Source organism: Pseudaminobacter soli (ex Li et al. 2025) (assembly GCF_029892515.1).
GTDB lineage: Bacteria > Pseudomonadota > Alphaproteobacteria > Rhizobiales > Rhizobiaceae > Pseudaminobacter > Pseudaminobacter soli_A.
This window is the reverse complement of record NZ_JARXVF010000005.1, coordinates 284013-396104: the sequence shown is the minus strand read 5'-3', so window position 1 is coordinate 396104 and position 112092 is coordinate 284013. Positions and strand designations below refer to the sequence as shown.

At 64.3% G+C, this 112092-nt stretch carries 106 protein-coding genes (2 of these 106 running past the window's edge); 61 read left to right on the top strand and 45 right to left on the bottom strand.

All coding sequences use genetic code 11. From position 1 onward, the window contains the following. The 10 genes from nspC to ccoN all read right to left on the bottom strand — a co-directional run. On the bottom strand, positions 1–584 hold the 5' portion of the coding sequence (nspC, locus tag M2281_RS21405) for a carboxynorspermidine decarboxylase (RefSeq protein ID WP_280823229.1). 514 nt of this gene lie to the left of the window's left edge; 584 of the gene's 1098 nt are visible here — the first part of the coding sequence; it begins with the start codon at positions 582–584; the stop codon falls past the left edge of the window. 338 nt (positions 585–922) lie between these two features. Further along, positions 923–2548, bottom strand: a complete 1626-nt coding sequence (gene groL / locus M2281_RS21400) for a chaperonin GroEL (RefSeq protein WP_280823205.1) — start codon at positions 2546–2548, stop codon at positions 923–925. Between the two features lie 162 nt (positions 2549–2710). Further along, on the bottom strand, positions 2711–2860 hold the full coding sequence (ccoS, locus tag M2281_RS21395; RefSeq protein ID WP_280823204.1) for a cbb3-type cytochrome oxidase assembly protein CcoS: 150 nt from the start codon (positions 2858–2860) through the stop codon (positions 2711–2713). After that, on the bottom strand, positions 2860–5127 hold the full coding sequence (locus M2281_RS21390) for a cation-translocating P-type ATPase (RefSeq protein WP_280823203.1): 2268 nt from the start codon (positions 5125–5127) through the stop codon (positions 2860–2862). Before M2281_RS21390 ends, ccoS begins: the two co-directional genes overlap by 1 nt. After that, positions 5124–5621 carry a FixH family protein gene (locus M2281_RS21385; RefSeq protein ID WP_280823202.1) on the bottom strand — a complete coding sequence of 166 codons (498 nt, stop codon included), beginning with the start codon at positions 5619–5621 and terminating at the stop codon, positions 5124–5126. Before M2281_RS21385 ends, M2281_RS21390 begins: the two co-directional genes overlap by 4 nt. Then, entirely contained in the window at positions 5621–7174 is a 1554-nt protein-coding gene (gene ccoG, locus M2281_RS21380; protein WP_280823228.1) for a cytochrome c oxidase accessory protein CcoG, read from the bottom strand. The genes M2281_RS21385 and ccoG overlap by 1 nt, the downstream gene beginning before the upstream one ends. 17 nt (positions 7175–7191) lie before the next feature. Then, a complete protein-coding gene (gene ccoP, locus M2281_RS21375; RefSeq protein ID WP_280823200.1) occupies positions 7192–8055 on the bottom strand; it encodes a cytochrome-c oxidase, cbb3-type subunit III in 864 nt (287 codons plus the stop codon). Between the two features lie 2 nt (positions 8056–8057). Next, positions 8058–8210, bottom strand: coding sequence for a cbb3-type cytochrome c oxidase subunit 3 (locus M2281_RS21370; RefSeq protein WP_280823199.1), 153 nt, complete (start codon positions 8208–8210; stop codon positions 8058–8060). An 11-nt stretch (positions 8211–8221) separates the two neighbouring features. Beyond that, a complete protein-coding gene (ccoO, locus tag M2281_RS21365; RefSeq protein WP_280823198.1) occupies positions 8222–8953 on the bottom strand; it encodes a cytochrome-c oxidase, cbb3-type subunit II in 732 nt (243 codons plus the stop codon). Positions 8954–8962: 9 nt separating this feature from the next. Then, complete coding sequence (gene ccoN / locus M2281_RS21360; RefSeq protein ID WP_280823197.1) at positions 8963–10576, bottom strand: cytochrome-c oxidase, cbb3-type subunit I; 1614 nt, start codon at positions 10574–10576, stop codon at positions 8963–8965. 192 nt (positions 10577–10768) lie between these two features. On the opposite strand from ccoN, the gene M2281_RS21355 reads away from it, so the two are divergent. After that, a complete protein-coding gene (locus M2281_RS21355) occupies positions 10769–11278 on the top strand; it encodes a hemerythrin domain-containing protein (RefSeq protein ID WP_280823196.1) in 510 nt (169 codons plus the stop codon). 14 nt (positions 11279–11292) lie between these two features. On the opposite strand, the gene M2281_RS21350 is transcribed toward M2281_RS21355, so the two are convergent. Continuing rightward, positions 11293–12021, bottom strand: coding sequence for a Crp/Fnr family transcriptional regulator (locus M2281_RS21350; RefSeq protein WP_280823195.1), 729 nt, complete (start codon positions 12019–12021; stop codon positions 11293–11295). A 276-nt stretch (positions 12022–12297) separates the two neighbouring features. On the opposite strand from M2281_RS21350, the gene ppaT reads away from it, so the two are divergent. The 9 genes from ppaT (at position 12298) to M2281_RS21305 (ending at position 22575) form a co-directional block, all read left to right on the top strand. Next, positions 12298–13476: a pyridoxamine--pyruvate transaminase gene (gene ppaT / locus M2281_RS21345; RefSeq protein WP_280823194.1), complete on the top strand. Its 1179-nt coding sequence runs from the start codon at positions 12298–12300 to the stop codon at positions 13474–13476. 45 nt (positions 13477–13521) lie between these two features. After that, entirely contained in the window at positions 13522–14358 is an 837-nt protein-coding gene (locus M2281_RS21340; protein ID WP_342394273.1) for a sulfite exporter TauE/SafE family protein, read from the top strand. A gap of 184 nt (positions 14359–14542) precedes the next feature. Continuing rightward, on the top strand, positions 14543–15712 hold the full coding sequence (locus tag M2281_RS21335) for a transporter substrate-binding domain-containing protein (protein WP_280823193.1): 1170 nt from the start codon (positions 14543–14545) through the stop codon (positions 15710–15712). Beyond that, a complete protein-coding gene (locus M2281_RS21330) occupies positions 15709–16308 on the top strand; it encodes an ANTAR domain-containing response regulator (RefSeq protein ID WP_280823192.1) in 600 nt (199 codons plus the stop codon). The genes M2281_RS21335 and M2281_RS21330 overlap by 4 nt, the downstream gene beginning before the upstream one ends. Beyond that, the gene (locus M2281_RS21325; protein WP_280823191.1) at positions 16305–17198 is read left to right on the top strand and encodes an ABC transporter permease; all 894 of its coding nucleotides are present in this window, start codon (positions 16305–16307) and stop codon (positions 17196–17198) included. Before M2281_RS21330 ends, M2281_RS21325 begins: the two co-directional genes overlap by 4 nt. Beyond that, positions 17198–18118, top strand: coding sequence for an ABC transporter permease (locus M2281_RS21320; protein ID WP_280823190.1), 921 nt, complete (start codon positions 17198–17200; stop codon positions 18116–18118). The genes M2281_RS21325 and M2281_RS21320 overlap by 1 nt, the downstream gene beginning before the upstream one ends. 39 nt (positions 18119–18157) lie before the next feature. Next, positions 18158–19783 carry an ABC transporter substrate-binding protein gene (locus M2281_RS21315; RefSeq protein WP_280823189.1) on the top strand — a complete coding sequence of 542 codons (1626 nt, stop codon included), beginning with the start codon at positions 18158–18160 and terminating at the stop codon, positions 19781–19783. Next, positions 19773–20717: an acetamidase/formamidase family protein gene (locus M2281_RS21310; RefSeq protein WP_280823188.1), complete on the top strand. Its 945-nt coding sequence runs from the start codon at positions 19773–19775 to the stop codon at positions 20715–20717. Before M2281_RS21315 ends, M2281_RS21310 begins: the two co-directional genes overlap by 11 nt. Before the next feature lie 64 nt (positions 20718–20781). Next, on the top strand, positions 20782–22575 hold the full coding sequence (locus M2281_RS21305) for an ABC transporter ATP-binding protein (RefSeq protein WP_280823187.1): 1794 nt from the start codon (positions 20782–20784) through the stop codon (positions 22573–22575). 24 nt (positions 22576–22599) lie between these two features. Here the strand turns inward: M2281_RS21305 and M2281_RS21300 are convergent, their stop codons facing one another. Together M2281_RS21300 and M2281_RS21295 are read right to left on the bottom strand one after the other, a co-directional pair. Next, positions 22600–23577 (bottom strand): pyridoxal-phosphate dependent enzyme, encoded by a 978-nt coding sequence (locus M2281_RS21300; RefSeq protein ID WP_280823186.1) that lies wholly within the window; start codon positions 23575–23577, stop codon positions 22600–22602. Positions 23578–23579: 2 nt separating this feature from the next. After that, on the bottom strand, positions 23580–24344 hold the full coding sequence (locus M2281_RS21295; protein WP_280823185.1) for a GntR family transcriptional regulator: 765 nt from the start codon (positions 24342–24344) through the stop codon (positions 23580–23582). Positions 24345–24524: 180 nt separating this feature from the next. On the opposite strand from M2281_RS21295, the gene M2281_RS21290 reads away from it, so the two are divergent. From M2281_RS21290 to kynU, 4 genes are read left to right on the top strand one after another with little or no spacing between them, the layout of a single operon-like run. Next, positions 24525–25511, top strand: a complete 987-nt coding sequence (locus M2281_RS21290; protein WP_280823184.1) for an ABC transporter substrate-binding protein — start codon at positions 24525–24527, stop codon at positions 25509–25511. 60 nt (positions 25512–25571) lie between these two features. Continuing rightward, positions 25572–26351, top strand: coding sequence for an ABC transporter ATP-binding protein (locus tag M2281_RS21285; RefSeq protein ID WP_280823183.1), 780 nt, complete (start codon positions 25572–25574; stop codon positions 26349–26351). 6 nt (positions 26352–26357) lie between these two features. Next, a complete protein-coding gene (locus tag M2281_RS21280; protein WP_280823226.1) occupies positions 26358–27284 on the top strand; it encodes an ABC transporter permease in 927 nt (308 codons plus the stop codon). A 14-nt stretch (positions 27285–27298) separates the two neighbouring features. Further along, a complete protein-coding gene (gene kynU, locus M2281_RS21275) occupies positions 27299–28546 on the top strand; it encodes a kynureninase (protein WP_280823182.1) in 1248 nt (415 codons plus the stop codon). Between the two features lie 56 nt (positions 28547–28602). Here the strand turns inward: kynU and M2281_RS21270 are convergent, their stop codons facing one another. Then, positions 28603–28806 carry a hypothetical protein gene (locus tag M2281_RS21270; protein WP_280823181.1) on the bottom strand — a complete coding sequence of 68 codons (204 nt, stop codon included), beginning with the start codon at positions 28804–28806 and terminating at the stop codon, positions 28603–28605. A 253-nt stretch (positions 28807–29059) separates the two neighbouring features. Here M2281_RS21270 and M2281_RS21265 point away from each other — a divergent pair, with 253 nt between their 5' ends. From M2281_RS21265 to copM, 3 genes are read left to right on the top strand one after another with little or no spacing between them, the layout of a single operon-like run. After that, positions 29060–31564: a heavy metal translocating P-type ATPase gene (locus M2281_RS21265; RefSeq protein ID WP_280823180.1), complete on the top strand. Its 2505-nt coding sequence runs from the start codon at positions 29060–29062 to the stop codon at positions 31562–31564. Positions 31565–31575: 11 nt separating this feature from the next. Continuing rightward, on the top strand, positions 31576–32019 hold the full coding sequence (gene cueR, locus M2281_RS21260; protein WP_280823179.1) for a Cu(I)-responsive transcriptional regulator: 444 nt from the start codon (positions 31576–31578) through the stop codon (positions 32017–32019). A gap of 13 nt (positions 32020–32032) precedes the next feature. After that, on the top strand, positions 32033–32428 hold the full coding sequence (gene copM, locus M2281_RS21255; RefSeq protein WP_280823178.1) for a CopM family metallochaperone: 396 nt from the start codon (positions 32033–32035) through the stop codon (positions 32426–32428). A gap of 53 nt (positions 32429–32481) precedes the next feature. Here the strand turns inward: copM and M2281_RS21250 are convergent, their stop codons facing one another. Beyond that, positions 32482–33648, bottom strand: coding sequence for a diphosphate--fructose-6-phosphate 1-phosphotransferase (locus M2281_RS21250; RefSeq protein ID WP_280823177.1), 1167 nt, complete (start codon positions 33646–33648; stop codon positions 32482–32484). A 201-nt stretch (positions 33649–33849) separates the two neighbouring features. Between M2281_RS21250 and gabT the strand changes: the two genes are divergently transcribed. Beyond that, entirely contained in the window at positions 33850–35136 is a 1287-nt protein-coding gene (gene gabT, locus M2281_RS21245; RefSeq protein WP_280823176.1) for a 4-aminobutyrate--2-oxoglutarate transaminase, read from the top strand. Between the two features lie 94 nt (positions 35137–35230). Here gabT and M2281_RS21240 read toward each other — a convergent pair whose 3' ends face one another. Both M2281_RS21240 and M2281_RS21235 read right to left on the bottom strand, forming a co-directional pair. Next, on the bottom strand, positions 35231–35920 hold the full coding sequence (locus tag M2281_RS21240; RefSeq protein ID WP_280823225.1) for a L,D-transpeptidase: 690 nt from the start codon (positions 35918–35920) through the stop codon (positions 35231–35233). Positions 35921–36049: 129 nt separating this feature from the next. Next, the gene (locus M2281_RS21235; protein ID WP_280823175.1) at positions 36050–36454 is read right to left on the bottom strand and encodes a hypothetical protein; all 405 of its coding nucleotides are present in this window, start codon (positions 36452–36454) and stop codon (positions 36050–36052) included. Between the two features lie 11 nt (positions 36455–36465). On the opposite strand from M2281_RS21235, the gene M2281_RS21230 reads away from it, so the two are divergent. Next, complete coding sequence (locus M2281_RS21230) at positions 36466–37089, top strand: LysE family translocator (protein ID WP_280823174.1); 624 nt, start codon at positions 36466–36468, stop codon at positions 37087–37089. Between the two features lie 154 nt (positions 37090–37243). Then, positions 37244–38695 carry a xylulokinase gene (gene xylB / locus M2281_RS21225; RefSeq protein WP_280823173.1) on the top strand — a complete coding sequence of 484 codons (1452 nt, stop codon included), beginning with the start codon at positions 37244–37246 and terminating at the stop codon, positions 38693–38695. 48 nt (positions 38696–38743) lie between these two features. Here the strand turns inward: xylB and M2281_RS21220 are convergent, their stop codons facing one another. Next, positions 38744–39103, bottom strand: coding sequence for a nuclear transport factor 2 family protein (locus tag M2281_RS21220; RefSeq protein WP_280823172.1), 360 nt, complete (start codon positions 39101–39103; stop codon positions 38744–38746). A gap of 79 nt (positions 39104–39182) precedes the next feature. On the opposite strand from M2281_RS21220, the gene M2281_RS21215 reads away from it, so the two are divergent. Beyond that, on the top strand, positions 39183–40007 hold the full coding sequence (locus M2281_RS21215) for a TIGR01458 family HAD-type hydrolase (protein WP_280823171.1): 825 nt from the start codon (positions 39183–39185) through the stop codon (positions 40005–40007). Here M2281_RS21215 and M2281_RS21210 read toward each other — a convergent pair whose 3' ends face one another. Continuing rightward, complete coding sequence (locus M2281_RS21210) at positions 40008–40988, bottom strand: GlxA family transcriptional regulator (protein WP_280823170.1); 981 nt, start codon at positions 40986–40988, stop codon at positions 40008–40010. A 122-nt stretch (positions 40989–41110) separates the two neighbouring features. Here M2281_RS21210 and M2281_RS21205 point away from each other — a divergent pair, with 122 nt between their 5' ends. The 7 genes from M2281_RS21205 (at position 41111) to M2281_RS21175 (ending at position 49112) form a co-directional block, all read left to right on the top strand. Continuing rightward, on the top strand, positions 41111–42028 hold the full coding sequence (locus tag M2281_RS21205; RefSeq protein ID WP_280823169.1) for a 3-keto-5-aminohexanoate cleavage protein: 918 nt from the start codon (positions 41111–41113) through the stop codon (positions 42026–42028). A gap of 38 nt (positions 42029–42066) precedes the next feature. Beyond that, positions 42067–42696, top strand: a complete 630-nt coding sequence (locus tag M2281_RS21200; RefSeq protein ID WP_280823168.1) for an HD domain-containing protein — start codon at positions 42067–42069, stop codon at positions 42694–42696. Next, positions 42693–43781 (top strand): carnitine 3-dehydrogenase, encoded by a 1089-nt coding sequence (locus M2281_RS21195; RefSeq protein ID WP_280823167.1) that lies wholly within the window; start codon positions 42693–42695, stop codon positions 43779–43781. Before M2281_RS21200 ends, M2281_RS21195 begins: the two co-directional genes overlap by 4 nt. Positions 43782–44045: 264 nt before the next feature. Continuing rightward, positions 44046–45209, top strand: coding sequence for an acyl-CoA dehydrogenase family protein (locus M2281_RS21190; protein WP_280823166.1), 1164 nt, complete (start codon positions 44046–44048; stop codon positions 45207–45209). A 3-nt stretch (positions 45210–45212) separates the two neighbouring features. Beyond that, positions 45213–47339, top strand: coding sequence for an acetate--CoA ligase family protein (locus tag M2281_RS21185; protein ID WP_280823165.1), 2127 nt, complete (start codon positions 45213–45215; stop codon positions 47337–47339). 24 nt (positions 47340–47363) lie between these two features. After that, positions 47364–48146, top strand: coding sequence for a carnitinyl-CoA dehydratase (locus M2281_RS21180; RefSeq protein WP_280823164.1), 783 nt, complete (start codon positions 47364–47366; stop codon positions 48144–48146). A gap of 24 nt (positions 48147–48170) precedes the next feature. Next, complete coding sequence (locus M2281_RS21175) at positions 48171–49112, top strand: alpha/beta hydrolase (RefSeq protein ID WP_280823163.1); 942 nt, start codon at positions 48171–48173, stop codon at positions 49110–49112. A 793-nt stretch (positions 49113–49905) separates the two neighbouring features. Here M2281_RS21175 and M2281_RS21170 read toward each other — a convergent pair. The 7 genes from M2281_RS21170 to M2281_RS21140 all read right to left on the bottom strand — a co-directional run bounded on the left by M2281_RS21170 (position 49906) and on the right by M2281_RS21140 (position 59852). Continuing rightward, positions 49906–50745: an alkaline phosphatase family protein gene (locus M2281_RS21170; RefSeq protein ID WP_280823162.1), complete on the bottom strand. Its 840-nt coding sequence runs from the start codon at positions 50743–50745 to the stop codon at positions 49906–49908. Positions 50746–50875: 130 nt separating this feature from the next. After that, positions 50876–52543: an ABC transporter ATP-binding protein gene (locus tag M2281_RS21165; protein ID WP_280823161.1), complete on the bottom strand. Its 1668-nt coding sequence runs from the start codon at positions 52541–52543 to the stop codon at positions 50876–50878. Continuing rightward, the gene (locus M2281_RS21160; RefSeq protein WP_425537777.1) at positions 52536–53363 is read right to left on the bottom strand and encodes an ABC transporter permease; all 828 of its coding nucleotides are present in this window, start codon (positions 53361–53363) and stop codon (positions 52536–52538) included. The genes M2281_RS21165 and M2281_RS21160 overlap by 8 nt, the downstream gene beginning before the upstream one ends. A 16-nt stretch (positions 53364–53379) precedes the next feature. Beyond that, a complete protein-coding gene (locus M2281_RS21155; RefSeq protein WP_280823159.1) occupies positions 53380–54336 on the bottom strand; it encodes an ABC transporter permease in 957 nt (318 codons plus the stop codon). Between the two features lie 16 nt (positions 54337–54352). Continuing rightward, positions 54353–55936, bottom strand: coding sequence for an ABC transporter substrate-binding protein (locus M2281_RS21150; protein ID WP_280823158.1), 1584 nt, complete (start codon positions 55934–55936; stop codon positions 54353–54355). Positions 55937–56123: 187 nt separating this feature from the next. Then, positions 56124–57713, bottom strand: coding sequence for an ABC transporter substrate-binding protein (locus M2281_RS21145; RefSeq protein WP_280823157.1), 1590 nt, complete (start codon positions 57711–57713; stop codon positions 56124–56126). A gap of 156 nt (positions 57714–57869) precedes the next feature. Further along, positions 57870–59852 carry a CocE/NonD family hydrolase gene (locus M2281_RS21140; protein ID WP_280823156.1) on the bottom strand — a complete coding sequence of 661 codons (1983 nt, stop codon included), beginning with the start codon at positions 59850–59852 and terminating at the stop codon, positions 57870–57872. Positions 59853–60028: 176 nt separating this feature from the next. On the opposite strand from M2281_RS21140, the gene M2281_RS21135 reads away from it, so the two are divergent. Both M2281_RS21135 and M2281_RS21130 read left to right on the top strand, forming a co-directional pair. Continuing rightward, positions 60029–60277: a type II toxin-antitoxin system Phd/YefM family antitoxin gene (locus M2281_RS21135; protein ID WP_280823155.1), complete on the top strand. Its 249-nt coding sequence runs from the start codon at positions 60029–60031 to the stop codon at positions 60275–60277. Further along, positions 60267–60548 carry a type II toxin-antitoxin system RelE family toxin gene (locus M2281_RS21130; protein ID WP_280823154.1) on the top strand — a complete coding sequence of 94 codons (282 nt, stop codon included), beginning with the start codon at positions 60267–60269 and terminating at the stop codon, positions 60546–60548. The genes M2281_RS21135 and M2281_RS21130 overlap by 11 nt, the downstream gene beginning before the upstream one ends. Positions 60549–60613: 65 nt before the next feature. Here M2281_RS21130 and M2281_RS21125 read toward each other — a convergent pair whose 3' ends face one another. The 4 genes from M2281_RS21125 to puuE are packed head-to-tail and all read right to left on the bottom strand — an operon-like array spanning position 60614 to position 64017. Continuing rightward, positions 60614–61207 carry a nucleoside deaminase gene (locus tag M2281_RS21125; protein ID WP_280823153.1) on the bottom strand — a complete coding sequence of 198 codons (594 nt, stop codon included), beginning with the start codon at positions 61205–61207 and terminating at the stop codon, positions 60614–60616. Continuing rightward, positions 61204–61710: an ureidoglycolate lyase gene (locus tag M2281_RS21120; protein ID WP_280823152.1), complete on the bottom strand. Its 507-nt coding sequence runs from the start codon at positions 61708–61710 to the stop codon at positions 61204–61206. Before M2281_RS21120 ends, M2281_RS21125 begins: the two co-directional genes overlap by 4 nt. Positions 61711–61741: 31 nt before the next feature. Then, positions 61742–62569 (bottom strand): bifunctional allantoicase/(S)-ureidoglycine aminohydrolase, encoded by an 828-nt coding sequence (locus M2281_RS21115; protein WP_280823151.1) that lies wholly within the window; start codon positions 62567–62569, stop codon positions 61742–61744. A gap of 14 nt (positions 62570–62583) precedes the next feature. Next, the gene (gene puuE, locus M2281_RS21110) at positions 62584–64017 is read right to left on the bottom strand and encodes an allantoinase PuuE (RefSeq protein ID WP_280823150.1); all 1434 of its coding nucleotides are present in this window, start codon (positions 64015–64017) and stop codon (positions 62584–62586) included. Positions 64018–64201: 184 nt separating this feature from the next. Between puuE and uraH the strand changes: the two genes are divergently transcribed. The 5 genes from uraH to M2281_RS21085 all read left to right on the top strand — a co-directional run bounded on the left by uraH (position 64202) and on the right by M2281_RS21085 (position 70573). Beyond that, complete coding sequence (uraH, locus tag M2281_RS21105; RefSeq protein ID WP_280823149.1) at positions 64202–64567, top strand: hydroxyisourate hydrolase; 366 nt, start codon at positions 64202–64204, stop codon at positions 64565–64567. Between the two features lie 57 nt (positions 64568–64624). Further along, complete coding sequence (gene xdhA / locus M2281_RS21100; RefSeq protein WP_280823148.1) at positions 64625–66106, top strand: xanthine dehydrogenase small subunit; 1482 nt, start codon at positions 64625–64627, stop codon at positions 66104–66106. A gap of 10 nt (positions 66107–66116) precedes the next feature. Next, positions 66117–68471 (top strand): xanthine dehydrogenase molybdopterin binding subunit, encoded by a 2355-nt coding sequence (gene xdhB / locus M2281_RS21095; RefSeq protein WP_280823147.1) that lies wholly within the window; start codon positions 66117–66119, stop codon positions 68469–68471. Continuing rightward, positions 68468–69328: a xanthine dehydrogenase accessory protein XdhC gene (gene xdhC / locus M2281_RS21090; protein WP_280823146.1), complete on the top strand. Its 861-nt coding sequence runs from the start codon at positions 68468–68470 to the stop codon at positions 69326–69328. Before xdhB ends, xdhC begins: the two co-directional genes overlap by 4 nt. Before the next feature lie 285 nt (positions 69329–69613). Next, positions 69614–70573: a hypothetical protein gene (locus M2281_RS21085; protein ID WP_280823145.1), complete on the top strand. Its 960-nt coding sequence runs from the start codon at positions 69614–69616 to the stop codon at positions 70571–70573. 24 nt (positions 70574–70597) lie between these two features. Here M2281_RS21085 and M2281_RS21080 read toward each other — a convergent pair whose 3' ends face one another. Beyond that, positions 70598–71518 carry a LysR family transcriptional regulator gene (locus M2281_RS21080; protein WP_280823144.1) on the bottom strand — a complete coding sequence of 307 codons (921 nt, stop codon included), beginning with the start codon at positions 71516–71518 and terminating at the stop codon, positions 70598–70600. Positions 71519–71665: 147 nt separating this feature from the next. On the opposite strand from M2281_RS21080, the gene M2281_RS21075 reads away from it, so the two are divergent. Genes M2281_RS21075 through M2281_RS21055 form a run of 5 tightly spaced genes read left to right on the top strand, consistent with a single transcriptional unit; the run spans position 71666 to position 76784 of the window. Then, on the top strand, positions 71666–72895 hold the full coding sequence (locus M2281_RS21075) for a urate hydroxylase PuuD (protein WP_280823143.1): 1230 nt from the start codon (positions 71666–71668) through the stop codon (positions 72893–72895). Beyond that, a complete protein-coding gene (gene guaD, locus M2281_RS21070; protein WP_280823142.1) occupies positions 72892–74202 on the top strand; it encodes a guanine deaminase in 1311 nt (436 codons plus the stop codon). The genes M2281_RS21075 and guaD overlap by 4 nt, the downstream gene beginning before the upstream one ends. Positions 74203–74232: 30 nt before the next feature. Beyond that, positions 74233–74946 carry an aspartate/glutamate racemase family protein gene (locus M2281_RS21065; protein WP_280823141.1) on the top strand — a complete coding sequence of 238 codons (714 nt, stop codon included), beginning with the start codon at positions 74233–74235 and terminating at the stop codon, positions 74944–74946. Between the two features lie 28 nt (positions 74947–74974). Next, positions 74975–75478, top strand: coding sequence for a heme-degrading domain-containing protein (locus M2281_RS21060; protein WP_280823140.1), 504 nt, complete (start codon positions 74975–74977; stop codon positions 75476–75478). Between the two features lie 40 nt (positions 75479–75518). After that, entirely contained in the window at positions 75519–76784 is a 1266-nt protein-coding gene (locus M2281_RS21055; protein WP_280823139.1) for a glycerate kinase type-2 family protein, read from the top strand. 176 nt (positions 76785–76960) lie between these two features. Here the strand turns inward: M2281_RS21055 and M2281_RS21050 are convergent, their stop codons facing one another. From M2281_RS21050 to M2281_RS21030, 5 genes are all read right to left on the bottom strand, one after another. Further along, complete coding sequence (locus M2281_RS21050) at positions 76961–77584, bottom strand: UdgX family uracil-DNA binding protein (protein WP_342394272.1); 624 nt, start codon at positions 77582–77584, stop codon at positions 76961–76963. A gap of 66 nt (positions 77585–77650) precedes the next feature. After that, entirely contained in the window at positions 77651–79039 is a 1389-nt protein-coding gene (locus M2281_RS21045) for a glutamine synthetase family protein (protein WP_280823138.1), read from the bottom strand. Positions 79040–79070: 31 nt separating this feature from the next. Continuing rightward, positions 79071–80453 carry an aspartate aminotransferase family protein gene (locus M2281_RS21040; RefSeq protein WP_280823137.1) on the bottom strand — a complete coding sequence of 461 codons (1383 nt, stop codon included), beginning with the start codon at positions 80451–80453 and terminating at the stop codon, positions 79071–79073. A 102-nt stretch (positions 80454–80555) separates the two neighbouring features. Continuing rightward, positions 80556–81530, bottom strand: a complete 975-nt coding sequence (locus M2281_RS21035; RefSeq protein ID WP_280823136.1) for a WD40 repeat domain-containing protein — start codon at positions 81528–81530, stop codon at positions 80556–80558. Between the two features lie 111 nt (positions 81531–81641). Beyond that, positions 81642–82718 (bottom strand): CobW family GTP-binding protein, encoded by a 1077-nt coding sequence (locus M2281_RS21030; RefSeq protein ID WP_280823135.1) that lies wholly within the window; start codon positions 82716–82718, stop codon positions 81642–81644. Between the two features lie 165 nt (positions 82719–82883). On the opposite strand from M2281_RS21030, the gene M2281_RS21025 reads away from it, so the two are divergent. Beyond that, positions 82884–83615, top strand: coding sequence for an intradiol ring-cleavage dioxygenase (locus M2281_RS21025; protein ID WP_280823134.1), 732 nt, complete (start codon positions 82884–82886; stop codon positions 83613–83615). A gap of 189 nt (positions 83616–83804) precedes the next feature. Beyond that, positions 83805–84293 (top strand): MarR family winged helix-turn-helix transcriptional regulator, encoded by a 489-nt coding sequence (locus M2281_RS21020; RefSeq protein WP_280823133.1) that lies wholly within the window; start codon positions 83805–83807, stop codon positions 84291–84293. Positions 84294–84303: 10 nt separating this feature from the next. On the opposite strand, the gene M2281_RS21015 is transcribed toward M2281_RS21020, so the two are convergent. Next, on the bottom strand, positions 84304–85194 hold the full coding sequence (locus M2281_RS21015) for an AraC family transcriptional regulator (protein ID WP_280823132.1): 891 nt from the start codon (positions 85192–85194) through the stop codon (positions 84304–84306). A gap of 38 nt (positions 85195–85232) precedes the next feature. Between M2281_RS21015 and M2281_RS21010 the strand changes: the two genes are divergently transcribed. From M2281_RS21010 to M2281_RS20995, 4 genes are all read left to right on the top strand, one after another. Next, positions 85233–85640: a DUF2000 family protein gene (locus M2281_RS21010; RefSeq protein WP_280823131.1), complete on the top strand. Its 408-nt coding sequence runs from the start codon at positions 85233–85235 to the stop codon at positions 85638–85640. A gap of 120 nt (positions 85641–85760) precedes the next feature. Next, positions 85761–86702: a DMT family transporter gene (locus M2281_RS21005; RefSeq protein WP_425537776.1), complete on the top strand. Its 942-nt coding sequence runs from the start codon at positions 85761–85763 to the stop codon at positions 86700–86702. 82 nt (positions 86703–86784) lie between these two features. Continuing rightward, positions 86785–87807, top strand: coding sequence for a LacI family DNA-binding transcriptional regulator (locus M2281_RS21000; protein WP_280823224.1), 1023 nt, complete (start codon positions 86785–86787; stop codon positions 87805–87807). Further along, a complete protein-coding gene (locus tag M2281_RS20995) occupies positions 87804–88793 on the top strand; it encodes a 2-hydroxyacid dehydrogenase (RefSeq protein ID WP_280823129.1) in 990 nt (329 codons plus the stop codon). The genes M2281_RS21000 and M2281_RS20995 overlap by 4 nt, the downstream gene beginning before the upstream one ends. A 68-nt stretch (positions 88794–88861) precedes the next feature. Here the strand turns inward: M2281_RS20995 and M2281_RS20990 are convergent, their stop codons facing one another. Together M2281_RS20990 and M2281_RS20985 are read right to left on the bottom strand one after the other, a co-directional pair. Then, on the bottom strand, positions 88862–89635 hold the full coding sequence (locus M2281_RS20990; RefSeq protein ID WP_280823223.1) for a gamma-glutamyl-gamma-aminobutyrate hydrolase family protein: 774 nt from the start codon (positions 89633–89635) through the stop codon (positions 88862–88864). Between the two features lie 136 nt (positions 89636–89771). After that, positions 89772–90689, bottom strand: a complete 918-nt coding sequence (locus tag M2281_RS20985; protein WP_280823128.1) for a branched-chain amino acid ABC transporter permease — start codon at positions 90687–90689, stop codon at positions 89772–89774. 94 nt (positions 90690–90783) lie between these two features. Between M2281_RS20985 and M2281_RS20980 the strand changes: the two genes are divergently transcribed. The 6 genes from M2281_RS20980 (at position 90784) to M2281_RS20955 (ending at position 99297) form a co-directional block, all read left to right on the top strand. Further along, a complete protein-coding gene (locus M2281_RS20980; RefSeq protein WP_280823127.1) occupies positions 90784–91386 on the top strand; it encodes a CGNR zinc finger domain-containing protein in 603 nt (200 codons plus the stop codon). After that, positions 91379–91909 (top strand): hypothetical protein, encoded by a 531-nt coding sequence (locus M2281_RS20975; protein WP_280823126.1) that lies wholly within the window; start codon positions 91379–91381, stop codon positions 91907–91909. Before M2281_RS20980 ends, M2281_RS20975 begins: the two co-directional genes overlap by 8 nt. Before the next feature lie 152 nt (positions 91910–92061). Beyond that, positions 92062–95589, top strand: a complete 3528-nt coding sequence (locus M2281_RS20970) for an indolepyruvate ferredoxin oxidoreductase family protein (protein WP_342394271.1) — start codon at positions 92062–92064, stop codon at positions 95587–95589. 130 nt (positions 95590–95719) lie between these two features. Then, on the top strand, positions 95720–98035 hold the full coding sequence (locus M2281_RS20965; protein ID WP_280823124.1) for a putative bifunctional diguanylate cyclase/phosphodiesterase: 2316 nt from the start codon (positions 95720–95722) through the stop codon (positions 98033–98035). Between the two features lie 153 nt (positions 98036–98188). Next, entirely contained in the window at positions 98189–98962 is a 774-nt protein-coding gene (locus M2281_RS20960) for an N-acyl amino acid synthase FeeM domain-containing protein (RefSeq protein ID WP_280823123.1), read from the top strand. A 185-nt stretch (positions 98963–99147) separates the two neighbouring features. After that, positions 99148–99297, top strand: a complete 150-nt coding sequence (locus M2281_RS20955; protein WP_280823122.1) for a DUF3096 domain-containing protein — start codon at positions 99148–99150, stop codon at positions 99295–99297. Between the two features lie 15 nt (positions 99298–99312). Here the strand turns inward: M2281_RS20955 and M2281_RS20950 are convergent, their stop codons facing one another. Beyond that, positions 99313–99984, bottom strand: a complete 672-nt coding sequence (locus M2281_RS20950) for a hypothetical protein (protein ID WP_280823121.1) — start codon at positions 99982–99984, stop codon at positions 99313–99315. A 316-nt stretch (positions 99985–100300) separates the two neighbouring features. Between M2281_RS20950 and M2281_RS20945 the strand changes: the two genes are divergently transcribed. The 6 genes from M2281_RS20945 to M2281_RS20920 all read left to right on the top strand — a co-directional run bounded on the left by M2281_RS20945 (position 100301) and on the right by M2281_RS20920 (position 105564). Further along, a complete protein-coding gene (locus M2281_RS20945; protein ID WP_280823120.1) occupies positions 100301–100528 on the top strand; it encodes an aa3-type cytochrome c oxidase subunit IV in 228 nt (75 codons plus the stop codon). 85 nt (positions 100529–100613) lie between these two features. Next, positions 100614–101873 (top strand): Re/Si-specific NAD(P)(+) transhydrogenase subunit alpha, encoded by a 1260-nt coding sequence (locus M2281_RS20940; protein ID WP_280823119.1) that lies wholly within the window; start codon positions 100614–100616, stop codon positions 101871–101873. Further along, complete coding sequence (locus M2281_RS20935; protein ID WP_280823118.1) at positions 101873–102301, top strand: proton-translocating transhydrogenase family protein; 429 nt, start codon at positions 101873–101875, stop codon at positions 102299–102301. Before M2281_RS20940 ends, M2281_RS20935 begins: the two co-directional genes overlap by 1 nt. A 7-nt stretch (positions 102302–102308) precedes the next feature. Beyond that, a complete protein-coding gene (locus M2281_RS20930; RefSeq protein WP_280823117.1) occupies positions 102309–103709 on the top strand; it encodes an NAD(P)(+) transhydrogenase (Re/Si-specific) subunit beta in 1401 nt (466 codons plus the stop codon). Positions 103710–103883: 174 nt separating this feature from the next. Continuing rightward, positions 103884–104723 carry a transporter substrate-binding domain-containing protein gene (locus M2281_RS20925; protein WP_280823116.1) on the top strand — a complete coding sequence of 280 codons (840 nt, stop codon included), beginning with the start codon at positions 103884–103886 and terminating at the stop codon, positions 104721–104723. A 4-nt stretch (positions 104724–104727) separates the two neighbouring features. Further along, positions 104728–105564 (top strand): amino acid ABC transporter permease, encoded by an 837-nt coding sequence (locus M2281_RS20920; protein ID WP_280823115.1) that lies wholly within the window; start codon positions 104728–104730, stop codon positions 105562–105564. Between the two features lie 21 nt (positions 105565–105585). Here the strand turns inward: M2281_RS20920 and M2281_RS20915 are convergent, their stop codons facing one another. From M2281_RS20915 to rpsU, 5 genes are all read right to left on the bottom strand, one after another. Continuing rightward, the gene (locus tag M2281_RS20915) at positions 105586–107013 is read right to left on the bottom strand and encodes an MFS transporter (protein ID WP_280823114.1); all 1428 of its coding nucleotides are present in this window, start codon (positions 107011–107013) and stop codon (positions 105586–105588) included. After that, entirely contained in the window at positions 107010–107660 is a 651-nt protein-coding gene (locus M2281_RS20910; RefSeq protein WP_280823113.1) for a helix-turn-helix transcriptional regulator, read from the bottom strand. The genes M2281_RS20915 and M2281_RS20910 overlap by 4 nt, the downstream gene beginning before the upstream one ends. Positions 107661–107824: 164 nt before the next feature. Continuing rightward, a complete protein-coding gene (locus M2281_RS20905; RefSeq protein ID WP_280823112.1) occupies positions 107825–108319 on the bottom strand; it encodes a DUF992 domain-containing protein in 495 nt (164 codons plus the stop codon). Between the two features lie 188 nt (positions 108320–108507). Then, positions 108508–109350, bottom strand: coding sequence for a tetratricopeptide repeat protein (locus tag M2281_RS20900; RefSeq protein ID WP_280823111.1), 843 nt, complete (start codon positions 109348–109350; stop codon positions 108508–108510). Between the two features lie 145 nt (positions 109351–109495). Then, positions 109496–109744: a 30S ribosomal protein S21 gene (rpsU, locus tag M2281_RS20895; protein WP_106724440.1), complete on the bottom strand. Its 249-nt coding sequence runs from the start codon at positions 109742–109744 to the stop codon at positions 109496–109498. 402 nt (positions 109745–110146) lie between these two features. Here rpsU and M2281_RS20890 point away from each other — a divergent pair, with 402 nt between their 5' ends. The 3 genes in view from M2281_RS20890 to M2281_RS20880 are tightly spaced (at most 13 nt apart) and all read left to right on the top strand, a layout consistent with a single transcriptional unit that may run on beyond the window. Then, on the top strand, positions 110147–111400 hold the full coding sequence (locus M2281_RS20890; protein WP_280823110.1) for a sarcosine oxidase subunit beta: 1254 nt from the start codon (positions 110147–110149) through the stop codon (positions 111398–111400). Between the two features lie 13 nt (positions 111401–111413). Then, positions 111414–111803 (top strand): sarcosine oxidase subunit delta, encoded by a 390-nt coding sequence (locus M2281_RS20885; RefSeq protein ID WP_280823109.1) that lies wholly within the window; start codon positions 111414–111416, stop codon positions 111801–111803. Next, positions 111803–112092: the beginning of a sarcosine oxidase subunit alpha gene (locus M2281_RS20880; RefSeq protein ID WP_280823108.1), read on the top strand. 2704 nt of this gene lie beyond the right edge of the window; only the first 290 of its 2994 coding nucleotides appear in the window; its start codon is at positions 111803–111805; its stop codon lies beyond the right edge, outside the window. Before M2281_RS20885 ends, M2281_RS20880 begins: the two co-directional genes overlap by 1 nt.

Here is a 112092-nt window from a genome sequence, read left to right as displayed (position 1 = left end):
CTGACCCACTCGACGCGGCCGAGCAGCGAGCCGAACCTTTCCTCGATCTGCGAGAGCATGCGGTCGAACAGGCCAAAATCCTTGTTCTCGCAGTTGTTGTGGATCATGAAGCCGTTGACGCGGTCCATGACGGTCTCGATCCTGGCCACGTCCCATTCGCCCAGGCGGCTGAAGGGGCGCGCGGGATCGGCGAGATCGAAGCTCGACGAGCTGATCTGCGGGTTGAGGCGCAGGCCGCGCGCAAGGCCGCTCGCCTTGTCGGCAAAACGCTCCAGCTGGCCGATGGAATTGAAGATGATCTTGTCGGCATTGGCGATCACCTCGTCGATCTCGTGATCGGCATAGGCGACCGAATAGGCGTGCGTCTCGCCGCCGAATTTCTCGCGGCCGAGCCGGACCTCGTTCAGCGAGGAGGAGGTCGTGCCATCCATATAGTCGCGCATCAGGTCGAACACCGACCAGGTGGCGAAGCATTTCAGCGCCAGAAGCAACTTGGCGCCGGAATGCTCGCGCACATAGGCGATCTTTTCCATGTTCGGCAGAAGGCGGGTCTTGTCGATGAGGTAGTAGGGGGTCTGGATCATCGTTTCGGCGCTACCCTGGGTCATGTTTCAATGTCTGCGGCCCGCCGGTCTGGCGGGACGAACGCGTTGGGAAATGCAATGGCGAACGGCGCCATCTCGGCGGCCAACAGTCTGTCAGATGGAATTGGACAACCCTGGCAACCCCGAACGCGAGCCAGGCTTCGATCGCGTCCGGGCTAGATGCCCGCTTTGATGCGTTGCGGCTCTCGCCGGAACAGGTTCGGAATGATGCACATCATGGGGCGCAAACTAGTCAAAGCCCCCCTGGAGTCAAGCACCGGGATCATCCCTGGTGCGGGAACCATGCTCTCTCTTGATGCCGCTGTGGCTGCCCGGTCTCAGAACTCCATGCCGCCGCCCGGCATGGCGGGCGCGGCTTCCTTCTTCGGCTTCTCGGCAACCATCGCCTCGGTGGTGACGAGCAGGCCGGCGACGGAGCCCGCACCTTCGAGAGCCGCGCGCACCACCTTGACCGGATCAATGACGCCCTGCTTGAACAGGTCGCCATATTTGCCCGTCTGCGCGTTCCAGCCATAGGCGGGATCGGTGTTTTCACGCAGCTTGCTGACGATGACGGAGCCGTCCGTGCCGGCGTTCTCGGCAATCTGGCGCGCCGGCGCTTCGATGGCGCGGCGGACGATCTCGATGCCGACGCGCTGGTCCTCGTTTTCCGGCTTGAGTTTATTGAGCGTGTCGCCCGCGCGCAGCAGCGCCACGCCGCCGCCTGGCAGAATGCCTTCCTCCACCGCGGCACGGGTCGCATGAAGCGCGTCGTCCACGCGGTCCCGGCGCTCGCGCACTTCTGTTTCGGTGGCGCCGCCGACGCGGAGCACCGCGACGCCGCCGGCCAGCTTGGCCAGGCGCTCCTGCAGTTTTTCCTTGTCGTAGTCCGAGGTGGTTTCCTCGATCTGTTGCTTGATCTGGCGGATGCGGCCTTTGATGTCCGTCTTGGAGCCGGCGCCGCCGACGATGGTCGTCGTCTCCTTCTCGATCATCACCTTGTGGGCGCGGCCGAGCATCTGCAGCGTGACGTGTTCAAGCTTGATGCCGAGATCCTCGCTGATCGCGGTGCCACCGGTGAGGATGGCGATGTCCTCGAGCATCGCCTTGCGGCGGTCACCGAAGCCCGGAGCCTTGACGGCCGCGACCTTCAGCCCGCCGCGCAGCTTGTTGACCACCAGCGTGGCCAGCACCTCGCCCTCGACATCCTCGGCGATGAGAAGCAGCGGCTTGCCCGACTTCACCACCGCCTCGAGAACCGGCAGCATGGCTTGCAGGCTGGAGAGCCTCTTCTCGTAGATCAGGATGTAGGGTTCCTCAAACTCGACCCGCATCTTCTGCTGATCGGTCACGAAGTAGGGGGAGATGTAGCCGCGGTCGAACTGCATGCCTTCCACGACCTCGAGCTCGGTCGTGGCGGTCTTGGCTTCCTCGACGGTGATGACGCCGTCATTGCCGACTTTCTGCATGGCCTCGGCGAGGAAGCGGCCGATCTCGGGGTCGCCATTGGCCGATATGGTGCCGACCTGGGCGATCTCGTCGTTGCGCGTGACCTTGCGAGCGTTCTTCTTCAGATCCGCCACGACCGCGCTGACAGCCAGGTCGATGCCGCGCTTGAGGTCCATCGGGTTGCGGCCGGAGGAAATCGCCTTGTTGCCTTCCTCGACGATCGCCTGGGCAAGCACGGTTGCGGTCGTGGTGCCGTCACCGGCGGCGGTGCTGGTTCTCGATGCCACCTCGCGGACGAGCTGCGCGCCCATGTTCTCGAATTTGTCGGCGAGCTCGATTTCCTTGGCGACGGTCACGCCGTCCTTGGTGATGCGCGGCGCGCCGAATGAGCGGTCGATGACGACGTTGCGCCCCTTGGGGCCGAGCGTCACCTTCACCGCATCGGCGAGAATGTGGACGCCGCGCAGCATCTTCTCGCGGGCCTCGACGTCGAAAAGCACTTCCTTGGCAGACATCGTCCTCTCCCTTGTATTCCTGAGCGAATGCAAATTCGGTGGAAAATGCGGACTGGATGCGTGCGGACGTCAAAATGGGGCGTCGCGCGAAAGTGATCTGGCGCTGGGAGAATCCTGTTTCAAGGGCGGCTGCGCGTATTTTCGGCTCTTCGCCGACGATGCCTAGTTCTCGTCCTCGTCGTCGATCAGGATGCGCGTCGCGGCGCCGTCGAGATCGTCATACTGGCCGCTTCGCAGGGACCACATGAAGGCGCCGAGACCGAGCCCGCCCAGGAACAGTGCAATCGGGATGAGATAAAGGAGAGTTGCCATTACACTGGCTCCATTGAACCGAGCGTGGCACCGCCGATTTTCGCGTTGCCAGCGGCCTGCGCGATTGTAGGCCGGGCGGCTCCCTTGAGCCGCAGAGCGTTTGCCACCACCAGGATCGAAGAGAGCGACATCGCTAGCGCCGCGACCAGCGGCGTGACATGGCCGAGGATGGCGATAGGCACGGCAATCGCGTTGTAGCCCACGGCGAGCGTCAGGTTCTGTCGGATGAGCCGGCCCGAATCTTTCGAGATGCGCATCGCCAGAGGCACAGCCGACAGGCTCTCGCGCAGGAACACGAAATCGGCGGCGTTGCGCCCGACATCGGCGGCGGTGGCAGGTGCGATGGAAACATGGGCTGCTACCAGCGCAGGCGCGTCATTGAGGCCGTCGCCGACCATCAGCACCTTGCGCCCGTCAGCGGTGAGCTTTGCCACGCGATCGGCCTTTTCGCCGGGCAGCACGCCGGCGCGGAAGGCCTGGATGCCGAGCGCAGCACTAAGCTTCTCCACGGCCGCCGGACGGTCGCCCGACAGGACTTCCATCTGCACGCCGCCATTTGCGAGCTGGCGCACGGTCTCGGCCGCGCCGTCGCGTAGCCGGTCCTCGAATTCGAACCCGGCCAGCAGTTCGCCGTTCTTGCTCAACACCGTGCCGGTCTCGGCACTGCCGCCCGAGACGGCCCAGTCGGCGCGGCCCAGCCGGTAGAGGTTTTCGCCCACGCGGGCTTCGACGCCGTAACCGGGCAGTTCGCGGGTGTCGGCGAGGGCCTGGTGCGGCGCGGCGGCGCCGCCCTTGGCGATCGCCTTCGACAGCGGGTGGCGCGAGTGCGCGGCCATGGCGGCGGCAAGCGCCAGCGTCTGCGGCTGGATCGCATCCGCGTTGACCAGCCTCGGTGCACCGACCGTCAGCGTGCCGGTCTTGTCGAAGACGACCGTGTCGATCTCGGCGAGGCGTTCCATGGCAGAGCCGTCCTTGACCATGATGCCGCTTTCGAAGAGGCGGCGGGCGGCCACCACCTGCACGATCGGCACCGCGAGCCCCAGCGCGCAGGGGCAGGTGATGATCAGCACCGCAATGGCAATGGTGACCGAGCGGTGCAGGTCGCCGGACACGGCCATCCAGCCGAGGAAGGTCAGGAAGGCGGTGAGATGGACGAGCGGCGCATAGAGCGCGGAAGCGCGGTCGGCGATGCGGCGATAGACGGTGCGGCCGCCCTCGGCCGCTTCCATCATGCGCACCATCTCGGCAAGGAAGGAGTCCTTTGCGGCGGCCAGCGCGCGGATGGTGAGCGGGCCGGTGAGGTTGAGCGTGCCGGCGCGGAGCGTTGCGCCGGGGGCTACGTTCTGCGGCGCGCTTTCGCCCGACACCAGCGAGCAGTCGAGATCGGAAGTGCCTACCTCGACCTCGGCGTCGACCGGCACGCGTTCGCCGGCAGCGAGCAGCAGGCGCATGCCGGGCTCGATCTCCTCGGTCGGCATGTAGTCGCGCGAGCCGTCAGGGCGCAGCACCATGGCGCCGCGCGCGGCAAGACGCGCCAACCCCTTCACCGCCTCGCGGGCGCGTTCGCGCATGACGTGGTCGAGCGTGCGACCGATGAGCAGGAAGAAAAGCAGCGTCACCGATGCGTCGAAATAGGCGTGCTCGCCGTGGTGGACGGTCTCGTAGAGGCTCATGCCATAGGCCAACAGCACGCCGATGGAGATCGGCAGGTCCATATTGGCGCGGCCATGCTTCAGCCCGCTCCAGGCGGAGCGGAAGAAGATGCGGCCTGCAACGGCGAGTGCCGGGATGGCAATCAGCGCCGAGACCCAGTGGAACAGGTCGCGCGTCGCGCCTTCCGCGCCCGACCAGACCGAGACCGACAGCAGCATGATGTTGGCCGCCGCAAAGCCGGAAATGCCGAGCGCGCGAATGAGCTCGGCAAGCGCCTCGTCCTTCTTGTCGGCGGCGGGATCGAACAGATGCGCTTCGTAGCCGAGACGTTCCAGCGTCTCGAACAGCGGCGGCACCTTGCCCTCGCGCCAGCGAACGCTGACGCGCTTGGTCGAGAGGTTCACGCGCGCGCCGGCCACGCCCTCCAGTTTCGACAGGGCGCTTTCGATCTTCTGGATACAGGCGCCGCAATGCACGCCGGGCACGGAAAGATCGCTCTGTCGAATGCCATCGCCCAGGGTTCGGCTGACGAGCAGCATTTCCTCGGGCGAGGGGGTCGAGTGCTCGACGCGCTCGATGTCGGAGACGATTTCGGTCGGCGCGCAGCAGCTCATCTGTATATCCCCTGCTTGACCACGATGCGATGGACGACGCGATAGGGGTGGGCCTCACCGATATCGGCGTCGACCTCGACGACCCAGAGGCCGTCACGCACGTTGTGCGCGGCGGCGAAGGCGCCGTTGGACTGGCGGGCGAGCTGGAAGGTCTCGTCCTCGGATTCGTAGACCGGGCGGCGGAAGGTGACGATGACGCTCTTGGCCTCAACGCTGCTGCCGGCCGCATCGTTGAGCGCAAAGCTCACGGTGCCCGGCTCGATCTCAAGCGTGTCCTTCCAGCCGCGCGCGGCCTGCGCGCGCGCTTCGGCGGTCTTTTCGTTGAACTCCTGGCTGGCGACATAGCCATTCTGGACGACCAGTCCGGTCCAGCTCGTATTGGCATAGACCGCCATGACGATGTTAACGGCGATGACGACGCCGAAGAAGGCGACCATGACGGCCAGCATGTGCCAGCCGGTGAACTCTCTCGTGCGCATCAGTCTGGCGGTCATTACCTTCTCCCCGGAATTTGGAACTTGGCTTCGCTATGGGCGGTTTCACTGCTTCCGCGATCTTCTATCACGAAGCGGAACGACATGGCTTCGGTCGCGAGCCCGTTACGTGGCAGGGCGACGAATACTTTCAGCGTCTTCAGCCGATCCGGCTCAAGCTCGACCTCGGCCGATTCCGGCGCATGTTCGCCGATGCCGGTCACGGTCATGGTGGCGCCTTTCAGCCCCTCCATCCGGAGCACGACGGTGCGCGGCTCGGGGATCATGTTCAAGAGCTTGACCGTGTAGCCGTTGCGGATCGAGCCGTCCGACAGCGTCACGAATTGCGGGTTGCGGTCATGCAGCACGCTGAGCTCCAGCCGGTCGCGGCTGAACAGCGCGTAGAGGAGACCTATTCCGATGAGGGACCAGACCCCGAAATAGGCCAGGGTGCGAGGCCGGAACAGCTTGCGGACATGGAAATGCGCGACGTGATCCGACAGCTTGCCCGCAGGCGTGCGGACCTTGGCCGGGTCGATGGCATGCGTGCCGTTGTCGGTCGCGAGCGCCATGTTGGACTGGTAGTCGTTCAGCGTCGTATAGGAGATGAGGCCGCGCTCCTTGCCGAGCTTGTCCATGACGCCGTCGCAGGCGTCGATGCAGAGCGCGCAGGTGATGCATTCGAGCTGCTGGCCGTCGCGGATGTCGATGCCCATGGGGCAGACGGCGACGCAGGCGTTGCAGTCCACGCAATCGCCCACGGTCTCACCGGCGGCGGCTGCCTTCTTGGCGTGGCGCGAACGAGGCTCGCCGCGCCAGTCGTTGTAGGTGACGGTCAGCGAGTTCTCGTCGAGCATGGCCGCCTGGATGCGCGGCCACGGGCACATATAGGTGCAGACCTGCTCGCGCATCAGGCCGCCGAAGGTGTAGGTGGTGGCGGTGAGGACGGCGACGGTGATGTAGGCGACGGGCGCGGCCTCAAGCGTGAAGAGTTCCTTCAGCAGCGTCGGCGCGTCGGCGAAATAGAAGATCCAGGCGCCGCCGGTGGCAACCGCGATCAAGAGCCAGATCAGGTGCTTTGTCAGCCGCTTCCAGAGTTTGCTAAACGACCAGGGTGCAGAGTCGAGCTTGATGCGGGCATTGCGGTCGCCTTCGATGGCGCGTTCGACCACGAGGAACAGGTCGACCCATACTGTCTGGGGGCAGGTGTAGCCGCACCAGGCGCGGCCGACGGTGGAAGTGATGAGGAACAGGCCGATGCCGGCCATGACGAGCAGGCCGGCGACGAAGAAGAACTCCTGCGGCCAGATCTCGATGGGGAAGAAGTAGAAGCGGCGGTTGGCCATGTCGAGCAGCACCGCCTGGTCGGGCGCGTAAGGCCCGCGATCCCAGCGCAGCCACGGCGTCAGATAGTAGATGCCGAGCGTCACCGCCATGATTAGCCATTTGAAACGCCGAAAACTTCCCGAAGCACGCTTCGGGAAGATTTTCTTGCGCGCGGCGTAGAGCGGCTGCCGGCTTTTGGCCGAGTTTACCGGTTCGGCTTCGAGCCGCTCGATGTCAGCCCGCTCCATGCTCTGCGTTTCCAATTTTACTCTCCTCCGCCCAGCGAGTGGACGTAGACTGCAAGTTCCTTGACGGTGGTTTCGCCGAGACGGGCCGACCAGGCCGGCATCACGCCGTGGCGCGGCGTGCGCACCTGGCGGGCGATGTCGGCTTCGCTCGAGCCGTAGAGCCAGATGGCGTCGGCAAGGTTCGGCGCGCCGACCTCACGGTTGCCCTTGGCGTCGTTGCCGTGGCAGGCGGCGCAGTTGTCGGCAAACACCTGCTTGCCGGCGGTCGCCGCTGCGGCATCGCTCGGAGTGCCGGTCAGGCTGAAGACATAGGCTGCAACCTGATGGATCTGATCCTTCTCGAGGATCTCCCCGAAGGCCGGCATTTCGGAAACGCGGGTGTCAGCATCGCTGGCGTAGCGGATGCCGTGCGCGATGGTCTGGTGGATCGCATCGGCGCTGCCGCCCCACAGCCAGTCGTCGTCGTTGAGGTTCGGAAAGCCCGGCGAGCCTTCCGCACCCGAGCCGTGGCACTGGATGCAGTTCACCTTGAAGGCGGCTGCACCGGCTGCGGTGGCGAACTCGCGCAGCTTGTCGTCGGCGATGATCTCGTTCACCGACTTGGCGGCGATGGCCTCGACAAAGCCCTGCTTGGCCGCGTCGGCCTCGGCCATCGCGTTCTTCAGTTCACCTCGGCTGGAGAAGCCGAGCACGCCGGTGGTGGCCGAACTGATCATCGGCCAGGCCGGATAGGCGATGGTGTAGCCGGCCGCCCAGACGATCGTCACGTAGAAGCACAACACCCACCAGCGTGGCATGGGGTTGTTGAGCTCCTTGATGCCGTCCCACTCATGACCGGTGGTCTCGACACCGGAAATTTGGTCGATCTCTCTCTTCGTCATTATCAGTCATCCTTGAGCGGGATACGGGCGGCCTCTTCGGCCTGCTGGCGGCTGCCGGGGCGGAAGGCGAACACAACGACCCCGGTGAAGAACAGCACCATGACGAGCAGCCCCCAGCTGTCGGCGAAGTGGCGCATTGCGGTGTAGACTTCCATCGTGTCCTCCCTCAGCGGCTACCGGCGGCGTCGTCATAGGTGGAGAAGTCGACCAGGGTGCCGAGCATCTGCAGATAGGCGACCAGAGCATCCATCTCGGTGAGGGATGCGGGATTGCCGTCGAAGTCGCCGACCTTGGCCTTGGGGTAGCGTGCCAGCAGATCTGAAGTGCTGGCGTTCGGGTCTGCCTGGGCCTTGATGTCGGCCTCGGCGTTGTCGATCATCTCTTGCGTGTAGGGCACGCCGACCATCTTGTTGGCCTCGAGGTGATACTTGATGTCCTTCACCTCGAGCGGGGTGGTCTTCAGGAAGGCGTAGGTGGGCATGACCGATTCCGGCACGACCGAACGTGGGTCGACCAGGTGCTGGACGTGCCATTCGTTGGAGTAGCGGTCGCCGACGCGCGCGAGGTCAGGCCCCGTGCGCTTGGAGCCCCACTGGAACGGATGATCGTACATCGACTCCGCCGCCAGGCTGAAGTGACCGTAGCGCTCCACCTCGTCGCGGAAGGGGCGGATCATCTGGCTGTGGCACAGATAGCAGCCTTCGCGGATGTAGATGTTGCGGCCGGCCAGCTCCAGCGGCGAGTAGGGCCGCATGCCCTCCACCTTCTCGATGGTGTTGTCGAGATAGAAGAGCGGCGCGATCTCGACGATGCCGCCGATGGTGACGACCAGGAACGAGCCGACCAAGAGCAGCGTCGCGTTCTTCTCGATAATGGAATGTTTGTCGAGCAATGACATTTAAAGCTCCTATTCGGCCGGCTGCAGGGTGGGCGTCATGCCGGGGATCGGCTTTTCCTGGCGCTGATGGCCGCGGATCGTCATGTAGACGTTCCAGGCCATCACCAGCCCGCCGGTGAGGTAGAGGACGCCGCCCATCATGCGCAGCACGTAGTAGGGCACCATGGCGGCGACCGATTCGGCGAAGGAGTAGACCAGGAAGCCCTGCTCGTCGTATTCGCGCCACATCAGGCCCTGCTGGATGCCGGCGACCCACATGGCGGCCGCGTAGATGACGATGCCGAGGGTGGCGAGCCAGAAGTGCCAGCTGACCATGCGCACCGAATAGAGGCGCTCGCGGTTCCACAGCTTCGGCACCAGGAAGTAGATCGCGCCGAAAGTGATGAGGCCGTTCCAGCCGAGCGCACCGGAATGCACGTGGCCGATGGTCCAGTCGGTGTAGTGGCTGAGCGAGTTGACCGTCTTAATCGACATCATCGGGCCTTCGAAGGTCGCCATGCCGTAGAAGGCGACGGCCATGACCATCATGCGGACGATGGGATCGGTGCGGATCTTGTCCCAGGCGCCCGAGAGCGTCATCAGGCCGTTGATCATGCCGCCCCAGGAAGGCATCCACAGCATGATCGAGAAGACCATGCCCAGCGTCTGCGCCCAGTCGGGCAGGGCGGTGTAGTGCAGGTGGTGCGGGCCGGCCCAGATGTAGAGGAAGATCAGCGCCCAGAAGTGGATGATCGACAGACGGTAGGAATAGACCGGGCGATCCACCTGCTTGGGGATGAAGTAGTACATCATGCCCAGGAAGCCGGCGGTGAGGAAGAAGCCGACCGCGTTATGGCCGTACCACCACTGGGTCAGCGCATCCTGCACGCCTGCGAAGGCCGAGTAGCTCTTGGAGCTCAGGAAGGAGACAGGAACTGCCAGGTTGTTGACCACGTGCAGCATTGCGATCGTCACGATGAAGGACAGGTAGAACCAGTTGGCGACGTAGATGTGCGGTTCCTTGCGCTTCAGGATGGTGCCGAGGAACACGATGAGATAGGCGACCCAGACGATGGTCAGCCAGATGTCGAGATACCATTCCGGTTCGGCATATTCACGGCTCTGGGTGATGCCCAGCAGGTAGCCGGTGGCCGCCATGATGATGAAGAGCTGGTAGCCCCAGAACACGAACCAGGCAAGGTTGCCGCCGAACAGCCGCGCGCGCGACGTGCGCTGCACGACATAGAGGGACGTGGCGATCAGCGCGTTGCCGCCGAAGGCGAAGATGACGGCCGAGGTGTGCAGCGGACGCACGCGCCCGAAATTGAACCAGGGCTCGAAGTTGAGGTGGGGAAAGGCAAGCTGCGCGGCGATGAGGACGCCGACGAGAAAGCCCACCACACCCCAGAACACTGTGGCGACGACGCCGTAGCGGATCGGCCCGTCGAGATAGCCCGACGTGTCGGTCTCGACGGGCTGCGCGCCGAAGCGCGTGTTGCGCATCAGCAGGATGGCGCCAGCGGTGAGGGCGAAGAACAGCACCCACATGTGCGCACGGAAGAGGTCATCGCCTGCGAAGGCGGCCCCCAGCAGCGCCAGAAAGGCGGCGGCGGTGACGCCGACGATTTCGACACCAAATTTCATGAACGGTCCCCCTATGAGGCAAAAACGGCTACGAATCCGCATGGCGAGCCCGCAGATCCTTGGGGCGACACTGGCCTCAAGCGGGACAAGCCTCCTTGATCTGGATCAAAGAGCGGCCGCGCATGGCGTGCATTTGTGGTGCGCAACGATGCGTCAAAATCGACGCAGCTTGTGCAGGAGGAGGTTCATGCAATGTCGATGAGAGCGGGAGACGGACGCGAACCGCCTCTCGCAACCGGAGACGAATCGGCCAGTTCGCTATTTTGCACCGGCGTTCGGGAGACGATCCTTAGTCGGCTCCACGCCGAGAAGCTGGAGCTGTGCGATCTGTTGGAGGAGATTGCGGACTCTTTGCCGCAGGCGTTGAACCGTGACCAATGCCTGGCTGCTTCCGGCAGGCTGGAGCCGCTTCTGCGCGAAGTTCACGCCTATGAGGAGGACGTGCTGTTTCCGGCCTACATCCACGCGCAGGGCAATGCCCAGCCGGCGGTGGAGCTCGTGGCGCGGCTGAAGACCGAGCATATCGAGGATGCGGATTTCGCCGCCGAGCTTGCCGAGGGGCTGCGGCGCGTCGGGCAGGGACCGGATGCGCTCAATGTTGATGCGCTGGCCTACATGCTGCGCGGGTTCTTCGCGGGCCTGCGCCGCCACATCGCAAACGAGCGCGAGGCGATGGCGCCGCTGTTCGGCACGAAAAGCTGAGAGGTGACGCGTTTTTAGATATTGGCGCGTCGTTCGAGCCGGCCGATATCGGGAATGGTGATCTGCCGGTTGTGCTCGATCTCGATCACGCCGTCCTTGCGCAGCTTGGTCATCTGGCGGCTGACCGTTTCGATGGTGAGCCCGAGGAAATCGGCGATGTCGGCGCGCGTCAGCGGCAGGTCGTAGCTGACCGGGCCGCTGCCCACCGAGGCTTCCGGATCGATATGGGTGGCGACCAGGTGCAGGAAGCTCGCGACCTTTTCGGCCGCGGTCTTGCGCCCGAGCGTCAGCATCCAGTCGCGGGCCTCGTCCAGTTCCTTGAGCGTCTGCTTCAGCAGCCGGTGCTCGAGCTCCGGCACTTCCTTGACCATGCGGTCGATGGCCGTCTTCGGGAAGGAACAGAGCGACACTGGCGTCGCGGCCACTGCGTTCAGCGCGCTTTCCGACTTGAAGGGACGGCCGAGGAAATCAGGCGCGAACTGCAGGCCCACGATCTGCTGGCGTCCGTCGGACATCACCTTGCTGAGCTTGACCACGCCCGACAGCACGTTCGAAAAATTGACAACCTTTTCGCTGTCGCCGATGAGCTCTTCGCCGGATTCCGCGCGGTGTTTGAACGACTGCTTGCTGAGCGCGACAAGCTGGTCCGGGTTCAGCGCACCGCAGACGCCGCGGTGGCGCGCATCGCATGCCTGACACAGTACGGGAATATCGGAGTTGTGTATGTCCTGCCTGGCATTCATGTCCATAGCCCGTCCGGCTGCCCTTTTTCCGATAGATACAGCGTCGAGTTGCAAAAATCTCGCGGCAGTTTGTCCCTCAAGGCCGCAGCATCTCCAACTTAAGTTGCTTTTGCAACGTTGAGGTAAAAAGCGCCGTTCCGGCAGGAGCAATCTCTTCTCGTTCCCGCCGCGGCATCGCACAGAAAAACCTTGAGACGCGTTCGCAGTCGGCCTTCCATGCTGGCCGGAATTGAGATGGCTTCGATTCGTCGCGCCGGCAATGCGGAGAGACAGAGAATGCGATACCCCGACGATGCCAACCCGGTGGTCACTCTGACCACAGGACCGGTCAACGCCTATGCGGAGGTGCTGCGTGGGCTGAGCCGCACGGTGCTTTACGACAACGACCCCGCCTTCCAGCATTTCTATGAGCGGGTCGTCGGCAAGGCCCAGAAGGCGATGCGCCTCTCGAACAGGCCGGTGATCTTGCAGGGCGAGCCGGTGATGGGGCTGGAGGCCGCGGCCGCTTCGCTCATCAGCCGCGACGATGTGGTGCTGAACCTTGCCTCCGGCGTCTATGGCAAGGGATTTGGCGGCTGGGCCAGGCGGCATTCGCCAAATCTCCTGGAGATCGAAACGGCCTACAACGACGCCATCGACCCGCAGGCGGTGGCCGACATGCTGAAAGAGCATCCGGAAATTACGGTAGTCTCGGTCTGCCATCACGACACCCCGTCGGGCACGATCAACCCCATCGACGAAATCGGCGCGATCGTGTCGGCGCATGGCGCCTATCTGATCGTCGACGCCGTTTCGTCCTTCGGCGGCATGAAGACCCACCCCGAGGACTGCAAGGCCGACATCTATGTGACGGGCGCGAACAAATGTCTGGGCGCGCCTCCGGGGCTCACCTTGCTGGGGGTGAGCGATCGCGGCTGGGCCAAGATGAAGGCAAACCCGACTGCGCCGCGCGCCTCGGTGCTGAGCATCCTCGACTGGGAAAATGCATGGTCGCGCGAGAAGCCGTTCCCGTTCACGCCTTCGGTTGCGGAGATCAACGGTCTCGACGTGGCGCTGGATCTTTACCTGAATGAAGGCCCGGAAGCAGTCTGGGCGCGTCATGCGCTGACCGCCAAGGCCACGCGTGCGGGCGCAAGGGCAATGGGGCTTTCGCTCTGGGCGGCGAGCGAGGAGATCGCGTCTCCCACAACGACCGCCATTAGCACTCCGGAGGGGGTGGACGAGAAGGTGCTACGCCAGGTGGTGCGCGAGCGGTACGGCGTCGTTCTCTCGTCCGGACGCGGGGCCACGCTCGGCAAGCTGACGCGTATCGGCCACATGGGGCCTACAGCGCAGCCGATCTACGCTGTGGTTGCGCTGACGGCGCTCGGAGGCGCATTAAATGCGCTTGGACAGAGGCTTCCCGTTGGCAAGGGCATAGAAGCTGCCCTTGCGGTGATCGATGCCGAGGCCTGACGACGCGCATGCGCTGGCCTTTTAGAAGCGTGGAGGACTGCGGTTTTGGAACAGGCACTTGATCCGTCCATGCTCGACGGCCAGACAATCGCTGCGCTGATCGCCGGTTTCGCCGTCACCGGCGTCATCTCCGGCATCCTCGCCGGCCTGCTCGGCGTCGGCGGCGGCATCGTCATCGTGCCGGTGCTGTTCTGGGTGCTGACGCTGTTCCATTTCCCCGCCTCGATCACCAGCCACCTCGCCGTTGCCACCTCGCTGGCGATCATCATCCCCACCTCGATTTCGTCGATGCGGGCCCACGCCAGGCGCGGCAATGTCGATCAGGCGCTGTTGAACCTCTGGGGACCGGCGGCGTTCGTCGGCGCGCTGATCGGCGGCATCATGTCGAAGTTCATCCCCGGCGCGGGCTTGCGCCTGGTGTTCGGCGTGGTCGGCCTTTTGGTGGCCGTAAACCTGGCGATCCCCAAGCATCTGGTCATTTCCGACCACCTGCCGAAAAGCGCCTGGGTCAACCGCGCCATCGCCACCGTCATCGGCTTCATCTCCGCGCTGATGGGCATCGGCGGCGGGACACTCTCGGTGCCGACGCTGGCGAGTTTTTCCTTCCCCGTCCACCGCGCGGTCGGCACATCGTCGGCGCTCGGCCTGCTGATTGCCATTCCGGGGGTCGCCGGCTTCATCTGGGCCGGGCTCGGTGTTGCCGGCCGGCCGCCGCTCAGCCTTGGCTTCGTCAGCCTGCCGGCGGTGCTGATCATCGCGCCGATCAGCTATCTGCTCGCGCCCTGGGGTGCGCACCTCGCGCATGCGCTGAACGCGCGCTATCTGAAGCTCGCTTTCGCTTTCTTTCTCGCGATCACCGCTGGGCGCATGTTAATTACCTAACTGCGGCAATTCGCACCCTCAAAATTGCTGGTCGCGCCCAGCTGCGGCCAGAATCTGCTTGACAGAGAGGGGAGAGGCCGAAAGATAAAGCCCAAAATCAGAATTCGCTAGGCATTTGGGCCTCGTTCCGGAACTTGCGTTCCGCGAATGGGGCTGTTTGCATTTGGAGGAATGTCAGGAGGACATGGGTAGTTCGATACCGATCGGTCTGCTGTTTTCGCGGTCTGGCCCCTATTGGGCGCTCAGCCAGCAGGGCTTCCATGGAGCCCTGGCGGCAATCGAGTCGGTGAACGCCAGCGGCGAATATCCGTTCGAACTCGTCCCCCATGACGCCGACCCCGAAGGCAATACCGACCGCTATGCCGGCCTTTGCCGCGACATGATCAAGCGCACCGGGCTGCGCCATGTCGTCGGCTGCACCACCTCCTGGAGCCGCAAGGAAGTTATCCCGGTCGTCGAGAAGGCCGACGCGCTGCTATGGTATCCGTGCGTCTACGAAGGCTTCGAGGCGAGCGAGAACGTCGTCTACATCGCCGCAAGCCCCAACCAGCACCTTTTGCCGCTGCTCGACTACATCGTGCCGCGCTTCGGCCGGAACGCCTTCCTGACCGGCTCGAACTACATCTGGGGCTGGGAGATGAACCGTATCGCCCGCGAAGTGCTGCACCATTCGGGCGGCAAGGTGCTGGGCGAGCGCAATGTGCCGATAGGCGATGTCGAGATCAATCACATCGTGGCCGAGATCAAGGCAAAGAAGCCGGACTTCATCCTCAACAATCTGATCGGCCCGTCGTCGCATGCCTTCCTGAAGGCCTATCACGAGCTCGGGCTTGCGGACCCCGCCTTTGCGGCAGGCGTGCGGCCGGTGCTGAGCTGCAATCTCTATGAGGGCGAGGCCGCTCTGCTCGGTCCGGCTATCGCCGGCCACTATACGGTGAGCTGCTATTTCCGGTCGCTGTCGGGCGAAGCCAATCGCGCCTTCCTGCAGCAGGTGGCCGGCAAGCCGGGCTCCCAGCAGCTGACGGCCTTCTTCGTCGAGACCTATGCCAGCGTGCTGCTGATTGCCAACGCGATCTGGCAGGCTGGCACCGACGACATTGGCGAGGTTCTGGCGGCGGCGAAGGCGCATCCGTTTTCGACGCCGTTTGGCGAGAGCATCGTCGATGCGCGCACCAATCACGTGCTGATGCCGGCCCATATTGGCCGGGCTCGCGCCGATGGCGACTTCGATGTCGTCTTCGAGGCGGGCGGAGCGATCGAGCCCGATCCGTTCCTGACCCGCTCGCGCCTCGGCATTCCCGGCGGGGAGGCCATGCCGTCCGCCAAGGCTCCACATTTGAGGGTTGTTCAATGAACGATATGAGGCCAACCCCCTCCTTCATCGGCTGGCGCGCGCTGGTGCTTCACCAGCCGCATCCCAATGTCGACGCGCTGCTCATGCAGTTCGAACGCATCGGCGTGGCGGCATCGCATTACTGGCCCGAGATCACCGACCTGCCGGAACTCGACCGCTTCAACGTGGTGCTGATCGACGCCGACATGGGCTATGACGACCAGTTTCCATGGAAGCCGGGCGAGGCGCCGATCCCCGTGATCGCGCTGATCGGCTCGGAAGCGCCGGGCCGCGTGTCCTGGGCCATGCGCCAGGGCGCCGATGCCCAGATGCTGAAGCCCATCGGCAGCGCCGGCCTTTACAGCGCGCTGGTGGCGGCCTCGCACGGCTTTGAACGCCGGCAGGCCATGACTTCCGAGATCGCCGCGCTGCGCGCGCGTCTCGAAAGCCGCGAGCTGCTGGCCGAAGCAACTGCCATTCTCATGGTGCGCGACAACATCAGCGCCAAGGCGGCGTTCCAGAAGCTGCGGCTGACGGCAATGGCCGAGCGGATGACGCTGGAAGCCATGGCCGCGCGCCTCGTCGAAACCATCAGTGATATGCGGGAAGCCCTATGAGCGCGGTCGAAGTTTCTCCTGCCGCGCCAGTGGCTGCCCAGCGGGGCGTGTTTGGCCGGCTCATCCGGCGGCCGCTTGCGGTCTTCGGGCTGGTCGTCATCGCGATTGCCGTTTTCGCGGCGGTCTTCGGTCCCTGGATCGTGCCCTATGACCCTTACGAGCAGTTCTTCGAAGGGCTCAGCCTCGAAGGCGCGCCGCTGCCGCCGGATGCGCATTTCTGGTTCGGTACCGATCTCGTCGGCCGCGACCTGCTTAGCCGTCTTATCTACGGCGCGCGCACCTCGCTCATCATCGGCATCGTCGCCAATGGCATGGCGGTGTTCACCGGCTCGGTGGTCGGCATCTGTGCGGGCTATTTCCGCGGCTGGGTCGAGACGGTCCTGATGCGCTTCACCGACCTGATGATGGCGTTTCCGGCGCTGCTGCTCGCCATCGTGCTGGCGGCAATCTTCACGCCGAGCCTGTGGATCGTTGCCATGGTGATCGCCATGGTCAACTGGGTGCAGATCGCCCGCGTCATCTACACCGAGACGCGGTCGCTGGCCGAACGCGACTTCATCGACGCCGAGCGCGCGATGGGCGCGGGACACATGCGCATCATGCTGCGCCACATCCTGCCTCATCAGCTGTCGACCATCATCGTCTGGGCCACGCTCGGCATCGCCACCACGGTTCTGCTCGAGGCGACGTTGTCCTTCCTCGGCATCGGCGTTCAGCCGCCGATCCCGTCCTGGGGCAACATCATTTTCGAGAACCAGACCTATTTCACCAGCGCGCCGTGGCTGGTGTTCATTCCGGGCGCGGCTATCCTGCTGCTGGCCCTTGCCTTCAACCTGGTCGGTGACGCCCTGCGCGACATTCTCGACCCGACACAGCAGGGCCACCACTGATGCTCGCCTACGTTGCCCGCCGTCTGCTGCAGACGGTTCTGATCCTGCTCGGGATCAGTCTCGTCACCTTCGTGCTACTCTATCTGGTGCCGGCCGATCCGGCACGGCAGATCGCCGGCCGCAGCGCCACCGCCCAGACGGTCGAGAACATCCGCCAGCAGCTCGGTCTCAACCTGCCGTTCTACGAGCAGTATCTGCGCTATCTCAGCGGCCTGCTGCATGGCAATTTCGGTCGCTCCTATCTGCAGAAGACGGAAGTGGCCGAGCTCATCTGGTCGCGCCTGCCGGCGAGCCTGCTCCTGATGTGCGGCGCCATCTTCTGTGAGCTGCTGCTCGGTCTCAGCATGGGCGCGGTTGCGGCACTGAAGCGCGGCAGCAAGACCGACAATGGCCTGATGATCGTCTCCTTCGTCGGCGTTTCGGCGCCGCAGTTCGTCATCGGCATTTTGCTGCTCTACGTCTTTGCGGTGCGGCTCGGCTGGTTCCCGATCGGCGGCTACGGCACGTTCTCGCATCTGGTGCTGCCGTCGATCACGCTCGGCTTCCTCGGTGCCGGCTGGTATTCGCGCATGATGCGCTCCTCGCTGCTGGACGTGCTTCGGCAGGACTATATCCGCACCGCCCGCGCCAAGGGCCTGACCCGCGCCAAGATCCTGTTCGGCCACGCCATCCCCAACGCCATCCTGCCCATCATCGCCATGATCGGCATCGACATCGGCCTGTTCATGTCGGGCATCGTGGTGGTGGAGAGCGTGTTTGGCTGGCCCGGCATCGGCCAGCTTGCTTGGCAGGCTATCCAGCGCATCGACATTCCGATCATCATGGGCGTCACCATGATCTCGGCCTTCGCAATCGTGCTCGGAAACCTGCTGGCCGACCTGATCGCGCCGTGGGTCGATCCGCGCATCAAGCTTCGTTGAACCACAGAAAACAATAACCCTGGAGTAGGAACCGAAAAGATGAAGACACAGCTTCTCAAGGGCGTTGCGGCGCTCGCTCTCGCGCTGGCATTCGCCGGCCCGTCCATGGCCGACGACATCAAGCAGGGCGGCTCCATGACCGTCACCTACAAGGATGACGTCTCCACGCTCGATCCGGCGATCGGCTACGACTGGCAGAACTGGTCTATGATCAAGTCGCTATTCAGCGGCCTGATGGACTATGAGCCGGGTACGACGAACCTCAAGAAGGCCCTCGCCGAAGACTATACGATCTCGGAAGACGGCAAGACCTTCACCTTCACCCTGCACAAGGGCGTGAAGTTCCAGAACGGCCGCGAGCTGACCGCCGAGGACGTGAAGTACTCGATCGACCGCGTCGTCAACCCCAAGACGCAGAGCCCGGGTGCCGGCTTCTTCGGCTCCATCGTCGGCTTCCAGGAAGCTTCCGAAGGCAAGGCCGATGGCCTCTCCGGCATCACGGTCGTCGACCCCTACACCATCAAGTTCGAGCTCTCGCGCCCGGACGCCACCTTCCTGCACGTGATGGCGATCAACTTCTCGCTCGTCGTGCCGAAGGAAGAAGTGGAGAAGTGGGGCGCCGATTTCGGCAAGCACCCGGTCGGTTCCGGCGCCTTTAAGCTGGCCGAATGGTCGCTCGGCCAGAAGCTCGTCTTCCAGCGCTTCGACGACTACTGGAACAAGGGCCTGCCCAAGCTCGACCAGATCACCTTCGAGGTCGGCCAGGAGCCGGTCGTGGCGCTGATGCGCCTGCAGAAGGGCGAGGTCGACATTCCGGGCGACGGCATTCCGCCGGCCAAGTTCATCGAGGTCAAGAACGACCCGAACTTCAAGGACATGATCATCCAGGGCGGCCAGCTGCACACCGGCTACGTCACCATGAACGTCAAGATCAAGCCGTTCGACAACGTCAAGGTGCGCCAGGCGGTGAACATGGCGATCAACAAGGATCGCATCGTCCGCATCATCAACGGTCGCGCGGTTCCGGCCAACCAGCCGCTGCCGCCGTCCATGCCGGGCTACGCCAAGGACTATAAGGGCTACCCGTATGACGTGGAGAAGGCCAAGGCGCTGCTGGCCGAGGCCGGGCTCGCCGACGGCTTCGAGACCGAGCTGTTCGTCGCCAACACCGACCCGCAGCCGCGCATCGCCCAGGCGATCCAGCAGGATCTCGCGGCCATCGGTATCAAGGCATCCATCAAGTCGCTGGCGCAGGCCAACGTGATCGCGGCCGGCGGCGAGCCGGACGGCGCGCCGATGATCTGGTCGGGCGGCATGGGCTGGATCGCGGACTTCCCGGATCCGTCCAACTTCTACGGCCCGATCCTGGGCTGCGGCGGCGCGGTGCAGGGCGGCTGGAATTGGTCCTGGTACTGCAACGAGGACCTTGAGAAGAAGGCCACCGAGGCCGACTCGATCGTCGATCCGGCCAAGAAGGAAGAGCGCGAAGCCATGTGGCGCGACATCTACCTGAAGATCATGGAAGACGCCCCGTGGGCTCCGGTGTTCAACGAAGAGCGCTTCACCATCCGCTCCTCGCGCATCGGCGGTGCCGACGAGCTGTTCGTCGACCCGGTCCACATCCCCGTCAACTACGATCAGGTCTACGCAAAAGATGTGCAGTAACTGCGATTATACCATCCACGGCAGGCAGCATCACTTCGGGTGGGATCGTTCGATCCCGCCCGTGGCGACGGTGACGCCCGGCTCGAGCCTGAAGTTCGAGTGCGTCGACAGCGGCTCCGGCCACTTCAAGCCGGACAGCACCGTTGCAGACGTCTCGACGTTGGACTTCTCCAAGGTCAACCCGGTCACCGGCCCCATCTATGTCGACGGGGCCAAGCCGGGCGACGCGTTGAAGATCACGATCCATCAGTTCGAGCCTTCGGGCTTTGGCTGGACGGCGAACATTCCGGGCTTCGGCCTGCTCGCCGACCAGTTCAAGGAGCCGGCGCTGGCGCTGTGGAAGTATGACGCCGCAACGCTCGAGCCGGCACTGTTCGGCAAGCACGCGCGCGTGCCGCTGAAGCCCTTCGCGGGCACCATCGGCGTGGCGCCTGCCGAGCATGGGCTGCATTCGGTGGTTCCGCCGCGCCGGGTCGGCGGCAATCTCGACATCCGTGACATCGCCGCGGGCACGACGCTCTATCTGCCGGTCGAGGTGGAAGGCGCGCTGTTCTCCATCGGTGATACGCACGCCGCCCAGGGCGACGGCGAAGTCTGCGGCACGGCGATCGAAAGCGCCATGAACGTGGCGCTGACGCTCGATGTGGTGAAGGACGCCAACCTTTCCATGCCGCGCTTCACCACGCCGGGACCGGTCACGCGCCATCTCGACGCCAAGGGCTACGAGGTCACCACGGGCATCGGTCCGGACCTGATGAGCGGCGCCAAGGCGGCTGTCGCCAACATGGTCGACCTGCTCGGCAAGCAGCACGGCCTGTCGGCGGAAGACGCCTACATGCTGTGCTCGGTCTGCGGCGATCTCCGTATCAGCGAAATCGTCGACATGCCCAACTGGGTCGTGTCGTTCTATTTCCCGCGCGTCGTTTTCGAATGAAATCGTGGGACGCGGGCCAACAGTCCCCCGCGTCCCGCTCCCCCTCTCGGAGCTATTCACCAGCATGAACAAGCCACAGCAGGATACGCTGCTCAGCGTCAGGAACCTCGTGACCCAGGTGGCGACGCCGCAGGGCGCGAAGATCGTCGTCGACCGCCTGTCCTTTGATCTGGGACGCGGCGAGACGCTGTGCATCGCCGGCGAAAGCGGATCGGGCAAGTCGATGACCGCGCTGTCGCTCATGCAACTCCTGCCCAAGCCCATGGCGCGCGTCGCCTCGGGCGAAGCCATTCTCAACGGCCAGAACATTCTGGCTCTCCCCGAAGGCCAGATGCGCCAGGTGCGCGGCCGGCACATCGGCATGATCTTCCAGGAGCCGATGACCTCGCTGAACCCGGTGCTGACCATCGGGCGCCAGCTGGCCGAGGCCATTTCGGCCCATGCGCCGGTTTCGCCCAGCGAGGCACGTCGCAAAGCCAAGGATCTGCTGGACCAGGTCCAGATCTCGGATTCGGCGCGCCGGCTCGACCAGTATCCGCACGAGCTTTCGGGCGGCATGCGCCAGCGCGTGATGATCGCGATCGCGCTTGCCCAGAGCCCGCAGATCCTCATCGCTGACGAGCCCACCACCGCGCTCGACGTCACCGTGCAGTCGCAGATCCTGGCACTGATCCGCAAGCTGCAGGCCGAGAACGGCGTTTCGGTCATTCTCATCACCCACGACATGGGCGTCGTCGCCGAAATGGCTGATCATGTGCTGGTCATGAACCGGGGCAGGGAGGTCGAAAGCGGCCCGCTGAAGCGGATCTTCGAGACGCCGGCCGACACCTACACGAAAGACCTGCTCGCCGCCGTTCCGCGTCTCGGCGAGATGACGGGCACCACCCAGCCCAAGCGCGCGCCGGCGACCCCGAAGGACGCCGAGGCGCCGGCAAAGCCCGATGCAAATGCGCCGGTCGTCGACGTGGAAAACCTCGTCGTGCGCTTCGACATCAAGGGCGGCATCCTGCAGCGCCCGATCAAGCGCGTGCATGCCGTCGAGGGCGTGTCGTTCCAGATCAAGCCGGGCGAGACGCTGTCTCTGGTCGGCGAATCCGGCTGCGGCAAGTCGACCACCGGCAAGGCGCTGCTCAATCTCATCCCCTGGCGCGGCAATATCCGTGTCGGCGGCAAGGAAACGGCCAATCTCACGGGGCCGGCGCGCAAGCAGGTGCTGCGCGACATCCAGATGATCTTCCAGGACCCCTACGCCTCGCTCGATCCGCGCATGCGGGTGGGCGACCTCGTGGCCGAGCCGCTGGTGATCCACGGGCTGGCGTCGGGTTCGGAGCTGACCGACCGCGTCGAATATCTGTTCCGCCGCACCGGCATGTCCGCCGACCAGATGAAGCGCTATCCGCACGAGTTCTCCGGCGGCCAGCGCCAGCGCATCTGCATCGCGCGCGCTTTGTCGCTGTCGCCCAAGGTGATCGTGGCCGACGAAAGCGTTGCCGCGCTCGACGTGTCGATCCAGGCGCAGGTGCTGGACCTCCTGCAGGACATCCAGAACGAGACCGGCGTGTCCTATCTCTTCATCTCGCACGACATGGCTGTGGTGGAGCAGATCAGCCACCGCGTGGCGGTGATGTATATGGGCCGCTTCGTCGAATCCGGCACGCGCGCGCAGGTGTTCGAAAACCCGCAGCACCCCTATACCAAGCGGCTGATGGAGGCGGTGCCGGTGGCCGATCCGGACCGTCCGCGCAAGGCCTTCCAGCCCGCCGATGGCGAGCTGCCGAGCCCCGTGAAGGATCTGAGCTACGTGCCGCCGGTGCTGACGCGCCAGGATGTGGGCGGCGGCCACACGGTCTGGGCCTGAGGCCGGTTTTAAGCCGGCCTTCCGTCAGGGCGACGGGATCTCGCCGCGCAGTGCCGTGATGAAATCTTCGGCGTCGACATTGCCGCCGGAGATGACGCAGACGACATTGCCCTTGGCGTGCTCGCTGGTCATTGCGGCTGCAAGCGCGGCCGCACCGGCGCCTTCGGCGACCACCTTCGCCTTGGAAAACAGCAGGCGCATCGCCTCGACCACCTGAGCCAGCGTCACCACGGCGGTGCCGTCGATCAGGCTATGCACCAGCGGCCACATCTGCGGCAGCAGTGACGGCCCGCCGATGCTCTTGATGAAGGCCGGCGTGGTCTCGACCTCCTCGATGCGGCCCGAGGCAAGCGAGGCCGTGACCGGCGCGGCGTGCTCGCCTTCCACTGCCAAGATTTTTGTGCCCGGCCGCAGCGCCTTCACGGCGCTGGCAACGCCGCTGGTCATCGAGCCGCCGCCATAGGGCGTCAGCACACAGTCGACTTCCGGCAAGTCCTCGACGATCTCCATGCCGATGGTGCCATTGCCGGCAAGCACGGCCTGGTCGGTCACCGGATTGATGATGAGCTCGGCGATATCGGGACGCTCGGCATCGGTGATGTACTGCCACCAGGTCTCGTGCGAAATGAAGCGGACCTCGCCGCCGAGCTTCTGCACGCCTTCGATCTTGGTCTTCGGCGCATCGGCATACATATAGGCGGCCATCGGCACGCCCACGTGGCGCGCGGCCCAGGCCATGCCATAGGCCATGTTGCCGGAGCTGATGGTGGCAACGCCATTGCGCAGCGCCGCCGGATCGCGCGTCAGCACGGCGTTGAGCGCCGGCCTGATCTTGAAGGCGCCGATGGGCGAGAAGGTCTCGAGCTTCAGGAAGATCTTTCGATCCGGCAGGCCGAGATCGAGATGGACCAGCGGCGTGCGGGCGAGATGCGGGGCCAGGCGTTCGCGCGCGGCACGAACCTCGTCCAGCGTCGGGCGACGGGGAGCGGTCTTGTCGGTCATGATCAGCTGGTTGTTCCGTTGCTCGCGGGAGGTGTGGAGCTCGACCGCTCTTCCTCGGCGTGGATGTAGACGTGCAGCGTGTAGCCGATGTGCTCTGACATCAGCGCCGCAGCGCGCTCGACGTCGCGATCGAGCGCGGCTTCCATCAGTTCGGTGTGGTGTTCCAGCGCCATGGCTTCGCGCAGGGCGGCCACGGCTTCCTCATAGCCGTTCTTGAGGCCGGCGGCAGCGCGCAGCGTCGGCGCAAGCCCGAGGAAGCGATGGTGTCGGCGCAACTGATCGGAAATCGTTTCGCGGAAGCGCAGCAGCCAGCGCGACTTCGCAGCGCTGAGCAGCGCGAGATGGAAGGCCTGGTGCTTCTCGTCCCATTCGTTGACGGCTTCGTCGGAGGGATCGTCCACGGCGAGCTTGCAGCGCGACAGGCGATAGTGTGCCGTCACGACGGCCTCTTCCCAGTCGCTGCCGCCGTTTTGGATCGACTCGATAAGCAGCGGCACTTCCACAACCTGCCGCGCCCGCGTAAGGTCTTCCAGCTCGGCACGCGAGACCGGGGCTACGGCGAAGCCGCGATTGCTGACGGCGGTGACCAGATGCTCGGCTTCCAGCCGCGACAGCGCTTCGCGCAAGGGCGTCCAGCCCATGCCATAGGCGCTGCGCAAGGCCCCAAGTTTCAGCGGCGAGCCGGGGCTCAGGCGCGTAGCCAGTATGTCGCGCCGAAGCGTCTGATAGGCCGCTTCCGTCTTGGTGATATGTTCGCCGTTCTGCATCCGGTTCGATCCCGCTGGCGCGATCCTTCTGCCGTAGGGTTATATATCATGTGGCTGCTTCGCAAGAATTATATATAATTGTTTGACAGGTGTTTTGCTCCGGTTATGATCCCTCTCAATCGCAGCCGGTGCTGCGAGCCCGCGGGCCTCCGCGGCTGATTATGAATGGGGAGGAATGACATGAACAAGGCAAAGACCGGCTGGTTGCGCGGCATCGTCGCCGCCGGCGTTTTCGTGGCGGGCATCGGCTCGGCGCTGGCTGATCCGATCAAGATCGGCATCGCCAATTTCGGCGAGCATCCGCAGCTCAACGCCTCGATCGCGGGCTTCAAGAAGGCGCTGACCGACGCCGGCTATGTCGAGGGCAAGGACGTCGTCTACACGGAAAGCCACACCAATTTCGACGCCTCGCTGGTGCCGCAGATGATCGCCAAGCTTCAGGCGGACAACCCGAAGCTGATCTACACCATCACCACGCCGGTTTCGCAGATCGCCAAGAAGGCGCTGGCCGGCTCGAGCATTCCAATCGTCTTCTCGGCCGTGACCGATCCGGTCGCCGCCAAGCTGGTCCCGTCGTGGGAAGCCGGCGATGAGGGCATCACCGGCGCGACCGACCTGCAGGACGTCGCAGCGGTCATGGCCTTCGCGCACAAGCTGCTGCCGAACGCCAAGCGCCTCGGCCAGCCCTACAATCCGGGCGAAGCCAATGACGTGGCGCTGCTCGACAAGGTGAAGGAAGCCGCTCCGGCAGCCGGTTTCGAGGTCATCCCGGTCGGCGTCGACAACGTCAACGACATCCAGCAGCGCATCGCTTCCCTCGCTGGCAAGGCCGACGTGATCTATACGCCTTCCTCGAACCTGCTGCAGCCGGCGATCCCCGCCGTTGCCGCCGCCGCCCGCCAGGCCGGCATCCCGATCGTCAACTCCGACGACGACGCGGTGCGCAAGGGCATCGTGCCGGCCAGCTTCTCGGTCAACTACACGCAGGTCGGCATCAATGCCGGCAAGATCGCGGCCGAGATCCTGAAGGGCGCCGACCCCAAGACCATCGCGCCGAGCCGTCCGGCCTACGAGGACCATGCGCCGCTGATCAACAAGGCCACGCTGAAGGCCTTCGGCGCCGAGCTGCCGGCCGACATGGAAAACTGCAACTGCTTCGTCGACTAAGTCGTCGATAGCGATACGGCGGCGCTTTTCGCGCCGCCGTTCTATTCCAGGGAGGAAGCAGTGCTGGAAATCCGCTCTGCGCGAAAAACATTCTACCGCGGCCAGGCCGACGAAAAGATTGCCCTCGACGGGCTCAATCTCACGCTCGCAACCGGCGAATTCGGGGTCGTCATCGGCTCCAACGGTGCCGGCAAGAGCAGCATGCTCAATGCGATTTCCGGCTCTCTGAGCCTCGATTCCGGACAGATCGTGGTCAATGGCGGCGACGTGTCGAACATGCCCGTGCACAAGCGCGCGGTTCGGCTGGCGCGCGTGTTCCAGGACCCGATGAAGGGCACCGCCGCCTCGATGACAGTGGCCGAGAACATGCTGCTTGCCGATCTGCGCAGCACCAGGCGCACGCTGCGCCGCGGCCTGACTGCCGCGCGCCTTGCGACATATCGCGAGCGCCTGTCCATTCTCGGCCTCGGGCTGGAAAACCGCATGGACACCCGCGTGGAGCTGCTTTCGGGCGGCCAGCGCCAGTCGCTGTCGCTGATCATGGCAGTTGGCGGCTCGCCCGACCTGCTGCTGCTCGACGAACACACCGCCGCACTCGACCCGCGCACGGCCGACATCGTCATGAATGCGACGGTGCGCGCCGTGGATGCGCTGAAGCTCACCACTTTGATGGTGACGCACAATATGCAGCACGCGGTCGATTTCGGCCATCGCGTGGTCATGCTAGATGCCGGCCGCGTCCGCCTCGAGATCGCAGGCGAGGAAAAGGCCAAGATCACCGTTCCTGACCTGATCGGCCACTTCTCCGTGAAGACCGACCGCATGTTGCTGGCGAGCTGACCGATGATGGATTTCATTCAAACCACCGTTGCGAGCTTCATCTCGCTCATTCCCGTCACGCTCGCGCAGAGCCTGATCCTCAGCTTCGTCGTGCTCGGGATCATGATCCCGTTCCGCATGCTGAGCTTCCCCGACCTCACCAGCGAAGGCGCGTTCCCGCTCGGCGGCTGCGTGTGCGGCGTGCTGCTGGCAGCCGGCGCCTCGCCGGTCACGGCCATCAGCTGCGCACTGCTTGCGGGCTTTATCGCCGGCTGCTGCACGGCCTTCATCCACCTGCGCTTCCGCATTCACACGCTGCTGGCCGGCATTCTCATGATGACGATGCTCTACAGCATCAATCTGCGCATCATGGGCAAGTCCAACCTGTCGGTGTTCGGCTCGCCCACCGTGTTCGACTGGGTGCCCTTCGTGCAGCCGGGCTTCCCGGTCAGCAAGATCATTGCTGCCGGCCTGATCGCGCTGGCGGTTCTCATCCTGCTCAACATGTTCTTCAAGACCGAGCAGGGCACGGCGGTTCGCGCCGTCGGCGCCAATCCCGACATGGCCGAGGCCCAGGGCATCAACGTTTGGGCCGCCACCATCGGTGGCGTCGGCCTGGCGGGTGCCTTCTCTGCGCTCAGCGGCGCGGTGATGGTGCAGTCGCAGGGCTTTGCCGACGTCAATATGGGTCTCGGCATCCTCATCAACGGCCTGGCCGCGCTGATGATCGGCGAGGCCATCGTCGGCAAGCAGACCGTATGGCGCCAGCTGACGGCGCCTTTCGTCGGCGCCATCGTCTACTACCAGCTGGTGTCGCTCTGCCTTGCCGCGGGCATGCCGCCCCCCGATCTCAAGCTTGCCACGGGTCTGTTCGTGCTCGCCATGCTGGCGTTGCCGAGCCTGCGCCGCAGCCGCGGCGCAGCAGCCCCCGCCCGCGAAACCATCCGCGAATAAGGACAGCGAATATCATGACTGCAACTCCCGACCTGGCGGTGATCGAGGCACGCGACGCCGCCGACCCGCTGCGCCATATGCGCGACCGCTTCGTGCTGCCCAAGGGCGTGATCTATCTCGACGGCAACTCGCTTGGCGCGGCCTCGAAGGACGTTTTCATCGAGCTCGACAAGGCGGCCAAGGAAGAGTGGGCCGAGGGCCTGATCCGCAGCTGGAACAAGGCCGGCTGGTTCGACCTTGCCACCGATCTGGGCGACAAGATCGGCCGGCTGATCGGCGCAGAGCCCGGCGAGACGGTCGTCTGCGACACCACCTCGACCAATATCTACAAGGCGCTGCATGCGGCGCTTTCGATGCGGCCGGACCGTTCGGTGATCGTCGCCGAGGGCTCGAGCTTCCCGACCGACCTCTACATGGCCGAGGGTGTCGCTGCGACGCGTCCGGGCGTGACCATCCGTCTCGAAGGCGTTGATGCCGAGAACATCGAGGACCTGATCGACGACAGCGTAGCGGTGGTTCTGGTCAACCACGTCAACTACAAGTCGGGCGAGCTGCGCGACATGGCCGCACTGACCGCCAAGGCACATGCCGTCGGCGCGCTGGTGGTGTGGGACCTCTGCCATACGGCGGGCGCCATGCCGGTCGACCTCAACGGCGCCAATGCCGATCTGGCCGTCGGCTGCACCTACAAATATCTCAATGGCGGCCCCGGCGCACCGGCCTTCATCTATGCGGCCAAGCGCCATCATGACCAGATCCAGCAGCCGCTGTCGGGCTGGTGGGGCCATGCCAGGCCGTTTGCCTTCACGCAGGGCTATGAGGCAAGCCCGGGCATCCGCCGCTTCCTGTGCGGCACGCAGCCGATCCTGTCGCTGAGGGCGCTGAAGGGCGCGCTCGACGTGTGGGACGATGTCGATCTCGACCTCTTGCGCAAGAAGAGCATCGAGCTGACCGACCTCTTCATCGAGCTGGTCGAGGCCCAGTGCGGCGAATTCGGCGTCAAGCTCGAGGGACCGCGCGAGGCCGCGCGGCGCGGCAGCCAGGTCTCGTTCTCGCATGAGAATTCGTATGAGATCATGCAGGCGCTGATCGAGCGGGGCGTCATCGGCGACTTCCGCGCGCCGAACGTCATCCGCTTCGGCTTCACGCCGCTCTATGTCGGCTATCGCGATGTGTGGGATGCAGTGGTAGTGCTGCGCGACATCCTCGCGACCGGCGCCTGGCAGGACAAGCGCTTCGCGGTTCGCTCCGCCGTCACTTGACGGCCTTGCGGCAGGGCATCGGCTCTGCCGTTTGAGGCTGGGATCGGTTCCCGGCCTTAGATTTTCGGATCTGCGGGAAGGGAGCCAGCTTCCTTCCCGTCTTTCTTTCCGTGATCTTCGATGATCCGCTCGTAGCGCTCTATGTGCTGCTCGAGTGCCTCATTGTCCATATAAGCCGTCAAGGTGGTTATATCCTTGCCCCTGACCAGCTCGTGCTGTTGCGCGGCCTTCAGGCGAGCATGCAGCTTGACGCGTTTCATCGGCACTCCCTTCCCAGCGCACCGATCACGAGCCCCATGCGCTGATTGAACATTCCGAGCGCGATCGAGCACGAAACCGGACTTCGCCACGGCTGATTGCGCTGGCGGGCTTTTTTGACAACCCTCTTCCCTTGGAAGAGGCAACTTGCCAGCTTTGTCAACCTCCCAGGAATTTTCGTTCACTGCCCTTGACCTTCCAGTTACTGGAAGCCCTAGCTTCCGTACCTACATTCAAGCGGAAGTGGGTAGGGCTATGGAACATCATCATCATCATCATCACGGACATGGAGATTGCTGCGGAGCCCATGATGGCGGGCAGCCGGCGGCGCATATCGTTCGCGATCCGGTCTGCGGGATGACGGTCGATCCCGCGGCCGGCAAGCCGACTGCCGAACATGATGGGCGCACCTACCATTTCTGCTGTGCATCCTGCCGCGACAAGTTCGCCAAGGCGCCGGAGAACTATCTGACGGCGGAGGACCCGGTCTGCGGCATGAAGGTGGACCGCGCCAGCGCAGCGCATTTCCTGCGCCACGAGGGCGAGCGCTTCTATTTCTGCTCGGCAGGCTGCGAGGCGAAATTCACAGCGGACCCCGAGAAATATCTCAGCGGGCGGCCGGCGCCAGAGCCGATGCCCAAGGGCACGCAATATACCTGCCCGATGCATCCCGAGATCGTCAGCGACAAGCCGGGCTCCTGCCCGAAATGCGGCATGGCGCTGGAGCCGATGGGGGTGCCCACCGGCGATGAAGGCCCGAACCCGGAGCTGATCGACTTCACGCGCCGCTTCTGGGTCAGTGCGGCACTGTCAATCCCGCTGCTCGTTCTCACCATGGGCCCGATGCTGGGCCTGCCAGTGCGCGACTGGCTGGGCGAAAACCTTGCCGTGTGGATCGAGCTGGTACTGGCAACGCCTGTGGTGCTGTGGGCGGCGCAGCCCTTTTTCCATCGCGGCTATGAATCGATCGTCAATCGCAGCCCCAATATGTGGACGCTAATCTCGCTCGGCGTCGGCGTCGCCTATGTCTACAGCGTGGTCGCCACGCTGGCGCCCGGCATCTTTCCGCATGAATTCCGCGGCCATGGCGGCACCGTGCCGGTCTATTTCGAGGCGGCCGCGGTCATCGTCGCGCTGGTGTTCCTGGGCCAGGTGCTGGAGCTGAAGGCGCGCGAGCGCACCGGTTCGGCGATCCGCGCGCTGCTCGATCTTGCGCCGAAGACCGCGCGGCTGATCGGGGCCGACGGGTCGGAACGCGACGTGCCACTGGAAGACGTCAAGGTCGGCGACCTCCTGCGTATCCGCCCCGGCGACAGCGTGCCGGTGGACGGCACGGTGGCCGAGGGCCGCTCGTCGGTGGACGAATCCATGATCACCGGCGAGTCGCTGCCGGTCGAGAAGACCGAGGGCGATGCCGTCACCGGCGGCACGCTCAACAAGAACGGCACGTTGGTCATGAAGGCCGAGAAGGTCGGCGCCGACACCATGCTGTCGCATATCGTGGAGCTGGTGGCCAAGGCGCAGCGCAGCCGCGCTCCGATCCAGAGCCTTGCCGACCGCGTGGCCTATTATTTCGTGCCGGCGGTGGTGGCGGTGGCGATAGTGGCCTTCGTCATCTGGGGCATCTTCGGGCCCGAGCCGAGCATGATCTACGCCATCGTCTCGGCGGTGTCGGTTCTGATCATCGCCTGTCCCTGTGCGCTCGGCCTGGCGACGCCCATGTCGATCATGACCGCCACGGGGCGCGGCGCGCATGCCGGCGTGCTGATCAAGGATGCCGAGGCGCTGGAGCGGTTCTCGCACGTCGACACGCTGATCGTCGACAAGACCGGCACGCTGACCGAGGGCCGGCCGGTGCTGACCGATGTGGTCACGGCCAACGGCTTTGACGAGGCCGAGCTGCTGACACTTGCGGCCAGCCTTGAGAAGGCATCGGAGCATCCGCTGGCCGAGGCCATCGTGGCCGGTGCGCAAGAGCGCAAGGCGAAGCTGCTGGACGTGACGGACTTTTATGCATCGACCGGCAAGGGTGTCTCCGGCATCGTTGCCGGCAGGAAGGTCGCGCTCGGCAACCGCGCCATGATGGACGAGGCGGGCGTGGATGGCGACGGCCTTGCTGCCAGGGCCGATGCGCTGCGTGCCGATGGCCGGACGGCGATGTTTGTCGGCGTCGACGGCAAGCTGGCGGGCGTGGTCGCTGTTGCCGACCCGATCAAGCCGACCACCGCCGAGGCGATCCGGGCTCTGCACGACAAGGGCCTGAAGATCATCATGGCGACCGGCGACAATGAGCGCACGGCAAAGGCCGTGGCATCTCGGCTCGGCATTGACGAGGTGCGAGCCGACGTGCTGCCCGAAGGCAAGAAGGCGCTGATCGACGAGCTGCGCGCCAAGGGCTCGGTCGTCGCGATGGCCGGCGACGGCGTCAACGATGCGCTTGCGCTGACCGCCGCCGATGTCGGCATTGCCATGGGCACCGGCGCGGATGTGGCGATGGAAAGTGCTGGCATCACGCTTGTGAAGGGCGACCTCAACGGCATCGTGCGTGCCCGCACGCTGGCGCAGGCGACGATCCGCAACATCAAGCAGAACCTGTTCTTCGCCTTTGTCTACAACGCGCTTGGCGTGCCGATTGCGGCGGGCGTGCTCTATCCCGTCTTTGGCTTGCTGCTGTCGCCCATGCTGGCCGCCGCAGCCATGAGCCTGTCGTCGGTGTCGGTCATCGCCAATGCGCTCAGGCTGCGCACACTGAAACTCTAGGAGATCGAAAGATGAATATCGGTGACGCATCGGAGCGTTCCGGCCTGCCGGCCAAGACGATCCGCTACTATGAGGATATCGGCCTCCTGAAGCCCGGACGCTCGGAGAACGGCTATCGCGACTATTCGATGAACGACGTCCACCGGCTGAAATTTCTCCAGCGCTCGCGCAGCCTGGGGTTCTCGGTCGAGGAATGCCGCCAGCTGCTGTCGCTCTACGGCGACACGCAACGCGAAAGCGCCGATGTGAAGGCGCTGGCCGAAATCAAGCTCGGCGAAATCGACCGCAAGATCGAGGAGCTACAGAGCCTGCGCGACACGCTGAGCCATCTCGTGCGCAATTGCCACGGCGATGCGCGGCCCGAATGCCCGATCCTCGACGGGCTTGCCGGCAAGCCCGCCGCAAGCCGCGGCAGTTCCACCGATATCGAAAAAGAACTTTCTCCCAAACACTAAAGAAGGAACGACCATGACCATCCAACGCAAGCTTCCCGCGATCGCCGCTGCCCTGTTCCTCGGGATCGGGTCTTCCGGCGCCGCCCTGGCGGAGGAGAGCCACAGCGGGCACGACATGAGCGGCATGAACATGTCCGCGGGCGCCTCCTCGCCGGCCGCCAAGGGCTACACGGAAGCGATGGACAAGATGCACGAGGCCATGGGCAAGATCGAATATACGGGTGACGCCGATGTCGATTTCGCGCTCGGCATGATCCCGCACCATCAAGCCGCGATCGACATGGCCAAGGCCCAGCTCGAATTTGGCAAGGACCCCGAGATCCGCAAACTGTCGGAGGATATCATCAAGGCGCAGGAAGGCGAGATCAAGCAGCTTCAGGACTGGCTCGCCGCTCACAAGGCCAAGTAGTTTTTGCACTCGCGCGAGCGGCGTCAGTCCGCCGCTCGCGCTAGCGCCCTCGCTCAGACGAAGGGCTTGCCGACCTCGTATTTCATCGGCGCCAGCCGCTTCAGATAGGCCATGCCGGCGTCGGAGAGGTTGTTAGCGTCCGGCAGCAGGAAATCGTCGGGCATGTGGCGGGTCTTGCCCGCTACATTGGCCAGCGGCACGCCCCGCGTGACCGTCTTTTTGCCGTCGAACTGCAGCGCCACCGAGCCGCCGCCCTTGCCGGCAAGCTCCACCGCAAAGACACCGGCCTCAAAGGCTTCGGCAGCGTCCACCGGGCTGATGGTCGCGATATTGCCGCGCGGCATGTAGCCGAGAGTATCGACGCGGGCGCGCTTGCCCGGCAGGCCGTCGCGCAGCGCCTGCTCGAAGGCAAGGCCGAGATCGCCGCCGGAAAGCTTCAGATTGCCATGCGCGTCGCGCTCCAGCCGGTCCGGCGGCACCAGGCTTTCCACCAGCGACCGTCCGTCCTCGGTGGTCACGCCTTCGGAGACGGCGACGATGCAACGCTTGTGCTTGTCGAGCGTGGCGCGGACATCGTCGATGAAGCGCGGAACCGAGAAGGCGCGCTCCGGCACATAGATGTGGTGCGGTCCGCTGTTGTCGTCGAAGCGCCAGGCCGCCGACGCCGCCGTCAGGAAGCCGGCGTTGCGGCCCATGACGATGCCGACATAGATGCCGGGGAGCGCCCGGAAGTCGAGGTCGACGCTGAGGAAGGCGCCGGCCACGAATTCGGCCGCCGAGATGAAGCCCGGCGTGTGGTCGTTCTCGACCAGGTCGTTGTCGATCGTCTTGGGCGCATGGACGAAGGCCATGGAACCGCCAGCGGCCTCTGCCAGGATTTCCTGCGTGCCGGCCGTGTCGTTGCCGCCGATATAGATGAAGGCGTCGGCGCCCTCCTTCTTCAGCCCCGCCAGCACCAGATCGCAATAGGCCGCATCGGGCTTGTCGCGCGTGCTGCCAAGTGCTGCGCTCGGCGTTGCCGCAACGCGCAGCAGCCGCTCCTCCGGGATGGCGGAAAGATCGACATAGTCGCCGTCGCGGATGCCGCGCACGCCGTGGCGCGCACCCAGCACGCGCGCGCCGGGATGGCGCTTGCGGGCTTCGAGGGCCGCGCCTACCATGGTCTGGTTGATCACTGCGGTCGGGCCGCCACCCTGGGCAATCACGAATGTCGTAGCCATACAAGAACTCCTCGCCTCATGTTCCTGGCATTTTCACCCGCCTGTGGGTCACGTGCAATACGATCCGCCGTCAAATCTCGGCCGCTGTGCCAATTGCGCTGAGCCAGTCGATCTTTCGCTCTGGCCATGTGGCCCAACGTTGCCGTGATGGGGCTTTGTCGGGTAGATGACTGCATCACGATTTCTCGAATGAGGATAGACATGACGACCAATGCTTCCCTTCAGGCACGCCGCGTAGCGGCTGTTCCCCGCGGCGTCGCCACCGCCAATGCCGTTTTCGCCAAGCGTGCGGAAGGGTCCGAGCTGTGGGATGCCGAGGGCAACCGCTACATCGACTTCGGTGGCGGCATTGCCGTGCTCAACACCGGCCATCGCCATCCGAAGGTGATCGCCGCCGTGCGTGACCAGCTCGACGCCTATACCCACACCGCCTTCCAGATCGTGCCCTACGAGCCCTACATCGAGCTTTGCGAGCGTCTGAACGAAATCGCGCCCTTCAAGGGCCCTGCCAAGTCGATCCTGTTCTCGACGGGTGCCGAGGCGGTCGAGAACGCCGTCAAGATCGCGCGCGCCCACACCGGCCGCACCAATGTGATCGCCTTCACCGGCGCCTTCCACGGCCGCACGCTGATGACCAGCGCGCTGACCGGCAAGGTTGCACCCTACAAGAAGAAGTTCGGCCCGATGCCGGCCGGCGTCTGGCACATCCCGTTCCCGGTGGCGCAGCACGACGTGACCGTGGCCGACTCGCTCAAGGCGCTCGAATATCTGTTCCGCGCCGACGTCGACCCGGCGAACGTCGCCGCCATCATCATCGAGCCTGTGCAGGGCGAGGGCGGCTTCCATCCGGCCCCGACCGATCTGCTCGAAGCGCTGCGCAAGATCTGCGACCAGCACGGCATCCTGCTGATCGCCGACGAAGTGCAGACCGGCTTTGCCCGTACCGGCAAGATGTTCGGCATCGAGAACAGCGGCGTCGAGCCGGACCTGATCACGATCGCCAAGTCGCTCGCTGGCGGCTTCCCGCTGTCGGGAGTCGTCGGCCGCGCCGAGATCATGGACGCGCCGGAGCCGGGTGGCCTGGGCGGCACCTATGCCGGCAGCCCGCTGGCCTGCGCCGCAGCACTCGCCGTGCTCGACGTGATCAAGGAAGAGAAGCTGATCGACCGCGCCAACGCGCTCGGTGATCGCATGAAGGGCGAGCTGACCCGCTTCGCTCAGCGCAACGATATCGTGCCGATGGCCGCCATCCGCGGTCCGGGCGCCATGATCGCCTTCGACATCGTCAAGGATCGCGTCAGCCAGGAGCCGGATGCGGACGCCACCAAGCGCGTCACGCAGGCCGCTCTTGCCGAGGGCCTGGTGCTGCTCTCCTGCGGCGTGCATGCCAACACCATCCGCCTTCTGATGCCGCTGACGATCTCGGACGCGCTGCTGGACGAAGGCATGGCCAAGCTGGAGCGCGCGCTGGTCGCCGCCAACCGCTAACAGCTAAGCTTAGCGTGAAAGCAAAGGCGCCCGGTCGAGTTTCGACCGGGCGCTTTTCATTTGCGGATCTGGAAGCTGGGCAGCGGGCGCCGGTCTACACCACGACGATGGGCGTGCCGGGCAGCACGCGGCTGTAGAGATCGATCACGTCCTGATTGATCATGCGCACGCAGCCGGACGAGACGGCCGTGCCGATCGACCACCATTCGGGAGAGCCATGCACGCGGAACAGCGTGTCGTGACCGTCCTTGAAGATGTAGAGCGCGCGGGCGCCGAGCGGATTGGTGAGGCCGCCGGGCTGGCCGCCGCGGTATTTTTCCAGCTCGGGCTTGCGGCCGATCATTTCGGACGGCGGCGTCCAGGTCGGCCATTCCTTCTTGTACTGGATGTTGGCGCGGCCGGACCAGACGAAGCCTTCCTTGCCGATGCCTACGCCATAGCGGATCGCGTCACCGCCGGGCTGCACCAGGTAAAGGAACCGCTCCTGCAGGTGCACGACGATGGTGCCCGGCCGCTCGCCGGTCGGGTCGACCACGATCTGGCGGCGGAATTTCGGATCGACCTTGGCGAAGGGCACCTCCGGCAGCTTGAAGCCGCTGTCGGTGAAGGATGCATACATCAGGTCCGGGCTGGTCACCTGCTTGTCGACGCTGATGCGCGGCCGGATGGAGCCCGTGGTGAAGTCGTCCACCTGGACGGAGGCGAGGTCCATCGAGGGCGAGCAGCCGGCGGTGCCGAGAAGGGCCGAGCCGAGGCCGATCAGGGCGGCGCGGCGCGAGATCATCACAGGCTGGTCGGACTGGGCGTCGAAAGGGTTGGTTGAGGCGGGTTTTTGCTGCACGGAAACGCTTCCACGATTGAACACGAACGCTCTGGCAATCGCGAAACCCTGCGATCCAAGCCGATCGCATTTTCAGTATTCATGGTTGATAAAGAGTGAACTTGCGGAAAGCTTTGCGCGGCAATGGCTTATGCTTTGGCGACCGGTTCGGCTGTGGCGAAATTGTGTGTCGGCGGGCGGCCGGCCACAACAACTCCTATCTTGCGTCACAATCTGGGCCAGCCCGCTTTCTACCTCCGTGCGCGCTGCTGGAGAGGGAATCATGGGCAATACGTTCAAGACGGATTTGATGCTGTTTTCTGCGGCTTTCATCGCCGCAGCGATTGTGCTTTGCGCCAATACTGATTTCTTTTCCGTGGTTTCGGCGATCGCGAGGGCTCTGCCATGAACAGCCGCGACAAACACGCCATGGAGCGGGTCGAAAATTTGCCCTTTACTTCGCCCCGCTGGCAGGGATTTATCCTTTCCTTTGAGCAAAGGAGATATCCATGCCGCTTGAAACCTGGGCAGCTTTCGCAGCCGCATCGGCCGTTCTGCTGATCATCCCCGGTCCCACCATCCTGTTGGTGGTTTCCTATGCGCTCGGGCAGGGCTGGCGCACGGCCCTGCCGATGGCTGTCGGCGTCGCGCTCGGCGACTTCACCGCCATGACGCTGTCGATGCTCGGCATCGGCGCGCTGCTGATGGCTTCGGCCACCGTGTTCACCATCCTCAAATGGATCGGCGCGGCCTACCTCATCTATCTCGGCATAAAGCTCTTCCGCGCCGGCGGCACGCTTCGCGCCGAGCCGCGCAAGACCGCGTCCTCGGCCGCCAAGATGATGGCGCATGCCTGGCTGGTCACCGCGCTCAACCCCAAGAGCATCACCTTCTTCGTCGCCTTCCTGCCGCAGTTCATCGACCGCCATGCCGATTTCTGGACGCAGATGGCGATCTTCGAGGCGACCTTCCTGACGCTCGCCTTCACCAATGCCTTCGGCTACGCGCTGGTGGCATCGCGGGCGCGCGATCTGGTGCGCAATCCGCGCGCCATCGGCCTGTTCAACAAGGCCGGCGGCACGCTGCTGGTCGGCGCCGGCATTGCCACCGTGGCGGTTCGTTCCGGCAACTGATTTTAGCCGGCGTGGTTCGCCACGCCGGCGTCTGCTTTTTTGCGGGCTCCGAAAAAATACGTTCCTTGCCCTGCCGTATTTGTTATGAAGCGGTAAGCAGGAGAATTTTGCCTGGCAGCGTGCTGTGCCTGACGGGCAATCGGGAGGGACGAACATGTATCTGGGGATCGATCTCGGCACGTCCGGCGTGAAGGCGCTTCTGATGGATGGCGGCCAGGGCATCGTCGCTTCGGCCAACAGTGCGCTCGACGTTTCGCGACCGCATCTGGGCTGGTCCGAACAGGCGCCGGCCGACTGGATCCGCGCTACCGAGGAAGCGGTCGGCGCGCTCAAGGCCAGCCACCCCAAGGAACTGGCGGCGGTGAAGGGCATCGGCCTTTCCGGCCAGATGCATGGCGCGACGCTGCTCGACGCCGGGGACAAGGTGCTGCGCCCCTGCATTCTCTGGAACGACACGCGCAGCCATGTGGAGGCCGCCAGGCTCGACGCCGATCCGCGGTTCCGCAAGATCACCGGCAACATCGTGTTTCCCGGCTTCACCGCGCCCAAGCTGGTGTGGGTGAAGAACTACGAACCGGGCATTTTTGCCCGCGTCGCCAAGGTGCTGCTGCCGAAGGATTTTCTGCGGCTCTGGCTGGCGGGCGAGCGCATTTCCGAAATGTCGGACTCGGCCGGCACTTCCTGGCTCGATGTCGCCGGGCGGCGCTGGTCGCCCGAACTTCTCGCCGCAACCGATCTCGACGAAAAGCAGATGCCGCGTCTCGTCGAAGGCTCCGAGCAGGCTGGCATGCTGCGCGCCGAGCTGGCCGCGAAATGGGGCATGAGCGCTGGCGTGGTGATTGCCGGGGGCGCGGGCGATAACGCGGCCTCCGCCTGCGGCATGGGCACGGTTAAGCCCGGCGAGGCTTTTGTCTCGCTCGGAACCTCGGGCGTGCTGTTCGCCGCCAACGGCGCCTATCTGCCTAACCCGGAAAGTGCCGTGCACACCTTCTGTCACGCGCTGCCCAATGCCTGGCACCAGATGGGCGTGATCCTTGCCGCCACGGACTCGCTCAACTGGCTTGCCGGCATCACCGGCAGGAGCGCGGGCGAGCTGGCCGGCGAGCTTGGCGATGCCTTGCGGGCGCCTTCGGGCGTCACCTTCCTGCCTTACATTTCGGGCGAGCGTACGCCGCACAACGATGCGGCAATCCGCGGCGTGTTCGGCGGGCTCGACCGCGAATCCGACCGCGCCGCCCTTACGCAGGCAGTGCTGGAAGGCGTGGCCTTTGCCTTCCGCGACAGTTTTGAGGCGCTGGCCTCGGCCGGCACGAAGCTGACGCGCGTGACGGCGATCGGCGGCGGCTCTCGCTCTCGCTACTGGCTGAAGGCGATTGCCACCGCGCTCGGGCTTCCGGTCGACCTGCCGGCAGACGGCGATTTCGGCGCTGCCTTCGGAGCGGCGCGGCTGGGCCTGATAGCGGCCGAAGGTGCCGACCCGTTCGCCGTCTGCACCGCGCCGGCGACGGCCGAAACCATCGAACCCGACGCGGCGCTGGCCGGTGCTTATGCCGAAGCCTACGGGCGCTATCGCGCGCTCTATCCGGCGGTCAGAAGCACGATGTGATGGGTGCGTACCCTCCCCACAACGGGGAGGGTATGCGGGTCGGGCATGTCACACCGGCACCCTGTCGAGAAAGCCGGTGACGCGCTTCAGCCGACCGTCTTCGATGACGCCGAAATCGGTGCCTTCGATGACCGCTTCGCTGCCATCCGGGCCGAGGCCCCAGGAAAAGCGGATGTTGTCGGCAAAGCCGTCCGGCTTGCCCTTCAGGCTGAAGCGGAAGCCGGGGAACTGCTGGTGCACGCCGTCGATCAGTGCGCCGATGCCGGCGTGGCCGTCGCCCTGCATGATGGGGTCATGGTAGCGGATGTCGGCGGCGAAGGCGGCTTCCAGCAGCTCGCGCCGGCGGGCCGGTTCGGCTTCGTTCCAGGCGGCGATGTAGTTCTTCGCGATCGTTTCGAGCTCTGTCATGGTGTGTCTCCATCGGGTTTCGTCTTGGACGATCCCTTTGTGAGCCGAGCTGCACCTCGAACCAATTACCTTGGAGGTAATGATCTGCGGCCGCGTCAGATTTGACGAAGCCGCAGCACTTCGCCATGCTTCCCCCATGATCAGCGGCGTGCTTCTGGACCTGTCCGGAGTGCTCTATGACGGCGATAGCCCGATAAAGCAGGCGGCCGTCTCCGTCCGGCGATTGCGCGAGGCCGGGCTGCCGCTGCGCTTCGTCAGCAACACCACGCGTTCGGCCAGGAAGGATGTTCTTGCACGGCTCGCAAAGCTCGGCATCGAGGTCGGCGACGACGAGCTTTTTACGCCCGCACAAGCCGCACGCGATTGGCTGAAGGCGCATGACTGCTCGGCTCATCTCCTGATCCATCCGGCGCTCGAGCCCGATTTTCGCGACCTGCCGACGGGCAGGGGGCTTGCCGTGGTGATTGGCGACGCGGCAGATGCCTTCGACTATTCGAGCCTCAATGCAGCCTTCCGCTTGCTGAGTGACGGGGCAGCGTTTCTGGCGCTGGCCGACAACCGTGTGTTCAAGGATGCCGATGGCAAGCTAAGCCTCGATGCCGGACCTTTCGTCCGCGCGCTCGAGTTCGCCAGTGGGCGCAAGGCGACTGTGCTCGGCAAGCCGGCGCCCGAGTTTTTTCTTTCCGCACTCGCCAGCATGGACTGCCCGCCCGGCGAGGCGGTCATGGTCGGTGACGATGCCGAAGGCGACACCGCTGGCGCTTTGCGAGCCGGGTTTTCCGCGGCACTGCTGGTGCGGACGGGAAAATATCGGGCTGGCGACGAGATGCGTTTCGAGCCGCGTCCGACTGAAGTGGTCGAGGACATCGCGGCCGCAACGGATTGGATACTGGCTTGCCGCTAGTCAGCGCCGGCGAAGCTGGGTCGGCGACATGCCGAATGTCTTGGCAAATGCGCGCGAAAAACCGGCGGCGCTGGAAAAGCCGGTGCGCGCGGCGATGTCGGCCATGGGCACGGAGGTATCCACGACAAGCCGCCGCGCCGCGCTGAGACGCAGGCGCAGATAGTAGGCGCCGGGCGGCTCGCCGATCGACTTGCCAAAGATCTTTTCCAGCGCGCGGCTGGTCACGCCGGCGCGCCGGGCGATGGCCGAGATCGTCAGCGGCTGGTCGATATGTGCTTCCATGAGCCGGATCGCCTGAGCAAGCCGCGGGTCGTAGCCGTCGAGACGGCCGAGCGAGACCAGCGGCTGCGCATCGGTCGCCGCACGCGCCTGATCGTAGATGAAGACGCTGGCGACATCGAGCGCCACCGCCATGCCGAGGCGCGAGCGGATCAGATGCAGCATCAGGTCGAAGGTGGGCGAGGCGCCGCCCGAGGTGAAGATCGGCCCGTCGATGATGTAGCGGTCCGGCCGCACGTCGACGCCCGGAAAGGCGGCGGTGAAATCCTCCATGTCCTCCCAGTGCGTCGTCGCCGTCCGGCCTTCGAGCAGCCCGGCGCGGCCGACCAGCCAGGTGCCGGCCTCGATGCCGCCCACCGCGCGCGCCGAGCGTGCGACGCGGCGCAGGCCCGCCAATAGCGCTGGGGTGCCAAGCGTCTTGGTGCCAAAGCCGCCGATGATGCCCAGCACGTCGGTCGTTTCGGTCGGATCGAACTTGCCGCTGACCGCCACCGGCAGACCGGAAGTCGTCACCGGCGGCTCGCCGTCGACCGAAACCAGCTTCCAGTCGAACAGCATTTCGCCCGAAACGCGGTTGGCCGCGCGCAGCGGATCGACGGCAGATGCAACGCACATGATGGAGCAGCCGGAGAAAACCAGCATCGTCACCTTGAGCGGCGAACGGTCGGGAACAAAGACTGAGGGCTTTTCGCTTTTCATCAACTGATGTTCGTAAAGTGCAAAGCAGCGCCGCGCAAGGGAGGCAATGATCGCGATGGAGGAACGGCGCGACGTATGGGCATGAACCCGAACGGCAGTTTCGCGCCGATCGACTGGAGGAATTTATGCCGCTTTCCATGAATCGCGAGGTCTTCATCACCTGTGCCGTGACCGGCTCGGGCGGAACGCAGGACCGTAGCCCGCACGTGCCCCGCTCGCCCAAGCAGATCGCCGAATCGGCCATCGAGGCGGCCAAGGCAGGTGCTGCCATCGTCCACTGCCATGTGCGCGACCCCGAGACCGGCAAGCCGCGCCGCGACGTCCATCTCTATCGCGAGGTGACCGAGCGCATCCGCGACGCCAATGTCGACGTGGTGCTGAACCTGACCGCCGGCATGGGCGGCGACATGGTGTTCGGCTCGCCGGAGCAGCCGCTGCCGCTGAAGGAGCAGGGCACCGACATGGGCGGCGCCTCCAATCGCATGGAGCATGTGCGCCAGTGCCTGCCCGAGATCTGCACGCTCGACTGCGGCACGATGAACTTCAACGAAGCCGACTATGTCATGACCAACACGCCGGGCATGCTGCGCGCCATGGGCGGCATGATGACCGAGCTGGGCGTCAAGCCTGAGATCGAGGCTTTCGACACCGGCCATCTGTGGTTCGCCAAGGAGCTGGTGAAGGAAGGCGTGCTGAAGCCCGACGCGCTGGTGCAGCTCTGCATGGGCGTGCCGTGGGGTGCGCCGGACGACCTCAACACGTTCATGGCCATGGTCAACAACGTGCCGTCGGATTGGAACTGGTCGGCCTTCTCGCTCGGCCGTAACCAGATGGCCTATGCCGCGGCCGCAGTGATTGCCGGCGGCAACGTCCGCGTCGGCCTTGAGGACAATCTGTGGCTCGACAAGGGCGTGCTGGCGACCAACGCACAGCTGGTTGATCGCGCTGTCGGCATCATCGAGCGCATGGGCGCCCGGGTGATCGGGCCGGAAGAGGTGCGCCAGAAGCTGAACCTAACCAAGCGCGCGCCCTTGCCGGCATAAGCCGGCAAAGGTTCCAGGCGGAAAAGGGAGAGGACGCCATGGAAACGGTCAAGTTCACGGCGATGAAGGATGGCGACCGCGAGGACTACGCCTTCCTCAACGAGCACGAGGTGGAGTTTGCCACAAAGACCGGAAGGCATCTTCTCGACGCCCTGGTAAAGCTCGACGAGAGCCTGTCGGGCTACAAGGTCACGCGGCTTGGCCATTCGCTGCAGGCCGCCACCCGTGCCTGGCATGATGGCGCTGACGACGACTGGGTTGTCTGCGCCCTCCTGCACGACATCGGCGACATCTACGCGCCCTACAACCACGACGAATATGCGGCCGCGATCCTGCGGCCGTTCATTCGCGAGCAATGCCACTGGGTGGTCGAGAAGCACGGGGATTTCCAGCGGCTCTATTACGCGCATCACGTCGGCGGCAATCGCCACGCGCGCGATAAATTTGCCGGACACCCCTACTACGACGACTGCGACCAGTTCTGCGAGCGGTGGGACCAGTCGAGCTTCGATCCCGACTACGAAACCCTGCCGCTCGATTTCTTCCGGCCCATGGTGGAGAGGGTGTTCTCCCGCCAGGCCTACGATCCCGCGGTCATCCGCGTCGGCGAGCGCGTCGCGCTCGTCAATCCCCAAACAGCCAGCCAGAGAGCGGGAGCATCCGCATGAGCAGTATCAAGAAAGCAGCCGCCATCGGCGGCGGAGTCATCGGCGCGGGCTGGGTCGCGCGTCTGTTGCTGAACGGCATCGACGTTGCGATCTACGATCCCGATCCCGAGGCCTCGCGCAAGGTCGACGAGGTGATGAAGGGCGCGCGCCGCGCCTACAAGCAGATGCTGCCCGACGGCCTGCCCCAAGAAGGCAAGCTGACCTTTGCCAAGACCATCGCCGAGGCGGTGACGGGCGCCGACTTCATCCAGGAAAGCGTGCCGGAACGGCTCGACATCAAGCACAAGGTGCTGGCCGAGATCGACGCCCATGCCCCGGCCGACGCGCTGATCGGCTCGTCCACCTCCGGCATCAAGCCGACCGACATGCAGCCGGCTCTGAAGCATCCGGAGCGTCTGGTCGTCGGCCATCCGTTCAACCCGGTCTACCTCCTGCCGCTGGTCGAAATCGTCGGCGGCGAGAAGACCACGCCGGCCTTCATCGACAAGGCGCGCGAGCTCTATGTTTCCATCGGCATGAAGCCGGTGGTCATCCGCAAGGAGATCGAGGCCTTCGTCGGCGACCGCCTGCTGGAAGCCGCCTGGCGCGAGGCGCTGTGGCTGATCAAGGACGGCATCTGCTCGGTCGAGGAACTCGACGACATCATGCGCTACTCCTTCGGCCTGCGCTGGGCGCAGATGGGCATGTTCCAGGTCTATCGCATCGCCGGCGGCGAGGCGGGCATGCGCCACTTCATGGCCCAGTTCGGCCCGTGCCTGTCCTGGCCGTGGACCAAGCTGATGGACGTGCCGGAGTTCAATGATGAGCTGGTCGATCTCATCGCCGGCCAGTCCGACGAGCAGTCCGACAAATGGTCGATCCGCGAGCTGGAAAAGATCCGCGACGACAACCTCGTCGCCATCATGGAAGCGCTCGGCAAGCAGAACAAGGGCAAGGGCTGGGGCGCCGGCGAACTGCACAACGACTACACCAAGCGCCTCGCCAAACTGGCCGCCAAGAAGCCCGTCTCGAAGGCGGCCGCCAAGGCCAAGGCTGACAAGCCGGTGAAGAAGGCAGCCGCGGTCAAGAGGAAGACCGCGGCTTAAGGTTTGTGTCGCTGACATTCGACCCCCCACTCCGTCGCGCTTCGCGCGCCACCTCTCCCCCGATCGACGGGGGAGAGGAAACGCCCGTCCGCAAGGCTGGCGCCCTTCCTCTCCCCTTTTGAGGGGGAGAGGTGCCGAGCGGAGCGAGGCGGAGTGGGGGTAAGTCGCGACATATGCAATTGCCCCGCCCCGGGCGAAGGACGGGCGAGACCCGGGTGGGGGTCGAATTTTGGGCGATCATGTCGCCTGCATGGGAGGTTAATCATGGATTTCGGTCTTTCCGAAGAACAGCGCCTGATCGTCGACACGACGCGGGCCTTTGTCGAAAACGAGCTTTATCCGCATGAGGCGGAGGTGGAGCGCACCGGGCACCTGCGTCGCGAGCTGATCGACGAGATCAAGGCCAAGGCGATCGAGGCCGGCCTCTACGCCGCCAACATGCCCGCCGAAGTCGGTGGCGCGGGCCTCGATACCGTGTCCTGGCTGCTCTACGAAAAGGAACTCGGTCGCGCCAACTATGCGCTGCACTGGACCTGCGTGGCGCGCCCGTCGAACATCCTGCTTGCCGGCACCGACGAGCAGAAGGAAAAGTACCTCTACCCTTGCATCCGCGGCGAGAAGTGGGACTGCCTGGCCATGACCGAGCCGGGCGCAGGTTCCGACCTGCGCGGCATGAAGGCGAGTGCGGTGCAGGACGGCGACGACTGGATACTCAACGGCACCAAGCATTTTATCAGCCACGCCGACATCGCCGATTTCGCCATCGTGTTCATGGCTTCGGGCGAAGAGGATTCTCCGCGCGGCAAGCGCAAGAAGATCACCGCCTTCTTCGTCGACAAGGGCACGCCTGGCTTCAATGTCCGTGACGGCTACCGCAACGTGTCGCATCGCGGCTACACCAATGCGATCCTGGAATTCGACAACTGCCGCCTGCCCAAGAGCCAGGTGCTCGGCGAGGTCCACAAGGGCTTTGAGGTCGCCAATAGCTGGCTGGGCGCAACCCGCCTGCAGGTCGCCTCGACCTGTCTCGGACGTGCCGAGCGCGCGCTTGGCCACGCCATCGAATATGCCGCCCAGCGCGAGCAATTCGGCCAGCAGATCGGCAAGTTCCAGGGCGTCTCCTTCAAGCTCGCCGACATGGCGACCGAGCTGAAGGCGGCCGAACTCCTGACCCGCGAAGCCGGCTGGAAGTACGACCAGGGCACCGTGACCGATCAGGACATGGCCATGGCCAAGCTCAAGGCCACCGAGGTTCTGGCTTTCATCGCCGACGAGGCGATCCAGATCCATGGCGGTATGGGCCTGATGGACGACCTGCCGCTGGAGCGCATCTGGCGCGACGCCCGCGTCGAGCGCATCTGGGAAGGCACGTCCGAGATCCAGCGCCACATCATCAGCCGCGCACTGCTGCGCGCCGTCGGAGGCTGAGCCATGCTGCGTCTTGAACGGCTCCTGCGCCCCAAATCGATTGCGGTCATCGGGGGCGGCTCTTTCGCGCCCAATGTCGTCAAGCAATCGCTGAAGATGGGCTTTGCCGGCGATATCTGGCCGGTGCATCCCAAGCGCGACGAGGTGGAAGGCGTGAAGGCCTATGCCTCCGTCGCCGATCTGCCGGGCGCGCCCGACGCCGTCTTCATCGGCGTCAATCGCTTCGCCACTATCGACATCGTGCGCGAGCTTTCCGAGCGCGGCGCGGGCGGCGCGATCTGCTTTGCCTCCGGCTTCCTCGAAGCCGGCGCCGACGATGACAACGGCGAGCGCCTGCAGGCCGAACTGGTCGCCGCTGCCGGCTCCATGCCCATCATCGGGCCGAACTGCTACGGCCTGATCAACTATGCCGACGGCGCTCTGCTCTGGCCCGACCAGCATGGCGGCCAGCGACTGGAGCCCGGCACGCGCGGCGTTGCGATCATCACGCAGTCGTCCAACATCGCCTGCAACATCACCATGCAGCAGCGCGGCCTGCCCATCGCCTTCCTGATGACGGCGGGCAACCAGGCGCAGACCGGCCTCTCCGAAATGGCGCTCGGCCTGATCGAGGACGACCGCGTTTCCTGCCTGGGCCTGCACATTGAAGGCTTCGACAAGGTCGACGGTTTCGAACGGCTGGCAGCTCGGGCACGCGAGCTGAACAAGCCGATCGTGGCGATGAAGGTCGGCCGTTCCGAACAGGCGCGCGCCGCGACCGTGTCGCATACGGCCTCGCTTGCAGGTACCGACGCTTCGTCGGACGCCTTCCTCAAGCGGCTCGGCATTGCGCGGGTGAACTCGATCCCCTCGCTTCTCGAAACGCTGAAGCTTCTGCACGCTTTCGGCCCGCTTCCCGGCTACACGCTGTCTTCCATGAGCTGCTCGGGCGGCGAGGCCTCGGTGATGGCCGACAGCGCGGAAGGCCGCAAGGTGCGCTTCCCCAAGCTGACCGAGGAGCACTGGGCGCGGGTGAAATCGACGCTCGGCTCCTTCGTGGCGGTGGCCAATCCGCTCGACTACCACACCTTCATCTGGAACAACGAACCGGCCATGACCGACACCTTCACCGCGATGGTGTCGGGCGGGTTCGACCTCAATATGCTGGTGCTCGATTTCCCGCGCGGCGACCGTTGCTCGGATGCCGACTGGTGGCCGACGATGCGTGCCTTCGAGTCCGCGCTGCGGACCAACAAGGCGCGTGGCGCCATTGTTGCCTCAATGCTGGAAAACGTGACCGAGGCGCACGCCGCCGAGCTGTTCAAGCGCGGCGTCGTGCCCCTGCAGGGTATCGTCGAGGCGATGGACGCGGCCGAAGCGGCGGCGTTCATCGGCGAGGCGTGGGCGCGGCTGGCAAGCGGTGCCATCGGATCGAATGCGAGTTCGGCCGCAGGTGCCGGTCGGAATACGCCCGACGAAGCCGAAGCCAAGGCGCTGCTTCGTTCTGCCGGTCTTGCCGTGCCGCAAGGAGCCCGCGCGGCCAGCGTCGCCGAGGCTGTCGCGGCGGCCGAGAAGCTCGGCTTCCCGGTAGCGCTCAAGGCGCTGGGCGTCGCCCACAAGAGCGAACTCGGCGCGGTTAAACTGAACCTCAAATCCGCCGAAGAAGTGCGGGCGACAGCCGAGGCTCTGCTACCGCTGGGCACTGGGCTCTATGTCGAGCGCATGGTGGAGGGGGGCGTTGCCGAGCTGATCGTCGGCGTCACGCGCGATGCGCTGTTCGGCCCGGTCATGACCGTGGGCACCGGTGGCGTGCTGGTCGAACTGCTCAAGGATAGCGCAACCCTGCTTCTGCCGGCGTCCCGTGAAGAAGTCGAGGCGGCGCTGAAGAGCCTGCGGCTCTACCCGCTGCTCGACGGCTATCGCGGCCGCGCCAAGGCTGACGTTTCGGCTGCGGTGGATGCGATCCTCGCCATTTCGCGCTTCGTCCAGGAACGCGCGGGCACCATCGAGGAACTCGACGTGAACCCGCTCATCGTCTGCGGCGAGGGCAAGGGCGCCTGGATCGCCGACGCGCTGCTGGTGACGAATGATGGCGAAGCGGCCACGGCCGTTTCCCACGAGAAGAAGGTTGCGGTCTCGGCCGAAGGCTGAGCCGCCAGGGAGGTTTCCAAAAAAATGTCCGACGTTATCAAAACCCGCCGCGAAGGCGCCGTTCTCGAGGTCACGCTCGACCGGCCCAAGGCCAATGCGATCGACCTTGCCACCTCGCGCCAGATGGGCTTGACCTTCCAGGCCTTCCGCGACGACCCCGAACTGCGCGTTTGCATCGTGAAGACTGCCGGCGAAAAGTTCTTTTCCGCCGGCTGGGACCTCAAGGCCGCGGCCAATGGCGATGCCGTCGACGGCGACTATGGTGTCGGCGGTTTCGCCGGCCTGCAGGAACTGCGTGACCTCAACAAGCCGGTGATCGCCTGCGTCAACGGCATGGCGGTGGGCGGCGGCTTCGAGCTCGCGCTGTCGTGCGACCTGATCTACGCCTCCGAGCATTCGAGCTTCGCGCTGCCGGAAATCAAGGCAGGCACGCTGGCCGATGCCGCGACCATCAAGCTGCCCAAGCGCATTCCCTACCATATTGCCATGGACCTCTTGCTCACTGGCCGCTGGATGGATGTGGCCGAGGCGCACCGCTGGGGCCTCGTCAACGAAGTGCTGCCGGCTGACAAGCTCGAGGACCGCGTCTGGGAGATCGCCCGCCTGCTCGCCGGTGGCCCGCCGCTGGTCTTCGCTTCCATCAAGGAAGTGGCTCGCAGGGCCGAGGCGATGGAGTTCCAGGACGCCATGAACTGGATCACCAAGCGCAAGTTCCGCACCGTCGACGAGCTCTACGCCTCGGACGACAACATGGAGGGCTTCCGCGCCTTCGCCGAAAAGCGCGAACCGGTGTGGAAGGGCAAATAGAATAGCAGTGCAGGAGGACGACCGATGACCGACTACAGCAAGCTGATCGATGCCGAGACCTGGGCTTTCATCGACCGCACCAACAGCTTCTATCCGCCGGACGCGGTCGACCACAGCGTGGAGGAACAGCGGCGCACCTATGACCGGATGTGCCGCGAGTTCCACGCCGGCTATCCGGCAAGCGTGACTGCGGCCGACGCCGCCGTCGAGACGCCGACGCACAAAATTCCGGTCCGCATCTATCGCAACGCCGAGCCGAACGACGCGGCGGTGGTGCTCTATTTCCACGGCGGCGGTTTTATCCTCGGCGGGCTCGACAGTCATGACGACGTCTGCGCCGAAATCTGCGAGCGCACCGGCTACGAGGTGGTGTCGGTCGACTACCGCCTGGTGCCGGAACACACGCACCCCGCAGCTTATGACGATTGCCGCGCGGCCTTCGAATGGGCGGCGAAGACCTATGCGCAGCCGATCGTGCTGTGCGGCGACTCGGCCGGCGGCAATCTGGCGGCGGCGGTGGCGCACACCACACGCGGGCATGACCGGGCGGCCATCGGCCAGGTGCTGATCTATCCGGGCCTCGGCGGCAAGCTCGGGCAGGGCTCCTATCTCACCCATTCCGACGCGCCGCTGCTGAGCGTGCGCGACATGGACTATTATCGCGACATGCGCGCCGGCGGCCGGAACATTTCAAAGGACGTCACCTTCGCGCCGTTCAACGATACGGGCTATGCCGGCTTGCCGCCCACGGCCGTCATCACCGCCGAATGCGACCCGCTGTCGGATGACGGCCGCGACTATCGCGACCATATCCTTGCCGCCGGCGGCAAGGCCTGGTGGTTCGACGAGCCCGGCCTGGTACATGGCTATCTGCGCGCCCGCCACTCGGTCGGCCGTGCGCGGGAGAGTTTTACGCGCATCGTCGATGCGGTGCGTGCGCTTGGGAAGGGCGACTGGCCGTATTGAGTCTTCTACCTGGGGAGGGATGGTCGCGCGCTTCATCCCGCCCTCGTGGTTCGAGGCTCCGTTACGCTTCGCTGCACTGCGCGCCTCACCATGAGGGCTACCGTTGTCGCCCGCCTCCGTCCGAGGGTGCCACCGCGCCGACCTCCCTCATCTTGAGTTGCCGCACCCACCCCCCTCATCCTGAGGTGCGAGCGTAGCGAGCCTCGAAGGACGCACTTATTCGGTGCCACGCCCGCTCTCGCGTCTGGCTGTTGTCAAAGAACCTGGGAAGACGGGCGGTCGTCGGACGCGCTCGTTTAGGTAAATCTTGCGGCCCTTCGACCGCCCGTTCGATGCTCTTGCCACGCTCAGTCGCCTCCACATTCGCGCGGCCAGCCGCTCCCTAGGCCCGGACTTGGGGGCTCATCGCCCAGCAGCGCTACCGTCACGCCACCAGCCCGGACATCGTCGGCCTCCACGCTCATCCGGTTCATGACCCGTGTTCCCGGTGAGGCCGATGCGGAGGATTATGTGGGAGGCGGAAAGGTGGCGGATGAAATGGGCTACGGATTTCTTTCGGCGCGAATGATTTCAATGAGTTGGCGCTGATCGGTCTCGAAATTCATCCACGCCGTACCACGCGACAGGCTCTTTCGGCACCGCCGTGGCAGGTTCAATCGACCGGCATGGATCCCCGGGTCCTGCGCACTTCGCTGCGCTCGTGCTCCGGCCCGAGGATGACGAAGTGGGGTGGGTGCGTTCCCACCGCACCCACGCCCGAGGATGAGGAAGGGGCGGTGGTCCGCCCTGCCACCTATCCCAAGAACGGCTTGGCCCTCATCGAGTCAGGAATCTCTACGCCGAGGCGGCTAAGCACCGTGGGAGCCAGCTGCAACTGATCGAGCAGGGCGTCTGCCTGCGGACCGTCCCCCCGGCCGAAATAGTAGAGCGCGAAATCCTGCTGATCGTCCTCGCGCCCGCCATGGTGGCCACGGTCGGTCTGGCCGTGGTCGGCGGTGACCATCACCTCAAAGCCGGCTTCCAGCCATTTGGGCAGGAAGGCCGCCAGCATGCCGTCCATGGCGTAGCAGGCGTGGTCCATCTCGATGCAGTCGTGGCCATAGCGGTGGCCCATGGAGTCGAGCGTGCAGGTGTGCAGTATGCCGTAGTCGATGCCGTGGCGCTTTGTCAGCATGGTCAGCGTGGCGAAGAGATCGACATCGCTCGGCGTCATCTGGTTCTTATGGTTGTAGCCGGTCATGGTGTGGAAACGGCCATGGGTGATCGGCCCGCCCGGCTCGTCATATTCCATGTCTTCGACGAGATCGAAGGGATAGCGGTTGAAGAATTCCGACCAGTAGGAATGCGTCACCGCGCCGGTCTTGCCGCCGGCCCTGGAAATCTCGGAGAACAGGTCGGGCTGCTCGACCCTAAAACGGTTCTCGTTGGAAAGGATGCCGTGAACTTGCGGCGACACGCCGGTGTGGATCGAGGCGTAGCAGCAGGCCGAGGTGGAGGGCAGCACCGAGCGCATCTTCCACACGCGCGCATCGCCCGACTGCACCCAGCCCTCAAGGTTGCCGAACAGCCGGCGCCAGTTGCGGTAGGGCACGCCGTCGAGGATGATGAGCAACAGCTTGTTCTTCAGCGGCATGGGCCTCTCCGACCTAAAAGAAATCCCGAGAACCGGAATCGATTCTCGGGAAGAATGATACGCAGATTCAAGCTGTTAGACAGTCCGTTGCGCGTCGAAAATCGGCGCGCAACGAAGTATCCACCCGGGCTCAGTTGCCGGCGCTTGCCATGCGGCGGCCAGTGATCGCCTTTTCCAGCCAGCCCACTTCCATCTCCGGAACGGAAGACAGCAGTAGGTCGGTATAGGCGTCGAAAGGCGGGGTCAGAACCTGGCTCTTCGGCCCGTAGCGCACGATCTCGCCGCGATACATCACCGCGATGGAGTCAGCGATGGTCTTCACGGTGGCGAGGTCGTGGGTGATGAAGAGATAGGCGACCTGCTCTTCCTTCTGCAGCTCGAGCAGCAGCTGGAGGATGCCGTGCGCCACCAGCGGGTCGAGCGCGCTGGTCACCTCGTCGCAGATGATCAGGCTCGGCTTAGCCGCCAGCGCCCGGGCGATGCAGACGCGTTGCTTCTGGCCTCCTGACAGCTCGGCCGGGTAGCGGTCGACAAAGCCCTTGCCCATCTCGATCTTGTCGAGCAGCTCGGCCACGCGCTTGTCACGTTCGCGCCCGCGCAGGCCGAAATAGAACTCCAGCGGCCGGCCGATGATGGTGCCCACGGTCTGGCGCGGGTTCATCGCCACGTCGGCCATCTGGTAGATCATCTGCAGCTGGCGCAGGTCCTCCTTGCTGCGGTCGGCGAGCCGGGAGGGCAGGGTGCGTCCGCCGAAGGTGATGCTGCCTTCGAGCGGCGGCAGCAGGCCGGTGATGGCGCGGCCGAGCGTGGATTTGCCAGAGCCGGACTCGCCCACCACGGCCAGCGTCTGGCCGGCGGCGATTTCTACCGAGACGTTCTTCAGCACCTTGATCGCGCCGCCGCCATAAGCCGCGGTGACATTTTTCACCGACAGCGCCGCCGCCTTGCCCGGTGCCTGCTCTTCATGCGCGATCTCATGCACCGAGACGAGCTGGCTGGTGTATTCCTGCGTGGGCTGGGTGATGATCTGACGCGTATCGCCCCATTCGACCAGCTTGCCGTGCCGCAGCACGGCGATCTCGTCGGCAACCTGCGCCACCACGGCAAGATCGTGGGTGATGTAGAGTGCGGCGACGCCGGTGTCGCGGATCGCATCCTTGATCGCCGCCAAAACGTCGATCTGGGTGGTGACGTCGAGGGCGGTGGTCGGTTCGTCGAAGACGATCAGGTCGGGTTCGGAGCATAGCGCCATGGCGGTCATGACGCGCTGCAGCTGGCCGCCCGACACTTGGTGCGGGAATCGCTTGCCGATGTTTTCCGGGTCCGGAAGGCTGAGCTTGCGGAAGAGGTTCACCGCGCGCTTCTCGGCCTCGGCGCGGCTGGAGACGCCGTGCTTGAGCGAAGCCTCGATCACCTGCTTCATCAGCCTGTGAGCCGGGTTGAAGGCTGCGGCCGCCGACTGGGCGACGTAGCAGACCTCGCGGCCGCGCAGTGCCCTCAGGCCACCTTTGCCGCCTTTCAGGATGTCGCGGCCGTTGAGGATGACCTCGCCGCCGGTAATTCGCACGCCGCCGCGGCCATAGCCCATGGAGGACAGGCCGATGGTGGACTTGCCCGCGCCGGATTCGCCGATGAGGCCAAGCACCTTTCCACGCTCGAGCGACACCGACACGCCATCGACGATGACGATGTTGCGCGGCGCTTCGCCCGGCGGATAGACGGTGGCCTCGATCTTGAGGTTGCGGATGTCGAGCAGCTTTTCGGATGTGCCGGTGGATTTCGATGCGAGCCTATCCATTGCCGCGGCCTCCCTTCAGATCGGTGGTGCGGTTGAGGATCCAGTCGGCCACGAGGTTGACCGAAATGGCCAGGACCGCGATTGCCGCGGCAGGGATGAGCGCTGCGGGGATGCCGAACACGATGCCTTCCTTGTTCTCCTTGACCATGCCGCCCCAATCGGCTTCCGGCGGTTGAACGCCGAGGCCGAGGAAGGACAGGGCCGAAAGGAACAGCACGGCGAAGATGAAGCGCAGGCCGAGCTCCGCCACCAGCGGCGACAGCGCATTGGGCAGGATCTCGCGGAAGATGATCCAGCCGCGGCCTTCGCCGCGCAGCTTGGCGGCCTCGACGTAGTCCATGACGTTGATGTCGACCGCTACGGCGCGGGCCAGGCGGTAGACGCGTGTGGAATCGAGAACGCCCATGACCAGGATGAGCGTCACGATATTGCCGGGCAGCACCGAGAGCACCACCAGTGCGAAGATGAGCGTGGGGATCGCCATCAGGAGATCGACGCCGCGCGACATGGTCTGATCGAACCAGCCGCCGATGACCGCGGCGGTGAAGCCGAGGGTCGAGCCCAGCGTGAACGACAAGGCCGTGGCGAGCGCGGCGATCGTGATCGTCGTGCGTGCGCCGAAGATCATGCGCGAGAGCAGGTCTCGGCCGAGATTGTCGGTGCCCAGCCAGTGCGCTGCCGACATCGGCTCCCACACGTCGCCGACGATCTCGGCATTGGGGAACGGCGCCACCAGTGGCGCGAAGATGGCGGCAAAGGCGAACAGGCCGGTCACGATGAGCCCCAGCCAGGCGCTCAGCGGTATGTTTTTCAAGGTCAGCATGAACCCGTCCCCCTTACTTCGGATGCCTGAGGCGCGGATTGGACACGATGGCCGTGATGTCGGCGATGATGTTGAGGCCGATATAGACGGCAGCGAAGATCAGGCCGCAGGCCTGCACCACCGGCACGTCGCGCTTGGCGACATGGTCGACCAGATACTGCCCCATGCCGGGATAGACGAAGATGACTTCGACCACGACCACGCCGACGACGAGATAGGCGAGGTTCAGCATCACCACGTTGACGATCGGAGCAATCGCATTGGGGAAGGCGTGGCGCCGGATGATCTCGAAGGGGGTGAGCCCCTTGAGCTCGGCAGTCTCGATATAGGCCGACTGCATGACGTTGAGGATGGCCGCACGCGTCATGCGCATCATATGCGCCAGCACCACCAGCGTCAGCGTTGCCGCGGGCAGCGCGATCGCCTTCATGCGGTCGAGGAACGACATGCCGTCATAGACTGTCGACACGCTGGGGAACCACTGCATCTGCACTGCCACGAAATAGATCAGCAGGTAGCCGATGAAGAATTCCGGCAGCGAGATGGAGGCCAGCGTGAGGCCGGAAATGAGCTTGTCGACGAAGCCGTTCTTGTGGCGCACGGCGATGAGGCCGAGGATGATGGCCAGCGGCACCGAGACGATTGCCGCCCAGAAGGCGAGGAACAGCGTGTTCTTCAGTCGTCCGCTGAGCGAGGAGGCAATATCCTGCCCGTTCGACAGGGCGGTGCCCATGTCGCCGTGCAGCATGCCCCAGAGCCAGTGGAAGTAGCGGACATAAGCGGGGTCGTTCAGGCCCAGCTGTTCGCGCAGGTTGGCAAGCGCCTGGGGCGTTGCGGATTGACCAAGGATGGACTGTGCCACGTCGCCCGGCAGGATCTGCGTACCAACGAAGATCAGCACCGAGACGGCGAGCAGCAGGAGCAGGCCCAGCGCGACGCGCTGGGCCACCAGTTTCAGGAGCGAGGACATCTCAGCCGAGCCGGACTCACGCCTGGACCCAGCACTTCGACAGGGCGTAGCCGCCCATCATCTCCTGGTTGCCGTCCTGGTACCAGCCGCCGACCTTCGGGCCGGTCGCGTCGATGAAGTCGTTGAACATCGGCGTGATCACGCCGCCTTCGTCGCGAACCATCTCGCCCATCGACTTGTAGAGCGCGACGCGCTTGTCCTTGTCGAGCTCGGCGCGGGCCTGGAACAGCATCTTGTCGAAGTCCTCGCGGAAGAAGCGAGTGTCGTTCCAGTCGGCCTTCGAATAGTAGGCGGTGGAGTACATCTGGTCCTGCGTCGGGCGTCCGCCCCAGTAGGAAGCCGAGAAGGGCTGCTTGTTCCACACTTCCGACCAGTAGCCGTCGCCGGGCTCGCGCTTGACCTCGATGGTGATGCCGGCCTTGGCAGCGCTCTGCTGGTAGAGCTGTGCCGCATCGATGGCGCCCGGGAAGGCGACGTCGGAGGTGCGCAGCAGGACCGAGCCGCTGTGACCGGACTTCTTGTAGTGGAAGGCGGCCTTTTCCGGGTCGAACGTGCGCTGCTCGATCTCGGCGAAGAGCGGGTAGGCCTTGTTGATCGGCGTGTCGTTGCCGACCGTGCCGTACCCGTGCAGGATCTTCTTCACCATCTCTTCGCGGTCGAGCGCATATTTCAGAGCCAGGCGCAGATCGTTGTTGTCGAACGGTGCGGTGTTGCAGTGGGCGATGAAGACATAGTGGCCCTTGCCGGCCACGTTCTGGATGGTGACGCCCGGCACGCGCTTGATGAGATCGACGATCTTGGGCTCGACGCGGTTGATCATGTCGACCTGGCCGCCCTGCAGCGCGGCGGTGCGGGCGGTGGCGTCGTTGATGACGACGATCTCGATGGTGTCGGCAAAGCCGCGGTCATCGCGCCAATAGTTGGCAAAACGCTCGCCGACATGGCGCACGCCCGGCTCGTTGACGGCCACTTTGTAGGGGCCGGTGCCGATGCCGGCGACCGGATTGTCCTTGCCGCCGTTCGGCTGGATCATCAGGTGATAGTCGTCCAGCAGGTAGGGCAGGTCGGCGTTGGGGTCCTTGAGGGTGAAGACCACGTTCTGGCCGTCGACCTTGATCTTGTCGATGCCGCCCATGATGCCGAGCGCGCCCGACTTCGAGTTCTCGTCGGAGTGGCGCTCCATGGTGGCGAGAACGTCGTCGGGGGTCATCTCCTTGCCGTTGTGGAACTGCACGCCCTTGCGGATCTTGAAGGTCCACACCTTGGCGTCGGCAGAGGCGCCCCATTCCTCGGCCAGGCACGGCTTCACTTCGCCGTCGGGCGACATCTGGACGAGCTGCTCGCCCCACTGGCGGCCGAACTTGTAGGGCACCTGGCTCTGCCAGGAAGCCGGATCGAGGCTGTTGGTCGATTCACCGCCCTGCATGCCGGCCTTCAGCGTGCCGCCCTTCTGCGGGCCGGCCGCGCGCGCGGCGTTGCCCATGAGGGTGTTGGCGAAGGCCGCAGTGACGCCGAGGGCGGCCGCGCGGCCCAGGAAATCGCGGCGGCTGAGCTTTCCGGTGGCGACACGATGGCTCAGGAATTCCAATTCATTGGACATATATTGTTCCTCACTCTGGTTAGATGACTTTAAACAGTCTTGTTTTGCTTGTTAGGCGGATATTGCGCGGAAGATCTCGGCTTCGGCAAGGCGAATTGCGACATTACGTGGCGTAAATGCAGTGCGGCTGTGGACCAAGGGGTGCCGGCTGGCCGGCACCCTTCGAAAAGCCCGTTTTTGCGGCGTATCAGGCGGTGAGCCAGCACCGAGCGAGCGCGAGGCCACCCATAAGCTCGCCCGACGGATAGGGTATGTAGCCGCCTACCTTTTCCGACACCGCATCGATCCAGTCGTTGTACATCGGGATGATCGCGCCGCCTTCGTCGCGTACGAGAAGGGCGATGTCGCGGTACATGGCCTTGCGCTTGGCCTCGTCGAGCTCGGCGCGGGCACCCGCCACCAGCTTGTCGAAATCGTCGCGCTTGAAGCGGGTCTCGTTCCAGTCGGCGGTCGACAGGTAGGCGGTCGAGTACTGCTGGTCCTGCGTCGGACGGCCGACCCAGTAGGAAGCCGAGAACGGCTTCTTGTTCCACACCTCGGCCCAGTAGCCGTCGCCCGGCGCGCGCTGCACGTCGAGCTGGATGCCGGCCTTGGCGCAGCTCTGCTGGAACAGCTGGGCGGCATCGACGGCGCCGGGGAAGGCGACCTCGGAGGTGATGAGCTGGATGGGGCCGCTGTGGCCCGACTTCTTGAAGTGGAAGGCGGCCTTTTCCGGATCGAACACGCGCTGCTCGATGTCGTCCGAGAACAGCGGATAGGACTTGTTGACCGGAATGTCGTTGCCGACCGAGCCGTAGCCGCCGACGATCTTATCGACCATCTCCTGGCGGTCGACCGCGTATTTCAGCGCCAGCCGGAGGTCGTTGTTGTCGAAGGGCGCAGTGTTGCACTGCATGGCGAACACGTAGTGCGCGCCGCCGGCGACGTTCTTGATGGCGATGCCGGGGATGCGCTTGACCAGATCGACGATCTTGGGCTCGACGCGGTTCATCATGTGCACCTGGCCGCCGCGAAGTGCGGCCATACGGGCGGTCGAATCGTTGATGACCACGATCTCGACCTGATCGGCGAAGCCGCCATTGTCGGCGTCCCAATAGCCTTCGTGGCGGGTGCCGAGCTCGCGCACGCCCGGCTCGTGCGAGGCGATCTTGTAGGGCCCGGTGCCGATGCCGGCCTGCGGATTGTCCTTGCCGCCATTCGGCTGGACGATGAGGTGGTAGTCCGACATCAGGAAGGGCAGGTCGGCATTGGCTTCCTTCAGCGTGATGACGAAGTCGTTGCCGTCGACCTTCAGCTGGTCGATCCCGCGCAGCACGCCAAGCGCGCCCGACTTGGTCTCGGGGCCGGCATGGCGCTCGATGGTGGCCATCACGTCATTGGCGTCGAGTTCCTTGCCATTGTGGAAGGTCACGCCCTTGCGGATCTTGAAGGTCCAGGTCTTGGCGTCGGCCGATGAGCCGTATTCCTCGGCCAGCCGGTGAACGATCTTGCCGTTCTCGTCAATGTCGATGAGCTTTTCGCCCCAGCAGCGCGCAAACGCGCCGGTGACCTGGTTGTTGATCGCGGCCGGGTCGAGGCCGTCGGTCGATTCGCCGCCCTGCAGGCCGGCCTTGAGCGCGCCGCCCTTGACGGGGCCGGCAGCGCGCACGGCGCTGGTCAGAAGCGTATTGGCGAATGCGGCACTGACGCCAAGGGCTGCGGCACGGCCGAGAAATTCACGGCGGTTGAGCTTGCCGGCGGCAACGCGCCGGCCCAGATATTCGAGTTCATCCGACAATGACTTCTCCTCCCTGCATGTCGTCCAGACGGGCGATGCTCCTCCACCGTCCCGAAGGGGATAGTGGAGGTCCGCTTCACCTCACGTAAGGCAGATTGCGACATGTCGCGACGCAAATAGTGGTGTGTCGCTTTTAGGATAGAGAAGCCGGCTAAGTCAAATGTGGTCGCGCGGAATTTCCTCCCGGAAATCACGCTCGAACACCAATTCGTTCCCTTCGAAGGCCTCGATCCTGGCCTCGAAGTAGAAGTTTTTGGCGTCCGAATGCATGCGCGAATGGGTTTCGGTACGCAGCGAAAATTCATTTCGCGACATGACGTCGGTCCATCGGGTCTCGCCGCGAGCCGACAGCGGATCGTCGGGGTGGATGGTCCACTTTTCACGCACAATGCTGCCGCTGACGAGGCCGTGGTCGAGGTCGCGCACCTCGCCGAAATCGTCCGTGATCGAGAGCGTGACCGTGCCGGTCCTCTCGTCGCGGTCGATGTGGCGTTCCGAGCTGGAGTCGCGCAGCGTCTCGATCGCCCAAGGTGCTGCCGCTTCCGGTTCCGGGAAGCTCGTCTCGTCGCCCTTGGCGAGCGGCCGCACGGGCAGGGAGAGCCTTGCCTCGGACAGTTCGAGACGCACCGGCTCCGGCGAGGGCCAGATGGCCGGCCAGTAGGCGGTGGAGACGGCGATGCGCAGACGATGGCCGGCCGGCAGGCGGTAGGCGCACTGATCGAGTACGACGCGCGCCTCGACGACCTCACCGGGCTTCAGCGTCTCGGGGAATTCGTGGCTGTTGCGATGGGTGAGGTTGAGCACGCCGTAGGAGATCAGTTCGGACGCGCCGTCGGGATGCACGTCGCACAGGCGCACCGCCATGTTGGCCTGCGGCTTGTCGGAGGCGAAGCGCACAAGCACTTCCGGCGCGCCGACGATGTCGATGGCTTCTGGCTGGGCCGGTTGGTCGAAGCAGACCGAGCGGGCGTCGTCGGCGCGCTGGTCGCCGGGCAGTTCGGGGCCGTAGGTGAAGGGGAAATATTCGCCGCCAGTAAGGCCGCAATCCTGCGGCGAGGCAACGAGGGCGGGCGCGGCGGTGCTTGCCAGAAGCTCGATCTCGCGGGTCTCGATGCGGGGCGAGGGCCACTGCGATTCGGCAATCCAGCGGCCCGGCCGCTCGTCATGCCAGCGGCTGGGGCGCACGCTGTCCATCACCCAGGCGCGGTAGGCCGGATCGTTCTCGACGCCGTTCTCGACGCCCTTCAGCCAGCGGTCCCACCAGCGCAGCGCCACCTGCAGGAAGCCGATGGCCGGCTTGGGGGCGGCGTAGTGCGGGTATTTGTGGATCCAAGGGCCGACGATGCCCTTCACCGGCGCCGAGATGTTGGAGACCAGGTGCGAGATCGTGTTGCGATAGCCGTCGTGCCAGCCGCCGATGGAGAGGACGGCGGCTTGAACCGCCGAATAGTCCTCGCAGACCGAGCCGCGCTTCCAGTAGGCGTCGCGGCGCTGGTGGGCGAACCAGGTCCTGACCAGGAAGGGCTGGCTCTCGAGCCGGTGCAGCCACATTTCGCGCCACTTGTCGCCGACCAGCGCCGGATCGGGCGAGCGCGACGAGTAGGACAGCATGGTCGAGGCCCAGCCGAAATTCTCGTTGAGCAGGCAGCCGCCCTTGTAGTGGATGTCGTCGGCGTAGCGGTCGGTGGTCGAGCAGAGCGTGATGATGGCCTTCAACGCCGGCGGCTGCTTGGCCGCCACCTGCAGCGAGTTGAAGCCGCCCCAGGAAATGCCCATCATGCCGACATTGCCGTTGCACCAGGGCTGCGCTGCCGCCCAGGCAATCACGTCGCAGGCGTCCTGCCATTCCTGCTCGGAATATTCGTCCTCCATCAGCCCTTCGGAATCGCCATTGCCGCGCATGTCGACGCGGATGCAGGCGTAGCCGTGACCGGCGAGATAGGGATGGGTAAGGCAATCGCGCGTCGTGGTTCCGTCGCGCTTGCGGTAGGGCAGGTGCTCGAGAATCACCGGAACCGGATTCTGCTCGGCATCCTCCGGCATCCACACCCGCGCCGAAAGCCGGCAGCCGTCGGGCATGATGAGCCCCATGTCGGGATGTTCGACGACCTTGCGCGGAAATTCGGTAACGGTTTTCATGAATGCCTCTCCTCAGTTGCGCGCATAGAGGCACATTCGGCTGCCGCTAGGCAAGGCGAGGGAACGTCGCGCGCATTGCTGTTTGCGGCCTGATCGGCGGAAATTGCCGTCACTTGGCCGCCGATTGAAAAGACCTGTTAAAGGTATTATTTATGGTGCTCATAAAGGAGGGAGCCATGCCCCACACCATCCTCGCGGAAGTGACCGCAAGCGTATCTGAATTGAAGAAGAACCCAATGGGTACTGTCGCGGCCGGCGAAGGTTTTCCAGTTGCGATCCTCAACCGGAACGAGCCGGCCTTCTACTGCGTCCCGGCCAAGGCCTTCGAAGCGATGATGGACCGGCTGGAGGATATCGAGCTCAACGCGATCGCTGATGCACGCAAGGGCGAAAAGCGAATCCGCGTGAAGCTCGATGAGCTATGAGCTCGAATTTCTCGAATCGGCGCTGAAGGAGTGGAAGAAACTCGACGCCAACACGCGCGAGCAGTTCCGCAAGAAGCTCAAGGAGCGGTGCGAGAATCCACACGTGCCTTCTGCCAAGCTGCGCGATGCCAAGGACCGCTACAAGATCAAGCTGCGCAGTTCCGGCTATCGATTGGTCTATGAGGTGATCGACGGCGAGCTTGTCGTTCTGGTGATTGCGGTCGGCAAGCGTGACCGTTCCGCAATCTACGAGACTGCCGGCAAGCGCTAAAGCTTAGATTTTGTTTTTGAAGCATGATCTTGCCCGAAAAGTCTGCAACTTTTCGGGATCATGCTCTAATTCAACGGAATGTCGTTGTCGGCCTTGCCGGACTGGTAGGCGCCGGACAGTTCGTCATAGCGCTTTGAAATCTTGTCGATGCGCGCTTCCAACTCTTCGCGCTCGGCCTCGGGCAATTCGCGCACCAGGCGGCGCAGTGAATAGCTTTTCCAGTAGGCGTTTTCGGCGTTGTAGCCGCCCGGATCGAGGGTGAAGACCTCTTTCAGGATCTTCAGGTCGTGCGGGATGGCAAAGCTGTCGCGCGAGTCCTCGTGACTGAACAGGTAGTAGAAATTGTCGAAGCCAGCCCAGGTGATGGCGGAGAGGCACAGCGAGCAGGGCTCGTGGGTGGAGAGGAAGATGCAGTCCTTGGTGTCCGGGCGGTCGGCCTTGGGCATCTCGTAGAAGCGCTTCAGGCAATGGACCTCGCCGTGCCAGAGCGGGTTTTCGAGCTCGTTGTTGGTCTCGGCCAGGACGAGCGACTGGTCGGACTTGCGCAGGATCGCCGCGCCGAACAGCTTGTTTCCATGGGCGACGCCCTCGGCCGTCTTTGGCACGATGTCGTCCTCGATGACGTCGAACAGGCGGTTGATCAGCGCGACTGTGCTCATGGCAAAATTCCTTCCGGAAGCACGATCTCATAGGGCTCGGGGTAGAAAAATTCCTCGAGATTGACGCCGTCGCCGGCGCGGTCGACCACAAGGAAATCCTGCGGCTCGCCGATCGGCGTCAGCACGCCGTGCCAGAGGTTGCGCGGATAGTTCACGCCCTGGCCGGGCTTGGTGATGAAGGCATGCGGCGTGCCGGGGCCTTCCTCCGTGTCGTGGCAAACCACCACCAGGAACGGGCGCGGCGAGAGCGGCACAAAAGCCTGGCTGCCGAAGGGATGGCGCTCGACCATCGAAAGCTTCAGCGGGAAGGCATAGGGCGTTCCCTTGAAGACGTTGAGGATGACGCGGCTGTTGGGACCTGCCGCCTCGGCGGTGGCGAGCGCGTGGTAGCGCTCGCATTTGCCGGCGTTGATCGGATAGTGGTGCGCGTCCTCGGTCTCGATGACCTCGCCGAATTCGGCAAAGTTGTCGCGAGTGAGCGGCTGGGCGACGATCCGGGTCATGGCGCCTTGTCCTTCCTCGGCAGCCGACCGGTCAGAACCGGTCCAGCTTGGCGTGTCGGTTGACGTCCTTGTAGAGCAGATAGCGGAAATCGCCGGGGCCGCCGGAATAGCAGGCCTGCGGGCAGAAGGCGCGCAGCCACATATAGTCGCCGGCCTGCACTTCCACCCAGTCCTGGTTCAGGCGGTAGACGGCCTGGCCTTCCAGCACGTAGAGCCCGTGCTCCATCACATGCGTTTCGGGGAAGGGGATGATGCCGCCCGGCTTGAAGGTGACGATGGTGACATGCATGTCGTGGCGCAGGTCGGCCGGATCGACGAAGCGGGTGGTCGCCCATTTCCCGTCCGTATCGGGCATCGCGGTCGGGGCGATGTCGTTCTCGTTGGCGAAGATCGGTTCCGGAACGTCGATGCCCTCGACATATTCATAGGCCTTGCGGATCCAGTGGAAGCGCGCCGCGGCGGCGCTTTCGTTGCGCAGGGTCCAGCCGCTGGCAGGCGGCAGGAAGGCATAGCCGCCCGGCGTCAGGCGATGGGCCGCGCCATCGACGGTAACCGTGATCTCGCCTTCCACCACGAAGAGCACGCCCTCGGCGTCTGCATCGGGCTCGGGCTGGTCGCTGCCGCCGCCGGGCTGCACTTCCATCACATATTGCGAGAAGGTCTCGGCAAAGCCCGAAAGCGGGCGCGCGATGACCCAGCACCGGGTCTTGTCCCAGAAGGGCAGGTAGCTAGCGACGATGTCGCTGAACTCGCGCCGGGGGATCACCGCGTAGGCTTCGGTGAAGACGGCGCGGTCGGTGATGAGGTCCGTCTGCGGCGGCAGACCTCCGGTGGGAGCGTAGTAGGTGCGGCCGGCCATTTGTCGTTTTTCCTTTAGAGCGGCAGGATGTCCCTGAGCCTCAAGAGCGCGATGCGCTCCACCTGGGCACAGGCGGTCTCGAATTCGGTTTTGCGGTCGTTGTCGATGCGCGTCTGGAAGGCGGCAAGGATCTCGTCCTTGGTGCGGCCCTTGACGGCAATGATGAAGGGGAAGCCGAATTTTTGCACATAGGCGCTGTTCAGCTCGGTGAACCTTTCGCGCTCGGCGTCGGTCAGGGCGTCGAGCCCGGCGGAAGCCTGTTCCTTGGTCGATTCCGCCGTCAGGCGCTTGGCCTGCGCCAGCTTGCCGGCAAGGTCGGGGTGGGCCGTCAGCACGCCGAGGCGTTCGGCCTCGGTGGCGGAGCGGAACGCGCGGCAGAGCGCATTGTGCAGGCCGCCGGCGCTGTCATGGGCAGCCCCGAGCTCCAGTCGGAAGGCGCGTTCGGCGATCCAGGGCGAATGCTCAAAGATGCCGCCGAATTTCTCGACGAACTCATGCTCGCCCATTCGCGAGGGGCGAAGTGCGGCCGGCTTGTAGGGGTGATGCTCGCGCCAGTGGTTGGCGATGTCGATCCGGCGCGGCAGCCACACCTTGTCGTGGCTCTTCACATAATCGATGAAGCGCTGGAGGGCTGCGGCGCGGCCCGGCCGGCCGATCAGGCGGCAGTGCAGGCCAATGCTCATCATGCCGCCGCGTCCGGCCTTGCCCTCGGCATAGAGCGTGTCGAAGGCGTCCTTCAGATAGGCAAAGAACTGGTCGCCCGAGTTGAAACCCTGCGCGGTGGCAAAGCGCATGTCGTTGGCGTCGAGCGTGTAGGGGATGACGAGCTGCGGCGGGATGGCATTGCCATGGCCGTCATGGTCGAGCCAGTAGGGCAGGTCGTCGTCATAGGTGTCGGAAATCCAGGTGAATCCGCCCTCGGCGGCTGCGATGCGCACCGAATAGACCGAGGTGCGGCCGAGATAGAGGCCGGTGGGCCGTTCGCCGACGACCTCCTTGTGCAGGCGGACAGCCTCTATGAGGTCGGCGCGCTCGGCTTCCTCCTCATGGTCGCGATAGTCGATCCAGCGCAGGCCGTGCGAGGCGATTTCCCAGTTCGCTTCCTGCATGGCCGCGACCTGGTCGGGCGAGCGGGCGAGGGCAGAGGCGACGCCATAGACGGTGACCGGCACATCGGCCTCCGTGAACATGCGGTGCAGCCGCCAGAAGCCGGCGCGGGCGCCGTATTCGTAGATCGACTCCATGTTCCAGTGACGTTTGCCGGGCCAGGGTGCCGCACCCACGACCTCGGACAGGAAGGCTTCGGAGGCTGCATCGCCATGCAAAATGCAGTTTTCGCCGCCTTCCTCGTAATTGACTACGAACTGGACCGCGACATGGGCTCCACCCGGCCATTTGGGGTCCGGGGCATTGGCGCCATAGCCGCGCATGTCTCTTACGTAACGCATCTTCCTTTACCCCTGGTCGCGGTGACCTTATATTCTCACAATATCAAAGGGGTGCATGGATATTCCCCCTAAAAAAATTGAAAGTCTTTTTGTGGCGTTCCACTTCACGCCGAGTTTTGCATCGCCTTTAATTGACACACAACAGACCATGCGCATTCGCATGTATCGAAGGTAGGGAGGCCATATGTCCACAGCTCAAGGCGGGCGCCTTACAACCCATGTTCTCGATACGGCCACGGGCCGTCCCGCAGACGGCCTCAGGCTGTCGCTTTATCGCCTCGACGGCGAGACCCGGACACTGATCAAGATCGTGAACACCAACCTGGACGGCCGCTGCGACGCCCCGCTCATGGAAGGCGACGGTTTCCATCTCGGCGAATACGAGATCGTGTTCGAAGCCGGCGACTACATGCGCACGCATGGCACCAGCCTGACCGATCCGGCCTTCCTGGACAAGGTGCCGGTGCGCTTCGGCATTGCGGAGCACAAGCACTATCACGTGCCGCTCTTGCTTTCGCCATATGGTTATTCGACCTATCGGGGCAGCTGATGGCCGCGCACGCCGCCGCACAGCCTCGAACCAGCGTCCGCACGGAAAGATAACAGCATGTCGTCCGCCTCGATCCGCAACGAAATCCGCTTCCTGCTCAATGGCCGGGAGGTGAGCATCCGCGACTTGGCGCCTGACGCGACACTGCTCGACTGGCTGCGGCTCGACCGCTCGCTGCGCGGCACCAAGGAAGGCTGCGCCGAGGGCGACTGTGGCGCCTGCACGGTGCTGGTGGGCAAGCTGGCGGCAGGCGGCCTCGTTTACGAAAGCGTCAATGCTTGCATCCGCTTCCTCGGCTCGCTCGACGGCAGCCATGTGGTGACGATCGAGCATGTTCAGCCGGCGGGTGGCGATCTGCACCCGGTGCAGAAGGCGATGGTCGATTTCCACGGCTCGCAATGCGGCTTCTGCACGCCGGGCGTCGTGATGTCGCTCTACGGCCTCTGGATGAAGGACGCCAATCCGTCCGACGCGACGATCGAGAAGGCGCTGCAGGGCAATCTTTGCCGCTGCACCGGCTATGAGGCGATCATGCGCGCCGCGCGCGCCATCTCCGACTATGGCAAGGTAGCGAGCGACCCGTTGGCGTTGGAACGCGCGGCGGTCATAGAAAAGCTCGCCGCGATGCGCGACGGAGCACGCGTCGAGGTCGGATCGGGCAAGGCGCGGCTGATCGTGCCGGCCGATGTCGACGATCTCGCCGCGGTGCTCGAAGCCGAGCCCAAGGCAACCATCGTTGCCGGCTCAACCGACGTGGGCCTGTGGGTCACGAAGTTCATGCGCGATATCTCGCCGGTGGTCTTCATCGGCCATCTCGAAGGGCTGCGCGGCATTTCCGAGAAGGATGGCGTCATCACCATCGGCGCGGGCGTCACCTACACCGAGGCCTTCGATCTGCTCAGCCAGCGCATTCCGGCGTTGGGCGAGCTGATCAATCGCATTGGCGGCGAGCAGGTGCGCAATATGGGCACCATCGGCGGCAATGTCGCCAACGGCTCGCCCATCGGCGACACGCCGCCGCCCTTCATCGCGCTGGGCGCGACGCTGACCCTGCGCAAGGGTGCTGCGCGCCGCACCATTCCGCTCGAAGAATTCTTCATCGCCTATGGCAAGCAGGACCGCCAGCCGGGCGAATTCGTCGAGGCAGTGCATGTGCCGGTGCCGGCAAAGGACAGCCACTTTGCCGTCTACAAGGTCTCCAAGCGCCGCGACGAGGACATTACCGCAGCCCTTGGCGCCTTCCATCTGACGCTGGCTGCCGACGGCACGGTGGGTTCGGTTCGCATCGCCTATGGCGGCATGGCGGCAACGCCCAAGCGCGCCAAGGTGGTCGAAGCCGCGCTTGCCGGCAAGCCGTGGACGGAAGCCACGGTGGAGGCCGCGCTCGACGCCTATGCCCAGGATTTCACCCCGCTGACCGACATGCGTGCCAGCGCGGAATATCGTATGTTGTCGGCGCGCAACCTGCTGCGCCGCTTCTTCGCCGAAACCCAGGGCGGCAGCGAGCCGATCCAGGTTTCGCGCCACCAGGCAGCGTGAGGAGACGGCGATGAACAAGCATTCCGACCTCAAGGCCGCCCGGATCGTCGGCGGCGTGCATACCGACCAGCGCCATGACTCGGCGCACAAGCATGTGGCGGGCACGGCGGTCTATATCGACGACATGCCCGAACCTGCCGGCACGCTGCATGCGGGGCTCGGCCTTTCGAACGTTGCGCATGGCCTCTTGAAGAGCGTCGATCTCTCGGCGGTGCGCGCTGCGCCCGGCGTGGTCGATGTGCTGACCTATGGAGACGTGCCCGGCGAGAACGACATTTCGCCGAGCGGCATGCATGACGACCCGGTGCTGGCCGAAGGCAAAGTGCAGTTCCACGGCCAGCCGATCTTCTGCGTCATCGCCGAGACGCGCGAGCAGGCCCGCCGCGCCGCGCGTTTGGCCAAGATCGAGTATGAAGAGCTTGCGCCGATCGTCCACATCTGGGACCTCGACCCCGAGAAGGACAAGCAGGTTACGACACCGCTGACCCTGAAACGGGGCGATGCCGCCGCCGCGATCGCGGCTTCCCCGCGCCGCGTCAAGGGCAGCATGAAGCTCGGCGGACAGGACCATTTCTATCTCGAAGGCCAGGTTGCGCTGGCAGTTCCGGGCGAGGACGACGAGATCCACGTCTACAGCTCCACCCAGGGCCCGAGCGAGACGCAGCACATGGTTGCGCATGCGCTGGGCGTGGCGAGCAACGCCGTGACCATTGAAGTGCGGCGCATGGGCGGCGGCTTCGGCGGCAAGGAAACCCAGGCCAACCAGTGCGCCGCACTTGCGGCAATCGCGGCCAAGAAGCTCAAGCGGGCGGTCAAGGTCAGGCTCGACCGCGACGAGGACATGACCGCCACCGGCAAGCGGCACGACTTCGACATCGACTATGAAGTGGGCTTCGATGATGAGGGCCGTATCCTGGGCGTCGACTACATGTTCGCGCTCAATGCCGGCTTCTCGGCCGACCTGTCGGGCCCGGTGGGCGACCGCGCGCTGTTCCACTGCGACAACGCCTATTTCTATCCCCACGTGCACGCCAAGTCGGCGCCGCTCTACACCAACACCGTCTCGAACACCGCGTTTCGCGGCTTCGGCGGCCCCCAAGGGATGGTCGGCTGCGAGCGCGTCATCGAGGAAGTGGCCTTTGCCGTGGGCAAGGACCCGCTCGAAATCCGCAAGCTGAATTTCTATGACGCGATGGGCGTTGAGGGCGAGCGCAACGTCACGCCCTATCACCAGAAGGTCGAAGACTGCATCATCCAGCGCATCGTGGCCGAACTGGAAGAAAGCGCCGACTATGCGGGACGCCGCCGCGCCATCGCCGAGTTCAACGCCAAAAGCCGCTTCATCAAGCGCGGCATTGCGCTGACGCCGGTGAAGTTCGGCATTTCCTTCACCAAGACCGAGTCCAACCAGGCCGGCGCGCTGGTGCATGTCTATGCCGACGGCTCGGTGCACATGAACCATGGCGGCACCGAGATGGGGCAGGGCCTGCACCTGAAGGTGGCGCAGGTGGTGGCCGAGGAATTCCAGATCGATCTCGATCGGGTGAAGATTACCGCGACGACCACGGCCAAGGTGCCGAACACCGCGCCGACGGCCGCTTCTTCCGGCGCCGACCTCAACGGCATGGCGGCGCAGAACGCGGCGCGGCAGATCCGCAAGCGGCTCACCGATTTCGCGGCCGAGCGCTATCAGGTGCCGGCCGACCAGATCGTGTTCCTGCCCAACCGGGTACGGGTCGGCAACCAGGAAATCAGCTTCAACGATCTGGTCAAGCAGGCCTATGTCGGGCGCGTCCAGCTTTCGGCTGCCGGCTTCTACAAGACGCCGAAGATCCATTGGGACCGCAGCAAGGGCCGCGGCCACGCCTTCTACTATTACGCCTATGGCGCGGCCTGCTCGGAAGTGTCGGTCGATACGCTGACCGGCGAATATGTGGTCGAACGCACCGATATCCTGCACGATGTCGGCCGCTCGCTGAACCGGGCCATCGACATCGGCCAGGTGGAGGGCGGCTTCGTCCAGGGCATGGGCTGGCTGACCACCGAGGAACTGGTGTGGGACGACAAGGGCCGCCTGCGCACGCATGCGCCCTCGACCTACAAGATTCCGCTCGCCTCCGACCGGCCGAAGGTCTTCAATGTGGCGCTGACCGATTGGTCCGAGGCCTATGAGCCGACGATCCATCGCTCCAAGGCTGTCGGCGAGCCACCGCTGCCGCTGGGCATTTCGGTGCTGCACGCACTGTCGGATGCCGTGGCAAGCGTGGCCGACCACAAAGTCTGCCCGCGTCTCGATGCGCCTGCGACGCCCGAGCGCGTGCTGATGGCAATCGAACGGTTGAGAGTCGAAACGGCACGGAAGTGACACGAAACTCTGAGCGCCTCCGTTCTTTCCTCGACAGTGCTGCCAAAGTGGCCCTTGTCGAGGTGACGGAAGCAAAAGGCTCGACGCCTCGCGAGACCGGGGCACGCATGCTGGTTTCGCCGCAGGCCATCTTCGGCACGATCGGCGGCGGCCATCTGGAATTCATGGCGATAGACTGCGCGCGGCACATGCTGGCAGCACCCCGTGATGCGGGAGCCGAGCATGTCGAGCTCGACATCCCACTCGGACCAGAAATCGGCCAATGCTGCGGCGGCCGTGTCGGCCTGACGATCCGGCCTGCGGACGAAGCGCTGCGCAACGAGCTGATCGAGCAGGCGCGTGCCGAGGATGCGGCGAGCCCGCACATCTATGTCTTCGGCGGTGGTCATGTCGGCCATGCCCTGGCGGCTGCGTTCTCGCTGTTGCCGGTGCAGGCGGTGGTCGTGGAAACCCGCGCGGACATGCTGGAAGGCATGCCGGACGCGGTCGACATGCGGCTGACGCCGGTGCCGGAGGAAATGGTGCGCGAGGCGCCCGCTGGCTCAGCTTTCGTGGTGCTGACGCATGACCACGCGCTCGACTTCCTGATCGTCGCCGAGGCGCTGAAGCGCGACGACGCTGCCTATGTCGGCATGATCGGCTCCAAGACCAAGAAGGCCACCTTCAAGAGCTGGTTCCTCAAGACGGCCGGCGGCACGGAAGACGCCTTCGCGCGGCTCGTCTCGCCCATCGGCGGCGATGCCGTGAAGGACAAGCGCCCGGCGGTGATCGCCGCACTGGCCGCGGCCGAGATCATGACCGCGCTCGTTGCCCATGGTTCGTCCCTCAGCGAACGCCAGAGTCTTACGGCGGGCTGAAGGGTTACCTTCTCCTCCATTTGGAGGATACGCCGCACGTCCAACTTTGATACGCCTCATATCCAGAACGTTTCACGGCGAGGTTGAACCGTTCTGCCGGGGGCAATTCGAGCCAAGGTCGAGGGGGCGGTAAAGGTTGCACCGGGGTGCGGCCTGCTCCGAAGACCGAGGCACCTGGCTCGAATTGACCCCGGCCCCCCAAGAGTTGCTGTCTCTGCACCTTGCGGATCAGCCGCGTGCGGCGGCCGAGATCATGGCAGGGCAATGACGAGAGAGGGAGACGCCATGCCGAGCACCAGCCGTTACATTCTCGCCGCCTTGTTCTGTACAGGGCTTGCTTCGATCGGATCTACCTTCGCGGCGCATGGCGCCACCGACGAGGAAAATGGCGTTCCGGGCTACGAGCAACCTGGGCCGATTGTCAACGCAGCAGAGGGACAGGACTATATCCGCCTGGCGGGCAATGGCGCCTTTACTGACTTCAAGATCGGCAAGGCCGGGCAACTGATGATCATAAAGCCGAACAGTTTCGGCGGTCTGCAGGTGACTGGCCTCGAGATTGCCAGGAACAATGTGCCGCTGGCTGGCAACGGCAACTTCCTTAGCGGCAGCAGCATTTGCCAGTACTGGACTTCCAATCTCGATCGGCTCAACGGAGCCTTCAAGGACATGGTACGGTCGACGGTCAACCCAAGAATGGGTGGCTTCACCATCCGCTCCGACGCGCGATCGCAGCTGACGCAAAACTGCGGCGCTCGCGCCGAGGTTTTGATGGCCTGCGACAACAAGGTCGCTGTGCGCATCGCGCTGCCCGGCAACCGGTTCCTCTTCCATGTCACGACGCCCTCGGTCATCGGCGGTTGGGCGGACCCGGAATTCTCGGTCGACTTCGATCTCGAAGCGCGGACGCAGATCTCCATTCCGGCCAATGTCACGAGCCCGATGGGTGTCGGCAAAACCACAATCGCGGTTTCGAACATCCGGCTGAATGCGCAGAATGTCAGCGGCAAACTCGCCTTGGCGGTGCAGAAGGTTCACCAATACTTCACCGGCAACGACCTGACGCAGCAGCTGACGCAGGATCGCCAGTTCAACTTCGCTGGCATCCAGCAGCCGGTGGCGGATCTCAATCCCTGGCTCAGGAAGATCCCGTCGGACCATCGCATCGAGGCCTGCATCAACAACAATGTGCTGAGGCTCAATGCCGTCAACGGTCCCGAAGACCCTGGGCCGATCGTGAAGTGACACCGGCCGGCGGCTGGTGGCGAGCTATCGTCCCGCCAGGGCCTCGCGGATCAGACGCTGGCAGCGGTCGGCCATGAAATCGAGCAGCAGGCGCACCTTGGGGTCCTGCAGGTTCTTGTGCGGATAGACGGCGGCGAGCTGGACCGGCATCGGCGGCGTCTCGGGCAGGATGATCTTGAGCCGCCCCTCGCGGATGAAATGCTCGACGTCGAAGCGCGGCTTGTTGACGATGCCGCGCCCGGCCAGCGCCCAGCTGGTCAGCACATCGCCATCGTCGGAATCGAAGGGCCCGCGCACTTCGAACTTCGCCGGACCCGTGGGCGTCGAGAGCGTCCAGAAGAACTCGCGCATGCCGGGAAAGCGGAGCAGCAGGCAGTCGTGCCGCTTGTCGACGAGCTCTTGTGCGGTCCCGGGCTCGCCGCGCCGTTCGAGATATTCGGGTGCGGCGACCAGGACGCGGTCGCACTCCATGATGCCGCGCATCCTGAGGCTCGAATCCTCCAGCAGCCCCAGCCGGAAGGCGACGTCGATGCCTTCCTTCATGATATCGACATTGTGGTCCGAGAGCCGAAGCCGCACCTCGATGTCGGGATATTTGTCATGGAATTCGGGGATGCCCGAGGCGATCAGTCGGCGCCCGAGGCCGAGCGGCGCGGTGACCTTGATGGTGCCGCGAGGCTGGCCTGAAAGGGCGCTGACGGCCGCTTCCGCTTCGGTGATCGCCGCCAGGATCTGCTTGGCGCCATTGTAGAACACGCCGCCATGTTCGGTCGGCATCAGCTGGCGCGTGGTGCGGTTGAAAAGCCTCACGCCAAGATGCTTTTCCAGCTCCTTGATGCGGTTGGAGGCGACCGCAGGTGAAATGCGCATGTCGCGCCCGGCCGCCGACAGGTTGCCGAGTTCGACGACCCGGACGAAGACGGCAAGATTGTCGAGATAGGCCATTCGTGGCTGAGTTCCGTAGTCCGTAAGCTGAAACCGATGGAGTGACCCTAGTATTTTTTATTTTTTTTTGAAAGTCATCGCAGGGCTTGCCTCTTCCCGTTTGCTGGCGAGCACGTAAAGTCGAACGCCGGGTTGAGAGGACTATCGATGAACGACTACGCGGTTTTGTGGGACTGGTTGAGCTTCGGCGTGCGCTGGACGCACGTCATCACGGCGATCGCCTGGATCGGCTCGTCCTTCTATTTCGTCGCGCTGGACCTTGGCCTGCGGCAGCGCCCGGGCCTGCCGAAGGGGGCCTTCGGCGAGGAATGGCAGGTGCATGGCGGCGGCTTCTACCACATCCAGAAATATCTGGTGGCGCCCGAGCAGATGCCCGAGCATCTGACCTGGTTCAAATGGGAGTCCTACGCCACCTGGATGAGCGGCTTTGCGCTACTCGCCATCGTCTACTATGCGGGCGCGGACCTGTTCCTGATCGACCGCAACGTGCTCGATGTCTCGGCCCCGGTCGCCATCCTGATCTCGCTCGCCTGCCTGGCCGGTGGCTGGCTCGTCTATGACCTTCTCTGCCGCTGGCTGATCGGCAAGGCCGATACCGGCCTAATGATCGTGCTCTACGTCATCCTGGTGTTCATGGCCTGGGGGCTGACCCATCTGTTCACCGGCCGCGCTGCCTTCCTGCATCTTGGCGCCATCACCGCTACGATCATGTCGGCCAACGTCTTCATGGTCATCATTCCGAACCAGAAGATCGTGGTCGCCGACCTGATCGCAGGCCGCAAGCCCGACCCGAAATACGGCAAGATCGCCAAGCAGCGCTCGCTGCACAACAACTACCTGACGCTGCCGGTTCTGTTCCTGATGCTGTCGAACCACTATCCGCTGGCGTTCGGCACGGAGTTCAACTGGATCATCGCCTCGCTGGTGTTCATGATGGGCGTGCTGATCCGGCACTATTTCAACACCCGGCACGCCGGCAAGGGCAACCCGACCTGGACCTGGCTCGCCACCGCCGTCCTGTTCGTCATCATCATCTGGCTTTCGACGGTGCCAAAAGTGCTGACGGACGAGCCGAAGATTTCCTCCGCCGAACAGGCGCTGGTCGCTTCGACGCATTTTCCGGCCGCGCGCGATACGGTGCTTAGCCGCTGCTCGATGTGCCATGCGGCGGAGCCCGTCTATGAAGGCATCCACCAGGCACCCAAGGGCGTGAAGCTCGACACGGACGAGGCCATCGCCAGCCACGGCCGCGAGATCTATCTCCAGGCCGGCCGCAGCCATGCCATGCCGCCCGGCAACGTCACCGAGATCACGCCGCAGGAGCGGCAGCTGCTGGTGACCTGGTTCGAAGACGCCGGAAAGAAGACGCAGCAATGACCGAAACCCTCCTTCGCGGCCGTACGCTGAGCTTTCTTAGATGGCCTGACGCCATCGACGACCACGGCGCCTATTCCTACCAGGAAGACGGCGGGGTGCTCATCCGCGAAGGCAGGATCGTCGCCACCGGCGCCTACGAGGACGTGGCGCGCCAGGCCGGCGAGGGGGCGCAAAAAATCGACCACCGGCCGCATCTCATCATGCCCGGCTTCGTCGACGCTCATGTGCATTATTCGCAGCTGCAGGTTCTCGCTTCCTATGGCGCCGAGCTGCTCGGCTGGCTGAATACCTACACCTTCCCGGAAGAGACGAAGTTTCGCGACGCGCAGTATGGCCGCCGCGTGGCGCGTCAGTTCCTCGACGAGATGGTGCGCCACGGCACCACCACCGTCGCCGCCTATTGCTCGGTGCACAAGCAGTCGGCCGAGGCCTTCTTCGAGGAAAGCCACGCGCGCAACATGCTGAACATTGCCGGCAAGGTGATGATGGATCGCAATGCGCCCGAAGGCGTGCTCGACACGCCGCAGTCGGGCTATGACGACACCAAGGCGCTGATCGCCGAATGGCATGACAAGGGCCGCCAGCACTATGCGATCACGCCGCGCTTTGCCATCACCTCCTCGCCCGAGCAGATGGAGATGGCGAAGGCGCTCGCGGGCGAATTCCCCGGCCTGCACATCCAGACGCATCTCTCGGAAAACCACGCCGAGATCGAATTTACGCAGCAGCTCTATCCGTGGTCGCGCGACTATACCGACGTCTACGAGCACTATGGCCTGCTGGGCCCCAAGACGCTGCTCGGCCACTGCATCCATTTGTCGGAGCGCGAGGCGGATGCGCTGTCGGACTCCGGCTCGGTGGCGGTGTTCTGTCCGACCTCCAACCTGTTCCTCGGCTCGGGCCTGTTCGACTACCAGCGCTACCGCACGCGGGCGAAGCCGATCAGGATAGCCACCGCCACCGATGTCGGCGGCGGCACCAACTATTCCATGCTGCGCACCATGGACGAGGCCTACAAGGTCATCGCGCTGAACGGCGAGAAGCTGAACCCCTTCGCCTCCTTCTGGCAGATGACGCTCGGCAATGCGCGGGCGCTGTCGCTGGAAGACCGGATCGGCACGCTGGATGCCGGCACGGATGCGGACATCGTGGTTCTGGATTCGCGCGCGACGCCGATCATGCGGCTGCGCATGGAGGCCATTGAAAGCCTCGCCGCAGAGCTGTTCCTGCTGCAGACCGTGGGCGACGACCGCGCCGTGCGCGAAGTCTATGTTGCGGGGCGCCCCGCGAAAGGCGATATGGCTTAGCAGCAGAGTCGCAATTCGAGGGGCCCAATCATGACCGGACAATCCAAGCTTATCGGGATGGTGGGCGGCATGAGCTGGGAATCGAGCGCCATCTACTATCGGCTGCTCAACCAGGGGGCGGGTGAACGGCTTGGCGGACACCACAATGCCCGGTCGCTGCTCTATACTCTCGACTTCGACGAGATAAACCGCATGGCCGCTCTCGGCCGCTGGGACGTCGTCGCCGAAAGAGTAGGCGAGGCGGCGCGGACCTTGGAAAAGGGCGGTGCCGATCTGGTGATGCTGACCGCCGTGTCGGCGCACCGTGTCTTTGAGGAGGTGCAAGCGGCCATCTCCGTGCCCTTGCTGCACGTCGGGGATCCAACGGCGGAAAGCATCAAGGCGAGGGGCCTTTCGCGCGTCGGCCTACTTGGCACGCGCTATACGATGGAACAGGATTTCCTTTCCGGACGACTAAGGGATCACGGTCTCGAAGTTCTCACGCCGAATGCCGAGCAGCGCGAGAGGCTACATCGCATCATCATCGATGAGCTGACGCTCGGCAAAGTCGAGGAAGCATCGCGGGCTGCGCTGCTCGAGATGACCGCGGACCTCGAGGCGCGCGGCGCGCAGGGTTTTATCCTCGGCTGCACGGAACTGCCGTTGCTGGTGGGCACCGGGGACTATCCGCTCCCCGCCTTCGACACGACCCAGCTGCATGCCGAGGCGGCGCTGGACATCGCATTGGCCGATATGCTGACCTGATCAGCCACGACATCGGGGGAGAGAAAAAATGGCCGGGGATATCGAACGCATCAAGTCGCAGGAAGCGGAGCTCGTCTTCGACCGCTTCGACGAGGCCGTCGCTTTCGAGATCGGCTCGGCCATTCGCGAACGGGCGCTGCGGGAAGACCTGCCGATAATCGTCGATATCCGCACTTTCGATCGGCCGCTCTTCTATGCCGCCATGCCCGGCTCGAACGCCTCCAATCCGGATTGGGCGCGGCGCAAGATCAATGTGGTCAAGCGCTACCTCAAGAGCAGCTACCGGATGGTGCTCGAGCAGAACCGCCCCGACCGCACCTTCAAGGTGGGCGAGGGGCTCGACATAGCCGACTATGTGCTGGCCGGCGGCGGCTTTCCGATCACGGTCAGGGGAGCCGGGGTCATCGGCGTGATTGCCGTTTCTGGCCTGCCCGAGCGCGAGGATCACAATGTGGTCGTGGCCGCACTTGCTGCCCATCTCGGGCATTCAGCCGAGGCGCTCGTGCTACCGCCGCTAGAGGCCGCGGCCTGAACCGGCTGCGGTAGCCAAGTCCTGCGAAGGGAAATTGTTCGTGACTGCCTTCGACGCCAAATCCTTCCTCACCTCCATCTTCGATGCGGCAGTCGCCGCCGCCGACCCGGAACTGACCATCCGCGCACATCTGCCGGAAAAGCCCAAGGGGCGTACAGTTGTGATCGGCGCCGGCAAGGGCACGGCGCAGATGGCAGCGGCCTTCGAGAAAGTGTGGGACGGGCCGCTGGAAGGGCTGGTGGTGACGCGCTACGGCTATGGTGCGCTGACCGAGCGCATCGAGGTGATCGAGGCGGCGCATCCCGTGCCCGATGCTGCCGGGCTGGAGGCCGCGCGCCGGCTGCTCAAGACCGTGGGCGGCCTGTCGAGTGACGATCTGGTGGTGGCGCTCGTCTCGGGCGGCGGCTCGGCGCTGCTGCCGTCGCCCGCCGGAAATCTGACGCTGGCCGACGAGATTGCCGTCAATGAAGCGCTGCTCGCCTCCGGCGCGCCGATCTCAGTGATGAACCTGATCCGCAAGCATGTTTCGACCATCAAGGGCGGACGGCTGGCGGCTGCGGCATATCCGGCAAGGGTGGTGTCGCTGATCGTCTCCGACATTCCGGGCGACAACCCGGCGCTGGTTGCTTCCGGCCCCACCGTGCCGGATACCGGCGGCCGGGCCGAGGCGCTGGCGGCGATCGGCGCCTATGGCATGAAGCTACCCGAGGCAGTGATGGCGCATCTCAATTCGCCCGAAGCCGACGCGCCGCTCCCTGATGACGAGCGTTTCGCGCGCAACGAGGTGCGGCTGATCGCATCGGCTGCCGTGTCGCTCGAAGCCGCCGCGGCCGAGGCGAAGCGGCAGGGTATCGAGGCGGTCATCCTCTCGGATTCCATCGAGGGCGAAGCGCGGGAGGTGGGCGCAGTTCATGCCGCGCTGGCGCGCGAGGTGGCCATGCGCGACCGGCCCTTCCGTAAGCCGGTACTGATCCTGTCGGGCGGCGAGACGACGGTGACGCTGCGCGCGAAAGGCAAGGGCGGCCGCAACAGCGAGTTCCTGCTGGCCTTCGCGCTCGGCATTCAGGGGTTCGAGGGCATCCACGCGCTGGCGGCCGACACTGATGGCATCGATGGCTCGGAGGACAATGCCGGCGCCTTTGCTGATGGCTCAACCGTGGCACGCATGCGTGCGGCGGGCGTCGATGCGCGCGCCATGCTGGCCAGCAACAACGCCTGGACGGCGTTCCACTCCGTGGGCGATCTTTTCGAGCCGGGACCGACGGGCACGAATGTGAATGATCTTAGGGCGATTTTGGTGCGATAGCCTAACCGGTGTTGTACCCCCACCCCCGACCCCTCCCCACAAGGGGGAGGGGGATGATTTGACCGCCGAAGCCATCCAGAACGGCAAAGATTGGCGGGAAGCGGTCATGCGCAAAGTTCCCCTCCCCCTTGTGGGGAGGGGTTAGGGGTGGGGGTTTTTTGGGTGAGGGGGCAGGTTCACCCCATCAGCCGTCCCACCTCTCGCATATCCGCCAGAAACCGCCTGAACTCGGCCTGTTTGTCGATTTCTTCCGGAATCCGCAGGATGAAGGAGGGGTGGATGGTCACGAAGATGCGCAGGCCATCGTCCCGCTCGACCACGCTGCCGCGCAGCTTCGTCACCGGAACCGCCTTGCCCAGCAGGGCCTGAGCGGCCGTCGCGCCCAACGCCACCACAAGCTTCGGCCGGGTCAGTGAAAGTTCCGCATCGAGCCACCAGCGGCAGGCCTGGATCTCACCGGCATTGGGCTTCATGTGCAGGCGGCGCTTGCCGCGCGGCTCGAATTTGAAGTGCTTTACCGCGTTGGTGACATAGACCTTTGCGCGGTCGATCTCGGCCTCGGTCAGAACCTCGTCGAGTACCTTGCCCGCCGGCCCGACAAAGGGCCGGCCGGCCAGGTCTTCCTGGTCGCCCGGTTGCTCGCCGACCAGAACGAGGCCGGCATGTTCCGGACCCTCGCCGAAGACGGTCTCGGTGGCGTCGCGCCAGAGCGGGCAGCGCTGGCATGTACGCGCTGCATCGCGCGCCGCTTCGATGGTCGGAAAGTTCGCTGGTTCATCAAATGCCAGCTGGGTCGCCATTGCCGCCTCCCGCAAAACCCCTCGTTCGGGAAATGAACGAGGGGCATGCAGGTTCCTACGCTGTGGCTACACTTCGTGCAGGTAGAGGTGGTAGTCGAGCTCGCTCACCGTGCGGGCGACGCGAAAATATTCGGATTCCTTGATCGCCGTGAAGGTGCGATGCAAATCCTCGCCCAGCGCCTGCTTGAGGAAGGCCGAGCCCTTGGCCGCCTCGATGGCGCTGCGCCAGTCGGACGGCATCTTTCCACCCGAGCTGGTGCCCGACTCATAGCCGTTGCCGGTCGTTTCCGGGCCCGGATCGAGCTTCTCGTCGAGACCCTTGGCTATGCCGGCGAGCACGGTCGCGGCCACCAGATAGGGGTTGGCATCGACGCCCGACGGACGGTGTTCGATACGGCGGTTCTTGGCTTCGCCCGCCGGCACGCGCAGCGCCACCGAGCGGTTGTTGACGCCCCAGGTCGGCGCGACCGGCGCGTAGGACTGCGAGACGAACCGCCGCCAGGAATTGGCGTGCGGGGCAAACACCAGCATGGATTCGGCCATGGTTTCGGTCAGCCCGCCCAGCGCATGCAGCAGCGTCGGCGTCCACTGGCCTTCCGTCTCCTCGGTGAAGACGTTCCTGCCCGCGTCGTCCTGCAGTGAGACGTGGAAGTGCATGCCCGAGCCGGCGTATTTCTCGATCGGCTTGGCCATGAAGCAGGCGGTGACGCCGTGGCGGCGGGCCTGCGCGCGCACGATGCGCTTGAGCATGACGAGATCGTCGGCGGCCTGCAGCACGTCCTTGCGGTAGTGCAGCGTCAGCTCGTACTGGCCGGGCGCGTATTCGGAGATGACCGTCTCGGCCGGAATGCCCTGCGCCTTCGCGGCGGCATAGATGTCCGAGAACAGCGGCTCCATGCCGTGCAGATGGTCGACCGAATAGACCTCGGTCTTGCCGCTCCTGCGGCCGTCCAGTACGGCATTGGCCGGCTGCACGCGGCCTTCGGCGTCGCGCTCGTTGGAAAGCAGGAAGAACTCCAGCTCGAAGGCGCCGGCCGGATGCAGGCCCTTGGCGGCAAGCGCCTCGACCTGCCGCACTAGCGCAAGGCGCGGGTCCGAGGTCATCGGCGCGCCGTCGAGATGGAACATCGACATCAGCACCTGCCCGCGCGCAGGGCTGGTGCCGTAGAGCGGCTTCAGCGTGCCGGGAATGGGCCAGGCGCGCAGGTCGCCATCGCCGGAATCCCAGATCAGGCCGGTTTCGTGCACGTCCTCGCCGGTGATGTCGAGGCCGAGGATGGAGATCGGCAGGTGGCGGCCGCCCTCATAGAGGCCCATCAGCTCGTGGCGGCGGATGATCTTGCCGCGGCCGACGCCGTTGGGGTCGGACAGCACGATGTCGAAGGCTTCGATTTCGGGGTGGGCATCGAGGAAGGCCTTTGCTTCTTCAGCGGTCGAGCCGGAGGGAGAAGTCATTTGCGAAGATACTCTTTTGTCCATGTTGTTCTCAGGCGACGAGATCGGCGGCAATGTCGTCGAAGGCGCCGATCAGCTTGTCGACCTGCTTCTTCGTGGTTTCCGGCGAGATCAGCATCATGTTGTGGAAGGGCGCGATCAGCACGCCGCGATTGACGAGCGCGACGTGCACGGCCGCTTCCAGTTCGGATGCATGCGCGGCCTCGGCTTCGCCGCCATTCTTCAGCGGGCCGGGGGCGCAGATGAACTCGACGCGGGCGCCGACGCGCTGGACATGCCAGGGCAAGTTATGGCGTTCGATCGACTCTTCCAGCCCGGCTGCGAGCCGACCGGCGAGCTTTTCCATCTGCGCGTAGTTCTCCTCGGTCATCACCTCTTCGAGGTTCGCGCGCATGGCGGCGAACTGCAGCGGATTGGCCGAGAGCGTGGTGCCCATGCCGGAATAGCCGGGCTCGCGGGTACGGTTATAGGCGTCGTAGCGCTCGCCGACCTCGGCGCTCATGCCCCAGATGCTGGTGGGCACGCCGCCGGCCACCGGCTTGCCGAGCACGAAGAGATCGGGCTCGAGATCGTATTTGCGGGTGTAGCCGCCGGGGCCCGTCGAGATGGTGTGTGTCTCGTCGATCAAAAGCAGCGTGCCGTGCCGGCGGGTGATGGCACGCAGGCCCTCGTGGAAGCCGGGCTCGGGCAGCACCATGCAGCAATTGGTCAGCACCGGCTCGGTGATGACGCAGGCGACATCGCCGTCCGCAAGCGCGGCTTCGAGAGCGGGAAGATCGTTGAACTCGACGATCTTGGTGCTTTGGGTGAGGTCGCGGAATTCGCCCGCGAGGCCCGGCCGATTGATCGGCTTGCCGTCCTTCAGGCGCACCATCGTCTCGTCGACCGCACCATGGTAGCAACCGTTGAAGACGAGGATCTTCGGCCGCTTGGTGATGGCGCGGGCAACGCGCAGCGCAAAGCGGTTGGCGTCGGTGGCGGTGGTGGCGATCTGCCAATGCGGCAGGCCGAAGCGCGTAGCGAGTAGTTCGCCCAGCGGCAGCGCGTCCTCGCTCGGCAGCATGTAGGTCAAGCCGCGCTTGGCCTGGCGGCGGATGGCTTTGGCCACCGGCGCGGGCGAGTGGCCGAACATGGAGCCGGTGTCACCGAGGCAAAAATCGGCAAGCTTGTTGCCGTCTATGTCGGTGATGGTGGTGTCCTTGGCCTTGTCGACGATGATCGGGAACGGGGTGGGCCAGTCGTTCATCCAGTGCATCGGCACGCCGTCGAGGAAGCCTTTGACGCCGTTGCCGAAGGCTGCCTCGGATTTCGGCCGTGCCTCGCGGAAGTGTGTTGCTTCGGTAGCGCGGATGGTTGCGATGCGCGCAAGACTGATGCCGCCCTGCGTGGCGGCGCCGTTCCCTGATGTCTGCAATTATTTCCTACCCATTTTGTGGAGCAGGATTTGTAGCGTCCCGCCCGCATTCAGGCAATGGCGGGCGTTTGGGGCAGGGGAGTGGGCGGGGCTGAGAGTTAATCAGCCCGCAATATCGATCACGCCGCAGTCGCCGGTCTCGGAGCCGAAGGCGATGCGCCGCTCTTCGTCGTCCCAGGCCATGGAGGTGATGGCGCCCTTGCCGGGGCGGCGCAGCAGCACTTCCTTCTGGTCGGCGAAACGGGCGGCAATGATCATGCCGTCATTGTAGCCAACGGCGACGATCTCTTCGCTCGGGTGGCAGGCCACGCAGGTAACGGCGGCGTTGCCGCGCGTGCCGAGTTCCAGCGGCGCCTTGCCCATCGGGCCATCCTTGCCGACGAAGGGCCAGACGATGGCCGCCGGCGCGCCGGAACTTGCCAGCCACTTGCCCTTGACGCTCCAGGACATGCTTTTGACCTTCAGCGGATAGCCGCTCATGCGCATGTGCTTGCCATCGGAAAGGCGCCAGCCGTGCAGGGCGTTTTCCTGCATGGTGGTGACGAGGTAGTTGCCGTCGGGCGAGAAGGTGACGCCGGTGTGGGCGCCGGCCCATTCCAGCTCCACCGGCTTGCCCTCGGTGGCCGGGAAATGCAGCGTTGCGCCATTGTAGCGGGCAACGGCGATGCGCATGCCCTTGGGTGCGAAGGCCAGTCCCTCGACCGAGCGGGGATGGACGAAATCCTTCACCTTGCCGTCGGCAAAGCGCACGCTGGCGGTCTTGCCGGTGGCGTAGCTAATGGCGCCCTGCGGGCCGGCGGCGACGCTGGTGATCCACTTCCTGCCGATTTCGGCCAGGGTCTCGACCGTGTCGCCCGCGCCAAGCGCGCAGACCTTGCCGTCCTCGCCGCCGGTGATGAGCCGCGAGCGGGCCGGATCGTAGGCCGTGGACAGAAGACCGTCGTGCAGCTCGGTCCATTTGTGGCCATGGTCGAGCCGGTGAACCACACCGTCGGCCAGCGCGAAATGCGGCACGCCGCCGAGGAAGGCGGTGGCAATGCAGTGGCCTTCGAGGTCCAGCGGGGCGACGGTGGGCATGGGCGCGTTCCTATGAAATACAACGGGTGCTTCCGAGGAAGCACCCGGGCTTATCCGACCTTGATCGAGCAGACAAGGAAGGCGTGGCGCGAGTAGCCGCGCCAGCCACTATCAGGCGGCCTGGCAGGCGTCGAAGCTCTTGCGCAGGCGCTCGGCATCCAGCTTGCGGCCGATGAAGACGAGGCGGCTCTCGTGCTTCTCGTCGTCCTTCCAGGCGCGCTGGTGGTCGCCCTCGACGATCATGTGCACGCCCTGGATGACGTAGCGGTCCGGGTCGTCCTTGAAGGCGATGATGCCCTTGAGGCGCAGGATGTTCGGTCCCTCGAGCTGGGTGACCTTCTCGATCCAGGGGAAAAATTTCTTCTGGTCCATCTCGCCGCCGCGCAGCGAAACCGACTGCACCGTCACGTCATGGATGGGCGAGGCATGATCGTGGTGGTGGTGGTCGTGATCATGGTCATGATCATGATCGTGGTGGTGATGATGGTCGTGGCCGCAGTCGGGGCCGCACTCATGATCGTGGTCATGGTCGTGCGCTTCGAGGAAATCCGGGTCGTTCTCCAGCACGCGCTTGAGATCGAAGGCGCCGCGGTCGAGCACCGTTTCCAGCGGCACGCCGGCGCGGGTGGTGCGGTGGATGGTGGCGGCGGGGTTGATGGCGCGGATCGTGGCCTCCACGTCGCGCAGCTCCTCGGGCGTGACCAGGTCGGTCTTGTTGAGCAGCACCACGTCGGCGAAGGCGATCTGGTCTTCGGCCTCGCGGCTGTCCTTCAGGCGCAGCGGCAGATGCTTGGCGTCGACCAGCGCGACCACGGCGTCGAGCTTGGTCTTGGAGCGGACGTCGTCGTCCATGAAGAAGGTCTGCGCCACAGGCACCGGGTCGGCGAGGCCCGTGGTTTCCACCACGATGGCGTCGAAGCGGCCGGGACGGCGCATCAGGCCCTCCACAACGCGGATCAGGTCGCCGCGAACCGTGCAGCACACGCAGCCATTGTTCATCTCGTAGATTTCCTCGTCGGATTCCACGATCAGGTCGTTGTCGATGCCGATCTCGCCGAACTCGTTGACGATGACGGCATAGCGCTTGCCATGGTTTTCGGAGAGGATGCGGTTAAGCAGCGTGGTCTTGCCCGAGCCGAGATAGCCGGTGAGCACCGTTACGGGAATCTGCGTCTGTGCTTCGCTCATGGTGGTCCTCGAATGGATGGTTGGGCTCCATATAGGACGGCGATTTCGCTTTTGCACCTGCCAATCGGCGCGGCCGATAGGGCCTGCATTGCCGAAAATTCACTGGGGCTGTGGCGCTGGCCTACATAGATAAATGGTGGACCGTTTGTTTCACAGGGAAATGCCATGACCGTGAAAAGACCATCCGGACTGCAAATCAACCGCCGCCAGGCGCTTGGCCTGCTTGCAGTAACCGCGGCGGGCGGAGCCTTTGTGCCCGCCGAGGCGCTGGCGCAGCAATCGCCGCAAGCCGACACCTCGCTGCTGATGCCGGACGCAGGTGTCTGCTCGATCACGCCGGAAGTCACCGAGGGCCCGTTCTATCTCGATCCCGAGCTGGAGCGGCAGGACATCACCGAGGGGCGAAAGGGCGTGCCGCTGGTGGTGCGCTTTCAGGCGGTGGACGCCCAGTGCCGGCCGCTGGCCAAGGCGCGGGTCGACATCTGGCATTGCGATGCCAAGGGCATTTACTCCGGTTATCCGGAGCAGGGCGACAGCGGCAACATCGACACGTCAGGCCAAAAGTTCCTGCGCGGCACCCAGCATACGGACGAGCGCGGCATCGTCATGTTCAGGACGATCTACCCCGGCTGGTATAGCGGGCGCACCACCCATATCCATTTCAAGGTGTTCCCGGACGACAAATCGGTTATGACCGGGCAATTGTTCTTCCCTGACGACCTCAGCGAGCATCTCTTCACCAGCGTTGCGCCCTATAACCACCGGCCTCACAGGCGCGACGTGTTCAACAAGGACGACGGAATCGCCCGGCGCGCCGGGCCGCTTTCCCAGGCGGCGCTGCGCGAGGCGGTGGGTGCCTATGAGGCGTTGCTGATCGTGGCAATTGACGCCGGCTAGCGACCGGTTGCCTGGCGAAGCAAATTACTTTGTCATCTAACCGTTACGTCTCTCTGGCATTAGCGCCTTGCGTGGTACCGTGATTGCCGGCAAAGGCCGCGCGACAACTGGCACTTTGTTATTATTGCCAATTGAGCCGGCTGCACTATTCTGTGCCGAGGGGGTCGGCGCGGCCTTAAGAGGTGAAGGATGGCCAAGGCAGACAAAAGCGCGACCATGAGCCGGCTGCATTCGGCGGCGAGGCTGTCGCGGACGGCACTTGCGGCAAGGTTGCTGGAATACGGCTTCTATGCCGGGCAGGACCAGATCATGCTGGCGCTCAACAATGAGGACGGGCAGACGCCCGGCCAGCTCGCCTCTCGCCTCGGCGTTCGGCCGCCGACGGTAACCAAGACCATCAATCGGCTTCAGGCGCAGGGTTTCCTCGAAAAGCGTGCTTCCGAAGCAGATGCCCGCCAGGCCCATGTGTTCCTGACCGAGCACGGCCGCGAAACCATCCGCTCGATCGAGAAGTCGGTGCGCAAGACCGAAAAACAGGCCTTCCGCGGCTTCGACAAGAAGGAGCAGAAGCTTCTGGGCAAGCTTCTGTCGCGAATCGAGGCCAATCTTTCCCACGCCGCCGAAATCGAGGCCGACGAAGAGCACGAGGTCGAGTTGCACGCCGAGGCGGCCGAATAGCGCTTCGTATTCAGCTTAGAGCGGGCGCAACAGCAAGCGGGCTTGGCCGTACAAGCGCGGCCCAGCGCCCGGGCGTCACGCCGTAAGCTTTCTTGAATTGCCGGTTGAGGTGGCTCTGGTCGGTAAAGCCGGTGGCCACCGCAGTTTCGGCCAACGGTTCGCCCGTTTCGATCATGCGGCGGGCGCGCTGCAGGCGGCGCATGACCAGAAAGCGATGCGGGCTGGTCGAGAACACGGCCCGGAAATGGCGCGACAGCGCATAGCGGTCGAGGCCGGTCACGGATTCCAGCTCGTCTGAGCGCACGAGTCGCTCGGCATTGGCTTCGAGATAGTCGCGGGCAAGGTACGCCGCCGTCAGGGCAGGCTTGCCGAGCGGTTTGGGCGGCTGGCCGGCATGCCTGGCAAGGCTGCGCGCCAGCTGCGCCACGAAATCATCGAGGAACAATTCGTCCAGCGTCTGGTCGAGCGGGCCGAGCGCAGAAAGCAGCGTGGCGCAAAGCGCCTCGTCGGTCAGGACCGGATCGCGGACGAAGGGCAGCGAGCTGCCCTCGGTGCCGAGGCAATCGAGCAGCAGAGACGGCTCGAGATAGAGCATCCGGTAGCGCAGGCCTTCCTCGGTTCCCGCGCCGCCGTCGTGCAACTCGTCGGGATGGAGCACGAGCACCTGGCCGGGCTGGCTGTACCGCCTTCGCCCGCGATAGCGGAAGGTCTGAACGCCGTTCAGGGTGACGCCGATCGCATAGGTGTCGTGGCGGTGCAGGGCATAGGCCTCGCCGTGGAACCTTGCCTCGATGCGTTCCATGCCGCTCAGCGCCGGAGCGGGCACGATGCGGTTCTCGCGGTCGTCCACGCACAAACGTCCAAGACGCTGCGCGGCGTCAATGTCTAGATGGTTCGGCATCGGCTCTGTCCGTTCATAGCCACCAACCGGGAATTTCCATGTTCGACACCAAGCTTGCAATCGTCCTGCGCGAAGACCTCGCCGTCTGGCAGAAACTCAACGTAACAGCATTCCTGGCAAGCGGCATCGTCGCCCAGTCTCCGGATGTCATCGGTGAGCCTTATGTGGATGCCGCAGGCAACGCCTACAACCCGCTGTCCGTACAGCCGGTGATCGTGTTGTCGGCGGATGGCGAGACGATGGCCAACATTCATCGGCGCTCGCTGGATCGTGGGGTGAAGACCTCGCTCTATATCGAGGAAATGTTCGCGACCGGCCACGACGAGGCCAACCGAGCTGTCTTTGCGCAGTTCGCGCCGCCCGAGGCAAAGGTCGTCGGCATAGCACTTCGCGCCGACAAGAAGATCGTCGACAAGATCATCAAGGGCGCGCGCATGCACGGCTGAGCCTGCGGCGCCAACGCCACAGGCGTGTCGCATTGCTGTTGGACCAGCCAATTGGGCTTGCGCGCGCCAGCCACCTCGCTCACAAGCAGGCGAATAAACCCAGTGAGCGATCCCACTTCCGTGAGCACCACCACAGCCACCCACGAGCAGGCGACCCCGACCGCGGCGATCCTGCTCGTCTTCAGCGCCGGATTCATGTTCTCCTGCCTCGATTCCAACGCCAAATATCTGGTGCTGTCGGGGCTGCCGGCGCCTTTCATTTCCTGGGTGCGCTTTGCGGTCCATGTGGTGCTGGCGCTGCTGCTGTTCCGCAGCTGGGCCAATCCCGGCATGTTCCGGGTCAAGAACCTGCCCATGCAGGTGCTGCGCGGCATCTTCCTGTTCGGCTCGACCATCTTCAATTTCGCGGCGCTGAAGACGCTGCAGCTGGCCGAGACCACCTCGATCTACTTCTTTGCGCCGATGGTGATCACCGCCCTTGCCGGGCCGCTGCTGGGCGAATGGGCCGGCTGGCGGCGCTGGATGGCGATCCTGGCCGGCTTCGTCGGCGTGCTGGTCATCACCCGGCCGGGCGTTGCCGCCTTCCAGATCGGCCACGTCTATGCGGTGTGCTCGACCATCAGCTACTGCCTCTATGTCATCATGACCCGGCATATGAGCGCGACCGAGACGCCCGAAAGCCTGATCTTCTATTCGGCACTGGCGCCCGCGCTGCTGATGCTGCCGGTGGGCGTCTACACCGCCGTGCTGCCGGCGGATGCGTTCCACTGGATGATCCTGCTGCTGCTCGGCTTTTTCGGCGGCTTCGGCCACTGGCTGCTGATCAAGGCCTACAAGCAGGCGACAACCACCGCGCTGGCGCCCTATCCTTACCTGCAAATGGTCTGGATGATCGGCTTCGGCTATATGATCTTCGGCCAGCTGCCGGACAAATGGACGCTCGCCGGCGCCGGCATCATCGTGGCGAGCGGCCTCTATATCGTACACCGCGAGCACCGACTGCGACTGAAGAACCGCACCCTCCTGATGTCCGAGGACGAGGACCTGGCAAAAAAGCTTTGATTTGCCAGCGGTCGGTGGCATATAGGCATTTAAACTGTTTAAATGTCTCAATGCCATGCGCCCTGTGGGCCGGGAGGACGTGCTGGCACAGAAGATCAAGCTCTCGACTATTGCCGATGCGCTCGGCGTTTCCACCGCAACCGTGTCGCTTGCCTTGCGCGACAGTCCGCTGGTCGCCGACGCGACGCGGGACAAGATCAAGGAACATGCGCGCGCCATAGGCTATATCTACAACCGCCGCGCCGCATCCCTGCGTACTTCGCGGTCGGGCATTGTGGGGGTCGTCGTCCACGACATCATGAACCCCTTCTTTGCGGAAATCCTGCGCTCGATCGAAAGCGAGCTCGATCGCAGCCGCCAGACCTTCATCCTTTCCAACCACTATGACGACCTCGAAAAGCAGCGCACCTTCATCGACACGCTGCTGCAGCTTGGCGCTGACGGGGTGATCATGTCGCCCGCTATCGGCACGCCGGCCGAGGACATCATCATGGCCGAGGAAAACGGCCTGCCGGCGGTGCTGATTGCGCGTACGGTGGAGGGGGCGAATGTGCCGGTGTTCCGCGGCGACGATGCCTATGGCACCGGCCTTGCCACCAACCATCTCATCTCGCTGGGCCACAAGCGCGTCGCCATGATCGGCGGCACGGACCAGACGTCGACCGGCCGCGACCGCTATCAGGGCTATCTCAAGGCGATGGAAGCCGCGGGGCTGGAGGTCAATCCGGCATGGCGCATTCCGGGCCCGCGCACCAAGCAGGCGGGGTTCGAGGCGGCCAGCCAGTTCCTGGCGCTGAAGGACAAGCCGACCGCCGCCGTGTGCTGGAACGATCTCGTCGCCATCGGCCTGATGAACGGCATTGCCCGCGCCGGGCTCGTGCCGGGTATCGACATCTCCGTCACCGGCTATGACGACCTCGAGGAAGCGGCCATCGCAACGCCAGCGCTGACGACCGTGTGGAACGGCCAGCGCGAAGTGGGCCGCCGCGCCGCAAGCGCGCTGCTCGACAAGCTGAACGGCCAGCCGGTGAGGCCTTCACAGGAGCTGATCCGGCCGGAGCTGCATGTCCGGCAATCGACCGGCAAGCCGGTGGAGAGGAAATGACCGAAAAACGTCCCGTGACGATCCTGGTGCCGGGTCGTTTGCACGAACGCTCCGTGCAGCGCATCGACCAGACGTTCCGCATGGTGCGCATCGACCATGTGCAGCCTGACCTGCTGACGCCCGAGATGAAGCGCGATGTGCGCGGCGTGGCGGCCATGGGTTTTCTGGAGCCACTTGGCGCGGCCTTCATCGACGCTTTGCCCAATCTTGAGATCATCGCGTCTTTCGGCGTCGGCTACGACGCGATCGATGCCGCCTATGCCGGAAGCAAGGACGTGGTGGTGACCAACACGCCCGACGTGCTGACCGAGGAGGTGGCCGACACCGCGCTCGGCCTGCTGCTCAACACCGTGCGGGAACTGCCGCGCGCCGAAGCCTATCTGCGCGCCGGCCGCTGGGAGAAGGAGGGCAATTATCCTCTGACGCCCATGACGCTGCGCGGCCGCCGCGCCGGCATTTTCGGCATGGGCCGGATCGGCATGGCGATTGCCAAGCGGCTGGAGACGTTCGGGCTGTCGATCGCCTATCACAACCGCCGGCCGGTCGAAGGACTGGCCTATCCCTGCTATCCGAGCCTCGAGGAACTGGCCGAATCGGTCGACACGCTGATTTCGGTGGTGCCGGGCGGTGCGGCGACGGAAAAGATCGTAAATGCCCGGATCTTCAAGGCGCTCGGGGCCGATGGCGTGTTCATCAATATCGGTCGCGGCAGCACGGTGGACGAAGATGCGCTGGTCGAGGCGCTGCGCGACGGCACTATCCGTGCCGCGGGGCTCGACGTCTTCGCCGAGGAGCCGCATGTGCCGCAGGGGCTGATCGACCTGCCCAATGCGGTGCTCCTGCCGCATGTCGGCTCGGCCTCGGTGCATACGCGCAATGCCATGGCCGATCTGGTGGTCGACAACCTGATTTCCTGGTTCTCGGACGGCAACGCGCTGACGCCTGTCGCCGAGACCGCACATGTGGCGGCAAAGCCCAGAACCTAGAAATGAAAATGCCCGCGAGGTTTGACCCCGCGGGCATGATTGATCGCGAACTGATCTCGAGGGCCAGATTATTCCGCGGCCTGACGCGCGCCGTCGCGGGCGGCTGCGTGTTGGCGCACGGCGTCGCCGAAGGCCTTGAAGATGCGCTCCGAGGCGCTGTCCGACTTCACCCAATACTCCGGATGCCACTGCACACCCACGGCAAAGGCGTGGGAATCCTTGACTGACACCGCTTCGACGGTGCCGTCCTCGGCGACTGCTTCCACCTGCAGCCGGCCGCCCAGGCGATCCACTCCCTGGCGATGCACGGAGTTGACCATCACCTCGCCCGCGCCGAACACACCGGCAAGGCAGCTTCCGGGCTTGATCGAAATCTTCTGGCGGATGGCGAAACGCTCGTCCTGCTTGTCGCTCACCGGTGCGCGGTGGTCGAGCGCGCCTTCGCGGTCCTGGATCTCCGTGGCGAGCGAGCCGCCCAGCGCCACGTTCATCTCCTGGATGCCGCGGCAGATGGCCAGAAGCGGCACGCCGCGCTCGATCGCCTTGCGGATCAGCGGCAGGGTGGTCGCGTCACGGTCGAGGTCGTAGGGGCCGTTGGCCTCGGTGGCTTCCTCGCCATAGAGCGGGGGATGCACGTTCGACTTGGAGCCGGTGAGCATCACGCCATCGACCGAATCGAGCACTCGGTCGAGATCGATGCGATCACCGAAATTGGGAACCAGCACCGGGGTGACGCCGGCGCCGACGATGGCAGCCTCGAGATACTGGAAGGGTGCGGCATGCCAGGTGTAGTTTTCGAACTGGCGGACATCGGTAGAGACTGCAACGAGCGGCTGGTGCATTTTGAAAGCTGCTTTCATCTGAAAATCGCAATGGCACTTTGCCGCTAAAATAGGCGATATTCCGGCGGGTTTCCAACAGAGTTTCCGGCGCACAGCCGAAGAAATATCCGTCCAGGGGAATGGTCGTGAACTTGCCCTAGGTATTGAGGCGGGAAGATTGCAGCGTCTCCCCTCCGCTGAACCGCAGCACCAGCATCACCACCAGGAACAGGAATATCCAGCCATCGCGCCATTCTATGGGGAAATAGCCGCTCCAGAGGGACTCGGCGATGCCGAAGCAGGCCGCACCGATGGCCGCCTGGACCGGGGAGCGGTAGCTGCCGACGGCCGTGACGAAGAGGATCTTCAGGCCGAACACCAGGCCGCTGCTGAAGCCGATATTGCCGAAGTAAAGTGCTGCCAGGATGCCGGCCAGCGCCGCGCAAAGCGTTCCAAGCAGGATCGCGCCGCGAAAGACCAGGCTCGTGTCGATGCCGCACATGGCGGCGGCCGCCGGATCGTCGGAGACCGCGCGCCAGTCGCGGCCGAAACTCGTGCGGGCGAGCATCAGGCCGGACGCCACGAGGGCCGCGACTATCAGGCCGCAATTCAGCAGTTGCATGACTGTGAGGGTGACCTTGTAGCCGCCGCCCTCGGCGAAGACGACCGGCGTGGAGAGCATCGGCGGCAACCAGAAATCATGCGTCTGGGCCGAGATGCGGGCAAGCTCGGTCAGGAACAGCAAAACGCCCAGCGTGGCGACGACGATGGCGTTGGGCGAGCTCTTCGCCAGCGGCTCGAACACGTTGCGCGACAGCACGAGGCCGGTGAGCGCCGCATAGGCGAAGGTCGCGGTGATGGCGACGGCAAGCGTCATCGGCAGTGTCATCCACAACACCTGCCAGCCGAAGACGGCGATGAGGATCATGGTCTGTCCGCTGAAAGCGAAGATCGCGCCATGGGCGAGGTTGGTCCGATGCAGCACGCCATTGACCAGCACATAGCCGAAGGCAAGCAGAGCGTAGATTGCGCCCATATGCAGGCCGTTGAGGAATTGCTGGAAGAAATAAAGCATGCCTCATCCATCCGCCGCGCAGCGATGTTCATGAAATAAAGCTGCGTCCAAAAATCTAACTTGTCAAAGGCAATTTACCGGTTAGAGTTGCTGTATGACCGTTTCATGGACCCAGCATCGCTTTTCCGGTGGCGTATTGGCGCTCGATGCCGCCAACACCGTCGTCCTGCGTGGCGATCCGGAGCGCACCTTCGACCGTTTCGAGCAGGCGGCCGAGCTGCCGCGCTTTGCCGCTGCCGCCACGCGTTTTCGTGCGGCAGAGCTCGGCGCGCGGCAGCTGGCGGTGAGTGACGCCGAGACGATCCTTCCCACCGTGCTCGCCATCCGCGAAACGACCGACCGGCTGTTTCGCAACGTCGTCGGCCAGGGCGAGGTGGCCACGATGGATGTGCCGGAGTTTCTTCGGGCCTGCAGCGATGGGCTTGCCGGCCACGACGAGCATTTCGGTGCGTCGGAAAAACCTTTCGGCGATCCCGGCAAGCCGCTGGCGCTGGAGGCGGCGCTGGCCGTTTCGGCGCTGTCGCTGATGTCGGCCGACAATCTGCGGCGGCTCAGGATCTGCCCGAACTGCAACTGGCTGTTCATCGACCGCAGCCGCAACTCGAGCCGCCTGTGGTGCGACATGGCCGTGTGCGGCAACCGCCAGAAGGCCAAGCGCCACTATCGCCGGCAAAGGGAGGAGGTTTCGTATGTCTGACCACACATATATGCGGCCATTCGTGGTCGCCCTGCTTGCTGCGCCGCTGTTGCTCGGCGCCTGCCAACGCGACACCAGCAAGATGTTCGAGATTTCAGGGCGCCTGATGGTGTTCAACTACCGCGTCTCGACGGTGACCTATGTGATGAACCTGAACCCCCTGCAGCCCATCGCCGAGGGCCTGATGGCCGTCACCACCTTCGAAAACCCGGCTGGAGGCGAGCCATTGGTGGTGAGCCAGAAGCTGTTCCCCAACAACCAGAAGGTGACCATCGAAAGCCCGCCGCTCGAATGCGTGGTGAAGGATCATCCCTACAAGGTCTCGATCCGCATCGAGAAAGCCGGTGGCGGCGTGCTGCAGGATATCGAGACGACCATGGTCTCGTCGCAGGACGAGAGCGTGCTGCCGGACCGGCCGCTGGTGGTCGGGCCCGGCTACGATCCGAACCCGGAGCTGGCAGGTCATCCCGATGGCCGGTTGCCCACCGGGCGTGGCGTTTCCTGCCCGGCGCCCGGCAGCTGAGCGGCGGCGGTTTCAGAAAGCTGGGGAAATATCTGTCCGGAGAGCTGGGCATTCTCTGCGCTTGTCCAGTCAATCTGCGGCTGTGGTTCTTGCACTCTGTGAAGGGTGGCGCTTTTCGTTTGACCTGATCGTCAAGTAAAGAAACAGTAACCATGCTGTTTCGATCGCTGCGGTTACGAGTCGCCCGGTCGCAGAGGAATGCCCCGATGACGCTGCACGACGTTGCCCTCGACGACAAATTCGACCTCGGCAAGGAGCGTGTCTTCCTGTCCGGTGCCCAGGCCGTGGTGCGCATGCTGCTGATGCAGCGCGAGCGCGACCGGCGCGCGGGGCTGGATACGGCGGGCTTCGTTTCCGGCTATCGCGGCTCGCCGCTGGGCGGGCTCGACCTGCAGCTCTGGAAGGCCAAGGCGCAGCTTAAGCAGTCGAACGTCGTCTTCGAACCGGGCCTCAACGAGGAACTGGCCGCGACCGCCTGCTGGGGCTCGCAGCAGGCCGAAGTGCTGGGCGAAGGCAAGCATGACGGCGTCTTCACGCTTTGGTACGGCAAGGGGCCGGGCGTCGATCGCTCGGGCGACGTGTTCCGCCATGCAAACCTTGCCGGCTCGTCGAAATATGGCGGCGCGCTTGCCCTGATGGGCGACGACCACATGGCCGAATCCTCGACCAATGCGCACGCCACCGAATTCCTGTTCGTCGACACGATGATGCCGATCCTGAACCCGGCGGGTGTGCAGGAGCTGATCGACTACGGCCTCTACGGCTATGCCATGTCGCGGTTCTCCGGCACCTGGACGGCCATCAAATGCGTGAAGGACAACATCGAATCGACGGCTTCGGTGGATGCCTCGCTCGACCGGTTGAACATCGTGCTGCCGGAATTCGACATGCCGCCCGGCGGCCTCAACATCCGCAACGAGCTCGACCAGCTCGGCCAGGAAGCGCGCCTTCACGAATACAAGCGCGCGGCGGCCAGCGCCTTCATCCTCGCAAACAAGCTCAATCGCATCGTCTATTCCGGCGGCTCGAAGGCCAAGCTTGGCATCATCACCGTCGGCAAGAGCTATCTCGACGTGCGCCAGGCGCTGGACGATCTCGGCATTGATGAGAGCCGAGCCAGCCAGCTCGGCGTCCGCCTCTTCAAGGTCGGCGCTCCATGGCCGCTCGATCTGGATCACATCGCCGAATTCGTGCGCGGCTTGGAAACGGTCATCGTGGTGGAGGAAAAGCGTTCCCTGATCGAAGTGCAGGTGCGCGAAAACCTCTACAACACGGCGACGCAGCCCATCGTCATCGGCAAGAAGGACGAGCGCGGCAGCTGGCTGTTCCCGGCCAAGGGCGCGCTCGACCCCAACGACATCGCGATCGCGCTCGGCGAGCACATCCTGAAGGTGATTGGGCCTTCGGAGGAAATTTCGGCCCATGTCAGCCGGCTGCGCCAGTTCCAGGCGATGCTGGCAGACACCAAGGACGTGGGCGCGCGCACGCCCTTCTTCTGCTCCGGCTGCCCGCACAATACCTCGACCAAGGTGCCGGAGGGCTCGATCGCAGCCGCCGGCATCGGCTGCCACTTCATGGCGCTCTGGATGGACCGCTCGACGATCGGTTTTACCGCCATGGGTGGGGAAGGCGTGCAATGGATCGGCCAGGCGCCGTTCTCCAAGCGCGACCACATCTTCCAGAATCTCGGGGACGGCACCTACAATCACTCCGGCACACTGGCGATCCGTTTCGCGATCGCCGCCGGCACCAACATCACCTACAAGATCCTCTACAACGATGCTGTCGCGATGACCGGCGGCCAGCCGCATGAGGGCGGGCTGACTGTTGACATGATTGCGCGACAGGTGCGCGCCGAGGGCATCGACCGCATTGCCGTGGTCACCGACGAGCCGGGCAAATATGCCGGCCACGTCGAATTTCCGGCAGGCGTCACGATCCATCACCGCGACGAACTCGACTGGGTGCAGCGCGAGTTGCGCGAGGTCAAGGGCGTGTCGATCCTGCTCTACGACCAGACCTGCGCGGCCGAGAAGCGCCGTCGCCGCAAGCGGGGCACGTTCCCTGATCCGGACAAGCGCGTCTTCATCAACGAGCTGGTCTGCGAAGGCTGCGGCGATTGCGGCGTGCAATCGAACTGCGTGTCGATCCAGCCGGTGGAGACCGAGTTCGGCCGCAAGCGCAAGATCGACCAGTCGAGCTGCAACAAGGACTTTTCCTGCGTCAACGGCTTTTGCCCGTCCTTCGTGACGGTGCATGGCGCCAAGATCCGCAAGGCCGAAGGCATTGCCGGCAAATCCGACCCGCTGGCGGGCGTGCCGGAGCCGAAAGCGTTTGCGCTCGGCAATGGCTGGTCGTCGATCATCGACGGCGTCGGCGGCACCGGCGTGGTGACGGTCGGCGCCATCCTCGGCATGGCGGCGCATCTCGAAGGCAAGGGCTGCGGCCTTATCGACATGGCGGGGCTGGCGCAGAAGGGCGGCTCGGTCTTCACCCATGTGCGCATTGCCGCGACGCCGGAGGACATCAACGCCATCCGCGTTTCGGCGGGCAAGGCCGATCTCATCCTGGGCTGCGACCTCGTCGTCTCGGGCGCTCAGAAGGTGCTGGCCGCCGTCCGCGACGGGCACACCATCTTCGTCGCCAACACGGCCGAAGTTATGCCGGGCGAATTCGCCCGCTCGGCCGATTTTTCGTTGCCCACCGAGCGGCTGAAGAAGGCCATCCGCGATGCGGCGGGCGAGGAGCGCTCGCATTTCTTTGACGCCACGCGCACGGCGACCGCGCTTTTCGGCAATTCGCTGGGCGCCAACATGTTCATGCTCGGCTTCGCCTATCAGCATGGCGGCTTGCCGCTTTCGGCCGAGGCAATCGAGAAGGCCATCGAGCTCAACGGCCAGGCGGTGGCCATGAACGTGGCCGCCTTCCGCTGGGGACGGCGTGCGGCGCACGAGCCGGATTTCGTGCGCGGGCTGATCGCCCAACCGGGCCGGTCTGCCGTCGAAGCGGCGCCTGCGCAGACGCTGGACGAGATCATCGCACGCCGCATCGAGTTCCTGACCGGCTACCAGAACGCGGCCTATGCAGAGCGCTATCGCCAGCGCATCGAGGCGGTGCGCGCGGCGGAAACCAAGGCTTCGCCCGGCTCCATCGTCGTGACCGAGGCGGCGGCGAAAAACCTGTTCAAGCTCATGGCGATCAAGGACGAATACGAGGTCGCGCGGCTCTACACCGACGGCTCCTTTGCGCGCCAGCTCGCAGCGCAGTTCGGGAGCTACGAGCGGCTGGAGTTTCATCTGGCGCCGCCGATCCTCGGTCGCCGCGATGCCGACGGCAAGCCGCGCAAATCCAGTTTCGGCCCCTGGATGATGAAGGGGTTTGGCGTGCTTGCGGCGCTCAAGGGCCTGCGCGGCACGGCCTTCGACGTCTTCGGCTACACTGCCGAGCGACGCATGGAACGCGGGCTCTTGGCGCAATACGAAGGCGACCTTGACCTGATCCGCGGCTCCCTTTCGGCGGGGAGGATTGAGGCGGCGACGGCCTTGGCATCGGTGCCGGCGCTCATCCGCGGCTATGGCCATGTCAAGCAGGCCAACGCTGCCAAGGCGGCCGGCGAAAGGGCGCGTTTGATAGAGCGCTTCACCGCTCCGGTCGCTGCAGAGTTGCAGGCCGCCGAATGAGCGGGGCATCCACCCGCTCTTCATCTCCTCCAAAGGTGCTGAACCAATTGCAAATGCCGGTTTTCCGGGGATTTATAAGCCTTTCTTAAGGGGGGCATGAGATAAGCAAGGCTCATTTGGGTCGCAGGTGATGGTCAAAAAGCGAACCGACGACGTCCCTGTCGACGTCTACGTTCAGTTCATTCGCTCGCTTTTCGACAACGTGCACATGGTGCTCGTGGGCGCCATCTGCCACGGCCTGATCGCCTATATGGTCTATTGGAGGAGCGGCGAGACGTTTTTCGTCGCGATGGCGGTAGCTTTGCTGGCCGTTGGTGCGTGGCGCTATCTCAGCCTGCTCAGATTTCATCGCGTCGGGACAATCGATGACGCAGAATCGGCCTGGCGCTGGGAGCGGGACTATATCTTCAAGGGCGCGATCCAGGGCTTTCTGCTGGGCACGTTCGGTTTCGTGGCGATCTACATCTATCACGATGCGTACGCCGAATTAGGTGCCGCTTCGGTGGTGCTGGGTTCCATCGTCTCCGTGGTCGGCCGCAATTACGGATCACCGCGCATGGTGGCAATCTTCGCCACCACCTTCGTCGGGCCGATTGCACTGGCGCTGATCCTGCGGCTCGACACGCCGCATATCGTGCTTGGCCTGCTCATTATTCCGTTCTTCTTCATCATCAAGGCCAGCGCTGCCAATGTGCGCAGCGTGCTGTTCTCGGCCGTGGTCGGCCAGAAGCAGGCCAAGCAATACGCCCAGCGCTTCAATCGTGCGCTCAACACCATGTCCCACGGCCTGGTCATGCTCGGGCCTGACGGAAACGTGGTGGTCGCCAATGCCGAAGCGGCTCACCTCATGTCGGTCAAGTCGCCCGATGCCCTGCTCGGGCGATCCATCCATTCGCTGCTCAAGCGCGGCGTGGCGGGAGGCATGCTGGCGGCGAGCGATTGCCGATATGTCGAGGCCCAGCTGACGCGGGCGCTGCGCGAGGGGCGGGACCGCAAGGTCCTGGTTTCATTTACGAACGGCCAGCACTACGAGTTTTCCGCGCGTGAAGGCGATCAGGAACTCGGCGTCATCACTTTCGAGGACGTTACCCAGCGTGTGGAGGCGGAAGAGAAGATCCGCACCATGGCCCGTTACGACAACCTGACCGACCTGCCGAATCGAGCCTATTTCCACGAGATCGTGGCGGAGCTCCTGTCTGCCGGTGACCGCGAGCGCCTGTGCGCGCTTGCCGTCCTGGATCTCGACGATTTCAAAAGCGTCAACGACACCTTGGGACATCCTGTCGGCGACGGCCTGATCTATGCCGCGGCCGAGCGGCTCGCGGCCATGGCGGGCGACGACATCAAAGTCAGCCGGTTTGGCGGCGACGAATTCATGGTCTTCTTCAACCGGGTTGAAGATGAAACCCACCTGGCGGCCATGCTGGACGGCATCTTTGCCGGTCTGCAGGGTGATGTGGATGTGGCCGGCCACGTGCTGCGTATTCAAGCCAGCGGCGGAGCGGTGCTTTCTCGGGTCGAGGACGGCGATGTCGACTCGATGATCGTCAAGGCGGACCTGGCCATGTACAAGGCCAAGGAGCTTGGCAAAAACGGCTGGCGGCTGTTCGAGCTGGCCATGGATGCGGCGTTCCGTGACAAGCAGCTCCTGAAAGCCGATTTGCGCACCACCGTCGAGGCCAAGGGGCTGCGCGTTGTGTTTCAGCCGATCGTGGCGATGGAGACCATGCGCATTGCCAGCTGCGAGGCGCTGTGCCGCTGGGACCATCCCGAACTCGGTCCCATCTCGCCGGCCATATTCATCCCGCTAGCCGAAGAAATGGGTATCATTTCCGACATCAGCACCTTCGTGCTGCATGCCGCCTGCCAGGAATGCATGAAGTGGCCGGGGCAGATTGGCGTGTCGGTCAATCTCTCGGCCAAGGACTTCCGCTCCCGGGAGGTGGTTGAGAAGGTCGCCGGGGCGCTGGCCGCCGCGGGCCTGGCGCCGCATCGACTGGAAATCGAGGTCACTGAAACGGTGCTCCTCGACGACAAGTCGCAAACCCGACAGTATATCGAAGAGATCAAGCAGCTTGGCGTACGGATCGCGCTGGACGATTTCGGCACCGGCTATTCGAGCCTCAGCTATCTGCACAAGCTGCCGCTGGACAAGATCAAGATCGATCGCAGCTTCCTCATCGACGTGACGCGCAACAAGCGCTCCCTGGAACTGCTCAAGGGAATCGTCGATCTCTCTCGCCCTCTGGGGCTGGCCGTCACGGTCGAAGGCGTCGAGACCTTCGAGCAGTTGAAGTTACTCGCATTGACCGTCAAGCCCGATCTCCTGCAGGGCTTTTTGTTCGGCTCGGCGCTTAGCGCCTCTGGCATTGAAACCATGTCCAGCACGATCTGGCCATTTGCCAGCGACGACAAGGTTGCGGCCAAAACCACCACTCGCGTCTAGTTTTCCAGCAATCGGGCCCTTCGGTCGAACTCTCGACATCTTGCCGAAATATTAAGGTTAACGATAGGTAAACGGGATTGCATCAAGTTTTATGTTTGATCGCAAAAACGCATCGTTTACCTTGTCCGTGGTGGACAGGGGGTACGACCAGAAATGCGGAATACAGGACCGGCGACGGACGGCGTTGGCGCGCGTGCGCGTGAGACGGAAGTCCATTCGCCTTTTGCGCGCAACATTTTCTCGCTTCTAGAGCGAATCGAGTATCGCGTATGCGACGGCGGTGAGGATTTGGAGGCCATCTACAGGCTTCGCTACAACTCTTATCTCGACGTCGGCATGGTCAAGCCCGATGCATCGCGCATGGTGGCCGACAAATACGACGAGATGCCGAATTCCTATCGCTTTGGCGTTTTTTTCGAAGGGAACCTCGTCAGCACAATCAGGCTCCATTATGCGAGCCCGGAATTTCCGGTGGCGCCGAGCACTGAAGTGTTTGCAGACGAGCTCCAGCCGCGCGTTGCCGCCGGCGAAAGCTTCATCGATCCCAGCCGCTTTGCCGCCGACCTGCAGTGGTCGAGCCAGCTGCGCGTGCTGCCTTACATCACGCTACGGCTGGCGGTGGTAGCCTGCAAATACTTCAACCCGACCTTTTGCCTGACGGCGGTCAAGGAAGAGCACGCTGCCTTCTATCAACGCATCTTCCGTTCAGTGCAAGCGGCCGAGCCGCGAATGTATCCAGGCCTGACGATGCCGGTCCATCTTTACCAATCGCGCTGCTCCGACAATATGGAAGACACGATCCAGCGTTTCCCGTTCTTCCGTTCGACGGCCTTCGAGCAACGTATGCTGTTCCAGAGACCGGCGATGGGTGAGGTGGCCCCGCTGACGATCCTGCCGACGGCCAAGTACTATAGCGACGCGGCCTGAGGGTGACGGTTCCGGCGCGCCTTGCGCCGGCTAAGTTACTCCCGGAAATCAGAGTTGTAGTGAACCCTTTGGGTGGCTTCGACGTTTTGGCTGGGGACGCGAAGTTTGCGATTAGCGCTTTTGCACCCTTCGGTTCGGACGTCGCGACGCCGGCCTCTGCCGGCGTCCGTAAAAAGGGAAGCTAGATGACCATTTCCACCTTGGCCATAACGCCACTTGTTTCGCTGATCGCCGGCATCCTCATTTTGGTGATGCCGCGACTGCTCAACTACATCGTTGCCTTCTATCTCATCATCATCGGGCTTGCCGGCCTGTTCCCGCACCTGGCGGGATAAATTGCGGCCGAGGGCTTACCACCGCTGCGCGTAGCTGGCGCGCAGGGTGCCGCTGGGGCGTTGGGCGGCAAGGTTGTCGATATTGGCGCTGAGGTTGACGCCTTGAATCACCTTATGTTCGACGCCGACGCTTGCCTGCCATTCCTGGTCCCTGCTTGAGCGGGTGCCGCGCGCAAAAAGCGATGTTCCCTTGGTTTTGGAAAGGACGCGGATGGTCTTGCTGGCGCGGGCGTCTACGCGGTGGTCGCTGGCGGTGCGGTCGTAGTCGAGGCTGTAGAGGTCTTCGATCTGCGCCGCCAGATCGGGCGTCAGGTCCAGCGAGCGTGACTTGCTCAGCCAGACGGATCGACGGCCGGTGAGGCCGTTCAGCCTGACCTCGATCTGCGCGTCGCCGCCGTCTTTCCGCTGGGATGGGACCCTCACCGAACTCCAGAACTTGACCGGATGCGCCGTGCGTGCAGGAGCGAAATCGCACTGAAAATCGGTGAAGCTGATCTCCGTGCCGGCGCTAGCTTCCAGCTCCGTTGGCAGATGGCTGCCCATGCGCATGGCATAGGATGAGTCCGATAGCTGGCTTGGCGTCCAGATCAAAGGCGTGTCGGAGGCCTGCGCCGCTTGCGCGATGGGCAGGATGGCGGAGGCGAGGCATAGGGCGCTCGCCAGTATGCGAAGCATCGAATCCGTCATGATTATTCCAGGCGGCCACGCCTCATTGCAGAAGGGTAGGGCTGGTTGCTGAGATTTAGGACGTCTAACAGCTTGAGCCGGCCGGCCAAAACACGAATGCGCGAGTTGCTGCGTTCCCGCTTCGCATGTTGCAGATGGCACACGCAATATTTGCCGGTTTTCCTGCCTTAGGCATCGAAACGAGTCGATCGGCGGCGCGTCCGGGCGAATTCGTTCACCAGACCCGCCGTCGGCGGGGCATAGCGACATCACGGCCATTGCCCTAGTCGCCGCTTTTCGCTATGTGCGCAGAAACAGCTTTTCGGAGGTTTTTTTTATGGCTGACCATTCGCCTGCCGGTCCGGTCGAAACGGGCGCCCAGATGGACTATCATGAGCATGAGCGCACCTACGCCACGTTCCTGGTGCTCGCCAAGTACGGCGTGCTCGTCTGCGTCGCTCTCATGATCGCGATGGCCTTCGGGTTCTTCACCACCGCCGGCTTCTTCTCCGCGACCGTTCTGTTCATCGTCATCTGTGCCGTTGGCGGTTTCATCCTCCGGTAGCCGGAACACATATTCGTTCTGAGGCGCTGGGCCCGGCGCCATGGCGGGCCACGCCGATGGTGTTTTAGCCGAGGGGGGCCGCGCCGTGACACAGACGATCTTTATTCCGAAGGAAATCGATCCTTCCGAGCCGCGCGTTGCGGCATCTCCTGAAACGGTGAAACGGCTGACTGGCCTCGGCTTCGACGTGATCGTCGAAGCCGGCGCCGGGCTTAGCTCGCGCATCACCGATGCCGACTACACCACTACCGGCGCGAAGATCGGCAAGGCCGCCGACGCGGCCAAGGCCGACGTGGTGCTGAAGGTGCGCCGCCCGACCGATGCCGAGCTCAAGGGCTACAAGTCCGGCGCGGCGGTCATCGCCATCATGGACCCTTATGGCAACGACGCGGCGGTCGCCGCAATGGCCAAGGCCGGCATCACCGCCTTCTCCATGGAATTCATGCCGCGCATCACCCGCGCGCAGGTGATGGACGTGCTGTCCTCGCAGGCAAACCTTGCCGGCTATCAGGCAGTCATCGACGCTGCAGCCGAATATGACCGCGCGCTGCCGATGATGATGACGGCGGCAGGCACCGTGCCCGCGGCCAAGGTGTTCATCATGGGCGTCGGCGTTGCCGGCCTGCAGGCGATCGCCACCGCACGTCGGCTCGGCGCGGTCGTCACCGCCACCGACGTCCGCCCGGCCGCCAAGGAGCAGGTCGCCTCGCTCGGCGCGAAATTCCTGGCCGTCGAGGATGAGGAGTTCAAAGCAGCCGAGACGGCGGGCGGCTACGCCAAGGAAATGTCCAAGGAGTACCAGGCCAAGCAGGCAGCACTCACCGCCGAGCACATCGCCAAACAGGACATCGTCATCACCACGGCGCTGATCCCCGGCCGCCCGGCGCCGAAGCTGGTTTCGGCCGCGATGGTAGCCTCGATGAAGCCCGGTTCGGTGCTGATCGATCTGGCCGTCGAACGCGGCGGCAATGTCGAGGGCGCTGTTCCCGGCAAGATCGTCACCACCGACAATGGCGTGAAGATCGTCGGCCATCTCAACGTGCCGGGCCGCGTCGCGGCTTCGGCCTCGCTGCTCTACGCCAAGAACCTTTTTGCCTTCCTCGAGACCATGGTCGACAAGGGGACAAAACAGTTGGCGATCAATCGCGAGGACGAGCTGGTCAAGGCCACCATGCTGACCGACGGCGGCAAGGTCGTGCACCCGGCGTTCGCCGAGGCAGCGGCGAAGGCGGCCGAAACGCCGGCTAAGCCAGAGGCCGCCGAGAAACCGGCCAAGCCGGCTGCGGCTAAGAAACCGGCGGCAGCCAAGAAGCCTGCGGTCAAGAAGTCCAAGGGGGATGCGTGATGGACAAGACCTCTCTCGAACAGGCGCTCGACCAGCTCGACCAGGCGGTCGCGGCCGTGCGCCTCGGTGTCCAGGACCTGGTGCATACACAGGGCGCGGCTGAGGCAGCCGGGGCTGCCGCACACGCGGCTTCCGGCGGAGCGATCGATCCGTTCGTTTTCCGCTTTGCCATCTTCGTGCTGGCGATCTTCGTCGGCTACTACGTCGTCTGGTCGGTGACCCCGGCGCTGCACACGCCGCTGATGGCGGTGACCAACGCGATCTCCTCGGTCATTGTGGTGGGCGCGCTTCTGGCGGTCGGCATCGCGGCCTCGGGCCTGGCCACCGGCTTCGGCTTCGTCGCTCTCATGCTGGTATCGGTCAACATCTTCGGCGGCTTCCTCGTCACCCAGCGCATGCTGGCCATGTACAAGAAGAAGGAAAAGTGAGCCGGCCATGAACGCGAACCTCGCTTCCTTCCTCTATCTCGTCTCCGGCATCCTGTTCATCCTCGCGCTGCGCGGCCTCTCGCATCCGACGACCAGCCGCCAGGGCAACATCTACGGCATGATCGGCATGGCGATCGCCATCGTCACCACGCTGGCCCTGGCCACGCCGTCGTTGGGCGGCTTTGCACTGATCGTGCTCGGCCTGGCCGTCGGCGGCACCGTGGGTGCCGTGGTTGCCAGGCGCATCGCCATGACCGCGATGCCGCAGCTGGTTGCCGCCTTCCACAGCCTCGTCGGCTTTGCTGCCGTGATGGTTGCCGCGGCCGCTATGTATGCGCCCGAAAGCTTCGGCATTGGTGCGCTCGGCTCAATCCATGGCCAGGCGCTGGTGGAAATGAGCCTGGGCGTCGCCATCGGCGCCATCACCTTCACCGGCTCGGTCATCGCCTTCCTGAAGCTCGACGGACGCATGTCGGGAAAGCCGATCATGTTGCCGGCACGCCATCTCATCAACATCGCGCTGGGCGCGGCGCTGGTCGCGCTGATCGTGGCGCTGGTGGTGACCCAGAGCCACTTCGTGTTCTGGCTGATCGTGCTGCTCTCGCTGGCACTTGGCGTTCTGCTCATCATCCCGATCGGCGGCGCCGACATGCCGGTCGTGGTGTCGATGCTCAACTCCTATTCGGGCTGGGCGGCGGCGGCGCTGGGCTTCACGCTGGGCAATCTGGCGCTGATCATCACCGGCGCGCTGGTCGGCTCCTCGGGTGCGATCCTGTCCTACATTATGTGCAAGGGCATGAACCGCTCCTTCATCTCGGTCATTCTCGGCGGCTTCGGCGGCGAGACGGCAGCGGTGAGCGCAGGCGACGGTGTCGAGCGTACGGTCAAGCAGGGCTCGGCCGACGACGCGGCCTATCTGATGATGAACGCGCAGAAGGTCATCATCGTGCCGGGCTACGGTATGGCGGTGGCGCAGGCGCAGCACGCCTTGCGCGAAATGGCCGACAAGCTGAAGGCCAACGGCGTCGAGGTGAAATACGCCATCCACCCGGTTGCCGGCCGCATGCCGGGCCACATGAACGTGCTGCTCGCCGAGGCCAACGTGCCTTACGATGAAGTGTTCGAGCTCGAGGACATCAACTCCGAGTTCGCGCAGGCCGACGTGGCCTATGTCATCGGCGCCAACGACGTCACTAACCCCTCGGCGCGCGACGACAAGTCTTCGCCCATCTACGGCATGCCGATCCTCGACGTCGACAAGGCGCGCACCTGCCTGTTCGTCAAGCGCTCGCTCGGCTCCGGCTATGCTGGCATCGACAACACGCTGTTCTACAAGGACGGCACGATGATGCTCTTGGGCGACGCCAAGAAGATGACAGAGGAAATCGTCAAGGCGATGGATCACTGAGGCATTGAAGTTCTGGGAAGGGGTCGGCTTAGCCGGCCCCTTTTTCTTGCGGGTCGGCATTTGATAGCTTGCCGGGTTTGTATAGACATGGTTGAAATTGGCCAAGCCGGCACGCAAGACCGGGATAGAGCGTCGGGAACGCAGGCCATGAGCACAAGAATGGGAAACCTTACGATGAAACGGATTGTTGCAGCGGCAGCCGCACTGGGCTGCGTGATGGCGGGTGTCGCTTCGGCTCAGGCCGGCGAGACGCTAGACCGCGTGATGAAGAACAAGGTTCTCCTGGAAGTAACCGACCAGGCATATCCGCCGTTCTCCTTCATGAACGACAAGGGCGAGATGGACGGCTTCGACATCGACGTGGCGAAGGAATTCGCCAAGCGCCTCGGCGTCGACTTCAAGGTCGAGACCCCGTCCTGGGCGATTATCACCGCCGGCAACTGGAAGGGCCGCTGGGACATCTGCATCTGCTCGATGACGCCGACGAAGGAACGCGCCGAAGTGCTCGACTTCACCAACGAGTACTATGCTGCGCCGGCTGTCATCGTCGTCAACAGCGACAACAACGACATCAAGAGTGCCGCTGACCTCAGCGGCAAGAAGCTCGGCGCCGAAGCCGGCACGACCTATGAAAAATACATCGAAAAGCAGCTGGTCATCGACGTTCCCGGCGTGGACCCGGTCAAGCCGGAGTTCCCCTTCGACGACGCGACTGCCGTGCCTTACGATTCCGAAGACACCGCCTTCCAGGATCTGGGACTCGGCGGCGGCAAGCGCCTCGACGCGATCGTCAGCGGCTATCTGACCGCCAAGGAACGCATTGCCAAGTCCGACGGCAAGTTCAAGATGGTCGGCGACACGCTCTATGCCGAACCGATCTGGGTTGCCGTGGACAAGGGCGATCCGGAATGGGACGCCAAGATCAAGGAAATCTTCACCGCTATGGAGGCCGACGGCACGCTGGCCAAGATCTCCGACAAGTGGGTCGGCAAGGACATCTCCAGCAAGCAGTAATCTGGTGGCAAGCGAGACAATCGAAACAGCCGAGGGCGGGACGCTTCTCCCGCCCAAGGTTACCGACAAACGGGGCCGGTTCTTTCAGCTCAGGGTGGCTGGCGTCTGGGCAGTGCTGTTGGCGCTGTTCGTGCTGTTCTTCCTGAGCTTCGGCCTCGATTTTCCCTTCATCCTAGACAAGTTTCCTGCCCTGGCAGGGTTCAGGCTGACCAAGGATGGCTTCATCCAGGGCGCGGCGCTGACGCTGTTCGTGTGCTTCTTCGCCATAGCGGCGTCGATCGTGCTCGGGCTCCTGTCGTCCCTAGCGCGTCTGTCCAACAGCGCCCTGTTCTATGGCCTGTCGACTTTCTACACCTCGTTCTTCCGCGGCACGCCGCTCCTGGTGCAGATCTTCCTGATCTATCTCGGCCTGCCGCAGATCGGGCCGGTGCCTGCTGCTATCCCGTCGGGCATCATCGCGCTGTCGCTCAACTATGGCGCCTATCTCAGCGAAATCTTCCGCTCCGGCATCCTTTCGGTGCCGCTGGGCCAGCGTGAGGCGGGCGCCTCGCTCGGCCTGCACCGGTTGCAGATCATGTGGAAGATCGTGCTGCCTCAGGCCATGCGCATCGTCATCCCGCCCACGGGCTCGCAGTTCATCGCCATGCTGAAGGATTCCTCCCTCATCTCGGTGATGGGCGTGTGGGAGATCATGTTCCTGGCCCAGTCCTTCGGCCGCGCCAGCTATCGCTATATCGAGATGCTGACCACGGCGGCGCTGATCTACTGGATCCTGTCCTTCATGTTCGAGATGGTGCAGGCCAGGCTCGAGGCCCATTACGGCAGGGGCTACAAGCGCTGACCTTTAACGTTGGCCCGGCCGTCATGCGACGGCCGGTGCTTCCGGGCGTCTGATCAGGCGGACCGCCGCGCTCACGCCGATCAGCGTCAGCGGTACGAAGGCGATGAACAGCCAACTCGCAACATGCCGGGCCGTATCGCCCGAGAGCCCGTCGGCAAAGCCGGCGGCGTTGGCGATGATGCCGCTGGAGGCCGCACCCACCGCATAGCCGATACGCTGCATGGTCGGCACCGCCGAGGAGGCGACGGTGCTTTCCGTCGGCTTGGCGGCGGCGACGATGACGCGGGTGACGAACGGCCAGGCCATGCCGAAACCACCGCCCTGCAGAAGCGCGCAGAACAGGATCAGCGGGATGAAGCCCGACGGCACCGCATAGGCAAAGCCCGCGACGCCGGCGGCGATCATGGCTGCGCCCGTCACGATAATGGCCTTCTCGCGATGCACCGGCGCGTTGGCGACGCTGATCGACAGGATCGACCAGGCGATCGACTCGGCAGCGATGATGTAGCCGCTGGTGAGCAGCGAGATGCCGTGCAGGCTGGTGAGCAGCAGCGGGCCGTAGACCGTGAAGGAGCAGGTCGCGACCGAGAAGGCGGCCACCATGATCATGCCGCTGCCGACCGGCGTGTTCCAGTCCAAAGGCCGCGAAGGGAAGAGCCGCGACAATGGCTTGCGCGCATCGAGCGCGAAGAAGAGGGCGAGCCCGGCAAGGCCCAAGACCAGCAGTACCGACGAGCGCAGCAGTTCGATGCGCACACCGGCCAGCGCGATCAGCACCACGCTGACCGCCAGTGTGCCAAGCGCCACGAAGGGGAAGGGGGGCAGCTTGCCGGTGGCAGCCTGACGGCGCGTGGCCGTAGGGCCGCGCAGCACCGCAAAGCAGGCCAGTGCCATGCCGCCGCCGCCGAAAAAGAAGATGCCGAACGCCCAGCGCCAGGAGAGGAATTGCGCGATTACCGCCCCGAGCATCGGGCCGCTGAAGACAGCAACGCCCCAGACCGCCGACATGACGCCGAAAAGCTGCGGCCAGATGTTGCGTGGAAACAGACGTTCGACCGAAACGAAAGCCAGCGAAACCAGCGCGCCGCCCCCGAGGCCTTCGATCAGCCGGCCGGCGAGGAAGACGGGCATGGAAGGCGCCAGGGCACAGACGACCGCGCCGGTTGCGTAAAGCAGCGCCGCCGCCACCATGTTGCTGCGCAGCGGCACGTAGCTGACCAGGCGACCGGCGGCAGCGCCCGCCACGATGGCGCCGATCTCGTAGATTGCGAGCGACCAGCCGACCAGCTCGACGCCTGAAAGTTCGCCGACCATGGCCGGCATGACGGTTGCCACCATGGTCTCGTTGGTGGCGTGCAGCAGGATGCCGAGGGAGATGAAGACGAAGCGGGCAAGGTCGCCGCTGGCCCACAATGCCCGCCAGTCGACCTGGGGCTTTTCGATGCTCATGTGCGTTGCCCCTCCGAGGCGGACTGAATGCGATAGGCGCAGCGGCGCGCGCCTTCGAGGATGTAATCGATGCGTTCGACGCTGACGTCGTCACCCAGCACCTGCCGGAAGAGGGCAAGCTCCGAGCGGCAGAAATTGCGGCAGCTGCTAGCCGCCGCGCAGATCGGGCAGTGGTTTTCCGCAAGCAGCCATGCGCCGCCCGGAAGTTGCTCGGCTTCGGCGAGGTAGCCTTCCTGCAAGCGGATCTCGGCGAGTGCCGCCACGCGCTCTCCCAGCCCATGCAGGCCGGCTAGCGCTGCATCGTAGCGGCGCAGCATCTGGCGTTCCCGTTCGCCAATCAGCCGGTCGAGCCCATCCTCGCCGAACAGGCCGCGCACCGAATCCAGCATCTCGACGGTCAGGACCGCGTGGCTGTCGGGAAAGCGCTTCTGCGCCTCGTCGGTCAGCCGCCAGTAGCGCTCCGGCCGGCCGACACGACCCGCGCGGTCCTCGAAGCCGACGAGGTCGTTTTCAAGCAGGTTGTTGAGGTGCTTGCGCGCGCCGGGCGCGGTGATGTCGAGATGGATGGCGATGGCGGCTGTCGTCTGGTCGCCGCGAAATTTCAGAAGCCGCAGGATGCGGTCTTCCCCGGGACTGATGTCTGGCATGGCTGTCCACTCAATTAAGAAACCAATTGGTTTTTAAATTAAGCGGACGCTGCGGGCAATGGATGGGCGATGCTGGATCAAGCGATCCGGCGCTGCTGGTGCAGAGAGGGATGAGGCGAATGGCGGCCAGGTGCGCAATGCCGGCCGCCATTCGTCAAAATGGCCTACGGGGCAATGTCGCTGACCAGTTCCAGCTTGGCGGCCGTGGCTGCCGCGTTAACCCCGCTTTGTGCCTGCACGCTCAATGGCTGCAGGGCAAAGCTGTGCCAAAATCCGCCGACCAGCAGATTGGCACCCACGCCGAGGCCTGCGGTCGCTTCGGCGTTGGCCCCCACATACCAGCCGGCCAGCCGTCCGGGCAGGTATGCGTCCCATGTCGGGGCGATGACGCACCATATCAGCTTGCCCTGATCGGTCAGTCCGACATCGATGCCGAGCTTGTCGATGCGGCCATGGTAGGTCTCGAGCGGGAAGCTGCTGTCGACGCTCTGGAAGGTGCAGGCAACCTCCTTGCTCGAACCTATGATGAAGCTCGCGCCGCCGCCGATCGCGCAGGTAAGCCAGCCGACCCTGAAGCCGTTGGCATGCGCCTGGGTGGTAAAAGTCGAAGCAGTCACGGAGGCAGCCAGCATTGCCGCCACAATGAGGGGGGCTTTCATGGAGTTGATCCCTTCGCTTTTGAAAAATCGCTAATAAAGAAACCCCGGCAAATAGCGCCGATTGGCGGGATAACCCGGCAACGGCCCGCAAAGTTCCCGACTGAGAAGGGCCAAGCGAAATTCGTCGCAAACGAAAACACCCGGCAGAATCTGCCGGGTGTTCGTAAAGGGTGAAGCTGCGGGAGTGGCTAGCCGCGTGTGCGCGACAGGCCTTCGGTTGCCGGCTTGTAGTTCGGGTCGAGCCGGGCCGCCTGAGCGTAGGAGCGGGCGGCCTTGGCCTTGTCGCCGCGGCGCTCATAGATCAGCGCCTGGTTGGCCCAGCTTTCGGCGATGTTTCCGTCGAGCTTGATGGCCATGTTGAAGTCGGCAAAGGCGTTGTCCTCGTCCTTCATGGCGAGATAGGAGAGGCCGCGGCCGTTGTAGGGCTCGGCGGCGTCCGGCGCCAGCGAGATGGCCTTCGAGAAGTCTTCAATGGCGTAGGCGTGCTGGCCCTGCAGCTGATAGATCAGGCCGCGATTGTGGTAGGCGCGCGGGTCGGTGGTGTCTAGCTGGATGGCTCGCTGGAAGTCGTTGAAAGCGTCCTGCGTGCGGCCGGCTTTCCGGTAGAGATTGCCGCGGCCGATATAGGCGGCGTCATAGTTCGAATTGATCTGCAGCGCCTTGCTGTAGTCGGCAACCGCAGAGTTCTGGTCGCCGAGCGAGCGGTAGATCAGCGCGCGGTTTGCATAGGCCTGGTAGAAGTCCGGGCGAAGCTGGATGGCGGTGTCGAAATCCTTCAGCGCCTCGCGGTACTTGCCGCCGCGACCGTAGGCCGAGCCGCGGACGTTATAGGCTTCCGGATCCTGCGGATTGCGCGCGATCACCGAGGACAGCGACGAGATGTTTCCACTCGCTCCCTGTGCGGTGTCGATGCTGCTGATTTCGCCGGCCGGCCCCGACTGACAGGCTGCGAGCGCCAGGCCGGAAAGCATCGTCGCGACCATCGCTGGGCCGCGCCAGAGGTTCCTACGGGCGCCGATCACTGCTTCCATCGCTGCTATTCCCTTCCATGCCGCGGAACATCCCTCGCGCCCAGCGGCAGATAAAGCTCTTTCCGAACAAAAACAAAAAGGTGGCGGTGACAGCGTGTCACCCCACCTTCCGCTATCCTCGGAAAAGGACGAAAACTTGGCGAGATTAACGCGCCGGACGAGCTGCGGCGGCCGGGCGCGGCGTCATCGGCAGCAGGCCTTCACGCTGGGCGCGCTTACGAGCCAGCTTGCGGGCGCGGCGAACGGCCTCGGCCTTCTCGCGAGCACGCTTTTCCGAAGGCTTCTCGTAGTGGCCGCGCATCTTCATTTCACGGAAGATGCCTTCACGCTGCATCTTCTTCTTGAGGGCGCGAAGCGCCTGATCAACGTTATTGTCGCGGACGAGTACCTGCACGGGCGATCCTGTCTTTCCGGTTCGAATTCGATAATGCGGGGCGAATAGCTACTGCTGTCGCAGCGCTCACCACCGCGAATTGGGGCGCCTGATAGCAGAATCAAGCGGCGCTGTCGAGAGGCGATTGGACAAAAGCCTGAAAACCCGCTGGATAAAGCGCGAGTGTTGTCAAAACCAGTCGTCGCAACCACTATGGCCCCTTCGGGATGGAGGTCAACAGGAAATCTCCGCGGCGGAATCGGGAAAGCGGCTCCGGCAGGCCTAATGTCGCAGTCGATGCTGGCGCAAAGCGGCAAGCGCCGTCGCAAACAGCGCAAAGCTGGTCCTGGCTTTTCGCTAGTGGTACACCTCGCCCGTCTGAATCAGGGACGACTTCTTCCGGCATCCACGAGGCCCAAGCCCATGCGGAAATATTCGGTATTTGCCATCGCCCGCGAAGCCATGCGCGGTCACAAGGGCTGGGAGGAACAATGGTCCTCGCCCGAGCCGAAGGCTGAATACGACGTCATCATCGTCGGCGCCGGCGGCCACGGCCTGGCCACCGCCTACTATCTTGCCAAGGAACACGGCATCACCAATGTCGCGGTGATCGAGAAGGGCTGGCTGGGCGGCGGCAACACCGGCCGCAACACCACCATCATCCGTTCCAACTATCTCTATGACGAATCCGCCGGCATCTACGACCATGCCGTGAAGCTGTGGGACGGCCTTAGCCAGGACCTCAACTACAACGTCATGTACTCGGCGCGCGGCGTGATGATGCTCGCGCACAATGTGCACGACGTTCAGGTGCTCAAGCGCCATGTCCATGCCAACCGGCTGAACGGCGTCGACAACGAATATCTGACGCCCGAGCAGGCCAAGGAATTCTGCCCGCCGCTCAACATCTCCAAGGATGCGCGCTATCCGGTAATGGGCGCAACGCTGCAGCGGCGCGGCGGCACGGCCCGCCATGACGCGGTGGCCTGGGGCTATGCGCGCGGCGCCTCGGCGCGCGGCGTGCACATCATCCAGAACTGCGAGGTCACCGGCATCCGGCGCGCGTCCAATGGCGCGGTCACGGGCGTCGAAACCTCGCGCGGCTTCATCGGCGCCAAGAAGGTCGGCGTGGTGGCAGCCGGCCATACATCGGTGCTGATGGACATGGCCGGCGTTCGCATGCCGCTGGAAAGCTATCCGCTGCAGGCACTGGTGTCCGAGCCGGTCAAGCCGGTGTTCCCCTGCGTGGTGATGTCGAACACGGTGCACGCCTATATCTCGCAGTCCGACAAGGGCGAGCTGGTCATCGGCGCCGGCACCGACCAGTACACCTCCTATTCGCAGACCGGCGGGCTCCACATCCTCAACCACACGCTCGACGCGATCTGCGAGATGTTCCCCATGTTCACGCGCATGAAGATGCTGCGTTCGTGGGGCGGCATCGTTGACGTCACGCCAGACCGCTCGCCGATCCTGGCCAAGACGCCGGTGCAGGGGCTCTATGTCAATTGCGGCTGGGGCACGGGCGGCTTCAAGGCCACGCCTGGCTCGGGCCATGTGTTTGCCCACACCATTGTGCGCGACGAGCCGCATCCGATCAACGCGCCGTTCACGCTGGAGCGCTTCCGCACCGGCCGTCTGATCGACGAAGCTGCCGCGGCAGCCGTGGCTCACTGAGGGGGACCAGAAAATGCTTTTGATCCGCTGCCCCTATTGCGAAGAAGAGCGTCCGGAACTCGAGTTCCGCAATGCCGGCGAGGCGCATATCGCGCGCTCGACCAACATTGCCGCCGAGAGCGACGAGGACTTCGAAAAGTTCTTCTTCATCCGCTCCAATCCCAAGGGCATCATTTTCGAGCGCTGGCGCCATATTCATGGCTGCGCGCGCTTCTTCAACGCGGTGCGCGACACCGTCAGCGACAAGTTCGTGATGACCTACAAGGCCGGTGAGCCCAAGCCTGACCTGGCCAAGATAATGAAGACCGACAAGCCGGCGGCCGTGGCCGCCGAGGTCGATCCGCAGGAAGAAAAAGCCAAGAAGCCGGCCGCCAAGCGCGCCGCACAGAAGGGAGACGCGTGATGGCCGCCACGCACCGCATTGCAGGCCAGGGCCGACTGACCCCGGCAAAGACACTGCGCTTCACCTTCGACGGCCAGCAGCTGACCGGCCTTGCCGGCGACACGCTGGCTTCGGCGCTGCTCGCCAACGGCATCCACCTCGTCGGCCGTTCGTTCAAGTACCACCGCCCGCGCGGCATCCTCTCGGCCGGTGCCGAGGAGCCGAACGCGCTGGTCGGTGTCGAGCGTGACGCCACCCGCAAGACGCCGAACGTGCGCGCGACCGTGCAGGAGCTCTATGACGGGTTGAA

What these genes read in the sequence shown, in the direction of transcription:
- M2281_RS21035 (WP_280823136.1), bottom strand. Translation starts at nt 81,530, where the DNA reads ATGCCCACCGTCGCCCCGCTGGACCTCGAAGGCCACTGCATTGCCACC.
- M2281_RS21155 (WP_280823159.1), bottom strand. Translation starts at nt 54,336, where the DNA reads ATGTCCTCGCTCCTGAAACTGGTGGCCCAGCGCGTCGCGCTGGGCCTG.
- M2281_RS21280 (WP_280823226.1), top strand. Translation starts at nt 26,358, where the DNA reads ATGGATTTCATTCAAACCACCGTTGCGAGCTTCATCTCGCTCATTCCC.
- M2281_RS21140 (WP_280823156.1), bottom strand. Translation starts at nt 59,852, where the DNA reads ATGAAAACCGTTACCGAATTTCCGCGCAAGGTCGTCGAACATCCCGAC.
- M2281_RS21295 (WP_280823185.1), bottom strand. Translation starts at nt 24,344, where the DNA reads ATGCAGAACGGCGAACATATCACCAAGACGGAAGCGGCCTATCAGACG.
- M2281_RS20970 (WP_342394271.1), top strand. Translation starts at nt 92,062, where the DNA reads ATGCTGTTTCGATCGCTGCGGTTACGAGTCGCCCGGTCGCAGAGGAAT.
- kynU (WP_280823182.1), top strand. Translation starts at nt 27,299, where the DNA reads ATGACTGCAACTCCCGACCTGGCGGTGATCGAGGCACGCGACGCCGCC.
- ccoP (WP_280823200.1), bottom strand. Translation starts at nt 8,055, where the DNA reads ATGACGAAGAGAGAGATCGACCAAATTTCCGGTGTCGAGACCACCGGT.
- M2281_RS20915 (WP_280823114.1), bottom strand. Translation starts at nt 107,013, where the DNA reads ATGAGCATCGAAAAGCCCCAGGTCGACTGGCGGGCATTGTGGGCCAGC.
- M2281_RS21030 (WP_280823135.1), bottom strand. Translation starts at nt 82,718, where the DNA reads ATGAGCGAAGCACAGACGCAGATTCCCGTAACGGTGCTCACCGGCTAT.
- M2281_RS20975 (WP_280823126.1), top strand. Translation starts at nt 91,379, where the DNA reads ATGTCTGACCACACATATATGCGGCCATTCGTGGTCGCCCTGCTTGCT.
- groL (WP_280823205.1), bottom strand. Translation starts at nt 2,548, where the DNA reads ATGTCTGCCAAGGAAGTGCTTTTCGACGTCGAGGCCCGCGAGAAGATG.
- M2281_RS21265 (WP_280823180.1), top strand. Translation starts at nt 29,060, where the DNA reads ATGGAACATCATCATCATCATCATCACGGACATGGAGATTGCTGCGGA.
- M2281_RS21020 (WP_280823133.1), top strand. Translation starts at nt 83,805, where the DNA reads ATGGCCAAGGCAGACAAAAGCGCGACCATGAGCCGGCTGCATTCGGCG.
- M2281_RS20925 (WP_280823116.1), top strand. Translation starts at nt 103,884, where the DNA reads ATGAAACGGATTGTTGCAGCGGCAGCCGCACTGGGCTGCGTGATGGCG.
- M2281_RS21180 (WP_280823164.1), top strand. Translation starts at nt 47,364, where the DNA reads ATGTCCGACGTTATCAAAACCCGCCGCGAAGGCGCCGTTCTCGAGGTC.
- M2281_RS21125 (WP_280823153.1), bottom strand. Translation starts at nt 61,207, where the DNA reads ATGAGCACAGTCGCGCTGATCAACCGCCTGTTCGACGTCATCGAGGAC.
- M2281_RS20955 (WP_280823122.1), top strand. Translation starts at nt 99,148, where the DNA reads ATGACCATTTCCACCTTGGCCATAACGCCACTTGTTTCGCTGATCGCC.
- M2281_RS20885 (WP_280823109.1), top strand. Translation starts at nt 111,414, where the DNA reads ATGCTTTTGATCCGCTGCCCCTATTGCGAAGAAGAGCGTCCGGAACTC.
- M2281_RS21230 (WP_280823174.1), top strand. Translation starts at nt 36,466, where the DNA reads ATGCCGCTTGAAACCTGGGCAGCTTTCGCAGCCGCATCGGCCGTTCTG.
- cueR (WP_280823179.1), top strand. Translation starts at nt 31,576, where the DNA reads ATGAATATCGGTGACGCATCGGAGCGTTCCGGCCTGCCGGCCAAGACG.
- M2281_RS21370 (WP_280823199.1), bottom strand. Translation starts at nt 8,210, where the DNA reads ATGGAAGTCTACACCGCAATGCGCCACTTCGCCGACAGCTGGGGGCTG.
- M2281_RS21080 (WP_280823144.1), bottom strand. Translation starts at nt 71,518, where the DNA reads ATGGCCTATCTCGACAATCTTGCCGTCTTCGTCCGGGTCGTCGAACTC.
- M2281_RS21050 (WP_342394272.1), bottom strand. Translation starts at nt 77,584, where the DNA reads ATGGCGACCCAGCTGGCATTTGATGAACCAGCGAACTTTCCGACCATC.
- M2281_RS21065 (WP_280823141.1), top strand. Translation starts at nt 74,233, where the DNA reads ATGACCGGACAATCCAAGCTTATCGGGATGGTGGGCGGCATGAGCTGG.
- copM (WP_280823178.1), top strand. Translation starts at nt 32,033, where the DNA reads ATGACCATCCAACGCAAGCTTCCCGCGATCGCCGCTGCCCTGTTCCTC.
- M2281_RS21025 (WP_280823134.1), top strand. Translation starts at nt 82,884, where the DNA reads ATGACCGTGAAAAGACCATCCGGACTGCAAATCAACCGCCGCCAGGCG.
- M2281_RS21195 (WP_280823167.1), top strand. Translation starts at nt 42,693, where the DNA reads ATGAGCAGTATCAAGAAAGCAGCCGCCATCGGCGGCGGAGTCATCGGC.
- M2281_RS20960 (WP_280823123.1), top strand. Translation starts at nt 98,189, where the DNA reads ATGCGGAATACAGGACCGGCGACGGACGGCGTTGGCGCGCGTGCGCGT.
- M2281_RS21320 (WP_280823190.1), top strand. Translation starts at nt 17,198, where the DNA reads ATGCTCGCCTACGTTGCCCGCCGTCTGCTGCAGACGGTTCTGATCCTG.
- M2281_RS20935 (WP_280823118.1), top strand. Translation starts at nt 101,873, where the DNA reads ATGGACAAGACCTCTCTCGAACAGGCGCTCGACCAGCTCGACCAGGCG.
- M2281_RS21270 (WP_280823181.1), bottom strand. Translation starts at nt 28,806, where the DNA reads ATGAAACGCGTCAAGCTGCATGCTCGCCTGAAGGCCGCGCAACAGCAC.
- M2281_RS21200 (WP_280823168.1), top strand. Translation starts at nt 42,067, where the DNA reads ATGGAAACGGTCAAGTTCACGGCGATGAAGGATGGCGACCGCGAGGAC.
- M2281_RS20950 (WP_280823121.1), bottom strand. Translation starts at nt 99,984, where the DNA reads ATGACGGATTCGATGCTTCGCATACTGGCGAGCGCCCTATGCCTCGCC.
- M2281_RS21390 (WP_280823203.1), bottom strand. Translation starts at nt 5,127, where the DNA reads ATGAGCTGCTGCGCGCCGACCGAAATCGTCTCCGACATCGAGCGCGTC.
- ccoO (WP_280823198.1), bottom strand. Translation starts at nt 8,953, where the DNA reads ATGTCATTGCTCGACAAACATTCCATTATCGAGAAGAACGCGACGCTG.
- M2281_RS21300 (WP_280823186.1), bottom strand. Translation starts at nt 23,577, where the DNA reads ATGACCGACAAGACCGCTCCCCGTCGCCCGACGCTGGACGAGGTTCGT.
- M2281_RS21060 (WP_280823140.1), top strand. Translation starts at nt 74,975, where the DNA reads ATGGCCGGGGATATCGAACGCATCAAGTCGCAGGAAGCGGAGCTCGTC.
- xdhB (WP_280823147.1), top strand. Translation starts at nt 66,117, where the DNA reads ATGAACAAGCATTCCGACCTCAAGGCCGCCCGGATCGTCGGCGGCGTG.
- M2281_RS21305 (WP_280823187.1), top strand. Translation starts at nt 20,782, where the DNA reads ATGAACAAGCCACAGCAGGATACGCTGCTCAGCGTCAGGAACCTCGTG.
- M2281_RS21150 (WP_280823158.1), bottom strand. Translation starts at nt 55,936, where the DNA reads ATGTCCAATGAATTGGAATTCCTGAGCCATCGTGTCGCCACCGGAAAG.
- M2281_RS21085 (WP_280823145.1), top strand. Translation starts at nt 69,614, where the DNA reads ATGCCGAGCACCAGCCGTTACATTCTCGCCGCCTTGTTCTGTACAGGG.
- M2281_RS21135 (WP_280823155.1), top strand. Translation starts at nt 60,029, where the DNA reads ATGCCCCACACCATCCTCGCGGAAGTGACCGCAAGCGTATCTGAATTG.
- M2281_RS21130 (WP_280823154.1), top strand. Translation starts at nt 60,267, where the DNA reads ATGAGCTATGAGCTCGAATTTCTCGAATCGGCGCTGAAGGAGTGGAAG.
- puuE (WP_280823150.1), bottom strand. Translation starts at nt 64,017, where the DNA reads ATGCGTTACGTAAGAGACATGCGCGGCTATGGCGCCAATGCCCCGGAC.
- M2281_RS20900 (WP_280823111.1), bottom strand. Translation starts at nt 109,350, where the DNA reads ATGGAAGCAGTGATCGGCGCCCGTAGGAACCTCTGGCGCGGCCCAGCG.
- M2281_RS21185 (WP_280823165.1), top strand. Translation starts at nt 45,213, where the DNA reads ATGCTGCGTCTTGAACGGCTCCTGCGCCCCAAATCGATTGCGGTCATC.
- M2281_RS21175 (WP_280823163.1), top strand. Translation starts at nt 48,171, where the DNA reads ATGACCGACTACAGCAAGCTGATCGATGCCGAGACCTGGGCTTTCATC.
- M2281_RS21205 (WP_280823169.1), top strand. Translation starts at nt 41,111, where the DNA reads ATGCCGCTTTCCATGAATCGCGAGGTCTTCATCACCTGTGCCGTGACC.
- M2281_RS21290 (WP_280823184.1), top strand. Translation starts at nt 24,525, where the DNA reads ATGAACAAGGCAAAGACCGGCTGGTTGCGCGGCATCGTCGCCGCCGGC.
- M2281_RS21325 (WP_280823191.1), top strand. Translation starts at nt 16,305, where the DNA reads ATGAGCGCGGTCGAAGTTTCTCCTGCCGCGCCAGTGGCTGCCCAGCGG.
- ccoS (WP_280823204.1), bottom strand. Translation starts at nt 2,860, where the DNA reads ATGGCAACTCTCCTTTATCTCATCCCGATTGCACTGTTCCTGGGCGGG.
- M2281_RS21120 (WP_280823152.1), bottom strand. Translation starts at nt 61,710, where the DNA reads ATGACCCGGATCGTCGCCCAGCCGCTCACTCGCGACAACTTTGCCGAA.
- M2281_RS21190 (WP_280823166.1), top strand. Translation starts at nt 44,046, where the DNA reads ATGGATTTCGGTCTTTCCGAAGAACAGCGCCTGATCGTCGACACGACG.
- M2281_RS21355 (WP_280823196.1), top strand. Translation starts at nt 10,769, where the DNA reads ATGTCGATGAGAGCGGGAGACGGACGCGAACCGCCTCTCGCAACCGGA.
- uraH (WP_280823149.1), top strand. Translation starts at nt 64,202, where the DNA reads ATGTCCACAGCTCAAGGCGGGCGCCTTACAACCCATGTTCTCGATACG.
- M2281_RS21335 (WP_280823193.1), top strand. Translation starts at nt 14,543, where the DNA reads ATGGGTAGTTCGATACCGATCGGTCTGCTGTTTTCGCGGTCTGGCCCC.
- M2281_RS20930 (WP_280823117.1), top strand. Translation starts at nt 102,309, where the DNA reads ATGAACGCGAACCTCGCTTCCTTCCTCTATCTCGTCTCCGGCATCCTG.
- xylB (WP_280823173.1), top strand. Translation starts at nt 37,244, where the DNA reads ATGTATCTGGGGATCGATCTCGGCACGTCCGGCGTGAAGGCGCTTCTG.
- M2281_RS21350 (WP_280823195.1), bottom strand. Translation starts at nt 12,021, where the DNA reads ATGAATGCCAGGCAGGACATACACAACTCCGATATTCCCGTACTGTGT.
- M2281_RS20990 (WP_280823223.1), bottom strand. Translation starts at nt 89,635, where the DNA reads ATGCACCAGCCGCTCGTTGCAGTCTCTACCGATGTCCGCCAGTTCGAA.
- M2281_RS21220 (WP_280823172.1), bottom strand. Translation starts at nt 39,103, where the DNA reads ATGACAGAGCTCGAAACGATCGCGAAGAACTACATCGCCGCCTGGAAC.
- M2281_RS21315 (WP_280823189.1), top strand. Translation starts at nt 18,158, where the DNA reads ATGAAGACACAGCTTCTCAAGGGCGTTGCGGCGCTCGCTCTCGCGCTG.
- M2281_RS21115 (WP_280823151.1), bottom strand. Translation starts at nt 62,569, where the DNA reads ATGGCCGGCCGCACCTACTACGCTCCCACCGGAGGTCTGCCGCCGCAG.
- M2281_RS20945 (WP_280823120.1), top strand. Translation starts at nt 100,301, where the DNA reads ATGGCTGACCATTCGCCTGCCGGTCCGGTCGAAACGGGCGCCCAGATG.
- M2281_RS21045 (WP_280823138.1), bottom strand. Translation starts at nt 79,039, where the DNA reads ATGACTTCTCCCTCCGGCTCGACCGCTGAAGAAGCAAAGGCCTTCCTC.
- M2281_RS20905 (WP_280823112.1), bottom strand. Translation starts at nt 108,319, where the DNA reads ATGAAAGCCCCCCTCATTGTGGCGGCAATGCTGGCTGCCTCCGTGACT.
- M2281_RS20980 (WP_280823127.1), top strand. Translation starts at nt 90,784, where the DNA reads ATGACCGTTTCATGGACCCAGCATCGCTTTTCCGGTGGCGTATTGGCG.
- M2281_RS21165 (WP_280823161.1), bottom strand. Translation starts at nt 52,543, where the DNA reads ATGGATAGGCTCGCATCGAAATCCACCGGCACATCCGAAAAGCTGCTC.
- M2281_RS20910 (WP_280823113.1), bottom strand. Translation starts at nt 107,660, where the DNA reads ATGCCAGACATCAGTCCCGGGGAAGACCGCATCCTGCGGCTTCTGAAA.
- M2281_RS20985 (WP_280823128.1), bottom strand. Translation starts at nt 90,689, where the DNA reads ATGCTTTATTTCTTCCAGCAATTCCTCAACGGCCTGCATATGGGCGCA.
- M2281_RS21010 (WP_280823131.1), top strand. Translation starts at nt 85,233, where the DNA reads ATGTTCGACACCAAGCTTGCAATCGTCCTGCGCGAAGACCTCGCCGTC.
- M2281_RS21250 (WP_280823177.1), bottom strand. Translation starts at nt 33,648, where the DNA reads ATGGCTACGACATTCGTGATTGCCCAGGGTGGCGGCCCGACCGCAGTG.
- M2281_RS20995 (WP_280823129.1), top strand. Translation starts at nt 87,804, where the DNA reads ATGACCGAAAAACGTCCCGTGACGATCCTGGTGCCGGGTCGTTTGCAC.
- ccoN (WP_280823197.1), bottom strand. Translation starts at nt 10,576, where the DNA reads ATGAAATTTGGTGTCGAAATCGTCGGCGTCACCGCCGCCGCCTTTCTG.
- M2281_RS21240 (WP_280823225.1), bottom strand. Translation starts at nt 35,920, where the DNA reads ATGATCTCGCGCCGCGCCGCCCTGATCGGCCTCGGCTCGGCCCTTCTC.
- guaD (WP_280823142.1), top strand. Translation starts at nt 72,892, where the DNA reads ATGACCGAAACCCTCCTTCGCGGCCGTACGCTGAGCTTTCTTAGATGG.
- ccoG (WP_280823228.1), bottom strand. Translation starts at nt 7,174, where the DNA reads ATGGAGCGGGCTGACATCGAGCGGCTCGAAGCCGAACCGGTAAACTCG.
- xdhA (WP_280823148.1), top strand. Translation starts at nt 64,625, where the DNA reads ATGTCGTCCGCCTCGATCCGCAACGAAATCCGCTTCCTGCTCAATGGC.
- M2281_RS20965 (WP_280823124.1), top strand. Translation starts at nt 95,720, where the DNA reads ATGGTCAAAAAGCGAACCGACGACGTCCCTGTCGACGTCTACGTTCAG.
- M2281_RS21170 (WP_280823162.1), bottom strand. Translation starts at nt 50,745, where the DNA reads ATGCCGCTGAAGAACAAGCTGTTGCTCATCATCCTCGACGGCGTGCCC.
- M2281_RS21015 (WP_280823132.1), bottom strand. Translation starts at nt 85,194, where the DNA reads ATGCCGAACCATCTAGACATTGACGCCGCGCAGCGTCTTGGACGTTTG.
- M2281_RS20890 (WP_280823110.1), top strand. Translation starts at nt 110,147, where the DNA reads ATGCGGAAATATTCGGTATTTGCCATCGCCCGCGAAGCCATGCGCGGT.
- M2281_RS21310 (WP_280823188.1), top strand. Translation starts at nt 19,773, where the DNA reads ATGTGCAGTAACTGCGATTATACCATCCACGGCAGGCAGCATCACTTC.
- M2281_RS21215 (WP_280823171.1), top strand. Translation starts at nt 39,183, where the DNA reads ATGATCTGCGGCCGCGTCAGATTTGACGAAGCCGCAGCACTTCGCCAT.
- M2281_RS21385 (WP_280823202.1), bottom strand. Translation starts at nt 5,621, where the DNA reads ATGACCGCCAGACTGATGCGCACGAGAGAGTTCACCGGCTGGCACATG.
- gabT (WP_280823176.1), top strand. Translation starts at nt 33,850, where the DNA reads ATGACGACCAATGCTTCCCTTCAGGCACGCCGCGTAGCGGCTGTTCCC.
- M2281_RS21330 (WP_280823192.1), top strand. Translation starts at nt 15,709, where the DNA reads ATGAACGATATGAGGCCAACCCCCTCCTTCATCGGCTGGCGCGCGCTG.
- ppaT (WP_280823194.1), top strand. Translation starts at nt 12,298, where the DNA reads ATGCGATACCCCGACGATGCCAACCCGGTGGTCACTCTGACCACAGGA.
- M2281_RS21075 (WP_280823143.1), top strand. Translation starts at nt 71,666, where the DNA reads ATGAACGACTACGCGGTTTTGTGGGACTGGTTGAGCTTCGGCGTGCGC.